The sequence below is a fragment of the Anaerovibrio lipolyticus genome (assembly GCF_021531495.1).
Lineage (GTDB): Bacteria > Bacillota > Negativicutes > Selenomonadales > Selenomonadaceae > Anaerovibrio.
Genome location: NZ_JADYTY010000006.1, coordinates 1 through 86,735, shown reverse-complemented (window position 1 = coordinate 86,735; position 86,735 = coordinate 1). Strand labels below are relative to the sequence as shown.

The 86,735-nt window shown below is 44.4% G+C and carries 80 protein-coding genes and 1 tRNA gene; 10 read left to right on the top strand and 71 right to left on the bottom strand.

The annotated features are described in order from the left end of the window. The first annotated feature begins 148 nt into the window (after positions 1 to 148). Entirely contained in the window at positions 149 to 832 is a 684-nt protein-coding gene (locus I6E26_RS04085) for a hypothetical protein (protein ID WP_235320561.1), read from the top strand. Between the two features lie 286 nt (positions 833 to 1,118). Here I6E26_RS04085 and I6E26_RS04080 read toward each other — a convergent pair whose 3' ends face one another. Then, positions 1,119 to 2,072: a hypothetical protein gene (locus I6E26_RS04080; RefSeq protein ID WP_235320560.1), complete on the bottom strand. Its 954-nt coding sequence runs from the start codon at positions 2,070 to 2,072 to the stop codon at positions 1,119 to 1,121. Between the two features lie 128 nt (positions 2,073 to 2,200). Here I6E26_RS04080 and I6E26_RS11365 point away from each other — a divergent pair, with 128 nt between their 5' ends. Beyond that, the gene (locus tag I6E26_RS11365; protein ID WP_419179903.1) at positions 2,201 to 3,760 is read left to right on the top strand and encodes a recombinase family protein; all 1,560 of its coding nucleotides are present in this window, start codon (positions 2,201 to 2,203) and stop codon (positions 3,758 to 3,760) included. On the opposite strand, the gene I6E26_RS04075 is transcribed toward I6E26_RS11365, so the two are convergent. The 13 genes from I6E26_RS04075 to I6E26_RS04015 form a co-directional block, all read right to left on the bottom strand. Continuing rightward, positions 3,712 to 3,786 (bottom strand) — tRNA-Arg (locus I6E26_RS04075). The two genes, I6E26_RS11365 and I6E26_RS04075, sit on opposite strands and share 49 nt — an antisense overlap. A gap of 103 nt (positions 3,787 to 3,889) precedes the next feature. Beyond that, the gene (locus I6E26_RS04070) at positions 3,890 to 4,729 is read right to left on the bottom strand and encodes a metal ABC transporter permease (protein ID WP_235320559.1); all 840 of its coding nucleotides are present in this window, start codon (positions 4,727 to 4,729) and stop codon (positions 3,890 to 3,892) included. A gap of 3 nt (positions 4,730 to 4,732) precedes the next feature. Beyond that, entirely contained in the window at positions 4,733 to 5,500 is a 768-nt protein-coding gene (locus tag I6E26_RS04065) for a metal ABC transporter ATP-binding protein (protein ID WP_235320558.1), read from the bottom strand. A gap of 12 nt (positions 5,501 to 5,512) precedes the next feature. Next, positions 5,513 to 6,253 carry an ABC transporter permease gene (locus I6E26_RS04060; RefSeq protein WP_235320557.1) on the bottom strand — a complete coding sequence of 247 codons (741 nt, stop codon included), beginning with the start codon at positions 6,251 to 6,253 and terminating at the stop codon, positions 5,513 to 5,515. Beyond that, positions 6,253 to 7,116: an ABC transporter ATP-binding protein gene (locus I6E26_RS04055; RefSeq protein ID WP_235320556.1), complete on the bottom strand. Its 864-nt coding sequence runs from the start codon at positions 7,114 to 7,116 to the stop codon at positions 6,253 to 6,255. Before I6E26_RS04055 ends, I6E26_RS04060 begins: the two co-directional genes overlap by 1 nt. A gap of 35 nt (positions 7,117 to 7,151) precedes the next feature. Next, positions 7,152 to 7,325, bottom strand: coding sequence for a hypothetical protein (locus I6E26_RS04050; RefSeq protein ID WP_235320555.1), 174 nt, complete (start codon positions 7,323 to 7,325; stop codon positions 7,152 to 7,154). Positions 7,326 to 7,416: 91 nt separating this feature from the next. Further along, the gene (locus tag I6E26_RS04045; RefSeq protein ID WP_235320554.1) at positions 7,417 to 8,688 is read right to left on the bottom strand and encodes a dicarboxylate/amino acid:cation symporter; all 1,272 of its coding nucleotides are present in this window, start codon (positions 8,686 to 8,688) and stop codon (positions 7,417 to 7,419) included. An 891-nt stretch (positions 8,689 to 9,579) separates the two neighbouring features. Beyond that, positions 9,580 to 11,466 (bottom strand): glutamine synthetase, encoded by a 1,887-nt coding sequence (locus I6E26_RS04040; RefSeq protein WP_235320553.1) that lies wholly within the window; start codon positions 11,464 to 11,466, stop codon positions 9,580 to 9,582. 229 nt (positions 11,467 to 11,695) lie between these two features. Next, the gene (locus I6E26_RS04035; RefSeq protein ID WP_235320552.1) at positions 11,696 to 12,727 is read right to left on the bottom strand and encodes an HlyD family secretion protein; all 1,032 of its coding nucleotides are present in this window, start codon (positions 12,725 to 12,727) and stop codon (positions 11,696 to 11,698) included. A gap of 164 nt (positions 12,728 to 12,891) precedes the next feature. After that, positions 12,892 to 13,662, bottom strand: coding sequence for a hypothetical protein (locus I6E26_RS04030; protein ID WP_235320551.1), 771 nt, complete (start codon positions 13,660 to 13,662; stop codon positions 12,892 to 12,894). 113 nt (positions 13,663 to 13,775) lie between these two features. Continuing rightward, positions 13,776 to 14,771 carry a uridine kinase family protein gene (locus tag I6E26_RS04025; RefSeq protein WP_235320550.1) on the bottom strand — a complete coding sequence of 332 codons (996 nt, stop codon included), beginning with the start codon at positions 14,769 to 14,771 and terminating at the stop codon, positions 13,776 to 13,778. Between the two features lie 111 nt (positions 14,772 to 14,882). Then, on the bottom strand, positions 14,883 to 15,878 hold the full coding sequence (locus tag I6E26_RS04020; protein WP_268824788.1) for an inorganic phosphate transporter: 996 nt from the start codon (positions 15,876 to 15,878) through the stop codon (positions 14,883 to 14,885). Beyond that, positions 15,871 to 16,506 carry a DUF47 domain-containing protein gene (locus I6E26_RS04015; RefSeq protein ID WP_235320549.1) on the bottom strand — a complete coding sequence of 212 codons (636 nt, stop codon included), beginning with the start codon at positions 16,504 to 16,506 and terminating at the stop codon, positions 15,871 to 15,873. The genes I6E26_RS04020 and I6E26_RS04015 overlap by 8 nt, the downstream gene beginning before the upstream one ends. Positions 16,507 to 16,791: 285 nt before the next feature. Here I6E26_RS04015 and I6E26_RS04010 point away from each other — a divergent pair, with 285 nt between their 5' ends. Both I6E26_RS04010 and I6E26_RS04005 read left to right on the top strand, forming a co-directional pair. Beyond that, entirely contained in the window at positions 16,792 to 17,052 is a 261-nt protein-coding gene (locus tag I6E26_RS04010) for a type II toxin-antitoxin system RelB/DinJ family antitoxin (RefSeq protein WP_235320548.1), read from the top strand. Next, a complete protein-coding gene (locus I6E26_RS04005) occupies positions 17,052 to 17,312 on the top strand; it encodes a Txe/YoeB family addiction module toxin (protein ID WP_235320547.1) in 261 nt (86 codons plus the stop codon). The genes I6E26_RS04010 and I6E26_RS04005 overlap by 1 nt, the downstream gene beginning before the upstream one ends. A 69-nt stretch (positions 17,313 to 17,381) precedes the next feature. Here I6E26_RS04005 and I6E26_RS04000 read toward each other — a convergent pair whose 3' ends face one another. The 28 genes from I6E26_RS04000 to argC all read right to left on the bottom strand — a co-directional run bounded on the left by I6E26_RS04000 (position 17,382) and on the right by argC (position 49,552). Further along, positions 17,382 to 18,623, bottom strand: a complete 1,242-nt coding sequence (locus I6E26_RS04000) for a pyridoxal phosphate-dependent aminotransferase (RefSeq protein WP_235320546.1) — start codon at positions 18,621 to 18,623, stop codon at positions 17,382 to 17,384. A gap of 125 nt (positions 18,624 to 18,748) precedes the next feature. Beyond that, the gene (locus I6E26_RS03995; protein WP_235320545.1) at positions 18,749 to 19,978 is read right to left on the bottom strand and encodes an aspartate kinase; all 1,230 of its coding nucleotides are present in this window, start codon (positions 19,976 to 19,978) and stop codon (positions 18,749 to 18,751) included. A 132-nt stretch (positions 19,979 to 20,110) separates the two neighbouring features. Next, positions 20,111 to 20,605: a crossover junction endodeoxyribonuclease RuvC gene (ruvC, locus tag I6E26_RS03990; RefSeq protein ID WP_235320544.1), complete on the bottom strand. Its 495-nt coding sequence runs from the start codon at positions 20,603 to 20,605 to the stop codon at positions 20,111 to 20,113. Between the two features lie 69 nt (positions 20,606 to 20,674). Further along, positions 20,675 to 21,409 (bottom strand): YebC/PmpR family DNA-binding transcriptional regulator, encoded by a 735-nt coding sequence (locus tag I6E26_RS03985; protein WP_235320543.1) that lies wholly within the window; start codon positions 21,407 to 21,409, stop codon positions 20,675 to 20,677. Between the two features lie 125 nt (positions 21,410 to 21,534). Then, on the bottom strand, positions 21,535 to 22,755 hold the full coding sequence (tyrS, locus tag I6E26_RS03980) for a tyrosine--tRNA ligase (RefSeq protein ID WP_235320542.1): 1,221 nt from the start codon (positions 22,753 to 22,755) through the stop codon (positions 21,535 to 21,537). Positions 22,756 to 22,817: 62 nt separating this feature from the next. Next, positions 22,818 to 24,914, bottom strand: a complete 2,097-nt coding sequence (locus I6E26_RS03975) for a transglycosylase domain-containing protein (RefSeq protein ID WP_235320541.1) — start codon at positions 24,912 to 24,914, stop codon at positions 22,818 to 22,820. A gap of 88 nt (positions 24,915 to 25,002) precedes the next feature. Continuing rightward, the gene (locus tag I6E26_RS03970; RefSeq protein ID WP_235320540.1) at positions 25,003 to 27,384 is read right to left on the bottom strand and encodes an endonuclease MutS2; all 2,382 of its coding nucleotides are present in this window, start codon (positions 27,382 to 27,384) and stop codon (positions 25,003 to 25,005) included. 21 nt (positions 27,385 to 27,405) lie between these two features. Further along, complete coding sequence (locus tag I6E26_RS03965; RefSeq protein ID WP_235320539.1) at positions 27,406 to 30,069, bottom strand: DUF3656 domain-containing U32 family peptidase; 2,664 nt, start codon at positions 30,067 to 30,069, stop codon at positions 27,406 to 27,408. A gap of 168 nt (positions 30,070 to 30,237) precedes the next feature. Then, a complete protein-coding gene (locus tag I6E26_RS03960; protein WP_235320538.1) occupies positions 30,238 to 31,803 on the bottom strand; it encodes an AAA family ATPase in 1,566 nt (521 codons plus the stop codon). Positions 31,804 to 31,935: 132 nt separating this feature from the next. After that, positions 31,936 to 32,925 carry a 3-oxoacyl-ACP synthase III family protein gene (locus tag I6E26_RS03955; protein WP_235320537.1) on the bottom strand — a complete coding sequence of 330 codons (990 nt, stop codon included), beginning with the start codon at positions 32,923 to 32,925 and terminating at the stop codon, positions 31,936 to 31,938. A 31-nt stretch (positions 32,926 to 32,956) separates the two neighbouring features. Next, complete coding sequence (locus tag I6E26_RS03950) at positions 32,957 to 33,703, bottom strand: SDR family NAD(P)-dependent oxidoreductase (protein WP_235320536.1); 747 nt, start codon at positions 33,701 to 33,703, stop codon at positions 32,957 to 32,959. Beyond that, positions 33,700 to 34,245: a 3-oxoacyl-ACP synthase III family protein gene (locus tag I6E26_RS03945; RefSeq protein ID WP_235320535.1), complete on the bottom strand. Its 546-nt coding sequence runs from the start codon at positions 34,243 to 34,245 to the stop codon at positions 33,700 to 33,702. Before I6E26_RS03945 ends, I6E26_RS03950 begins: the two co-directional genes overlap by 4 nt. Position 34,246: 1 nt before the next feature. Continuing rightward, the gene (locus I6E26_RS03940; RefSeq protein ID WP_235320534.1) at positions 34,247 to 34,693 is read right to left on the bottom strand and encodes a hypothetical protein; all 447 of its coding nucleotides are present in this window, start codon (positions 34,691 to 34,693) and stop codon (positions 34,247 to 34,249) included. Positions 34,694 to 34,702: 9 nt separating this feature from the next. After that, positions 34,703 to 34,918: a phosphopantetheine-binding protein gene (locus tag I6E26_RS03935; protein ID WP_235320533.1), complete on the bottom strand. Its 216-nt coding sequence runs from the start codon at positions 34,916 to 34,918 to the stop codon at positions 34,703 to 34,705. 21 nt (positions 34,919 to 34,939) lie between these two features. Beyond that, the gene (pseH, locus tag I6E26_RS03930; protein WP_235320532.1) at positions 34,940 to 35,467 is read right to left on the bottom strand and encodes a UDP-4-amino-4,6-dideoxy-N-acetyl-beta-L-altrosamine N-acetyltransferase; all 528 of its coding nucleotides are present in this window, start codon (positions 35,465 to 35,467) and stop codon (positions 34,940 to 34,942) included. Between the two features lie 157 nt (positions 35,468 to 35,624). Continuing rightward, positions 35,625 to 36,326, bottom strand: coding sequence for a precorrin-2 C(20)-methyltransferase (gene cobI / locus I6E26_RS03925; protein WP_235320531.1), 702 nt, complete (start codon positions 36,324 to 36,326; stop codon positions 35,625 to 35,627). Positions 36,327 to 36,541: 215 nt separating this feature from the next. Further along, the gene (gene rfbD / locus I6E26_RS03920) at positions 36,542 to 37,456 is read right to left on the bottom strand and encodes a dTDP-4-dehydrorhamnose reductase (RefSeq protein ID WP_235320530.1); all 915 of its coding nucleotides are present in this window, start codon (positions 37,454 to 37,456) and stop codon (positions 36,542 to 36,544) included. Beyond that, positions 37,453 to 38,049, bottom strand: a complete 597-nt coding sequence (rfbC, locus tag I6E26_RS03915) for a dTDP-4-dehydrorhamnose 3,5-epimerase (RefSeq protein WP_235320529.1) — start codon at positions 38,047 to 38,049, stop codon at positions 37,453 to 37,455. The genes rfbD and rfbC overlap by 4 nt, the downstream gene beginning before the upstream one ends. Position 38,050: 1 nt before the next feature. Then, the gene (gene rfbB / locus I6E26_RS03910) at positions 38,051 to 39,082 is read right to left on the bottom strand and encodes a dTDP-glucose 4,6-dehydratase (protein ID WP_235320528.1); all 1,032 of its coding nucleotides are present in this window, start codon (positions 39,080 to 39,082) and stop codon (positions 38,051 to 38,053) included. A gap of 41 nt (positions 39,083 to 39,123) precedes the next feature. Then, complete coding sequence (gene rfbA, locus I6E26_RS03905; RefSeq protein WP_235320527.1) at positions 39,124 to 40,020, bottom strand: glucose-1-phosphate thymidylyltransferase RfbA; 897 nt, start codon at positions 40,018 to 40,020, stop codon at positions 39,124 to 39,126. A gap of 76 nt (positions 40,021 to 40,096) precedes the next feature. Next, positions 40,097 to 40,975, bottom strand: a complete 879-nt coding sequence (locus I6E26_RS03900) for a DMT family transporter (RefSeq protein ID WP_235320526.1) — start codon at positions 40,973 to 40,975, stop codon at positions 40,097 to 40,099. Positions 40,976 to 41,123: 148 nt separating this feature from the next. Next, the gene (argH, locus tag I6E26_RS03895) at positions 41,124 to 42,554 is read right to left on the bottom strand and encodes an argininosuccinate lyase (RefSeq protein ID WP_235320525.1); all 1,431 of its coding nucleotides are present in this window, start codon (positions 42,552 to 42,554) and stop codon (positions 41,124 to 41,126) included. Between the two features lies 1 nt (position 42,555). Continuing rightward, positions 42,556 to 43,767: an argininosuccinate synthase gene (locus I6E26_RS03890; RefSeq protein ID WP_268824787.1), complete on the bottom strand. Its 1,212-nt coding sequence runs from the start codon at positions 43,765 to 43,767 to the stop codon at positions 42,556 to 42,558. Between the two features lie 69 nt (positions 43,768 to 43,836). Further along, a complete protein-coding gene (gene argF, locus I6E26_RS03885) occupies positions 43,837 to 44,766 on the bottom strand; it encodes an ornithine carbamoyltransferase (protein ID WP_235320524.1) in 930 nt (309 codons plus the stop codon). Positions 44,767 to 45,079: 313 nt separating this feature from the next. Continuing rightward, the gene (locus I6E26_RS03880) at positions 45,080 to 46,279 is read right to left on the bottom strand and encodes an acetylornithine transaminase (protein ID WP_235320523.1); all 1,200 of its coding nucleotides are present in this window, start codon (positions 46,277 to 46,279) and stop codon (positions 45,080 to 45,082) included. A gap of 12 nt (positions 46,280 to 46,291) precedes the next feature. Beyond that, the gene (gene argB, locus I6E26_RS03875) at positions 46,292 to 47,179 is read right to left on the bottom strand and encodes an acetylglutamate kinase (protein ID WP_235320565.1); all 888 of its coding nucleotides are present in this window, start codon (positions 47,177 to 47,179) and stop codon (positions 46,292 to 46,294) included. A gap of 42 nt (positions 47,180 to 47,221) precedes the next feature. Next, positions 47,222 to 48,433, bottom strand: coding sequence for a bifunctional glutamate N-acetyltransferase/amino-acid acetyltransferase ArgJ (gene argJ / locus I6E26_RS03870; RefSeq protein WP_235320522.1), 1,212 nt, complete (start codon positions 48,431 to 48,433; stop codon positions 47,222 to 47,224). Between the two features lie 81 nt (positions 48,434 to 48,514). Beyond that, positions 48,515 to 49,552 (bottom strand): N-acetyl-gamma-glutamyl-phosphate reductase, encoded by a 1,038-nt coding sequence (gene argC, locus I6E26_RS03865; protein ID WP_235320521.1) that lies wholly within the window; start codon positions 49,550 to 49,552, stop codon positions 48,515 to 48,517. 198 nt (positions 49,553 to 49,750) lie between these two features. Between argC and I6E26_RS03860 the strand changes: the two genes are divergently transcribed. Together I6E26_RS03860 and I6E26_RS03855 are read left to right on the top strand one after the other, a co-directional pair. Beyond that, positions 49,751 to 50,590 carry a transglycosylase domain-containing protein gene (locus tag I6E26_RS03860; RefSeq protein WP_235320520.1) on the top strand — a complete coding sequence of 280 codons (840 nt, stop codon included), beginning with the start codon at positions 49,751 to 49,753 and terminating at the stop codon, positions 50,588 to 50,590. Between the two features lie 181 nt (positions 50,591 to 50,771). Beyond that, positions 50,772 to 51,122 (top strand): PepSY domain-containing protein, encoded by a 351-nt coding sequence (locus tag I6E26_RS03855; RefSeq protein WP_235320519.1) that lies wholly within the window; start codon positions 50,772 to 50,774, stop codon positions 51,120 to 51,122. An 83-nt stretch (positions 51,123 to 51,205) separates the two neighbouring features. Here I6E26_RS03855 and I6E26_RS03850 read toward each other — a convergent pair whose 3' ends face one another. From I6E26_RS03850 to I6E26_RS03755, 20 genes are all read right to left on the bottom strand, one after another. Continuing rightward, positions 51,206 to 51,892, bottom strand: a complete 687-nt coding sequence (locus tag I6E26_RS03850; protein ID WP_235320518.1) for a hypothetical protein — start codon at positions 51,890 to 51,892, stop codon at positions 51,206 to 51,208. A gap of 141 nt (positions 51,893 to 52,033) precedes the next feature. Further along, entirely contained in the window at positions 52,034 to 52,906 is an 873-nt protein-coding gene (gene sdaAA, locus I6E26_RS03845) for an L-serine ammonia-lyase, iron-sulfur-dependent, subunit alpha (RefSeq protein ID WP_235320517.1), read from the bottom strand. Continuing rightward, a complete protein-coding gene (gene sdaAB / locus I6E26_RS03840; protein WP_235320516.1) occupies positions 52,903 to 53,583 on the bottom strand; it encodes an L-serine ammonia-lyase, iron-sulfur-dependent subunit beta in 681 nt (226 codons plus the stop codon). Before sdaAB ends, sdaAA begins: the two co-directional genes overlap by 4 nt. 74 nt (positions 53,584 to 53,657) lie before the next feature. Then, entirely contained in the window at positions 53,658 to 54,545 is an 888-nt protein-coding gene (dapA, locus tag I6E26_RS03835) for a 4-hydroxy-tetrahydrodipicolinate synthase (RefSeq protein WP_235320515.1), read from the bottom strand. A gap of 69 nt (positions 54,546 to 54,614) precedes the next feature. Next, positions 54,615 to 57,545, bottom strand: coding sequence for an insulinase family protein (locus I6E26_RS03830; RefSeq protein WP_235320514.1), 2,931 nt, complete (start codon positions 57,543 to 57,545; stop codon positions 54,615 to 54,617). Positions 57,546 to 57,593: 48 nt separating this feature from the next. Then, the gene (locus tag I6E26_RS03825) at positions 57,594 to 57,818 is read right to left on the bottom strand and encodes a hypothetical protein (protein ID WP_235320513.1); all 225 of its coding nucleotides are present in this window, start codon (positions 57,816 to 57,818) and stop codon (positions 57,594 to 57,596) included. A gap of 114 nt (positions 57,819 to 57,932) precedes the next feature. Further along, on the bottom strand, positions 57,933 to 58,688 hold the full coding sequence (gene sdhB / locus I6E26_RS03820; protein ID WP_235320512.1) for a succinate dehydrogenase iron-sulfur subunit: 756 nt from the start codon (positions 58,686 to 58,688) through the stop codon (positions 57,933 to 57,935). A 17-nt stretch (positions 58,689 to 58,705) separates the two neighbouring features. Next, positions 58,706 to 60,532 (bottom strand): succinate dehydrogenase flavoprotein subunit, encoded by a 1,827-nt coding sequence (sdhA, locus tag I6E26_RS03815; protein ID WP_235320563.1) that lies wholly within the window; start codon positions 60,530 to 60,532, stop codon positions 58,706 to 58,708. Positions 60,533 to 60,627: 95 nt separating this feature from the next. Next, a complete protein-coding gene (locus I6E26_RS03810; RefSeq protein WP_235320511.1) occupies positions 60,628 to 61,248 on the bottom strand; it encodes a succinate dehydrogenase in 621 nt (206 codons plus the stop codon). A 94-nt stretch (positions 61,249 to 61,342) separates the two neighbouring features. After that, positions 61,343 to 61,900: a Fe-S-containing hydro-lyase gene (locus tag I6E26_RS03805; protein ID WP_235320510.1), complete on the bottom strand. Its 558-nt coding sequence runs from the start codon at positions 61,898 to 61,900 to the stop codon at positions 61,343 to 61,345. A 17-nt stretch (positions 61,901 to 61,917) separates the two neighbouring features. Beyond that, positions 61,918 to 62,760, bottom strand: coding sequence for a fumarate hydratase (locus tag I6E26_RS03800; protein WP_235320509.1), 843 nt, complete (start codon positions 62,758 to 62,760; stop codon positions 61,918 to 61,920). 212 nt (positions 62,761 to 62,972) lie between these two features. Beyond that, positions 62,973 to 63,458 (bottom strand): metallophosphoesterase, encoded by a 486-nt coding sequence (locus tag I6E26_RS03795; protein ID WP_235320508.1) that lies wholly within the window; start codon positions 63,456 to 63,458, stop codon positions 62,973 to 62,975. Between the two features lie 20 nt (positions 63,459 to 63,478). Next, positions 63,479 to 64,078, bottom strand: coding sequence for an RdgB/HAM1 family non-canonical purine NTP pyrophosphatase (rdgB, locus tag I6E26_RS03790; protein WP_235320507.1), 600 nt, complete (start codon positions 64,076 to 64,078; stop codon positions 63,479 to 63,481). A gap of 28 nt (positions 64,079 to 64,106) precedes the next feature. Continuing rightward, positions 64,107 to 64,883 carry a ribonuclease PH gene (rph, locus tag I6E26_RS03785; RefSeq protein ID WP_235320506.1) on the bottom strand — a complete coding sequence of 259 codons (777 nt, stop codon included), beginning with the start codon at positions 64,881 to 64,883 and terminating at the stop codon, positions 64,107 to 64,109. A 163-nt stretch (positions 64,884 to 65,046) separates the two neighbouring features. Continuing rightward, the gene (locus tag I6E26_RS03780) at positions 65,047 to 65,283 is read right to left on the bottom strand and encodes a hypothetical protein (RefSeq protein ID WP_235320505.1); all 237 of its coding nucleotides are present in this window, start codon (positions 65,281 to 65,283) and stop codon (positions 65,047 to 65,049) included. 337 nt (positions 65,284 to 65,620) lie between these two features. Then, positions 65,621 to 67,024: an FAD-binding oxidoreductase gene (locus I6E26_RS03775; RefSeq protein WP_235320504.1), complete on the bottom strand. Its 1,404-nt coding sequence runs from the start codon at positions 67,022 to 67,024 to the stop codon at positions 65,621 to 65,623. Further along, on the bottom strand, positions 67,021 to 68,217 hold the full coding sequence (locus tag I6E26_RS03770; RefSeq protein ID WP_235320503.1) for an electron transfer flavoprotein subunit alpha/FixB family protein: 1,197 nt from the start codon (positions 68,215 to 68,217) through the stop codon (positions 67,021 to 67,023). The genes I6E26_RS03775 and I6E26_RS03770 overlap by 4 nt, the downstream gene beginning before the upstream one ends. 55 nt (positions 68,218 to 68,272) lie before the next feature. Then, positions 68,273 to 69,064 (bottom strand): electron transfer flavoprotein subunit beta/FixA family protein, encoded by a 792-nt coding sequence (locus tag I6E26_RS03765; protein WP_235320502.1) that lies wholly within the window; start codon positions 69,062 to 69,064, stop codon positions 68,273 to 68,275. Between the two features lie 152 nt (positions 69,065 to 69,216). Next, the gene (ldhH, locus tag I6E26_RS03760) at positions 69,217 to 71,385 is read right to left on the bottom strand and encodes an L-lactate dehydrogenase (quinone) large subunit LdhH (RefSeq protein ID WP_235320501.1); all 2,169 of its coding nucleotides are present in this window, start codon (positions 71,383 to 71,385) and stop codon (positions 69,217 to 69,219) included. Positions 71,386 to 71,387: 2 nt separating this feature from the next. Then, positions 71,388 to 72,002 (bottom strand): LutC/YkgG family protein, encoded by a 615-nt coding sequence (locus tag I6E26_RS03755; protein WP_235320500.1) that lies wholly within the window; start codon positions 72,000 to 72,002, stop codon positions 71,388 to 71,390. A gap of 501 nt (positions 72,003 to 72,503) precedes the next feature. On the opposite strand from I6E26_RS03755, the gene I6E26_RS03750 reads away from it, so the two are divergent. From I6E26_RS03750 to I6E26_RS03740, 3 genes are all read left to right on the top strand, one after another. Further along, complete coding sequence (locus I6E26_RS03750) at positions 72,504 to 73,229, top strand: FadR/GntR family transcriptional regulator (protein WP_235320499.1); 726 nt, start codon at positions 72,504 to 72,506, stop codon at positions 73,227 to 73,229. Positions 73,230 to 73,334: 105 nt separating this feature from the next. Continuing rightward, positions 73,335 to 74,966 (top strand): L-lactate permease, encoded by a 1,632-nt coding sequence (locus tag I6E26_RS03745; protein ID WP_235320498.1) that lies wholly within the window; start codon positions 73,335 to 73,337, stop codon positions 74,964 to 74,966. 37 nt (positions 74,967 to 75,003) lie between these two features. Continuing rightward, the gene (locus I6E26_RS03740) at positions 75,004 to 76,293 is read left to right on the top strand and encodes an SLC13 family permease (protein ID WP_235320562.1); all 1,290 of its coding nucleotides are present in this window, start codon (positions 75,004 to 75,006) and stop codon (positions 76,291 to 76,293) included. Positions 76,294 to 76,514: 221 nt separating this feature from the next. Here I6E26_RS03740 and I6E26_RS03735 read toward each other — a convergent pair whose 3' ends face one another. Both I6E26_RS03735 and I6E26_RS03730 read right to left on the bottom strand, forming a co-directional pair. Then, positions 76,515 to 76,688 (bottom strand): hypothetical protein, encoded by a 174-nt coding sequence (locus I6E26_RS03735; RefSeq protein WP_235320497.1) that lies wholly within the window; start codon positions 76,686 to 76,688, stop codon positions 76,515 to 76,517. A 33-nt stretch (positions 76,689 to 76,721) separates the two neighbouring features. Next, on the bottom strand, positions 76,722 to 76,895 hold the full coding sequence (locus I6E26_RS03730) for a hypothetical protein (RefSeq protein WP_235320496.1): 174 nt from the start codon (positions 76,893 to 76,895) through the stop codon (positions 76,722 to 76,724). A 115-nt stretch (positions 76,896 to 77,010) separates the two neighbouring features. Between I6E26_RS03730 and I6E26_RS03725 the strand changes: the two genes are divergently transcribed. Continuing rightward, positions 77,011 to 77,913, top strand: a complete 903-nt coding sequence (locus tag I6E26_RS03725; RefSeq protein ID WP_235320495.1) for an AraC family transcriptional regulator — start codon at positions 77,011 to 77,013, stop codon at positions 77,911 to 77,913. Positions 77,914 to 78,017: 104 nt separating this feature from the next. Here the strand turns inward: I6E26_RS03725 and I6E26_RS03720 are convergent, their stop codons facing one another. From I6E26_RS03720 to I6E26_RS03690, 7 genes are all read right to left on the bottom strand, one after another. Further along, on the bottom strand, positions 78,018 to 79,445 hold the full coding sequence (locus I6E26_RS03720) for an alanine/glycine:cation symporter family protein (protein WP_235320494.1): 1,428 nt from the start codon (positions 79,443 to 79,445) through the stop codon (positions 78,018 to 78,020). A 400-nt stretch (positions 79,446 to 79,845) separates the two neighbouring features. Continuing rightward, entirely contained in the window at positions 79,846 to 81,072 is a 1,227-nt protein-coding gene (gene sstT, locus I6E26_RS03715) for a serine/threonine transporter SstT (protein WP_235320493.1), read from the bottom strand. 269 nt (positions 81,073 to 81,341) lie between these two features. Next, on the bottom strand, positions 81,342 to 83,819 hold the full coding sequence (gene leuS, locus I6E26_RS03710; RefSeq protein ID WP_235320492.1) for a leucine--tRNA ligase: 2,478 nt from the start codon (positions 83,817 to 83,819) through the stop codon (positions 81,342 to 81,344). A gap of 174 nt (positions 83,820 to 83,993) precedes the next feature. After that, positions 83,994 to 84,785, bottom strand: a complete 792-nt coding sequence (gene thiD / locus I6E26_RS03705; protein ID WP_235320491.1) for a bifunctional hydroxymethylpyrimidine kinase/phosphomethylpyrimidine kinase — start codon at positions 84,783 to 84,785, stop codon at positions 83,994 to 83,996. 79 nt (positions 84,786 to 84,864) lie between these two features. Then, positions 84,865 to 85,851 carry a Gfo/Idh/MocA family protein gene (locus tag I6E26_RS03700; protein WP_235320490.1) on the bottom strand — a complete coding sequence of 329 codons (987 nt, stop codon included), beginning with the start codon at positions 85,849 to 85,851 and terminating at the stop codon, positions 84,865 to 84,867. Positions 85,852 to 85,867: 16 nt separating this feature from the next. Continuing rightward, positions 85,868 to 86,179 carry a hypothetical protein gene (locus tag I6E26_RS03695; protein WP_235320489.1) on the bottom strand — a complete coding sequence of 104 codons (312 nt, stop codon included), beginning with the start codon at positions 86,177 to 86,179 and terminating at the stop codon, positions 85,868 to 85,870. Between the two features lie 190 nt (positions 86,180 to 86,369). Beyond that, the gene (locus I6E26_RS03690) at positions 86,370 to 86,639 is read right to left on the bottom strand and encodes a hypothetical protein (RefSeq protein ID WP_235320488.1); all 270 of its coding nucleotides are present in this window, start codon (positions 86,637 to 86,639) and stop codon (positions 86,370 to 86,372) included. Between the last annotated feature and the right edge of the window lie 96 nt (positions 86,640 to 86,735).

The window sequence follows — 86,735 nt, the reverse complement described above, 5'->3', positions numbered from 1 at the left end:
GTATTGCAAAAAGCACTATGCCAGGAGCTAGGTGTTAGTGTTTCATAAGGATGTGATATTTATGCTGTCTATATCTTGAAATCTGATATAGCAAGGGCATAAAAATAAGCCACCCAGGAGGACGGCTATGAGAAAGGAGTCAATATAATTGACTACCATTGAGAACTATTTAACATTGATAAACAATATACAACATATATACAACCCGCCAGCACTAAAAGCCTTACAGCATGGCATGAAAATACCATCCTACGCTCCGTTGGCTATGCAGAGTGCGACGCTTACGGCACATCTTACACAGGTGTATGCTACTGCAGCAGAAGCATTCCACCCTGCTATTAGTGCCGTTGCAATGTATCAACAACCATATATGTCTATAGTTGAAACAATGGCTGAATATCAAAGAACGCTAGACTATATTAACAGAGTTCCTTCGCTGATTAAGATGCAAAATACTTTTCTCCATTTAGAGCGTTTTATGCCAGCCGTTATAATACCTCCAGCAGTATCAAATATGTCAATGATACTCCCCGCTTTGGAATATCTTCACACTGAGCATCCCGATTCTTATCAACAGGTTGATAGTATTTTGTCTGTTGAAATGGATGAAGAGAAGTCTATTGAGCAATACATTCAGGAACTGCTATCAAAGCTTAAAGACACAGTTACAATATCTAATTTGCACCAGTATCTGTTGAAATTAGCGCAATATTTAAATTTCATTTCACCATTCATCGATGAGCCTGTACGAACCGGTATTAACCAATTAAGTTCACTTATCATTATACTTGCGTATATAATCTCTCACCGCATCCCAAGAGATAAGGAATAGGAGCAAGATGTTTGCAGTTAGTAAAGGAGCCCCAGACATTTTTAGAATTCCAGCTGCGCCCATAACTACTGCAACAATATCGAATATCAGCCTATACATTATCATCAACTCACTTTCTGCGATACTTTTCTTATATTATACCATCGCTTCATAAGAAGTGCGATACAAAAAGGATGTGATATTTATGCTGTCTATAAAAATTGCTAATGTGCCTACCAGCGCACAAAGCTTTTCATAAAAATACCGCAACTATCCAGTATTGCAAGATAGTTGCGGTAGCTCGAGACTATTCCTCATATTCAAAATCAAGTTTTATCTGCCTCGGTGCCGGACGAACCTCCAGTATCTTATCCACTATGTACTCAGATGAAAGGATGCCATTCTTCAGCTTTTGTACATGTCGATAAACAATGCGGAGCATATCCCCGCTGCCAAATGTAAGCTCATGATTGCTTATCTGGCTGAGAAACGCTTCATCGGCAATAGTCACCCATATAGCAGGGTTTGTTCCATCAGTAACCTTCCACTTTCCCTGCTCAAAATTGATAGTGACTAATTTTACAAGCATTTCCTGTGATTGCGCTTCTGGGAGCTCCTCGGTTATATCTTTAGCAGGAGGTGCCTTAAACAGCTCTGCTTCTGATTTTTTTACCGTGGCAACAGGCTTCTTGTCGGTTTTGTCTGCCGGATTTCTTACCTCGAAGGAATCTATCCCAGCAGTTTCCAACGGCCTGATGATGCCTTCAATACTTTTTCGGCATCCAGCATCAAGAAATACTTTTAATGTGTTTATATTGACCTCTATTTTCGTCCCATCATCAAGGTGAATTTCAGAGGTATCAGAAGATTTTTTCGTGATTTTCGTCATTGCTCTTTTTCCGATGACGGAAATCAATTCAAAAACGCTTTTAACAGCTGCAAAAGTGCCGCCTGCATTGGCAACATAGCCAAGAACAGCCATCAGGTCATCCAGCCCTGTAGCTTTAGAACCTTCCATGAATAGCTTTGCCTGTTCCAGGATGCTCATGTTAAGAATAAATGTTATGTCAAAGGAGCCTTTGTTGAGACTGTCCTGATTGAGCATGACCTTTATATTTCGCTCACAGCCTATAGCTTTGCCAGCATTGGAAACAAATTCAGCAAAGGCAATAAGCGCTGGAGCAAGTTCCCTGACATCCATTTCGCCATCTGTCAATGCAGGACCTGCATAGGCAATTCTGGCTTTTTGCATGTTGCACATTATCATCACCTCCCCTTATAGGAATTATATACGGTGGAAATTGGCCAGTCAATCAGTTTTTGTGTCATTATTGACACGCATTGAGGAAATATTTTTATGTTGTATGAACCTGAAAGGAGTTTTTATCTATGATTGTTGCACTATATGCCCGCTATTCATCAGATAATAAGCGGGTTGAATCTATTGTAGCTCAACTGAGAGCTTGCAGAGAGTATTGTCAAAGATATGGCTATACTATTATCAAAGAGTATGCTGACGAGGCCATGACAGGCACCAATGACCACAGGCCACAGTTTCAGCAGATGCTTCGAGATGCAGAAGCAGGGATGTTTGAGATGGTAATTGCCCATAAAGTCGACCGCATCGGCCGTAACGAGTTTGATTACTACAGCAACCGCCACAAACTGGAATCCTACGGTGTACAGCTTGCCTTTGCCGCCCAGGGATTTGATGCCAGCACTCCAGAGGGTGCGCTGATGAACAACACTCTTATCGGCTTGGCAGCCTACTACTCCCGCAATCTATCCAAAGAAGCCAAGAAAGGCCTTAGAGAAAATGTACGGCAAGGAAAGTCCACAGGTGGGCGCCCCTTATTCGGCTACAGATACACAGCTGATAAGCATTATGAGATAGATGCGCACGAAGCTGAAGCTGTGCGGATCCTCTTTGATATGTACAACGCTGGCTATGGCTATCTACAGATTGCCAAGAAACTCAATGGTATGGGATTCCGTACCCGTCTCGGAAACCTATTCGGGAAAAATTCTCTCCACGACCTGCTGATAAACCGCCGTTACATTGGTACGGCTATTCTAGGTAAGAACACCATGACGGCATCAGGAAAGAGGAACAACCACCGCCCGGATCCTGATGATATGCTGATTATTGAGGATGTATGCCCTGCGATTATAGATAAGGAGATTTTTATGGAAGCACAGGAAAAAATGCAAATGAGAAAGCGCCGTAAAGGTGCCAATAGAGCTAAAAGAGAATATCTGCTGTCCGGCTTGATTATTTGCGAGCATTGCGGTCAAGCTATGACAGGCGATACATCAAAGAACAAATACGGCAAGGAATACCGTTACTACCGGTGTCCTAAAAAAACCCGTCTTGGCACCAATGTATGCCCCAATAAATCCATTTCCGCTGATAAGCTAGAAGATCTAGTTATCAGCCAGATTCAAGAACTTTTCCTCGATGAAGATACTTTGGATCAGCTGATGGACAAAGTAGAAATCAGCTACAAAAAAATGGTAGAAAATACTGATGCAGAGCTGGCTGAGCTGAAAAAGAAGCTGGCAGCCATTGATAGAAAGATAGATAAGTTTTATGACTTTGTATGTGACGGTGGCAATGTGGATGATAGGGCCAGAGAGCGCTATAGAGCCATGAAAGAAGAATACAGCAATTACTCTAAGCAGATAGAGAAAAAAGAGGCTGTACGGCCTGCTAGTATCTCCAGAGCAACCATCAGAAAATACATTGAACGCTACCGGAAAGAAATGGCCACAGGCAAAGCTCCTAATATTGCAGGCACTATTGCCGCATTTGTAGACAAAATAAAAGTATCCGATAGCAATATTACTATCGGATACCGTTTCACACCAGTCGATGACAGACTGGAAAAGTTGGAGTCAGCTGGTGCGCTCGGCGGGAGTCGAACCCACGCTTTCAGCTCCGGAGGCTAACGTCCTATCCACTGGACTACGAGCGCACATTTTGAATCATCGCCACACAAGGATACATCCCTTTCACCAGCGACTCAAATAGTATAACACAATTTCTCCTTTATGGCAAGAATTAGTTATACCAATAGCCTATTTGGCCATTTTCCCCTTTAACAGCAGGGTGGCAAAGAAGATACCTGCTGCAATCACCACAATGGTAGCACCGGCAGCCATATTGAAATAATAGGCCAGCACCAGACCGATTATACCTGCCACCATAGCAAAGGCTACAGAAAACAGATGATATTGCTTCACGCTCTGAGCTACATTTCTCGCTGCCGCTCCCGGCAGTACTAGCAGGGAATTAATAATCAACAGGCCCACCCATTGAATACTAATGGCTACTACCACAGCCACCATTGCCGCAAATACGCCCTCTACAAGCATAACAGAAATACCACGACTTCTGGCAAAGGAACTATTAACACTAAGTATCAACAAGCGGTTGAATATCCATCCCCAGGCCAAAAGAACAACCACCAGCACCAAACCCAAGGATTGAATTTCCTCCTGAGTAATACTCAGAATATCACCAATAAGATAGCTGGAATATTTGTTGAAGCCACCGCCATAGGACATCATCATCAAACCAGCTGCAATACCTACAGAAGAAAAAACGCCAATAATCGTATCTGTGGAAGCGGTGCTATTATTTTTTATCCAAGTAATCAGCAGGGCAAAAACTACAGAAAACAAAATCAAGGACATAGTAGGTGAAAAAATCCCCAGAATCGCGCCCAAGGCCAAGCCTGTAAAGGCACCATGCCCCAAGGAATCAGAGAAAAAAGCCATGCGATTGGACACCACCATTGTACTTAGCAGGCCAAATAATGGGGTTATCAAAAGCACCGCCAGCAAGGCATTTTTCATAAAACCATAGCTTAACCAATCAAAGGGCAGCATTGACAATAAATCGTATATGATATCCATTAATTATCTCCCCTCAGCCAGCATACCAAAAATCTTGCGGGTTCTGGCATCCTGAAATACCTCTCTTGATGTACCGCTGCATACCACACCCTTGTCCATCAAAACAACCTGATCTGCATGACGAGCCACCATATTCAAATCATGGGACACAAGAATAATAGCCATATCCTCATTATTTTGCAAATCCTCCAAAATTTCATAGAAAATTTCCAAACCATTTTGGTCCACACCTGATACAGGTTCATCCAACAGCAGTAAATCCGGCATAGGATTTAAGGCCAGGGCCACCAATACCCGCTGCAGTTCACCGCCGGACAAGGCCCCTAAACGGCGGTCTATTAACTCTGCCGCTCTAACACGACTCAGGCATCTGATGATTTCCTGCCTATTTTTTACCGGCAGCAGCCACACAGGCCTTTGACTAAGACAGGCCGCAAACAAATCCTGTACCGTAATAGGAGCGCTAACATCAAATTTCAAATACTGAGGCACATAGCCAATAACTGGATTTCCTGTATGCTTTCCCTTAGCATCTGTATATTTCAATTTGCCCGTGTGGGGAATTTCTCCCAATATAGCCTTCAGCAGGGTACTTTTGCCTGCTCCATTAGGCCCGATAATGGCAGTTAGCTGGCCACAGTGAACATGTATATTTACATCTTCAAAAATCACCAATCTGCCTGCCTTGACACCAAAATTCTCTATTTTAGTACAGCACAATCTAGCGCAATCCTTTTGGGAGCTGGCATGATGAAAAAGCTTTTTTAACATAAACAATCCTCTTTATTTGGTCAATCTAAGATAAGCCCAGCGAGCCATACCGAAAAACAGCAATGCATATAATATTAATACTATCACTGATGTCAAGGCCACTGGCTGAGACAGGGCAATCCCCCGTAACAAATAGCTGGTATGGGTTAATGGCAGCATCTGAATAGCATAGCGTACCAAATCCGGCAGAGTATGCACTGAGAAAAATGTGCCACACAGAAAGGACATAGGCAGCAAAATATAGGTATTCACTTGGCCCATTTCCTCATAGGTACTAATGGTCATGGCCGCAAAAAAGCCAATCTCCGAAAATATAATGCAATTCAGCACCAAAACCAACAAAAACAGTGCCGACAACTGCAATTGAGCTCCAAATAATCCTGCCAAAAACAAAATAATAGCTGAGGAAATCAAACCTCGCAACACTGCAGCCAGCACCTTGCCAATAACAAAAGCCTCTGGGATTACCGGCGCAATAATATATTCTTCCAAGCTTTTGTGATAAATCCTTTCTGAATGTACCGGTGTAACACTATTAAAGCTGATGTTCATGGAATTTAGCGCCAAAATACCTGGTACTAAAAAGTCCAAATAGGAACCACCTGTTACCTGTATACTACGGCCCAGCCCCCAGCCAAAGGCTACCATATATAACAAAGGAGCCACCATACGGCTAAAAATAAATTTTTTAAGTCTACGGCGCAGTACAACCCAATCCCGCCAAAAGACAGTCCATATATCCTGCCAAAGCATTATATACCCTCCCTTCGGCCAGTTAACTCTATAAATACATCTTCCAGATTGGAACGACGAATATGGGAGGAGTCCAATGTAGCGGCAAAGCCAGCTGCCTCCTCCTTGCTATCAAAGAATTTGAACTGACGACCTTCCTCTGTCTGCCATTCCACAGTATAGCGTCCCATTTGCTGACAGAAGGAGGCTGGTGTATCTATATCCACCAGCTTACCTTTGTTGATAATAGCTACTCTATTGCAAAGTTTTTCCGCTTCCTCAATATAATGGGTGGTCAACAGCACGGTTACGCCCTGAGCCGCCATTTCTCGTATCAAATCCCATATACGATGGCGAACCTGGGGATCCAAGGCCACTGTAGGCTCATCCATAAACAAAATCTGTGGTTTGTGAATCAAGGCTCTGGCTATCAAAAGCCGTCTTTTCATGCCCCCTGACAGCTGTCTTGGAGACATATTCACAGTATCTTCCAGCTCAATATAGTGAAGCAATTCCTGTATTCTCTTCTGCCGCTGCTGCTTATCCATATGATGCAGTCTGCCGTGAAGCTCCATATTCTGCCCCACTGTCAAATCCATATCAAAATTTATATGCTGCGGTACTACCCCAATCATAGCCTTAATGGCCTTCTCATTCTTTTCTATGGATATACCATTATATTGAATATCCCCAGAAGTTTTCCTTGTCTGCATGGTCAACATTCTAATGGTAGTTGTTTTGCCTGCACCATTAGGTCCCAGCAAGCCAAAAATTTCTCCCTGGGCAATTTCAAAGGACAAATCATCCACAGCCTTCTTGGCGGTCATTTTGCCATCCCGGCCCTTACGAATAAATTCCTTGGTCAATCCCTTAACTTTTATCAAAAATATCACCTGCCAATTTTTACTAATTTCTCATTTCATTTTACTTTTCGTACATAAGTATCAGTAGCTACATCCAGCATTTCCTTCCAACTGCTGAATCTTGTATTTTTTACCACATGGGCATCCATATTTTCCTCTGGCAAATCCTCAAAGCTAACCTGCACAGGCATACTGCCTGGCAGCTGATAATACCCCATTAACTTTACCATATTTTGCCTCCATGATTGATCTGTAACTAACATTATAACTCATTGTCAACAAGAAAAAAAGAAGCCCCTGCTGGAGCTTCTCAAAATCGATTTAGATTTTTCCCTGCAAATCATGATCCGTCATGGCGCATACACAGGAATCAGACCAAACATTTTCTGCTGTCTCAATCATATCAATAACTGTAAAGATAGGCAGAATAATACCCATTATTCCCAGAGGCACTCCCAAAGATGACATAAGAGACAGGGTAAGGAAATAGCAGCCCATTGGCACACCTGCATTACCTACTGCTGCCAGCACAGCTACAAAAAGCCAGGTAATCATAGTGCCCATAGTCAGCTCAATGCCTGCATTCTGCATAACGAATAAGGATGTGGTCAATATAAAAGCCGCACAGCCATTCATATTAATAGTGGTGCAAATAGGCAGAACAAAACGAGAAACCTTGGTATTCACCTTCAGATTATTTTCTGCAGAAGCCAGAGTAACTGGCAAGGTACCAGCAGAGCTTTTAGTAAAGAGAGCTACAGCCACCGCTGGGGACATTTGACGGAAAACATACAAAGGATTCAAACCTCTAACCAACAAAAATAATGGCAGTACAATGAAGAACTGAATCATATTGCCCCCCAGCACTACAGCCACATATTTGCCCAGAGAACCCACAATAACACCAGCCTCAATCTGAGCGGAAAGCTGAGCCGCAAAGGCCAAAATACCAATAGGCAAAACATAGAGAATACCTCTTATCATGGTGAAAAGCAGTTCCTGCAAGCCCTTGATGCCCTTCAATAGCACCTCTCTATTATCAGTCTTAGGCATAAAGGCCAAAGCCAAGCCTGCAAAGGCTGCAATCAACAATACAGAAAGCACGTTGCCAGCCAGAAATGGCTGCAGCACATTGTTAGGAATTACTGAGAGAAAATGCTCATAATATGTCAGCTTCTCCAGCTTTTGAGGTACATCCCCAGCAGCTGCGCCAACAATATCCGCTGGCAAATTACCAGGAGCAATAATATTGTAGAGAACCAACCCTACCAATGCTGCTGAAAAAGTAGTCAGCAGAGTATAAGTAACGGCATGGATAAATATTTTACCGGTTTCCTTCTTACCTCCCAGCTCTGCCAAGGTAGTAATAACAGCCAAGGCAATAGTTGGCACAGCGATAAACTGAAATAATCTGGTAAATACGGTAGCCACAAAATCAAAGAAACCATTGAGAGACGGTATCTGCATCCAGCCCAAAACAGCACCTATTAGCAAAGCACCAAACCAAAGTATCAGCTGCTTTCTCTGAGCCTGAGGACTGTTCTTGGCCATGGCCTCCTTGGCAGTCTCCTCAACAGACTTATTATTTTCCATAAATATAACCTTCCTTCAGCTAAAACATCTTTATAACATATATTAAAACTATGTATTGTACTTTACCACATTGCGTCGGATATGTCAAATTGTATACAAAATATTATCAAACACACTCTATAATTTAATCACTGAAATTCTGATTTGTCGAGCCAAATGCTAATCTTAGCAATGGCATACATATACGATTTCTGCAGGCATGGCATATACCCTTACAGGCACGCTCTCGCTATATTGATGTGCAAACCTATATCACTATTAATGGCGATATGGGAGTACCCTTTCAGGCACGCTCTCGCTACTTTTCTCGCCTAGCGGTACTAAAGCTCTCATGAGGCAATTCGTGGCTGACGCCCCGAAAGCTCATGAATCGCTAAGTACCGAGGCGCGAAGAGTACCTGTGCAGGGTACTCCCATACCGCTTATTAGCATATTCATTGCACCTTCCTGCTTTGGCACAATTTGGAACAACCTATTATTACGAAAATAGCAGAATTATTGGGATTGATAGTATCGATAAGCCTTGGTGATTCGGCAACAGCCGGAGGGGCATGACACTTTTGCGTCGGGAGACTCCTGCTTTTGCGTAGCAAAAGTGGCCCGGTGGCACTCTCTATCATTACGGCCTCTGTGAATTGGCTCAGCGACAAGCGGTACTGATGCGTAAGGATATCCCATCAGTTAGGGCCATTAAGTCGGACAGAGCAAAAGTCGTTATGACCGCAGGCTGTATTTCGAGAAATTTTGCCATATCAAATTATATTTACATCCTTAGGGAAATAGTCAACCCGCCAAATCAGAAATTGGCAAAAAAACGACCTCTCAAAGTTAGACTCTAACTCTGAAAGGCCGTTATTTTTATCCCTTCAACCTATGAAGCAACAGCTCAGGTCAAATCATATTTTTCTGATATGCATCATAGAGAGCCTTCAGCTCCTCCATCTTGTCATACATCTCAACCTGCAGGCCAGATGCAGTCTCATAATCACCCTCCAAGAGAGCAGTCTTTAACAGAGTGAAGAGGGACTTCTCATCAATGCTGTCCTTGGCCAGATAGCAACGGAGGCCATTAATCTTGTTCCAGTTGTAGGAATCCTGATCAGTAACATAGTCAGAAACGATTTCCTTGCAAGCACGAACAATATCGCGATTCTCTGGGATAATACGGCTAATCAACTCAGTCTGCCAACGAACCAGAGCACCAGCCTTGAAGGCTTCAATAATAGCATCTGTGAAGGCACCAGCAGCACATACAGCAGCCCGCTTCTCAGGATAGTTATCCAAACCAGACAGGTTCTCCCAAACAGTAGCAGGAGGTGCACCAAAGAGACGGTTACGCTCTTCCTCGGTATAATCCTCGAATACATCCTTCTCAGAGCGATAAGCACGATTCTTCTCCAGATAGCCAGCCTCATCACCAGCTTCCTTGGACAACTCAGCCAACAGCTCAGTAGTGGTCTTGTAAGCAGAATACTTAATACCATCCAATGCAGCAGAGTAAATAGCAGCCAGTACCAGATAAGTATTGGTATATGGGTTGCAAGCACGGAGCTCGAAACGAGTAGCGGCAGGATTGTTAATATCACGAATCAGGCCAGCCAAGATAGTACGGTTACGAGATGGAACAGCAGGAGTGTGGCCCAGAGAGGTAACAATACATACAGGAGCCTCGAAGCCTGGCTTCAAACGATTCAAAGAGTCATTGGTAGCAGATACAAATGGGTTAATAACCTCATAGTTCTTCAAAAGACCCATGATAGCACCATAACCAATAGCACTCATAAAGTCAGCCTTCATATCCTTTGGTGCAAACAGGTTATAGAACTTGCCATCCTTCATGATAGCACCCATACCAATATGAGTATGCTCACCATTACCAGCCAGACCAATCATTGGCTTAGCCTTAAAGGAAACCTCCAAGCCATTCATACGGAATACTTCACGAACTAGAGTGCGGACAATCAGCTCGTTATCAGCAGCCTGCAGGGCATCAGCATACTTCCAGTCAACCTCAATCTGCTCACATACGCTGACCATGCGACCGGACTCATCCAAATGAGCCTTGATACCGCCAACTTCCTTATGGCCCATCTCAACGCTAAGACCATACTTATCCAACAGCAGTACAGCCTGCTCCAAAGCATTGCGGACAATGCCGTGGGTACGCTGCCAATACTGCTCCTGCATTACCTGGGAAGCAGACATTTCCTCAATGTTGGCATCCTCCAGCGGAGTCTTTACCCAGAACTCCAGCTCAGTAGCGGAAGTGAAGCAAATATCCTTAACATCTGCACCGTTGATATGCTCCAAACCGGAAATAGTGCCAGCAGTATGGAAGATGTTCAGCAATTCCTTCTTTACATAATCCAAGGTATCCTTCAAAACAGCACGGGAATCTACGCGCTTGCCCTCATGAATCAGGAAAGCAGGAATACGCAGAGTACCGATTGGCTTATCAGTTTCCTCGTCATAATTCTCAAAATTATAATCAACAAACCAGTTTACGGATGGATCAATAGGCATATCAACCTTGGCATTGTTCAGAGTTGCAATACCAGCCAACACAACAGAAGAACCATCTGTCTGTACTGCTGAACCAGCATAGAAATCATCCATATCCTTCAAGAAAATTCTTACAGGAATCTTCTCATCAGTATCGTTACCTGCATGGTCAATACCAACCAGAGAAACAAATTTAATCTCTGGATGAGCCTCCAGCATGGCTACAATATCCTTCTTCTCAGAATTCGCAGGGATGACATACAGTAAATCTTCCATTTTAAAACCACCTTTTCATTATTATCCTTGACTAACTGTGGCAATAAAAATAACCGCACAGAAAAAAGGTCCCAGACCATATATCTCTGTGCGGCTTCATTGCCGTAGAATATTTAACTTGCTTACATGAATTATATTAGCATATAAAATCTGCTTTGACAAGGTATTTTACAAAGTTTTTTGTATACCAAATATTCAGCATCTAACCCCTCATAGTTTTAACACCCTATCATCCTTTTTGCAAAAATCTAACTTCTGCAGGCTGCCCTACAGAAAACAGCCCCTTATTCTCCTGAGATATGGAAATCTTCACAATTGGTTTATTTTCCTCTACCTGCTGTCCCTCAGTATTGGCCTGCTGTTCCTGCTCCTCAGCTTCTGGTTCAATAATATCAATAACCAGACCATGATATTTTTCCCTATCCACATAATAATCAACAGCCTGTCCCAAACGAATTTTGTCCAGCTGTTCCTGGGTTGGATAGACCTCTATCCACATTTCATCAGAACTACCAATACTGGCTACAGCCTGCCCTGCCTGAACCTCAGTACCCTGAGCAATATCTCCCAAATGAACCACACCATCCACAGGAGCCGTAATCTCTGTGGCAGCTCCAGCGCCCTTAGCCTTGTCCAAAGCAGCCTGAGCCTGCTTTACCTGCAGCTCTGCTCTTTTGATGGTTTCCGGATTGGCTGCCTGCACAGTCGTATCATAGGTTACGGCAGACTGACTCTGGGCACTGGCTGCCGAAGCCGCTATAGACTGGTATTCAGCTGCAGCCTGATCTCGCTTGACAGCACTAATAGCACCCATTTCATAAAGCTGATTCATGCGCTCCATACGGCTTCTAGCTCGTTCCACCTCTGCACTGGAAGCCCCACTGGATGGCTGGCTTACCATTCTAGGTGTCTGTACAGTAACACCTTTTTTCACCTGCTCCAGATTTCGCTGGGACAGTTCTACAGTCTGTTGCAGCTGTTTAATCTGCTCATCTGTTACATTTATCTTCACAGTGGCAATCACATCCCCAGCCTTAACCACATCTCCATCCTGTACCAAAATCTGATCCACAGTACCTGTTACCCTGGCCTTGGCATCTACCATATCACTTGCCACCTGAGCATCTCGTACAGTCATATCTCCCTTGCCATACATGGTATACCACACCAAACTTGACACAACAATTGCCAAGATAATCAATGAGGGAATACCCCAGATTATCAGGCCTTTTATTTTTCTGCTAATATCCTTTTCAGCCAAATTAATTCCTGCCTTTCCTTAGAACTACAGGGTTATAAACCATCCCTGTAAAGGGTAATTATAAGCCTCTAATGTGAAAAATTCAAGAAAAAAGTGACCGCCACAAGGACAGTCACTTATATCTTTATCCCACTCTCCCAGCTAAAATCTGGTTAATACAAGGATTAGTTGTTAGGGCAATCTCCTCTTCTTGGGCAATCATTAGGCGGATAGGTAAAACCTGGGTCCAGCTCTTCATCTGGATTGTTCCACCCTTGACCATGATGTGGTCTGTTATGCCCATGATGTCTGCCATAGCCCATTCCCCGGTCACCACCTGGTCTCTGAGGCACAATTGTAGAAAAATCTACCCCCAGCTCCTTGGCTACATCAGCCCATCTATTGTTAATCTTCTTCATATCCATAACAGCATGAATATCCTTGCCAGAAGCATCCGCCAGCTCAGCTGCTATACCAATATCCCTGCTGGTATATCCCTCCTGTAACAGCTGCATGGCAGAAGCCGCATTAATCTTGCTGTTGGCAGCTATACGTTCCGCCATCATGGAACGGCGCTCATTCAAAAGCTCCTCCTGAGTAACACCAAATTTCTCTGCTACCTGCTGCCAGCTATTAATATTGGTTTTGGCATTAACCACATCTGTAAAGGACTTGCCACTAAGCTTGGCAATATAAGCTGCATTACAAGCCTCATGGAAATAACCTCCATTATTGCAATAGCTGAGAATTTCATCTTTGCTTACATTACAATTGTCAGCCAGTTCCTGTGCCATAGTATTAATATCATACCGTGGAGGCTGCTCCTGAGTAACTACTGGTCGTGGCCTATTGCTACTAGAAGCTGCATTGGCAGTATCCAGCAGCATGGTAGAGCCTGTTACAATAATGGCACCCGCAGCCAAACCTACAAAGAGCTTTTTATAAAAATTTTTCATATCCAACATCTCCTTTACTATGTCCTATATCCTTGTGGATATTTTATTCACCATACATAGTATATGCTGGCAGTCTTAAAAATTCCTGAATGTTTCATTAAAATCAGATTAGATTATCCTACATCAAAACAGGAACCCCCAATAAATTCCCGCAAAATGGAGGTATTCGGAATATCCTTTTCATCAATAATGGCCTTGAAATACCGACAGAATGCCAACAGCTCCTCCGCTCTGCCATAAACATCGTCCTCTGGAGGAATCTCAGATAGCATGTACATAGCATATTTTTTTAACACAGCCAGCTCGTAAAGCAAGGCAGAATTAAAGGTAGCATCCACCTCATCCTGGAATGGATAGATATTTTTCTGCTCTCCCTCCAGAACTGTTGGCCATCTGCGAATGGTTTCAGCTGCTGATGTACCTCTGGTGCGATAGTCCCGCACAATACGACGGAACAATCTGGCCTGAGTAGTGGAAATACGAACCTCCTCATTCATGTACAAAGGTGTCAAGGAGCTAACGTAAACTTTAAACTTTTCCTCTCTAGGAATACTGCTGCTTACCCTGTCATTTAGGCCATGAATCCCCTCAATAATAATAGGCTGATTAGGCTTGAGCTGAATCACCGCCGATGGCTTGCTATCCCGAATACCCTTTTTGAAATTAAACTTCGGTATACGCACCAGCTCCCCTGACAACAGCTTTTGCAGATCATGATTGAACAGAGGCAAATCTATGGCTCCTAAACATTCAAAATCATATTCTCCATTTGGCTTCTTGGGGGTATCCTCCCGATTATGGAAATAATCATCCATAGAAATTGAAACAGGTTCCAAGCCCATAACTCTCAACTGCACCCGAAGCCGCTGAGCAAAACTGGTCTTGCCAGAGGAGCTAGGGCCGGCTATCAGCACCAACCGCCTAGTAGCAATCTTTCTGACAATCTCATCGGCAATATTGGCAATACGCTTTTCGTGAAGAGCCTCCGAAACTCTAATCAACTCCCCAATATTTCCGTTTTCCACAATTTCATTCAAATCCGTTACATATGAACAATGCAAAATTCTAGCCCATTCCTGACTTGCTTCTAATGTTTTCTGAAATGACATATTCTCACCCCTATTTTTATTTTATTTCCTAATCTCTATAATACGACACAAATCTGAAAAAACCTGCAAAAAAAAGGAGAGCTCCCACTCTCCTAGAAAATTTTATTTGATTTACCCAAAAAGGGCCATTACAGCCAAATAAGAAAGGGCACCCATAATCGCGGTACATGGTATGGTAAATACCCAAGCCATAACCATTTGCTGAGCAACGCCCCAACGCACAGCGTGAATACGCTTGGCTGCACCAACACCCATAATAGAGCCTGATACTACATGGGTAGTACTAACAGGCAGATGCAACATGGTAGCTGTAAAAATTGTGATGGAAGAATTCAAATCCGCTGCAAAGCCATTTACAGGCTCCAGCTTGAAAATCTTACCGCCCACAGTCTTGATAATACTCCAACCACCTAGAGAGGTTCCTAAAGCCATAGCCGTAGCTGCCAGAATCTTAACAATGTTTGGTACCTCAAACTCAGAGATTACACCGCCGGAAAACAGAGCCAAGGTAATAATACCCATAGATTTCTGGGCATCATTAGAGCCGTGAGAAAAGGCCATAGTAGCTGCCGTTACAATCTGCATTTTCTTAAAGCGATGATTCAGCTTGGATGGGCTGGAATTGGCAAATATTCTAAACAGTATGGTCATAATAATATAGCCCATTACCATACCAATCAAAGGAGATGTTACCAGAGCGATAACAATCTTGCCGATACCAGCAAAATTCAAACCTGCCATACCCATATCGGACATGAGCACACCACCAATCATACCGCCTACAAGGGCATGGGAAGAGGAGCTAGGCAAGCCAATTTTCCATGTAAACAGATTCCAAATAATGGCACCCATCAAAGAAGCAATAATAACCGGTTCCTCAATGGTTCCTACTACAATATCTCCACCAATGGTCTTGGCTACACCGGTACTAATCATAGCTCCCAGGAAGTTCAGCACTGCCGCCATAATAATGGCCTTACTAGGCGATATGGCTCTAGTAGATACCGAGGTAGCAATAGCATTGGCTGTATCGTGGAAGCCGTTGATAAAGTCGAATATCAAGGCCAGCAACACTACAATAATTATAAAAGGATGAATATCAAGCATACTTCATTACCACACCTTTTAGTAAATCTGCCATTTTTTCGCAGTGATCCAGAGTATCCTCTAATCCCTCCAAAAGGTCCTTCCATTTTATCAGCTCAATAGGGTCCTTGAAATTCTCAAAGAGATAAGCCAGCTCGCCGCGGAATACATGGTCTCCCTCGCTCTCCAGCTTGTCAATACGAGAAGTAATCTTCAGAAGCTCATCCTGATTTTTGGTAATGGCATGCAAAAGTGTAGTAGCACGTTTTATCTCGGCTGTGGATTCAATCAACAGCTTGGTAAGACGCAAAGCTCCTTCTCTAGCTGCCTCGTTGGTATGATAGATAACAATGCGCTGCAACATTCCCTGCAACTGGTCTACACCGTCATCCATGCCGTTGGCAATGGCATAGATATCCTCACGGTCAATAGGAGTAATAAAGGTCTGGTTCAGCTTGTCAATAATGGTATCGTTTACCTTATCGGCCTGATGCTCCAGATCGTTAATCTCCTTCACCTTGATGTCCGCCTTGCGGTGATCCATCATAACTTCATCCAGCAACAAAGCACCCTGATAAAAATAATCAGCACTGGTTTCAAACAGCTCAAAGAACTCATTGCTCTTTTTTTTCGGTTTTAAATCAAACATGTATATCCCCCTTTAAGGATAAATTATACTTATTCCGTTATTATTTTATCATTAATCCCTTTCCTGTGCAATAAAAAACAACTCATCACAAAATTCTTGCCTTTTTTCCTCAAAAAATCACATTTTTCAGCACTTTTTTCCTTGTTTTATCACAAAATTAATATTCTCTCATTTTAACATCACCAATTTCGACAGTTTCATTTCTATATGCACCAAATGTATATTGCATTTTGTATTGTCTTTGTATTTACAACATGCTATAATTTACTTAAAGGAGTTGATATTATGAAAGCAGATACTATTACAATGCGCGTAAACCCTGATCTCAAACGACAAGCAGAGGCATTATGTAATGATATGGGCTTTACCCTTTCTACCGCTTATACAATGCTGCTGAAGGCTATTGTCCGCACTAGAACTTTACCATTTCCCCTTGTAGCCTCAGATCCATTTTATTCTGATTCCAACATGGCACATTTACGCCGCGGAATAGAGGCTCTAAATTCCGGAAAAGGAACAGAACATGAGCTTATCGAGGTAGACTAATGCATAAAATATGGTTTGATGAAGCATGGATTGACTACATCTACTGGCAAACGCAGGATAAAAAAACCTTAAAGCGCATTAACAATCTTATCAAGGATACAGAACGTAATCCTTTTGAAGGTATTGGCAAGCCAGAACCATTAAAAGGTAATTTAAGTGGTTTTTGGAGTCGCCACATTGATGACACTAACAGATTTGTATACAGAATCAATAATGATAAATTAGAAATTCTTTCCTGTCGTGATCATTATGAAGATTAACTAAAAAACACTACTATTCACAAATTATTTTAATGAATAGTAGTGTTTTCTACATTTATGTGTTTTTTATCAGCCTTCTACAGCCTTTAATGCTTTCAGCACCTTGGCAGCCATGCCGTACATCTTTTTCTTTGGTACGGAGCATACTGCAATGCGGACGCCAGCCTTCAATGGTACTGCGAAAATCAGATCCTTGTGGAGTTCATCGCATACAGCCTTGGAGTCCTTGGCAGGAATAGACAGGAAGAAGCCAGCCTTGTATGGCAGTGCATTCAGACCACATTCCTTGGCCTCTTTCATAAAGATAGCGGCGCGGTCACGAATAATCTCATAGAGATCATCTCTTTCCTTTTCAAAGGCAGCCAGCAGCTCTGGATCCTGCTGAATGTTGCTAAGTACAGCCATAGCACCACGGTTGATATTGGACCAGGTTGCACGGCTGGAATACTTGGTTACATTAACGAACTCGTCAACCAGCTCCTTGTTGGCAGACAAACCGATAATAGCACCAGTACGCTGACCATACATGGTATAACCCTTGGACATAGAGAATGCAAACATGGTGAAGATATTCTCTGGCAGGTTGCTGAACTTCTTCATAAAGCGACGGCTCTCGTTCTTCTCACCTGCATAGTCAATATAGGCAATATCCACCATAATATTAACCTTCTTGCCCTGAGCTGCATATTTGTTGCACAGCTCCAGTACACCATCCCAATCTGCCTCAGACAGGCTGTAGCCAGTAGGATTGTGAGCAGGAGTGTTGATAATCAACAGCAGGGAATCCTGCTTGGCCAAAAGCTCCTCCATCTTCTCTGCCAAGGAAGCCAGATTATAGTTCTGGTTCTCGTCAAAGAGCTTATAGGTAGCCAGGCTGCGGCCCTGCTCCTGGCACAGTACATTGTAGGTACCCCAGAACCAGTCAGAGGTCAATACCTGATCACCAATCTCAGAATAGTTCACAATAGCGTGATGAATCGCACCAGTACCACCTGCAGTAGCTACGGCTGCCAGATGGCCCTCTGGCTTGTTGTCAGCAAAGGTCAGGTCAATAACGGTATTCAGATAAGCTGGCAAACCAGCAATTGGTGCATAAGCAATAGCATCAGCAATAGGCAGATTGTGAAAAACCTTCTCCATAGTAGGAATGCAGGCCAGCTTCTCATCCTCGCCCATAATAGCACCAATGGTAGCATTGGTAACAGCCTCAGCACCATGCTCCTTGATAGCCTCACCGCAAGCAGCGCTGGCACCAAAGATAACATCAACAAGCTTCTTACCTACACGGTTGGTTGCAACCTGAGAACTCATATATATTGCCTCCTATATATTAGATATATCAAAATTTCATAACAAATCAAAACCTACAAACAGCAGGCACCCAAAACACAAGGCCTTGGCAAACCTGCTGTTTATATAACTATTTCAATGCAGAATTACTTCTCTGGGAAGAACTCCTTATGAATTGCATTGGCAGCTTCCTTCAGCTGAGAACCCTTAATCAGGCAGGAAATACTAATTTCAGAGGTGCTGATAGCATCAATATTTACCTTGGCATCAGCCAGAGCGCCAAACATTCTGGTAGCAATACCAGGGTTGCCCAGCATACCTGCGCCAACGATGGAAACCTTGGCTACATCCTCTTCAATGAGAACAGCTACAGCGTGAAGCTTCTCAGCAACGCCATCCACAATCTTCTTAGCCTCAGCCAGATCATCCTGAGTAATGGTGAATACCATATCAGTTACATTCTTCTCAATATTTCTGATACTCTGAACAATCATATCTACAGCAATGTTCTTCTCGGACAAAGCGGAGAAAATAGCATGAGCTACACCTGGATCATTTGGAACACCCAGAACTGCTACCTTTGCTACATTGCTATCATGGGCTACGCCACGAATTAAGAAATCCTTCTCTTCCATTGTATATGCCTCCCTAATCATAGTGCCTGGTTTGTTGGTAAAGGTTGAACGAACGTGGATTGGAATGTTGAAATACATACCCATCTCTACAGAGCGAGGCTGCATAACGCCAGCTCCCAGACGAGCCATCTCCAGCATTTCATCGTAGGTAATCTCCTTCATCTTGCGAGCATCAGGTACCAGACGAGGATCAGCAGAATACACACCGTCAACATCTGTATAGATTTCGCAGGCATCAGCCTTCAATGCACCAGCCAATGCTACAGCAGAGGTATCTGAACCACCGCGGCCCAGAGTTACAGGATCGCCCTTTTCATCGGCGCCCTGGAAACCTGCAACAACAACGATCTTACCCTTCTCCAGCTCCTTGCGGACACGGGATGGCTTAATATCTACAATCTTGCCCTTGGTATGAACAGAATTGGTACGCATGCCTACCATAGGACCAGTCAGAGAAATAGCCTTCTGGCCCAGGCTCTTGAAAGCCATTGTCAGCAGGGAAATAGAAACCTGCTCACCAGTGGTCAGCAGCATATCCATCTCTCTGGAGTACTGATAAGGATTGCTATTTATGCCCTTGGCCAGCTCAATCAGGTCATCTGTGGTATCACCCATTGCAGATACAACCATAACAATCTGGTCACCAGGCTTTTTTTCTTCAATAATTCTCTTGGCTACATTCATAATCTTTTCAGTAGAGCCTACTGAACTACCGCCAAACTTTTTAACAATTAAAGCCATGTCTCTCCCCCTAAAATAGGTTTATTAGCCTGAATACGTTTCAAACGAGTTATATTATAATATAAAAAAAGTCATTCGTCTACCTCAAAAACACACTTTTTAACATTTTACCGTATGTATACATGAATACATTCATAAATTATTACGAAATGTAAAGCTGTTCATCATATGGGAAGTACAAATGGCCACTGCCAATGCATCTGCCACATCATCAGGCTTAGGCGGCTTGGGCAAATTCAGAATCTTGGTTACCATATAGATAACCTGCTCCTTGGTGGCCTTGCCATAGCCTGTTACAGACTGTTTAACCTGCAAAGGAGTTCTCTCTATAAGACGGAGATTGTTCTTGGCTGCCGCTAGCAGAATAACCCCCCTGGCCTGGCCTACAGGAATAGCCGTATCCACATTGCGGTTAAAAAATAACTGCTCCACTCCCATAGCATCTGGCTGATACTTCTTTATCAGCTCATCCAGACCGTCGTATATCTTCATCAGCCTATCCTGCATAGGCGCCTTGGGGCTGGTGGTAATAGCGCCATATTCATGAGCTATCAGCCTGCTGCCTCTAGCCTCCACAAAACCATAACCGCAAATTGCCGTGCCAGGATCTATGCCCAATGCCAGCATATCTAAATTCACCTCGCAAAAAAGGAGCCGTCACATTATAGCAATGTGGCAGCCCCCATAAATCAAATTTTACTCTTCCTCGTCCATTTCGTAGTTGCCGTATACTTCCTGAACATCATCGTTTTCTTCAAGAGCATCCAACATCTTCTGCATCTTTACAGCAGCATCACCCTCAACCTTAACGGTGTTATCAGGAACCATAGTAACCTCTGCGGAAACGGTCTCAATGCCCTTTTCGCCCAGAGCCTTTTCAATATCATCAAATGCCTCTGGTTCTGCAACAATTTCGAATACATCATCCTCATTCTTCAGATCCTCAGCGCCAGCTTCCAGTACCAGCTCCATCAAGGCATCCTCATCATCAAAGGTTTCCTTCTCTACAACGAAAACGGCTCTCTTCTTGAACATCCAGCCTACACAGCCAGTCTCACCCAGATTACCGCCATGCTTGGAAAAGATGTGACGAATATCTGCTGCAGTACGATTGCGGTTATCAGTAAGAATATCCAGCATAACAGCTGTGCCGCCAGGACCATAACCCTCATAGGTCAGCTCCTCATAATTGCTGCCATCAGATGCCCCCAGGCCCTTCTGGATAGCACGATTGATATTGTCCTTTGGAATATTGTTAGACTTGGCCTTGCTGAGAGCCAGCTTCAAACGCATATTACCGGTAGGATCTGCACCGCCCATACGAACAGCAATAGTAATCTCACGACCGATTTTGGTGGTAATCTTGCCACGAATTGCGTCATTTGCGCCTTTTTTTCTCTTAATATTTGCCCACTTAGAATGTCCTGACATGTATATTACTCCTTTGTTTATTGTATAGCCTGTCCATAGGACAGATAAAAAGCTGTTAATCAGCATATTGACAGCCTATGCCCCAAAGAGCATGAACTGAAAATATGCCTTACAGCCATATAGCATTATTTTACTAGACGGTAGAACTTCTTCTTGCCCTTTCTCACAATAGCCTCACCATCGGTGAAATCCCCATCTGTCAATACGTAATCTGGATCTGCCAACTTGGCATCATTGAGAGAAAGACCATTCTGCTTAATCAAGCGGCGGCCTTCGCCCTTGGACTCAAATACCTGAGCACCCACCAGAATATCCAAAAGCTTCTGGCCCTCATTCTCAGCAGTCAGCTGAATGGTAGGCATATTCTCATTGGAGCCGGAACCGCCAAATACAGCCTCTGCAGCAGCCTGAGCCTTGTCTGCCTCCTCCTGACCATGTACCAGCTTGGTTACCTCATAGGCCAGTACCTTCTTGGCCTCATTAATAGCGGCATCCTGCAGGCTGCCCAGGCGATGAACCTCCTCCATAGGCAGGAAGGTCAAAAGTGCCAAGCACTTCTCCACATCAGCATCGTCCACATTGCGCCAGTACTGATAGAAATCATAGACAGGAGTCTTTTCCTTATCCAGCCAGAGAGCACCACCAGCAGTTTTGCCCATCTTCTTGCCATCGCTTTTGGTCAGCAGAGTAAATGTGAGACCGTAGACCGCATCTCCTGTCTTGCGACGGGTAAGCTCTACACCGCCAATAATATTGGACCACTGGTCATCGCCACCCATTTCCAGCTTCAGATTGTAACGACGATGAAGCTCCAGGAAGTCATAGGACTGCATAATCATGTAGTTGAACTCCAGGAAGGTCAAGCCCTTTTCCATACGATTCTTGTAGCACTCAGCTGTCAGCATACGATTAACAGTAAAATGAGGTCCTACATCCCGCAGCAGCTCAATGTAGTTCAGCTTGCGGAGCCAATCTCCGTTGTTGACAATCAGAGCCTTGTCGTCGCTAAAATCAATAAATCTAGCCATCTGCTCCTTGAAGCGGTTGCAATTGTACTCAATATCCTCATCTGTAAGCATCTTGCGCATATCGGTACGACCAGATGGATCACCTACAGTACCAGTACCGCCGCCTACCAGACAAATAGGACGATGACCTGCTCTCTGCATATGGGCCATAACCATTAAGCCAAGAAAATGACCTACATGAAGGCTGTCTGCTGTTGGATCAAAGCCTATATAGAAGGTTACCTTCTCGTTAGCCAGCATTTTCCGCACTTCGTCCTCGTTGGTGCATTGGGCAATATAGCCTCTTTCCTTCAATACATCAAAAATACTTGTACTCACTTTATCTATCTCTCCTTGTATGGGCCAATAGTTTTTATTCCCTATCGGCCCCAACTTAGCAATTAATTAGCTTTTTTACCGCCAGCTCCTGGAACCGGTGCTGGTGCTACTGGTGCCGGAGCTGCATCTGGTGCCTGTGGCGCAGACTGGCCGCCAGCATTATTGCCATTGGTCTGCTGCTGATTCTTGGCATCCTTTTTAGTATCCTTACCGTCCTTGTCCTTGGCATCCTTATCCTTTTCCTTATCGGAAGCCACTGGCTTATCAGAGGATGGTGTCAGATATGCACCGCTAAAGTTCTTATTTGGCATGGACTGAACCGCCTTGGACATAAAGGCTTTCCAAATGGCTGCCGGGGTAGTACCGCCAGTCATATTTCCCATGCGGGAATTATCATCACAGCCTACCCAGACACCGGCTACCAAATCAGGTACATAGCCTACAAACCAGGCATCCTGATAATTATCTGTAGTACCGGTCTTGCCTGCTGCTGGTCTGCCAATATTGGCACCAGTACCAGTACCTCTGGCAATAACCCCCATCAACATGCTGGTCAGCTCATTGGCAGAGGTCTTTTTGATTGCCTGCTCAGATTTTGGATGAGCTTCCTCTAGAACCTCCCCCTTCTGATTCACTACCTTGACAATAGCCACCGGTGCCACATGAACACCGTCATTGGCAAAGGTGCCATAGGCGCTGGTCATTTCCAGAGGAGTTACACCCTTGGTCATACCACCAATAGTCACTGCGTAGTTCATATCATTGGCAGCGCCCTCCTTAACGAAGGTGGAAATACCCATCTTCTCAGCCAGATAAATAATTTTATCCATGCCTACCTCCTGAGCAATCCGTACCGTAGGTACATTCAAGGAGTGTTCTGCCACATAACGCATGGTAACAGTACCGCTAAAATTACGGCTATAGTTCTGAGGCTGCCAGCCCCCAATATTAATCGGCTTATCCTCAACAGTAGAGGATGGTGTCAAACCATTCTCCAAGGCTGCTGCAAAGACAAATGGCTTGAAAGCTGAGCCTGGCTGTCTTTCAGCCATAGTAGCACGATTAAACTGATCTGTGCCACGACCACCTACCATAGCCTTGATATAGCCTGTGGATGGTTCAATAGCTACCAGTGCGCCCTGTGGCTGCTTGTTGCCGCTGCCATCAGTGGAGTAATTAGGCAGATTCTGCATAGCAGCTTCTGCTGCCTGCTGCATATCCTTATCCAAGGTAGTATAAATCTTCAGACCTTCCTGATATACGGCATCGGCGCCATATTTTTCAATCATCTGCTGAGTTACATAGTCAATGAAATATGAAGCAAAATGATTGTCAGACTGTGGCTGAGATTTAACTAGATTCAGATTCTCGGCCTTGGTCTTGGCAGCTGTGGAACTGCTAATATAACCATATTTAGACATCTGGTCCAAAACTACGCCCTTGCGCTCCTGAGCCGCCTTCAAATTGTTCAAAGGTGAGAAATAATTTGGACTCTTGGGAATACCGGCCAGCATGGCACATTCATTCAAATCCAAATCCTCAACATTTTTGCCAAAATAGGTTTTGGCTGCAGCCTGAACACCATAGGCACCCTGACCAAAATAAATCTGATTCAGATACAGCTCCAGTATCTCATCCTTGGTATATTTCCGTTCCAGCTGCAAAGCCAGAAAAACCTCCTGAACCTTACGTTTCAGAGTTCTATCCTGAGTCAAGTAAGCATTCTTAGCCAGCTGTTGAGTAATGGTAGAGCCACCCTCAGATACACCCTTGTTGGTAATATTGGCTATAACAGCACGCATAATACCCTTGGGGTCTACACCAGCATGCTCATAGAACCGCACATCCTCCACGGCAATAAAAGCATCCTTCAAATGCTCTGGAATCTTATCGATTTTTACTGGCACTCGATTCTGTTCAGCATGAACATTAGCCAGCTCGTTGCCATTAATATCATAAATATGTGAGGAAGCCGCCGGCCTTACATCCTCCAAATCCTGCTTGGTATTCAGGGTTGCTGTCAGGAATCCGCAACCAACACCTGCTATCATCACCGCCAAAATTACAGCAAAGACAGTCAATATTCTAGTACCGCTATTTTTCTGGGGCGGTTTATGAGCCTGTCTTGTTCTTTTAGCCGCTCCTGTACGCTTTTCCATGGAATGCCTCCTTAGTAAGAGTGATAAACATTTAATCACACAAATACAGAATACATTTTACCACAAAAATACCTTCTTGGGTAGACAATTATTGCAGTTCCACCAAGGTTGCCCCGGTTCCTCCTTCGCTCATATCAGCGAAATGAAAATTGGCCACATTGCGATGGCGCTTCAAATAACTGTGTACACCCTTTCGCAGGGCCCCGGTACCCTTGCCATGAATAATCAACACCTGACTCAGGCCTGCCATAACAGAATCGTCAATAAATCTATCCAAGGCTACCTCGGCTTCATCCACCATCATACCGCGAATATCAATATCCCGATGGGCCTGCTGGGTTTTGCCCATGAAGCTGTTACCCCTGCTGCAAGATTTTTTACCATTGCCAGCAGATGTCTTTTTCTCCTTAGGAGCCTTATCCACAAATTTACATTCCTTGGCCTTGACATTTATCTTCATACTGCCCAGCTGAACCTCCAGTTCCTTGCCCTTCACAGAAAGCACTGTTCCCTTTTGATCCAGCTTGGTGACATAAACAATATCTCCAGCCTCCAGTTCCTTCAAATCCACAGACTTGCGATAGGCCTTGACGGAAACAATACCCTGACGGACCTTGCCTGCTGCCTCATCAATTCTGGCTCTGGCCTCCTGAATGGCAGCCTGCCGCTTCTGGATGCCCTGATCATTAAACTGCTCCTTCAGTTCTTTGATAACAGCCTCAGATTCCCGACGCATACGGCGTACCAACACAGCTCCCTCATCCTTGGCCTTGCGGATAATATCAGCCTTTTTCTGATTCAGCTCCACCCTCATAGCCTCGGCTCTGGCCTCCATCTGCTCCGCCCGGCGCAATCTGGTTTCAATATCCGCATTCATCTGCTCATAAAGCATTTTTTCCTTTTCCAGCTGATTAATAACCTGCTCAAACTGGGCATGGTCAGCCTGAATCAACTGCTTAGCCCGAATAATCAGGGATTCGCTTAGGCCCAGTCTACGGCTAATGGCAAAGGCGTTGCTGGCTCCTGGAATACCAATCAGCAGACGATAGGTAGGCCGCAGGGTAGCCACATCAAATTCCACACAGGCATTTTCAATCCCCTCCCGGCCAAAGGCAAAGGTCTTTAGCTCGGAATAATGGGTGGTAGCCACTACAGAAGCCTTAATGGTCAATAACCGTTCCAAAATAGACATGGCCAAGGCCGCGCCCTCCTCTGGATCTGTACCAGCCCCCAGCTCATCTAGGAGCAGCAAATCATCAGATTCCACCTGCTCCAAAATAGACACCAAATGAGTCATATGAGCGGAAAAGGTACTAAGGCTTTGCTCAATGCTCTGTTCATCGCCAATATCTGCGTAAATATTATTATAAACAGCCATCTTAGAACCAGACTCTGCTGGCAGGAACAATCCTGCCTGACACATCAGCACCAAAAGGCCAAGGGTTTTCATTGTAACGGTTTTACCGCCAGTATTAGGGCCTGTTACCAACAGCATGGTAAATTTTTCACCCAGAGTAATATCAATAGGTACTACCTTGTCTGCTGGCAAAAGTGGATGGCGAGCTGACAACAGCTTGGTTACTCTGTCCTCACTAATAATAGGCTCTGTGGCCTTCATTTCATAAGCCAAGGCTGCCTTGGCAAAGGCAAAATCAATCTGAGCCATGATTTCGCAATTGTCCATAAGTTGTACATCGTTTTTGCGAATCTGCTGAGAGGCCTCCCGCAGAATCCGCTCCACCTCATGGCGCTCCGCAGCCGTAAGCTGTTTAATATCATTGTTAAGATTTACCACAGCCATTGGCTCAATAAACAAGGTGGAGCCGGTGGCAGACTGGTCGTGGACAATACCTGGTATGCTCTGGCGATATTCCTGCTTTACTGGCAGTACATATCTATCCCCACGCATGGTAACGATATTTTCCTGAAAATATTTCTGATATTCATTGTTGTGCAAAAGCCCTGCCAGATGATCCTTGATTTTGACCTGGCTAACCTTGATTTCCCGACGAATCCGCCGCAGCTCTACGCTGGCATCATCTCGAAGATTGCCATGCTCGTCTACAATATGCTCCAGATTCCGCTCCAACTGGCCCAGAATCTCCAGATTGCGAGCCCAGCTTTTCAGAATAGGAGCTTCCATTTCCAGCTCCTTGAAAAACCGCTTAATTTCCCGCATGGCATACATGGTAGTCAGAATATCCAACAGCTCTGCCGGGTCCAGAACAGCCCCTAAACCAATTTTTTTGATACTCTCCCGAATATCCTTAATGCCACCCAAAGGAGGATGAGCTGTGGAAGATACATAGACCGCCTCAGCAGTCTGGCGCAATCTTTCCTTAACATCCTCACTATCGCTAACAGGCAGCAGTCCCAAAGCCAGCTCCTTGCCTAATTTTGTGCCTGCCTTTTCTGCCAGTCTGGATAATATTCTCTTATATTCTAAAACCTTGAAGGATTCCTGTTTCAATTTATTTCTCCTATATCTATATTACAAAACGCCCCTAAAGTAGTGACCTCTGGTAATGTTCCTGCCCTCCAGCTTCTCTACCTCTGGTCTTTCTGCCTCGCTGATTTCCTTACGGCGAGCCATGTAAATGCCATAGTTCTTTACTAGCTGGCCTAATTTATCCGGAGTCAAATATCTGCCATCAATACGCAAACCAGCTATACCCATAGACCGGAATTTCATAGCATGAGGCAGCATACTCAGCCTGTTGGCATTGAGAAGATGCATATGGCAATATTGATCCATCACCAATGGAAAGCGTATATTTTTTCTATCCTTGAGATAAAATTTCTTTTTCATAGCCACACATGGTGCTGAGCAATGTCCTGTATCCAAACCTCCTAGAAAACTGCCTGTACAGCAGTATTCAGATACCATCAGCTCCAAATGAGCATCTACCAGGCATTCCAAAGGCAGAGGGCTTTCCTGTCCTAGCTTCTCCAGCTGAGACATATTCAGCTCTGGTGACAGCACCACTCTATCTGCCCCCAGCTCCTGCAAATGCCGCAATGCCTCTACATTGTAGCTAATCAGGGAATAATCAGCCTCTATAGGCAGACTGGTTAGCTGACGCACTGCATGGAGCGTGCCAATATTATGCACGCTAATAGCATCTATTGGATAAGTATCCACAATTTTCAGCCAGCTGTGGAATCTTGCCAGCTCACTATCTCTAATGATTCTAGGTGTGTTCAGTACAATGGCCGCCCCATATTCATGAGCCAGCTCTGCTGCCTGACGACACATATCCAAAGTAATATTTTCATGGCTATAGCTTTCCCCGCCAAAGACAATTCTTCTGGCACCGTTTGCCAAAGCTGCCTTTACACGAGGAATATTATCTGCCACTACCGTAATATAGCCCCCCTTGGTGGCAGGCCTTACAATATCTCTGGCCTGGGTTTTGGCCTGTCGGCGAAGCAGTTCCTGCTGAATATTGGCAATGCCTTGACGAATATTTTTAGCTGCCTGACGAGAAAACTCTCCTGCCTGCTGTTGAAAATCTGCCAAGCGCTGATTTTCCAGCTCCTCTACAGCCTTGCGACGCGCCTCGTTAATCTCGCTAACAGGAATCATAACCTGACCTGCAATATCTACAGCCAGCTCCTGCAAATGGAAAATACTGCTTCCCAAACGGCCCAGCTGTTTTTCCACTACTTCCCTGCTTAAAGGCCGTTTCAAGGCTGGTTCCCCAATAAACTCAGTAGCTGCCACGGCTACATGGCCTGCCTCATCCTCCAGCTGAATAACCAATGGCTCCCCTACAGATGCTGTAACCTGAGCCTTAATATTATATCTACGGACAGGAGCGCCAGAGGCGTACATAGCCTTGGCTTCCTCCACTAATTTACTATCCAGAACCTTAAAGGCTCTATCTCCTGGGAACACTCTGCCTGCAACAGCAAAGGCCACTACAGTGCCAGAAGCCCCCTGCTGAACAGGCACCAGATTTTGCATATTCAGACCATCCGATAATTTATCCTTATGGGATGCAGCCTTACCTGCTTTCTGCTTCTTCCCCTTGGTGTTTTTGGCATTTTTGCTATTCTTAGCTTCCTTAACCAGATACAGCTTTTGAATGGTAGTAGTAACTCGTCCCCCCACCTTCACCCAGAAGTCTACCTGATCTCCGACCTGCAAATCTGTATTCAGCTTCATAGACACCATGCCATTGCCGGTATCATAGCTTAGAACTCGACCTAGCATCAGGCCTCTATTATTTGGCCGTTTGTCGCTCATCATATTTCGGCCCTGCTTTTCCTCCAAATAGGCTGTAGTAAAATCCCGATTAAAAATCTGAGCCAGAGCCTGACTGTCCTGGGGACGTACCTGAAAATCTCCCTGAAGCCAGCTATCCACAGCCCGCCGATAACAGCCTACTGCTGTAGCCACATATTCTGGCCGTTTCATACGCCCCTCGATTTTGAGGGAGCTTACTCCTGCCTTTAGAAGCTCTGGCAACAAATCAATGGTTTTTAAATCCCTGGGACTTAAAAGATACTGACCAGCGCTGCCAGCTAACAAATCATTATCATTTTCATCCACCAAAGTATATGGCAGGCGGCAAGGCTGGGCGCAACGACCACGATTGCCACTGCGTCCCCCAATCATACTGCTCATCAGGCACTGCCCAGAGTAACATACACAGAGAGCACCATGAACAAAAACTTCTATCTCTGCCTTGGCTTCACTACAGATATGACGAATAGCCTCCAAGGACAGCTCTCTAGACAGCACCACCCGGCTAAAGCCCAGAGCCTCCAATGCCCGTACTCCGTCCAGATTGTGTACTGTCATCTGGGTACTGGCATGCATAGGAAGCTCTGGCACAACTTCTCTAACTATGCGGGCTGCTCCCAAATCCTGCACCAGTACAGCATCTGCTCCTGCTTCATCGAGAAACCGCAAATACTGCTTCAATCCTGGCAATTCATTATCATCAACAATGGTATTTACAGTTACATGAATGTGAACATTTCGCATATGGGCAAAATGTATGGCTTCCTTTAGCCCTTCTTCATCAAAATTATCCGCATAGGCACGAGCGCCAAACATATTTCCCGCCAGATATACCGCATTGGCACCGCTCTCCACTGCTGCTGCCAACGCTTCCCGACTGCCAGCCGGTGCCAAAAGCTCAACCACAATAAAACCCTCCGTTATCCACACACCCTAGATCAAAAAAGCCTAGGGAAACTATTTCGTTCTAACCGAAATATTATATCAGAAATTCTATATAAAAAAAAGAGAGCCACAACTCTGTTTGACAGAATTATGACTCCGTAATTTGTAAAACTAACTTTCACTTCGTATTTAGTCAATTTTCTCAATCCGACATTGGTGCTTGCGGCTTTTCTTGTCATAACTGATGCCCACCAGCAGTATCTGACCATGATAGTCCTGCAATGCCTCAACATACTGTTTTGCCTTAATCTGCTTAATAGCAGTATTTGCTCCCTTGTCCCATTTCAGCTCAACAATCATAGCTGGTTTATCAGCATATTTTTTTCGAGGCAAAAAGACCATGTCAGCAAATCCTTTACCTGTGGGCATTTCTCTAACCATGGTATAATATTCTCTTGCCGCATAATATGCCAATGATACAACATAAGAAAGGGCATTTTCATCATTGTACTGCAAATGACTGGTTTCAAAATGGGCTGCTTCAACACCAGCTGCTACGGCCTCCTCATCCCTATCAAATGTTGCCTGAAGGAGCTGTCTGGATTTTTTTACAGAATTGACAATCTCATGCCATCGTGAAACGCTGGTTGCTGTAACAAACTCCTGCATTACTTCCTTGTTGGGGATAAATACCTCTTGTTTTTCTACATCATAGGCCAGGTAACCTAAGTGCACCAAAAGAGAGAAAATATCTTCATATGTATTGAAAGTCACCATATCATTAGTAAAACTGCGCACATCAATATGCAATCTGTTCCCTGCCATTAGGGTAATAACAGCATCCCTCAGGCCGTCGAAATTCATATCAATATAGATACGCAATGCATCAAAGGTTTCTGTCTGATTCCAATAGCTGTCAAAGAATCTAGACTGCATAGCGGAAACAATAGACCGAGGATTATAGATAGACCTGCACATAGGGAAAGTATATCCATCATACCATTTTTTTGTTTCCTCGAAATCCATCTGGTATTTTTGGCACAGTTCTTTTACTTCACTTTCCGTAAAGCCGGTAAATCCAGCGTATTCCACAGGATTCATCATGGAAATCTCTCGAAACATATTCAAGGCAGAGTGGGTGCCATATTTTTTGATAGGCAGTATGCCTGTCATATAGGTCAAGGCAATACAAGGATTGTCCTTGAGCCAATCCCTCAAAAAATCCAGATAGATTTTTTGTTCTTGCAGATGATTTTTTTCCTCCCGGAAAATGCAGTCCCATTCATCAATCAAAATGACAAATTTGCGTTTGGTAACACTGTAGACATCCTCTAGTAGATAAGCCAAACTATTCTTATCAAAAAAATCTATATCTGGATAGGCATAAACAAGCTCCCTGCCTACTCTAGTTTCTAATAGTCGAAGTAATTCCTCCATAGTTTTTGTTTTTGATAAAAAATTTTGCATATTGATGAATAACACATCATATGCTCCTCTATGTTTGGCATAATTGTCTGTTTTTGAAATTTTGGTTCTTGCAAATAGACTACTTTCCACTGTCCTATCATAATATGCCGACACCATGTTCATAGTCATAGACTTGCCAAATCTTCTTGGACGGCTAATACATATATATTTTTCATTTGTATTGATGATTTTGTTCAATTCCGCAATAATATCACTCTTGTCTACAAAAATCATACTGTTAAGTGACTGCTGAAACATATCACTGCCAGGATTGAGATATATTCCCATATTACCGCCCCTTTTCTACAATATCCCACACCTCTTTTCCTTATACTATCACACTTTTTCTATCAACGCAAAACAGCGGCCTTCCCCTCTGCAAATTCTATCTCTTTTCGAATATGTTTTTCAATACATAGTCTATTTACAATATTTTGTGTTTATTAAGCATCCACCCCAGGATAAACCTACTCCGAAGCCTATTGACATAACAAGAGGATTTTGTGGTTTTTCCTTAGTCAGCATATCTGCCAAGGCTATTGGGATGGAGCTTGATACTGTATTGCCATATTCCTCCACATCGTTCCAATAAGGATAACCCAGCAAATCACACTTCTGCTGTAGATATTCCAGCATAAATTTGTTTGCCTGATGAAAGACAAAATAACCTATATCATCCTTTGTCTTATTGGTTTTGTGTAATATTTTCTCTACAGTATCAGGAACTACTTCCAAGGCAAAATCACTAATTGCACTGCCCTTCATATGTATATTAGAAGCTGTTCGTACATTGCCATACTCATCAGCTTCTTCCTCTACATTTACTGTGCCATATGGATGAACCATGCCGCCAGCTGGAACAATCAGATTTTCAAAGCCACTGCCATCTGTACCAAATACAAAGCCATCCAAACCTGGTATATCAGTATCAACAGCCTCAACAAAGGTTGCCGTGGCCCCATCACCGAACAATGGCTTAACACTATGATCTTTTTCATTAATGTATTTACTATAGGTTTCTGTAGTAACCAGAAGGACATTATTTACCTGACCAGATTCTATCATTCCCTTGGCTAGGCTCAAACCATAAATATAGCCAGAACACCCCAGATTGTAATCCATGGCACCACAGGATTTTTTCAAACCCAGCTTGTGTTGCAAAATGCAGGCTGTGGTAGGCAAAAAATAATCAGGTGACTGAGTACAAAGCAAAAGCATTTCCACCTTGCTTTTGTCTATACCATTGGTAAAAATCTTTTCTACTGCCTTAATGGCCAAATCCGAAGCAATTTCATTTGTGCCACAGATGTGACGGCGAAAAATGCCTGTTTTTTTACGCAGACGATTAGGGGGATTTTCCTCCACCATCTCTGGCAAATAGTATGCAATCTTTTTTATATAAGCCTTCACAAAATCACTCCTAAAATCGTCTTACTTTTTTCTAAGCCAGATACCCACCATCAACAGCTATATTACTGCCTGTAATCCAGCTTCCTCTATCACTAAGTAAAAATAGCACCATACCTGTTACATCACAGGGAGAACCAGTACCTAATAATTCATTACCAACAATATCTGATTTGTTTGAAATATCGCCTATCATATCTGTCATACCTGTTTCTACCCAGCCTGGCATAATGGAATTTACGCGTTGCTTTCTCTTGGCAATCTCCTTGCTAATGGATTGCACCGCAATATTAATTCCCGCCTTGGCAGCACCATATACAAACATTCCTTTAGGAGATGACTGGGCGTACACAGAAGAAAACAACACAAAGGATGCACCATCATTAGAAATTCTCTTTTTTGTGGCATATTGCAAAAAATTTGCTCCTGCCCAAAAATTTATATCCATAATTTTGTGAGCCTTATCCTTATCATAGGACTTTAGAGGAGTAATATCTGTTATACCAGCCCCATGAACACCACCATGCAATTTACCATGTTCTCCCACAAAATCCTTGATAGCATTTTCCATTTTTTCGCTATCACATACATCCAGAGCTGCAACAGAAATATTGGCTGGATATTGCGCCTGCAGCTCCTGCAATCTTGCTTCATTCCTAGCTATTGCCAGCACATTTGCTCCAGCTGTGGCCAATTCCACAGCAACCTGCCTCCCCATACCTGAAGAAGCACCTGTTACCACAAAATTTTCACCTGTAAAATCGAACACCACTCGACTCATAGTTCACTAACTCCATAAAACTTTGTATTACCGAAATCATAAATAAATACTCCAGCTGACAAACCAACACCAAAGCCACAGCACAAAACCTTGGACAAATCCTCATTCTGAGAGGCTGTCAAAACCATAGGAATGGATGCTGAACTTTCATTGCCACAATCTCCTGCTGTAAACGGAATCTTCTCTACTGGTACAGAAAGCTTCTCTGCCAATGATTGCAAAATCATTTTATTGGCCTGATGGCAAGCAAATAGAGAAATATCCTCCATTTTGACATCAGCTGCAGCACATAGTCCCTGCATTAGTTCTGGTACTTCGTTTAGGGTAAAATTCATAATCCCTATACCATCAAGATACAAGCAACCATCATTTTTAGGTTCCGCCACAGAACGATGGCGGCTATTCTCTACAATAATGGCATCTGCCCGCTCTCCATAGCTGGCAAAAGAAAAATACACCTTCTGCTCCCCTGGTTCAATAATCGTAGCAGTACCTGCATCACCAAAAATGCTTCTAGTAGCTCTATCCACAGGCAAGGTCAACTTAGAGATTGTGTCCCCCCCCTAGTAGACAAACGGCTTTATTTAACTGCTTTGCTAGTAATCCTGCTGTGTATACACCAGTAACATAACCAGAACAACCCTCATTAATATCAAGACACAGTATGTCATTCTTCAACCCCAGACGTTCTTGCAAAATATGACTGGTAGCTGGAAGCACATAATCAGGAGTCTGACTAACAAAAACCAAAGCTCCTATATCTTCTCTTGCTTCATCCTGTAGAATTTTTTCGGCTGCCTTTAGACACAAATCCGCAGTGGTAGTATTTTCATCTGCAATTCTCAGAGCAGAAAAACCTGTCCCCTTTGCCATACGGCGAGCTGACTTATCATTAAACAAATCTGGAGCATATTCTGTCAACGAATAATGATTGTGAGGCACACAGCATGAAATAGCTTTGATGCTTATACCTTCAAGACAATTCACCATGTCCATACCTCATTTCAGCAGATTGTACAAATCCTGAATAGTTTCTGCCTCCCGCACATCCTTAACATTAACCTTCTTGCCACAGGAGGTATTCGCCATAGCTACATAGCTAACTACACTAAGAGAATCCCACTCCTCAAGATCGGCCAAAACGGCATCCATTGTTACATCATCCTCTGCATCCAAAATATCTGCCATTTTCTCCAAAAATAATTCCTCTGTCATATCCAATTTCCTCCTCATAAATTACAAAATAATTGCCTGCTTATGCTTATCCCAATCTGCTTTGCTCATGGACATTCGCAAGGCAATTTCTTCCTTGCCATTTTTGATATATACTTCTTCTTTCCCCGGAACCTCCTTATAGCCAAGAAATTTATCAATACGCATTGCCTGCTTATTGCTTTTAAATACACTTGTCTCCAGTGATTTCATATGCAATTCTGCAAAGGCATATTCTACCGCTATGTAAAAAAGGGTAATTCCTGCATCTATAGGTACATCCGTCTCTCCTAGATATGCCCCAGGTGAGCATACCATATTTACATCATCATATTCCGTATAGCCTATATAACCAATTGGTCTGCCCTGATAACAAAATACCAAATTTCTCTTAACCGGATTGTCCTTGCTTCTTTGAAACCAAGCCAAATGCTCCTCCCATGTAATTTTGTGATCAGTCAGCATTTTGCTATGCACTCTTTCCGAATTTCGCCAGTCCAATACCAGCCGCAAATCCTTTTCTTCCAATGGACGAACAGAATACTCTTCCATATTGGCAACCCCTTTATCCACAGTTTGTAAATCAAAACTACAAAAGTTCCCCCCTAGAGAACAATAATGGCATATTGTGCTCTAGGAAGAGACTTATTGACCTTATTTACCATATTTTAATGTTAGAGAAAAGCTATTGCTAGATATTTCCCTTCTATTACTTATCTTTTCTAGTCAAAATAGTAGAAAGATAATTCAGCTTTCTGCCTTTTTCCTGACTGATGTCACGAATAATCACTTCATCGTCCAGGCCGCAGCGGCTGGCCAAGACAGCCTGTTTTGCCAAGCCTTCTGCTGCCAGCATATCTATAACCTCATCAGAGTTCTTATAAACCTTCATCAGCACTGCATTATCACAGGTTTTAAGAGCTGCCTTGACTCTTTCCTCTGGCATATTGGCAGGAATAATGCTGAGAATGCAATCTCCCTCCACAATTGGGGTATTGGTAGCACTGCCAATAGCGCAAAATGCTGGAATGCCAGGAATGGTTTCAATCTCCACCTTTTCCTGCTGCAGCAGACGGAAAACATAGATGTAGGTGCTGTAAAACATTGGGTCCCCAATAGTCAAAAAGCCCACATTCTTTCCCTGCTCCAACAGAGCCAATATCTCTTTTTTGTTGTTCTGCCAAGCAGTATCATCAGCAGCAAAGCCAACAGTCATAGGAAAAACCTGATAAATAATCTCTGTCTCAGGACGAATATGCTCCTTAGCAATATTCAAAGCCACAGAGCCATCCTTCTTTTCCGTCTTAGGGGCAATAATCACATCCAGCTTCTTGATGGCGTTTATTGCTTTGACGGTCAAAAGCTCTGGATCCCCAGGGCCTACACCAATACCATATAATTTACCTGTCATAAAATAAAAACCGTCCTTTCATGGTAAAACCAACTTCGAATATTGCTCATACATTTCTATAACCCCTACATTATTCAAAGAAAATGCCTCTGCATTTTATTTCAATGGGGTTTCGACGAGGGTTGAGATATTAACTCCACCATGTCATTAGCACAGCTTCCCGCCACCTATAGAGTTAGGAGACATCGGACACCTCGTTATATATATTTTTTCTATTATCTATTTTTGTCCAGCAGATAGCGCTTCAAGGCATCCTGCCAATCAGGCAAAGGCCGAAAGCCCTGCTCTGCCAATTTGCTTGTGTCCAACCGACTATTAAACGGTCGTTGTGCCTTGCTGATGCCATATTCCTCGGTGGTAACTGGCAGCACCTCCACAGGCATATCCCCCTGACGGAATATTTCCTTGGCAAAATCATACCAGCTAATATTATTGCCCTCATTGGTGGCATTGTAAAATCCATATTTTTCAGATTCTATCATATCCACCAGCAGACGGGACAAATCCAAGGTATAGGTTGGTCTGCCAATCTGGTCATTAACCACCTTGAGCTGAGAATGATTACTGCCTACCCGCAGCATGGTATCTACAAAATTGCCTCCATTACGGCCGAATACCCAGGAAATCCTTACCACAAAGAATTTTTTGAGGCATTCCTTTACTACCAGCTCTCCCATTAGCTTGCCAAAGCCATAAACATTCATGGGATCATAATCCTGACAATCTGCCTGCCAAGGCTCTGTGCCCTGACCATTAAAGACATAATCTGTGGAAATATACATCATCTTGCAATCCAAATAATTGCAAGCATCTACTATATTGGATGTGCCCTCACCGTTAACCGCCAGGGCCTTTGGCTTGTTCTCCGGCTCCTCTGCACCATCCACATTGGTCCAGGCGGCACAATGAATAACCGCATCTGGTTTTACAGCCAGCAATACCTGTCGTACATTCTCCCGCTGACAAATATCCATTGAACAATAGGGTGCACTACAGACAGCCGTACCATCCTGTACCCCGGTGTATTTTTCCCCGCTGCCAGAGGCAATGGCTTCATGACCTCTAGCCACCAGCTCGTTAACTACATCATGGCCTAGCTGACCATTGGCTCCTGTTACAAAAACCTTCATCTTATTAGCTCCTTCAAGGTGCCCAATTTTTTATCCTTGTCAGAAAGGTTCAAGGCCACACCATCCACCAGATAGCCCTCAGCATCTGCTGTGCCCTTGTATGTACCTGTCAACATAGGCCAATCTATACCAATCTCCGGATCATTCCAAGCCAAACCACCTTCATCACCAGGATGATAAAAATCCGTTACCTTGTAGCAAAATTCTGCCTTCTCGCTAAGCACCAAAAAACCGTGGGCAAAGCCCTCAGAAATATAAAACTGCTTCATGTTTTCGGCAGAAAGCTCCACGCCGTACCACTGGCCATAGGTGTTAGAGCCGGGACGCAAATCCACAGCCACATCAAAGACCTTGCCCTGGATTACCCGCACCAGCTTTCCCTGGGGATGCTTCTTCTGAAAATGCAAACCTCGCAGTACCCCCTTGGTACTCATGCTTTGATTGTCCTGCACAAAAACCATGTCCAGACCTGCCTCATGCATATCCTGTTGATTATAGGTTTCCACAAAATAACCCCTGTTATCGCCAAAAACAGTAGGCTCTATAACATAAAGTCCTTCAATGGGAGCCTTTGTTACCTTTATCTTTCCCAATTTATTTTACCTCGCCTTTGCTGCCATACATCTTGGCATAGTATTCCTGATATTCGCCATTGATAATGTCCTGCCACCATTTTTTGTGCTCCAGATACCACTTAATCGTCTTTTTGATACCATCCTCAAATTTAGTTTCTGGCAGCCAGCCCAGCTCCCTATGAATCTTGGCTGGATCTATAGCATAACGACGATCATGGCCCTTTCTGTCCTCTACATGAACAATCAAGCTTTCCGGCTTGCCCAGTTCCTGACAAATAATCCGCACAATATCTATATTGCGCTTTTCATTGTGACCGCCTACATTGTAGACCTCTCCCACCTTGCCAGCGTGAATAATCAAATCAATAGCCCGGCAATGGTCCTCTACATAGAGCCAATCCCGCACATTTTCGCCGTTGCCGTACACTGGCAAAGGCTTATCTGCCAGGGCATTGGCAATCATAAGGGGAATCAGCTTCTCTGGGAAGTGATAAGGCCCATAATTATTGCTGCAGCGACTAATGGTCACAGGCAGACCGTAGGTACGATAGTAGGCCATAACCAGCAAATCAGCACTAGCCTTGGAGCTGGAATATGGACTGCTGGTATGGAGAGGTGTTTCCTCTGTAAAGAACAAATCCGGCCTATCCAAAGGCAAATCTCCATAAACCTCATCGGTAGAAACCTGATGATAACGCTGGATACCGTATTTGCGACAGGCATCCATCAATACTGCGGTGCCCATAATATTGGTTTCCAAAAAAATTCCCGGATTCTCAATGGATCTGTCCACATGGGATTCTGCCGCAAAATTTACTACTATATCAGGCTTTTCCTCCTGAAACAGCTTATCCACTGCCTGTCTGTCACAAATATCTGCCTTGACAAAGCGGAAATTATCCTGTTGCAGCACTGGCTCCAAAGTAGAAAGATTTCCTGCATAAGTCAGCTTGTCCAGACACACTATGCGATAATCTGGATGAGCCTGCAGCATATGAAATACAAAATTGCTGCCAATAAATCCAGCACCGCCAGTTACTATAATAGTCATAAAATATCTCCTAAAACCATAATTGCCTTAAATGGCCAGCCTTATGGCAAAATATCAATAAATTTGCCCTCCAGTACATCCAGCAAATACCGTCCATACTGATTTTTCTTCAACACCTCATAGGTGGACATCACCTGCTCTTTGGTAATCCAACCATTAAGATAGGCAATTTCCTCCAGACAGGCAATCTTACGATGCTGATGGGTTTCCACCGTCTTAACAAAATTGGTAGCCTCTGCCAGACTTTCGTGGGTTCCTGTATCCAGCCAAGTAAATCCCTGCCCAAGCAGTTCCACATTCAACCGCCCAGCTTCCAGATACAGCCTGTTCAAATCCGTTATCTCCAGCTCCCCACGAGCAGACGGCTTCAAGGTCTTGGCCAGCTCCACCACCTGATTATCGTAGAAATACAAGCCAGTAACACAGTAGTTGCTCTTTGGCTGAGCCGGCTTTTCCTCAATGCTAATGGCATTTCCCTGCTGGTCAAATTCCACAATACCAAAGCGCTCTGGATCGTCCACATAGTAGCCGAAAATAGTAGCTCCCTGACCTGCCTCTGCCAAATCCACTGCCCTTTTCAGCCGACCGTTAAGGCCATGACCAGCAAAAATATTATCTCCCAGCACCATAGCCACTGTATCATCCCCAATAAAATCAGCACCTATAATAAAGGCCTGAGCCAAACCATCTGGCGATGGCTGTACTGCATAGCTAAGATGCAAGCCGAATTGACTGCCATCCTTCAGCAAAGCCTCAAATCTAGGTGTATCTGCCGGGGTAGATATAATCAAGATATCCCTAATTCCTGCATTCATAAGCACAGACAAGGGATAATAAATCATCGGCTTGTCATACACAGGCAAAAGCTGTTTGGATGTTACTGTTGTCAACGGGTACAATCTAGTCCCAGAACCTCCTGCCAGCACTATTCCCTTCATAATGCACCTCCTCAATCATCTTCGTTAAATTCCTTTTCATTATAGCACAGAACAACCATTTATTGAAACAAATTAACTAAGACTTATTTCTGCTCATAGCCATGACTACACCTACCACAATCAGCAAAAAGCCTAGCCAGAACCACAGGGTTATAGGCTCTCCCAACAGCAGCCATCCCAGCAGAGTACCTACCACTGGCTGCCAGAACATAAACAGCCCTGCTGTAGATGCATCCATATAAAGCAAGCCCTCATTCCACAGTACAAAGCCTCCTGTGGTGGAAATTACACCCATATAGCCAATACTTAGCAATACTGTAGGACTTAGCAACAGATTCCAATCTCCCTGGGTGGCCAGCCACCAAATAGAATAGGGAGCCAAGCATATCAAGGCCACAATCAGCCCATAAAACGTCAAGACAATAGGCGAATAATGCTCCAATAGCTTTAAAAATACCGCCATTAAAGCCCAGGTAATGGCTGCTATCATCAGCAATATGCCACCCCAAAGATTTACCTGAAAATTATCTGGATCGTAAACAATCAGCATAACACCAATAGTAGCCAAAACCACAGACATAATCCGTCCCAGAGTCATTTTTTCCTTTAATATCCAACAGCCAAAAACCACCATAAAAGCCGGTGTAGCTGCTGTTATAGTGGAACCTGTCTGGGCAGAGGTTAACAAAGTACCTGATTCCTGAGTAACAATAGACAAGGTTTGACCTATTAACCCTACCAAAGCCACCAGTTTCCAATCCTTCCGCTGAATACGCCAATCTACATGACGATAGCTCCCCAAAGCATAAAGGGCAAAAAATGCCAATATATAACGACACCAAACTAAAGGCACCGCCTCAATGGAGCCTACTACCAATCTTACAGCCAGAAACAAACCGCCCCAGATGATTCCTGCCAGAGAAAGGCAGATTACCCCCTTCATGGTTTTACTCACATCATCAACTCACAATCTTCTACACTATTCCCACAATCGCAACCATAACTTACCGCAAGTATATTTTGCCACACATTTTCCCTTTTTTCAATTAACAAAAAAGTAGCAATTCAATACTCAGCATTGAACTGCTACTTCCTTTTAAATTTTAAAGCTGAACTTTAGCCTGCTTGGCATCCTTTTCAGTAATATATCCCTGCTCTGCCTCCAACAGCTTGTCAGCTAACTGCAGCTGCATTTCTACCTGCTGATAGGAAGTACCGCCATAGGAATTGCGGTTTTTGACACAGGTTTCTGGGCTGATAGCCTCGTAAATATCCTCTGCAAAAAGGTCAGACAGCTTCTGGAACTCCTCCATAGACATATCTGCCAGCCACTTACCCTGCTCAATGCAGTAGTGAACAGCCTTGCCAGATACAGCATGGGCCTGACGGAAAGGCATCCCCTTCTTCACCAGATAGTCTGCCAAATCTGTAGCATTGGAGAAATCCTCTGCCACAGCCCGACGCATAACATCCTTCCGCACCTTCATGCCCCGGAGAATCCGGGCATAAACTGCCAAACTGAACTTGATGGTATCAATGGCATCAAAGATACCCTCCTTGTCCTCCTGCAAATCCTTGTTGTAAGCCAGTGGCAAGCCCTTAACAGTGGTCAGCATAGCCATAAGATGGCCCATAACCCGACCTGTTTTGCCTCTTACCAGCTCAGATACATCAGGATTCTTCTTCTGAGGCATCATGGAAGAACCAGTGCAATGAGCATCATCCAGCTCAATAAAGAAGAACTCACGAGAACACCACAGAATGGTTTCCTCACTAAGACGGGACAGATGAACCATGAGAATGGAAGCCGCAGACAGGAACTCCATAATATAATCCCGATCAGATACTGCATCCAGACTGTTGCTATAAATAGCATCAAAATTCAACTGCTCAGCCACAAAAGGTCTGTCAATTGGGAAGGTAGTACCAGCCAGGGCACCTGCTCCCAAAGGCATAATATCACAGCGCTCATATACTCCCCGGAAACGGTCAAAATCCCGCTTCAACATGGAGAAATAAGCCATCATATGATGGGAGAAAAGAATAGGCTGTGCTCTCTGAAGATGAGTATAGCCAGGCATAATCACATCGCTGTACTTGCGGGCGGTTTCCACCAAAGCTGCCTGCATATCCAGAATCAGCTTCTCTACCTCCACAACCTGACGGCGGATGAACATATGGGTGTCCAAGGCCACCTGGTCGTTACGGCTGCGGGCGGTATGCAGTCTGCCGCCAGCCTCGCCAATAGCATCAGTCAGTCTTTTCTCGATATTCATGTGAATATCTTCCAGGGCAACCTCAAAGGAGAAATTGCCCTCTTCTATTTTCTTGTAGATATCCTTCAAGCCCTTGATAATATCATCACGGTCTGTCTCAGAGATAATGCCTACCTTGGCCAGCATGGTAGCATGGGCAATGGAGCCAGCAATATCCTCATTGTACATACGCTTGTCAAAATCAATAGAAGCCTGAAAATCATTTATCATCTCATCGGTGGACTTGGAAAAACGACCACCCCAGAGCTGCTCTGCCATATTATTTACCTGCCTTTTCCTGCATCAGAGCACGAACCTTCAGTGGCAAGCCAAAGAGGTTGATAAAGCCTTCTGCATCAGCCTGATTGTAAACATGATCCTCCTCGAAGGTTACAAATTCCTGATTGTACAGGGAATATGGAGACTTGGCACCAGCACTCATAATATTGCCCTTGTAGAGCTTCAGCTTTACAGTACCGGTTACAGTTTCCTGAGTGCTGTCAACGAAAGCAGTCAGAGCCTCACGGAGCTGGCAGAACCACATTCCATCATATACCAGCTCGCCAAAGCGGATAGCTACACCCTCTTTGTAGTGGAAGGTAGCACGATCCAGGCACAGATACTCCAGCTCACGATGAGCATAGTAGAGAATAGCTCCGCCAGGATTCTCATATACACCACGGGACTTCATGCCAACCAGACGGTTCTCGCAGATATCCACAATACCTACACCGTTGCGAGCACCAATCTCATTGAGAGCAGTCAAAAGCTCTACAGCACCCATCTTCTTGCCGTTAACAGCAACAGGGTTGCCCTTCTCGAAGTCGATAGTTACATATTCAGCCTCATCCTTGGCATTCTCAGGAGCCTGAGAAACCAGCATCATCTCGTTGTGAGGCTCATTCCAAGGATCCTCCAGATCGGAACCCTCATGGGACAGATGCCAGATATTCTTATCCATGGAATACTTCTTGTTATCAGTAGGAATCTCAATATTGTGAGCCTTGGCATACTCAATCTCCTGAGTACGGGACAGAAGATCCCACTCACGCCAAGGAGCAATAATAGCCATATTAGGAGCCAAAGCCTTAACAGTCAGCTCGAAACGAACCTGATCATTGCCCTTGCCGGTAGCACCGTGAGCAATGGCATCAGCGCCTTCCTTCTTGGCTACATCAACCAAATGCTTAGCAATCAGTGGACGTGCAAAGGAGGTACCCAGCAGATACTTGCCCTCATATACAGCACCAGCCTTCAAAGTAGGCCATACATAATCCTCCAGGAACTCCTGAGTCAGATCCAGAATATAGCACTTGGAAGCACCGGAACGCAGTGCCTTGTCGTGAATAGCCTGCATATCATCGCCCTGGCCAATATCAGCACAGCAAGCAATAACCTCACAGCCACCATAATTTTCCTTCAACCAAGGGATAATAACGGAGGTATCCAAACCACCGGAATAAGCCAATACGACTTTCTTAAACTCTGCCATAATTTACAACTCCTTAAATATCATTCAATATTATGCAAATGTGCCTGTGGCACCTGCTATCAAAATTTATCAGCCCATAGTCAAGGCCATAATAGCCTTCTGGGTGTGGAGACGGTTTTCTGCTTCATCAAAAATAACATCAGCATAGGCCTCCAGAACATCATCAGTAATTTCCTCGCCTCTATAAGCTGGGAGACAGTGCATAACAATAACCCGCTTGTCAGCCACCTTTAGAAGCTCCTCATTTACCTGATAATCCTTGAAAATCTTCTTGCGCTCATCATGCTCTGCCTCCTGGCCCATGCTGGCCCAGGTATCAGTAACCACAATATCAGCATCCTTGGCAGCCTCAAATGGATCATTTACCAGCTGGATTTTGGCCCCGGTTTCCTTGGCATCCTCACAGGCATTTTTATAAACCTGCATATCAGGCTCAAAGCCCTTTGGATTAGCGGAAACGAAATCAATACCAGCCTTGGCACAGCCATACATGTAGGAATTGGTCATATTATTGCCATCACCTACATAAGCCATCTTCAAGCCCTTCATGTTCTTGCCCTTGTGCTCCTGAATGGTCAGCAGATCTGTCAACACCTGGCATGGATGTAAAAGGTCAGTCAGGGCATTGATAACAGGAATATCAGACCACTGAGCCAGCTCCTCTACTCTCTCATGGCCATAGGTACGAATCATGATGCCATCCAGATAGCGGGACATTACTCTAGCTGTATCCTTAATAGGCTCGCCACGGCCCAGCTGCAAATCACGATTGGACAGGAACAAAGCCTGACCGCCCAGCTGATACATACCTGTTTCAAAGGAAAGACGGGTACGAGTAGAAGATTTCTCAAAAATCATACCCAAGGTTTTGCCCTTGAGGATATGATGCTCAATACCAGCCTTCTGCTTGGCCTTAAGCTCATGGCCCAATGCCAGGATTTCATTAACCTCATCCACAGACAAATCGTGGATGGAAAGCATATCCTTACCTTTTAACATCTAAAAACCTCCAATTTGTATACCTCTTGACTCTCCCCATGCCTAAAGGCAGGGGATTCTTGGTTCCCTGAGCACTGCATATAGACCGTAGCCTATATGTCTTACACGCTCTCCCCAAGCGTATATTTCCGTGTGTCCCACGGTATTGTGTATATGAATGCTTGTTATCTTTACAACCGCAAGGTCTTTAAATTACGGCAGGTTAATACACGTAACCTTTAAAAATTACCTACTGGCAGTCTACTGCTTGGTTTTCGCGTTTCGACTGCGTGAACGAATTTCGCAGGTCTTCTCCTTCATAAATTATACTACATTACACATAAGCAGGCAATACAGCCTCCAAAGCATCGCATACCTCATCAATATGCTCCTTGGTTACAATCAAAGGTGGTACAAACCGCAGTACATTACCAGCAGTGCAGTTAATAATAGCCCCCTTGCCCAGGCAGTCATTAACAATTTCCCGGCCAGGCTTGGTCAGCTCCATGCCCAGAATCAGGCCCATGCCCCGCACTTCCTTAATCAAAGCAGGATACTTGGCCTGCATAGCCTCCAAACGGGACTTCATATAATCTCCCATTTCCACTACATGCTGCAGGAAGTTTGTCTTACCTACAATGTCCAATACCACATTAGCTGCAGCACAGGCCAAAGGATTGCCACCAAAGGTAGAGCCGTGATCTCCTGCGTGGAAGGCTGCTGCTATCTTGTCAGTAGCAATAAAGGCGCCGATAGGTACACCGCCAGCCAAGCCCTTGGCCAGAGTTACCACATCAGGCTTAATGCCGAAGTTTTCATAAGCAAAGAACTTGCCGCTTCTGCCCATACCGCTCTGGATTTCATCAAAAATCAAAACTGCATTGTACTTATCACAAAGCTGGCGCACCTTCTGCATATATGCCACATCAGGAACATGGACACCGCCCTCCCCCTGAATAGGCTCCAGCATAACAGCAGCAGTCTTGTCACTCATAAGCTTTTCCAAAGCCTCAATATCATTATAAGGCACATAATCAAAGCCTGCTGGCAATGGTCCAAAGCCCTCATGATATTTTGGCTGGCCAGTAGCAGTCAGCGTAGCAATAGTACGGCCGTGGAAGCTGTGAATGGCAGAGATAATCTGAGATTTGTCAGCATCAATGCTGTGAGCATATTTACGGGCAATCTTAATAGCGCCTTCATTGGCCTCCGCACCGGAATTACCAAAGAATACCTTGCCCAAACCGCTAAGCTTTACCAGCTTTTCTGCCGCATCAGCCTGTACCTGGGTGTAGTACAGATTGGAGCAATGAATCATTTTGCCAGCCTGGTCTGCCACAGCCTTAACCAGTTCCTTGTGATTATGCCCCAGCACGTTTACCGCTATACCGCCCAGAAAATCAATATATTTATTGCCCTGAGTATCATATACATATACACCATCACCATGATCCAGAACTATTTTGTAGCGGGCAAACACCGGCAAATAATCCTGGGCATCCTTGGCATATATCTGTTCATCAGTTAACTGCATATCAATATCTCCTTATTTTACCACCTGGGTACCAATACCACTATTGGTCAACAGCTCCAGAATAATGGAATGAGGCTGACGGCCATCAATAATATGCACCTTGTTAGTACCGCATTCAATAGATTTCAAGCAGGCTTCAATCTTAGGAATCATACCACCGGAAATGATCCCATCCTTGATATACTCTCTAGCCTCTGCCACTGTCAGGGAGGAAATAAAGCTGTCCTTGTCGTTGAAATCCTTGTAGACACCTTCAATATCCGTCAACAGCAAAAGCTTTTCGGCGTGAAGTGCACCAGCTATTTCCGCTGCCACATAATCAGCATTGATATTGTAACTTTCCCCATCCTCACCAACGCCAATAGGAGCAACTACAGGTATGTAGCCATTGTCCAGCAAATCCTGCAAAATCTTGGTATCTACAGATTCTACCTGACCTACATAGCCAATATCCACCTTTTCCGTATTGCCTGCATCATCGTAAACAGTAGCCATTTTCTTGCTGGCCTTAATAAGACCAGCATCCTTGCCGCTAAGACCTACAGCTCTAACACCACGACAGTTCAGCATATTGACAATATCGGAATTAACCTTGCCATCCAATACCATCTCTGCAATCTCTACGGTTTCCTCATCGGTTACTCTAAGACCGCTGACAAAATCAGACTGCTTGCCAACCTTTTTCAAAAAGGAGGTAATATCTGGACCGCCGCCATGAACGATAACAGGACGAATACCTACGTATTTCAGCAGGCTTACATCCTCCATAACCTTCTGCTTCAAATCCTCGTTAATCATGGCATTACCACCGTATTTAACTACGATGGTTTTGCCATAAAATTCCTGAATATAAGGCAAGGCCTCAATCAGAGTGCCAGCCTTTTTTTCTGCATGCTTCATAATTGCCATATTTTCACCCCGGTTTCAACCAGTCAGTGGCTATCAGGTATGATATTCACCGTTAATCTTTACATACTCATAGGAGAAATCACAGCTCCAAACAGTAGCCTCAGCCTCTCCCAGGCCCATTTCTATATCAATAACAATATCATGCTCCGCCATAATATCACGAATAACATTCTCGTCGAAATCAGCCCCCAAGCCATTGGCATAAACAGGCACACCGCCGAATTTAATAACGGTCTTTTCTGGCACCATTGGAATGCCGGCATAGCCTACAGCGCAGATTACACGGCCCCAATTTGGATCCTCTCCAAAGAAAGCGGTCTTAACCAATGGAGACTTAGCCACACTCATAGCTACGGTCTTGGCATCAGCAAAGGTCTTGGTGCCATGCACATTAATGGTCAGGAACTTGGTAGCACCCTCGCCATCGGCTGCAATGCGCTTGGACAGCTCACGACACATATTGCCCAATACCTCACAGAACTTGTCATACTCAGGGGTATCAGCCTGAATCTCAGCCATACCGGACTCACCGTTAGCCAATACCAATACAGTATCATTGGTGCTCATATCTCCATCTACGGAAATCATATTGAAAGTAACCTCTACGATTTCGGACAAAGCCTTCTGCATCAGCTGGCTGGAAATATTGGCATCAGTGGTAATATAGCAAAGCATGGTAGCCATATTTGGCTGAATCATACCAGAGCCTTTAGCAATAGCACCAAAGCGAACAGCCTTGCCACCAATCTCTACCTCAGTAGAGCAAGACTTGGAATAAGTATCAGTAGTAATAATAGCATTGCCAGCATTCTTGCTGCCATCCTCAGAAAGCTCTGCTGCAGCGGCCTTGATACCAGCAGCCAGCTTGTCCATAGGCAGGTTAACACCAATAATACCAGTAGAGCCTACCAGTACATCATCAGCCTTACAGCCCAGCTCCTCAGCAGCCAGGGCAGCCATCTTGTGGGCATTAGCCAGTCCAACCTCTCCAGTGCAGGCATTGGCACAGCCAGCGTTTGCTACAATAGCATGGGCACTGCCGGTCTTTACCACCTCACGGGAAACAATAACAGGAGCTGCTGCTACCGCATTCTGGGTAAATACACCAGCTACGGAAGCCTCCTTCTCTGTATAAATCATTGCTAAATCAAGATTGCCGCTTTTCTTGATGCCAGCCTTGACACCAGCAGCCTTGAAGCCACGAGCAAAGGTAACGCCCGCTGCTGCATTTTCTTCACTAAACATAGAAATTCCTCCTAAAAATGTATATGAATGTATAAAAATACATCATTTAACCTTTGTTATGCATATTCTGCAGGATTTTCCTTAAGGATATACAGGCACCATATCCAAGCCCAAAGCTTCATCAAAACCATTGGCAATATTGAAGTTCTGCACAGCCTGACCTGCTGCACCCTTAACCAGATTGTCAATAGCAGACAGCACAATAACTCTGTTGGTGCGGGAATCCACATGCCAACCCAGGTCGCAGTAGTTGGAACCCCGAACATTCTTGGTAGCAGGATATCCTCCCAGGCCCAGTAGACGGATAAAGTGCTCCTTGCCATACAGCATCTCATAGGCAGCAGTTACCATATCATCAGTAACCCCTTCCTTCAGCTTTGCATAGCAGGTGCTGAGAATACCTCTGGACATAGGCACCAGATGAGGCGTAAAGTTCAGCACAGTGCTTTCGCCAGACAGCTCGGTAATGGCCTGCTCAATCTCTGGGGTGTGACGATGGGTGGCTACGCCATAGGCCTTGAAGCTATCGTATAGCTCAGGAAAATGATTGGCCTGCTTGGCGGAACGGCCTGCTCCAGATACGCCGGATTTGGCATCAATAATAATGGTATTAACATCAATCAGATGGTGCTTGGCCAAAGGTGCCAGGGCCAGAATACTAGCGGTGGTATAGCAGCCTGCATTACCAATAATCTTGGCATCCTTAATCTGCTCTCTGTTCAGCTCTGCCAAACCATATACTCTTGGTGCATCCTTGTGGGTATGAGGAACCTTGTACCAAGCTTCATAGATATCTGTGTCATTGAAGCGGTAGTCAGCCCCTAAATCAATAATACGGGTAGGCATATTCTCCAATGCCTTACCTACCTTCATAGCATGGCCATGAGGCAGTCCGATAAATACAAAATCACTATCCTGACCGATAGTTTCAATATCCTTCATGCTCATCAGCTTCTGATCATAAATTCCCTTTAGATGGGGATAAATATCGGAAATGGCCTCACCGGCATGACTTTCAGATGTAATATGCACTACCTCTGCTTCTGGATGATTATGCAGAATTCTTAAAAGTTCTGCACCTGCATAGCCTGTAGCACCAATAATACTAACCTTTTTCACAAGCACATCCTCCTTTTGCTTTTCATAATTATACAGCTTTTATGTATATTATGCAATATTAGAAAAATTAATATTGGCTTGTTGCAAAAATTATATCCACTGTAATGGCATTTTCTTTTCACAAAATAGGGGTTATAATATATTTACATACTTTTTTAATTTTACACCAGAAATTTTTATTAGACAAGGAAGAATAATATGTTAATGAGAAAAATAAAAAAAGTCCTAAAGTGGCTGGGGGCTATGCTCCTGGTATTTGTAATTTCCTTTCTAGGCACTGCTGCCGCCAATGGCAGCTTATCTGTCGACCAGATTTTGACGGGAACGAAGCAGATTGTTTCCCTAGGCGAAAATCAAGTATCTCAAGAAAACAGCCTGTCTCAAGGCATAGATGCTATGGAAAGCAACAGTACCCTAAACAGGCTGGAAAGAGTATTTTTCTTGAAGCAGGCGGTAAATGCCCGGATTAATTCTGCTAACTATGTTAAGCTGCAAGATATTCCTGAATCCTTGCAACAGGCAGTAGTAGCTGTGGAAGATAGAAAGTTCTACAATCACTGGGGCTTTGATATGGAGGGTATCTTCCGGGCCTCTCTGGTAAATCTGCAATACGGCCAGGTCAGAGAGGGTGCCAGCACCATTACCCAGCAGTTGGTAAAAAATCTTTTCCTTAGCCAGGAGCAAACTATGGGCCGCAAGGCAGAGGAATTTGTTCTGGCTATGGATATGGAGCTGAATTATTCCAAGGATGAAATATTGGAACTGTACCTCAACACCATTTACTTTGGTTCTGGCTATTATGGCATCAAAGAAGCCAGTGCGGGATATTTCGGCAAGGAGCCTGCTATGCTGGCTCTCCCAGAAGCAGCCATGCTGGCAGGCATCCCCAATGCTCCATCCCTCTATTCCCCTTATGTAGATTTCATGCTAGCCAAAAAAAGACAATTCATTGTCCTGGATGCCATGACCGCCGCCGGCTACCTGCGGGAATCCGTAGCCGACGACGCCAAAATCAAGCCCATCTACCTAGCCCATTAACAGAGATAGCTTTGAACAGAGTCTTGACTTATTCTACTTTTTTTCATTATAATATCTTTAAGAAATAAAATACTTAGGTCTTTTAGAAAAATAATGACCTTAACAAGTGTGCTGTAAAGCCCCTGACTTTAGACATGGGGCTATAAGGCACGTTCACTATTCATGCAAGGGGGAATATAAAATGAAAAATAGTCATACCTTAAAAATCGTGGCCTGCGCAATGGTATTATCCGCAGCCTTAACTGCTGGTGCCTTTAGTACTTTGGGCACTACCACCTTTGATACCAACATCTCTGCTGCCCAGAGTGCAGAAGTTAACAGTATTTCTGTAGAACAGGCCAAGGAGATTGCCCTGAACCATGCTGGCAAAACCGCTGACCAGGTACAGTTTATCAAAATCAAACAGGACTGGGAGCATGGCCGCGCTGTATATGAAATCGAGTTTATTGCCAATGGCAACGAATATGAATATGAAATTGATGCCAATACCGGTGCTATTGTAAAATGGGAAGTAGAATCTATCCATCACTAATTCAATAGCTTGCCCTGAAAAACAAAACTCTCTGAAACATTTTCGCTTCAGAGAGTTTTTTATTGGCAATTTTTATATCTAAATTATTTAACTTCCTTAGCTGCTTCCTTAGCTGCTTTCTTAGCCTCTTCCTTTTCCAGCTTCAGGATAGCCTTATCTTCCTTTTCCTTATCCTCAATAGCCTGCTTCTGAGCATCAATAAAATCGGAGAAGAAATCCTTAGCTATCTCAGTGTACAGCAAAGAATCTCTAACCGCAGACTTTGGAGCCAGCTTTCTATAAGCATAGACAATCTTATTGGTGCGAGCATCATAAACATCAAAGAATACATTCAGACGAGTACCATCATTCATAGAAGTACCATTGGAAATAGTAGTAATAACATAGGCATCAGCATAGAGGCCAATATTATTCTTGTATTCCTTAAAGGCCTTGCGGCTGTCCAAACGAAGAATGTCAATATGACGGGCAATCTTAATATTCTGACAAACCTCTCTATAAGAAATGTAATTCAAAACATTCTTCTTATCCACCAAAGTACCATTCATGAGAATCTCAGGAATATCATCTATTTCTGGCTCTCCCTCACTGGTAGGACCATTATAAATAGAATCTGCAATAGCCAAGGTCTGAATCTTTATCAAGCCTTCGCTATCATATACACGAGCATCACTTACACCAGTTCCCCCCAGCAGTCCCCCTGCAAAGGATACCTGAGTACCTAACAGGAATACACACAGCATCAATACAAGCTGCAAACCTCTCTTCATACAAAAACCTCCCTATTAATTTGCAAAATTAAGGCACACCGATTTTCTACCATGAGGCCAAGCTCAATCAACATACCACAGTATACTTTATTACAAATCGGCCAAAAAGTCCATTAAAATTACATGAGAGTTCCAGAAAGCTTATTGGCCAAAAATCTTCTTGGCCAAAGACAAGCCTGTTTTGGTGGTAGCCAAGCCCCCCTCCGCCGTTTCCTTAATAGCCCTTGGCATGGAACGACCTATACGATTCATAGCATCTATCACATCATCTGGAGGAATCACAGACTCCACCCCTGCCAAGGCCATATCTGCTGCCAGCATGGCATGAACAGCAATAAAGCCATTGCGCTTTACACAGGGCACCTCTACCAGACCAGCCACAGGATCACAAGCCAGCCCCAAGAGATTTTTAATCGCCAAGGCCATGCCATGACCAACCTGCTCAGGATTCCCCCCTGCCAGCTGTACCAAGGCCGCCGCAGCCATACCAGCTGCTGTGCCACATTCCGCCTGACAGCCGCCATAGGCTCCTGCAATGGAAGCATTGGCCTCTATTACCATGCCAATACCTGCGGCTGTAAATAATGCCTCTACAATCTCATCCTCTGTGTTGCCGTTTTTCTTGGCCCCGGCATAAACCGCAGCCGGCACAATACCACAGGAACCCGCCGTAGGGCAGGCTACAATTCTGCCCATAACAGCATTAACCTCGCTGACGCCAATGGCACTAGCAGCAGCCCGCAAAACAGCTTCCCCAGTATATCCCTGCTGGCTATAGCTGCATAGCTTTACCGCATCTCCCCCGGTTAATCCACTAAGTGATTTCTCCTGATTCTGACAGCCTCGCTGCAAGGAATCCACCATCACCTGCCAATTTTTTCTCATAGCCTCTATTTGAGACTCCTGAGAAGTCAAATTGTTTTCCGCTTCCCAAGCCATAACAATCTGACTAATAGGGCAATGCTCCTCCTTAGCCAGATGAACAAGCTCCTCTATAGAATTAAAATTTATCATATAGTACTGCCTCCTCCAATAGCTGGAATAGCAAAGGCTTTCAGAAGTCGAGGAATTTCACTGCAATCCTCCACCACCTCTGTTGACAATTCATCATCGGTTTCCAAAATCATCATGGCCTCCTGCCCCCGCATTTTGCGGGATACTCTCATGTAGGCAATATTAATCTTATAGCGAGCCAAAATAGAAGTTACCCTATTTACAACACCAGGACGATCCTTGTGGACAATTATCAAAGCCGGATATTTGCCTGTTAAATCCACATCAAAATCCCCAATTCTAGTAATCCTAATATTACCTCCCCCTACAGAGGCCCCCTCTACCTGTATCACCCGGCCACTTTCCCCGGTTAGCTTAATAATAGCCGTATTAGGATGAGCCTCTGGTATATCCACTGGCGCAAAGGAATATACCAGTCCCTGCTGTGCCGCTATATCCAAGGCCTCCCGCAACCGCATATCCTCTGGAGCAAAACCCAGGATTCCCCCTAACAGCGCTTTGTCCGTACCATGTCCTCTATAGGTCTGGGCAAAGGAGCCGTGGAGCAAAATTTCTGCCTTTACGGGATTTTCCCCCAGAATTTTTCCAGCCATCAGTCCCAATCTGGCTGCCCCAGCCGTATGAGAGCTGGAAGGGCCAATCATTACTGGGCCGATTATATCAAATACGCCTCTCATATATTCTCCCCTATTCTAAAAAAAGCTGATCCTGCAAATATTCACAGAATCAGCTTCTTTGCCTACCAAAAAAATTATTTAATCAAGCCATGAGCCTTCAAAGCCTTTTCCAACTGCTGCTCATGCTCTGGCTCCATCTCAGTAAGAGGCAGACGCAATGGACCAGCCGCATAGCCCAGCTTCCGCATAGCTACCTTGACTGGAATAGGATTTACCTCGCAGAACAAGGCATTAATCAAATCAATAGCCTTAATCTGCATATCCGCTGCTTCCTTTACCTTGCCATCAAAATAATTCTGACAGATATTATGAGCCATAGCTGGTGCTACGTTGGACAATACAGAGATTACACCATAGCCCCCCAAAGAAAGAATAGGCACAATCTGGTCATCATTGCCGGAATAAATAGCCAGCTCATCACCGCAAGCATGGCGAATCTTGGCTACAGCACTCAAATCGCCACTGGCCTCCTTAACAGCCACAATCCGTGGATGCTTGGCCAATTCAACAAAGGTAGGAACCTGAATATTTACACCTGTACGGGATGGTACATTGTACAGAATAATAGGAATATTTACCGCATCTGCAATGGTGGTAAAATGCTTTACCAAGCCCTTCTGAGTACACTTATTATAATAAGGGGTAACTACCAGCAGGGCATCTGCACCAACCTGCTCTGCATAAACAGACAGCTTCACAGCATAGTCAGTCTCATTGGAGCCAGTACCTGCAATAACAGGAATACGGCCAGCTACCTTTTCTACTGCATATTTGATAGCAGACTTATGCTCATCATCAGTCATGGTAGCAGACTCACCAGTAGTACCAGTGATAATAATAGCATCTGTGCCACCAGCAATCTGATCCTCAATAATCCGGCCCAATTCCTCAAAATTGATGCCATCCTCTGTATAAGGGGTGATAATGGCTACGCCAGCACCCTTGAAAATTTCCTGCTTCAAAAGAACTCCTCCTAATCGACATATATTACTTTCAATTATCACATTTACCTGAACCAAAGTCAAGAGGTATTAATCCATAACAGGAGTCAGCTTCTGGAACAACCCCTCATTGGCCTTAATAACCCCGGCATTGCCAAATACACAAAGGTTATTCTCCTCCATGCAGGCCTCAATGGCTGGTGCCAAATTGCGAATATCCTCCACGGTGGTATGTAAAAGCTGCTGACGGCGCTTCTGTCTTTCCTCATAGGTAATACCCCGGAAATACAATCTCTGAGCATTGTTACCCAAGAGTCTTGGCGTCATAGGAGTATCTACCCCGCTCATGGTGCCGATAATATATTTGGTCATTTCTCTATCAGAAGCTTCAAAGCCTCTCAGGAAATCCGCAGTTTCATCAAATACCTTAATGGTTTCTGCCAGATTTGGATCCCGATAGGATACAAACATCATATCACCATCCAGATTAAATCTCGTCATGGCACCATAGGCACCGCCCTGAACACGAATCTTCACCCAGAAATATTCATATCTCAGCAGCATATCCAATACCTGGTAAGCTCCTGTCATTTCGTAGCCCAGCTTGTAGAGATTGGCTCCCTTAGCTACATACTGCACCTGGCTGGAGGACATTAGAGCCTCCTGCTGGTTCTCCACTGGCAGAACATAATCCTGCATCTGTACAGACTTATTGGCACTGGCTTCTGCCAATGCCTCCAGCAACGGAGTAATCTCCTGAGCAAATTTGTTATAAAGCCCTTCCTCAATAGTAACGCCCATAACCAGATTCTGGCTGTTAAAGAGCAGCTCTCCAACCTGCTGCAGCTTGCTACAGAAATCCTCCACATTTTCCTCAAATTCATCCGTCAGTTTCTTTACCACTGGGTACAAGGACAGCTCACCGATTTCATTGTAGGCACCAGACTTGGAAATAAAGGAATTAAGCCGAGCCAAGGCTACCTGCACAGAGGATTGCAGCATATTCAGCTCCATTTCAGATCTATCCTGCTGCAAAAGCTCCAAAATACGCTTCTTATCGTCATATTTGGTGGTCAGAAGAATTTCTGCCAGAATATCTGCCAATTCTGGCACCTTCCGGGCAAAGGCCTTGGCTGTTACCTTGAAATAAGGTGCCATACTATCAGCCTTGCCAGACTGGGTGAAATTAACAATATCAAAGCTGATGCCGCCAGTATTAAGATTTACCCTATTGGTCATATCCTCATAGCTGGTGTTTTCTGTATCTACCAAACCAAGAATGTCGCAATAGATATAGGCATAAGGAATCAGCTCCTGTGGTATTACATCTGCCTTAAAATAAAGGTTCAAATAGACAATTCCATTGGTGTCTGCCGGAGTATAAAGCACCTTAATATCCTTTAGTTCCTTCTCTTCCAAAGGAATCTTCTTAGCATTAGGTTCAATATCCTCTATCTTCAGCAGTGGAATAGTGGCCAAAGCCTCTGGGGAATCCGGTGTCTGCTGCCGGAGCTTCAATTTAGCAGTATTCTCAATAATCTGCTGTAACTCCTCCGTGGACATCTTAGCCTTAATGTCTGCCAGCTTTTCAGCCATAGCCTGCTCCTGCTTTTTGGCCATTTCCTTATCAGGAGCCATAATAACCACAGCCCCAAAGGTATTATCCAGGAAGTATTTTTTCAGCAGTTCCTCGTAATAATTCCCTGCCAGCTTCTCCTGCAGATCTACAATATCCTGCTCGTATCTCAGCTTGGTCAAAGGATCCTGATCATAAAGCCAGTTTGTCATCAAGCTGATATTATAAATCAATCCCTTTGGATAGGAACCAAAATCTGCCTCCCGCAGCTGGAACTCAAAGAGATTCAGGGCAGCCTCCAGGCTATCTCTATCAATGCCCTTTTCTGCCAAATCCCTCAGGGTATTATGAATAACCTCCTTGAATAACTCCACCTTATCAGCCTCGGCACCATTAACAGTAATGGTCAAATATGGCTGATGGACATTGGTTTCCAAATGAGAGGAAACATCCATACCAATACCAGCATCTATCAATGCCTTCCGCAAAGGAGCTGCCGGAGTTTTCAACAAAGCCTGCTCTAAAAGCTGCAAGGCATTTACCAGCTCATGCTCCCCAGCCTTAGCCATAACCAGATTATAGCTCAGGAAGGTCTTGCCCTCGGTGCTTTCCTCCTCCACAATAGGATAGGTGGCCTGGATTTCCTTCAAATGGCCAAAGCTCTCCTGGAGAGGAATGTGGGAATCCACCTGTACCACATCAAAATGACTGAGATATTCATCGTTAATAAAAGCCAGCTTTTCCTCAATATCCATATCACCATAAAGGTAAATATAGCTATTGGAAGGAGCATAGTATTTCTTGTGGAAATCAATAAACTGCTCATAGGTAAGGTTAGGAATAGCTGCTGGATTGCCACCGGATTCACAGGCATAGGTATTATCTGGGAACAATGCCTTCATAACCTGAATTTCCAGCAAATCCTCTGGAGAGGACAAGGCACCCTTCATTTCATTATATACTACACCGCTATAACGCAATGGCTCCTCTGGCTTTTCAATCTCGTAGTGCCATCCCTCCTGCATAAGAATCTCCGGCTGATTGTAAATAGCAGGATAGAATACCGCATCCAGATACACATCCATCAGATTGTGAAAATCCTTATCATTGCAACTGGCCACTGGATACATGGTCTTATCCGGATAGGTCATAGCATTCAGGAAGGTATTCAAAGAGCCTTTCACCAGTTCCACAAAAGGCTCCTTGAGGGGAAACTTCCGAGAACCACACAGGGTGGAATGCTCAATAATATGAGGTACGCCAGTATCATCCTCTGGAGGAGTTCTAAAAGAAATAGAAAATACCTTATTATCATCCTTATTCTGAAGATACAGCAAGCGGGCGCCGCTTTTCTCATGGTGGAACTCATAAGCTGTGGAAGCTGTCTCCTTTACCTCCTCCCTTCTCACCAATCTAAAACCATGTACAATATCATTAATCTGCATAAAATTTTCCCTTCACTTAATAATACGCAATTCTTTGAGACCTTACCATCAGGAATTTGCTTCCTGATTAATCTGCTGGTCGGATTTCCCCAGCACCCAGCCCAAGGTTTTCAGCTCACCAAAAATCATGGCCCGCTGTTCACGGAAATCTGCCCCAGTACCACGCATCTCCTTATATCTCTGACGGCATTTCTCATACCGAGCGTGAATCTCCGGCATACTCCGCATCTTTTTACCCATTTCCGTAGTATATCCTGTAGAAATCGTAGACATATTCAAACCATCCTCTCGTGGAACAATCTAAGCCTTCACAAAACTCTTACCTTATATTCTACTACAAAAAAGAGCCCTCTGACAATGCCAGAGGACTCAAATTTAGGTCTAGAATTATTTGTTGAAAATATTCTTCAGGGCCTGCTTGTTAACATCACGGTTCAACTGAGCCAGATAAGTGGTCAGCTTGATGTTCTTAGGGCAAACCTCAACGCAGTTCTGGGAGTTACCGCAACCGGTAATACCGCCCTTGCCCATAAGAGCATTCAGGCGCTTCTCCTTGTCGAACTTTCCAAGTGGATGCAGGTTGAACAGGTATGCCTGAACGGATGGAGATGCACCAATAAAGTCGGACTGTGGGCCAACATTAGGGCAAGCCTCCAGGCAACATCCGCAGGTCATGCAGTGAGAAATCTCATATGCAGTGGTAGCGGTATAAGGATTCTGAATAGGAGCATCCTTAACCTCCCAAGTACCATCAACCTCAACCCATGCCTGTACACGCTTCAAGCTCTCGAACATTACGGAGCGGTCAATCAGCAGGTCACGGATTACAGGGAAGGTTCTAGCTGGAGCCAGATGGATTGGCTGCTCCAACTCATCAATCAGAGCACAGCAAGCCTGACGAGCCTTGCCGTTGATAACCATCATGCAAGCACCGCAAACCTTCTCCAAGCAGTTGCATTCCCAAGTTACAGGAGCAACCTTCTTGCCGTCCTTGGTTACAGGATTCTTCTGAATCTCCATAAGGGAGGCAACAACATTAAGAGCAGGACGATAAGGAATCTCAAATTCCTGAGTATAAGGTGCGCTGGTAGGGCTGTCCTGACGCTCAATGATAAAAGTAACTGTTTTCTTCTGTTCTGCCATTCTACTTTGTCCTCCTCTTATTCCTTCTTCGCAACAGCATAGTTACGAGGACGAGCCTTGATGAGAGAATGCTCGAACTCCTCATATTTTACGATTGGCTCTTCAGTTGCAGGATCATAGTTAATAACTGTGGTCTTCATGAATCTGGAGTCGTCACGCTTGAAGAATACCAGCTCGTCGTCCTTGTCATGAGCACGGCCATCTGCAGACCACTTAATATCCTTTTCAGCCAAGCCTACCAGCTTCTCCTTCTGCTCAGCAGTCATAGCATCATAATCGCTCTTCAGAACGATCTTAGCATGAGCACCACGGGACTCGTCACGGCAACGAGCAGCCTTGGTAATAGCCATTGCATAAAGAATCATATTGCGAAGCTGGCGAACAAACATAGCCTCCTGGTTAGCCCAGTTGCCATGGTCAGTCAGACCAATATTGTCCCAACGCTTCAGAATCTTCTTCAGCTCTACAAGACACTTATCCAAACCAGTGTTATCACGCTCGATGGATACATAGTCATACATGATATCGCCCATTTCCTGATGCAGCTTATGAGCATTCTCAGGACCATTCATCTGGCGAATCTTATCATACTCAGCCTGAACCTCCTGACGAGCTGCTTCCAGCTCAGCATCGGTCAGAGCCACGCCCTGCTTACCTTCCTTGCAGTACTTCATAGCCTCAGGGCCAGATACAGTACCGGAATATGCAGCAGACAGCAGAGAGTTAGCACCCAGACGGTTTGCACCGTGGTACTGATGGTCGCACTCACCGGAAGCCATCAGGCCAGGAATAGTGGTGAAATGCTTTCTATCTACATAGATACCGCCCATGGAATAATGAACGGAAGGGAAAATCTCCATAGGAACCTTACGAGGATCCTTACCTACGAACTCAGTGTAGATCTCGATGATACCGCCCAGCTTGCGCTCCAGATAATCTGCAGGAATATGGGACAGATCCAGATATACACGACGCTCGTTGTTGATACCCAGATGCATGTGATCGCAAACCTTGAAAATAGCACGGGATGCAACATCACGAGGAACCAGGTTACCATATGCAGGGTACATTTCCTCCAGGAAGTACCAAGGCTTGCCATCCTTGTAAACCCATACACGGCCACCCTCACCACGGCATGCCTCAGACATCAGACGGTTCTTGTCGGAGCCTGGGATAGCAGTAGGATGAATCTGAATGAACTCAGGGTTACCAATAGCAGCGCCCTGCTGATATACAGCAGATACTGCAGAACCATTACAAATAGTGGAAGCGGTGCAACGGCCAAATACCTGACCAGGGCCACCAGTTGCCAGAATAACAACATCAGCAGGGAAAGCCTTAATCTCCATGGAGTTCATGCTCTGAGCTACGATACCACGGCAGATGCCATCCTTGTTCTTAATGATTTTGATGAATTCCCAGAACTCATACTTGGTTACGCCGCCCTTAACTTCCCAGCGACGAACCTGCTCGTCCAGAGCATACAGCAGCTGCTGACCAGTAGTGGAACCAGCAAAGCAGGTACGCTTATTCTTCTGACCACCGAAGTTACGCAGGTCAAGAACACCCTCTGGAGTACGAGTGAAAGGTACACCCATACGATCGAACATCTTAATGAGCTTTGGAGCTGCCTCAACCATGCCCTTTACAGCCAGCTGGTCAGCCAGGAAGTCACCGCCATATACGGTATCATCAAAATGCTCATAAATGGAGTCATGCTCACCCTTGGTGTCCATGCAGGCATTGATACCGCCCTGAGCACAGAGGGAGTGAGAACGCTTTACTGGGCAGTAAGAGAACAGGTCTACTTCGCCGCCAGCTTCACAAATTTTAAGGGTAGCCATCAAACCAGAAAGACCGCCACCAACTACAATAATCTTATTTTTAGCCACGTAGTTTCTCTCCTTATACAATATTTTTAACTACGAAAATGTCCTGCTTATGCCAAGTAGGAGAACATGAAAGCCAAAGTCAGCAGGCACATCAAAGCGCAAAGACCCATAGCCATCTTGTCCACTACACGCTGAGCGCGAGGACCCTTTGCAATACCCCAAGTCATGCAGAAGGTAGTGATACCGTTGCAGAAATGGAATATTGCAGCAAACATACCCAGGGCATACAGTACAAATACAGCTGGGTTAGAGAGTACACTCTGAACCAGTGCATAGCTGATATGCTCGCCCATAATACCCTTCAGGTAGATACGGAGATAGCCAACATGCCAGATGAGGAAAGCTACCATATACCAAGCAGTATAGCGCTGGAGAGCAAACTTCCAGTTACGGGAGTAGCCATAGCTGCCAGTGTTGTTCTTTGCATCCAGGGCAATAACAATACCATAGATACCGTGGAACAGAATAGGCACAGCATAGAGGCAAATCTCAATAGCCAGGAAGATTGGTGCTGGGATCAGCTCCATCATTTCCAAGCCCTGGTTGAATACCTCTGGACCACCCATAGCTGAAGCATTTGTCAGCAAATGCTCAATCAGCACGCCGCCCAGTAACAGCAGACCGCAAAGGGAATGTAAACGGCGCAGATAAAAAGATACGTTAATCATTCTAGACCTCCTAAATATATTCTTTCCTATGGAAAGTAATTGTACGCCTTGGAGGAGTAATCAGTTAGGTTCTGACAGAGCCTCCGATGCGCAATTATAATCTACGATATGGAGCCTGACCCATTTCGTAGAAATTATTGCCTTCAGAATCGATTACAACGATTGCAGGGAAATCTACAACCTCAAGAGCTGCCAAAGCCTCTGGGCCCAGCTCAGGATAAGCAATAACAGTGTACTTCTTTACGGACTTAGCAATCAGAGCAGCAGCGCCGCCTACAGCAGCAAAATAAGTAACACCGTTCTTCTTCATGGACTCAATAACCTCTGGAGCACGGGAACCCTTACCGATCATACCCTTGATGCCCTGATCCAGCATGGTAGGAGTATAAGCATCCATACGGCCAGCAGTAGTAGGACCGCAGGAGCCGATTGGATCACCTGGCTTTGCAGGAGTAGGGCCAAGATAGTAAACAATCTGGTTGTGCCAATCAATTGGCAGCTTCTCGCCACGAGCCAGAGCCTCAGTCATAACCTTGTGAGCAGCATCACGGGCACTGTAGATAGTACCGGTAATCAATACGCTGTCGCCAGCACGCAGGGTGCGGGACTTTTCCTCTGTCAGAGGGGTAGTTAAACGAATAGTTTCAGCCATTATCAAGACCTCCTAAATCACAGTACACGGACAGCATGACGGCAAGCATGGCAGCAGATAGTTACTGCAACAGGCAGGCCGGCGATATGGGTAGGACCCCACTCGATATTAACAGCCAGAGCAGAAGTAGTGCCGCCCAGCTGAGGTCCGATACCAGTCTTGTTAATCATCTCAAGAAGCTCATTTTCCAGATTTGCATAATCAGGATGCTCATTACGAACGGTAATGTTACGCATCAGAGCACGCTTGGACAGATATGCAGCCTGATCCATAGTACCGCCGATACCTACACCAACAACCATTGGTGGGCATGGATTGCAGCTTGCATGCTGAATAATATCCAGAACAGCCTTCTTAACACCCTCTACGCCATCAGCAGGCACCAGCATCTTGATGCCGCCCTTGTTCTCGGAACCAAAGCCCTTGCAGGTCAGCTCGATTCTCAGCTGATCACCAGGAACAATCTTGGTATAGATAATAGCAGGAGTATTGTTCTGGGTATTTACGCGGTTGAACAAAGGCTCTGCTACAACAGACTTACGAAGATATCCCTCGGTATAACCCTTAGCAACACCTGCATTGATGGCCTCAGTAAGATCGCCACCCTCCAGATGCAGATCCTGACCTACCTCCAAGAAAATGATGGTCATACCGGTATCCTGACAGATTGGACGATCCTCTGCACGAGCAATCTCAGAGTTTTTGATAATCTGATCAAGAACGACCTGGCCTACAGGAGATTCTTCAGTCTCTCTGCCTTTTTTCAATGCCTCATACACATCTTTTGGCAAATAATAGGCAGCTTCCTTGCACATCTGCGCTACTTCAGCAGTAATCTGCTCTACATTAATTGTACGCAAATTAAACCCTCCCCAAAAATATATAATAAATTACATTCGCTATCTAATAATAGCATATTTTCAAGTAGCTTTCAAGCCAATAACCGCAAGGGTTTTAGCTATTTGCAATATGAATCAGATTCACCTTTTTTCTCAGTTGACTTCACTTAGAATTGTTAATTCGTCCAACGAATTTTTATTTGTGTTCACAAAGTCATGTACATACTTTCATTTTATTTTTGTAAATGGTAATGATATATTTCCGGCTCCTTGCCCTCCGCCAGCTCCAAAACCATGAAGGATTGGCCTTTGCCATCTCGGGGGTATGATAAACTACCTGGATTAATCAGCAAAATACCATTAATTTTTTTTATGAAAGCCACATGGGTATGGCCAAAAACTCCGATATTGGCTCCCTTTTCCCGCACCGCCAGCAAAAAATTAGCTGGATTGCTCTTTACCCCATAGAGATGGCCATGAGTTAAAAATATTTTGCTGCCAGCTGCTGTTACCAGTTCCTCATCCTCAGCTCCATGATGCCCCCAATCACAGTTTCCTGCTACATTAACCACTTCTGCATCATAGGCCATACGTAAATATTCTGCATCATTGATTAAATCTCCTGCATGAAGCCAAAAATCTATTTCTCCCGCCGCCTTTACCGCCTGGTCAATAGCATTGGTATTGCCGTGGGAATCACTAATTATGCCAATACGCATAGCAAACCTCCCTAAAAAGCTTAATTTGCCAAATATTTTTTCAGAAGCTCCGCCATTTTGGCAATAGCCTCTCCTCTATGACTGATGGCCTGCTTTTCCTCCAAGGTCATTTCCGCCATAGTCTTTGCTCCTACATAAAAATAAGGATCATAGCCAAAGCCATTCTGACCTCTAGCCTCCAAATGAATCTCTCCGGAACAGCTGCCCTCAGCAAATAACTTATGCCCATTTGTATCCACAAAGGTCAAAGCGCATTTATAAGCCGCTGGAGAGCCAGCCAATGCCAAGTCCTGCAGTTTGGACTGCAGCTTGGCATTATTTTCCTCATCTGTGGCATTTTCCCCAGCATAGCGGGCAGAATAAATACCAGGTGCTCCATCAAGAACCTCCACCTCTAGGCCAGAATCATCCGCCAAGCAGGCTAGACCTGTTTTCTCACAATAATATTTTGCCTTTATCAGAGAATTAGCCTGAAAACTATCCCCATCCTCCACAGGCTCTGGATATTTTTCTGGCAGCTCCTTCAGGGATATCAGCTCCACATCCAAATTTTTAAAGGCATTTATCATTTCCCGTACCTTGCCCTGATTGCCAGTGGCTATTACAATTCTTTTTGCCATATCTGACATCCTTTGCTTCTATAATAATTTACTCCCGGCCTACACGCCAAACAAGCACGCCGCCCAGCACATCCTTTTCATAGGAAATAAGCTCATCAGTGCCCTTGGCTGCCAGTTCCAATAGCTTGGTCAATTCCTGAGGGGTAAAAGGCCGTCCCTCTCCAGTACCCTGTATCTCTACATAATTGCCCTCTCCGGTTCTCACTACATTCATATCCACTACGCCAGTGGAATCCTCCTCGTAGCAAACATCCAGCAAAGCTGCTCCCTCTGGAGAAATACCTACACTTATGGCTGCCAAAAAATCCTTCACTGGGAAAGGCTTTTTGCCATCATAAATAGTTTCACAGGCCTCTACCAAAGCAATAAAAGCACCAGTTATAGAGGCAGTTCTAGTACCTCCATCAGCCTGAATAACATCGCAATCAATAATAATGGTACGCTCTCCCAGAGCCTTCAAATCCATTACAGAGCGCAAACTGCGGCCAATAAGCCGCTGAATTTCCTGGGTGCGGCCACTCTGCTTGCCTCTGGTGGATTCCCTGGGAGTTCTGGTGGAGGTAGCACTTGGCAAAAGAGAATATTCTGCCTTCAACCACCCTTCCCCAGTACCACGGAGAAACACCGGCACCCGTTCTTCCACAGTGGCAGCGCAGATAACCTTGGTATTTCCCATTTCTATTAAGACAGAAGCCGCAGGCCCCTGCTGAAAATGTCTATGTATCTTGTAGCGGCGCAGCTGCTCCGGCTCTCGGCCATCTGGTCTGCCTTCCCGCTTTTTCTTATGTCCTTTTTTATGCTCCATATATACCTCATTCCTTTTGTTCAAAACTCTAATAGTATAGCATATAGACAAAATTCTACCAACAAGAATTTATTGTTTTTGTATACATTATAACACCTATATTGTGCAAAGAAAATGCAAAAATAAAAGCCAGGCTGTCTCCAACCTGGCTTCTGCCTCATATTTATTGACTTACAATCACATTGTGACTTACGTTAAGGATATCACATTTATCCTTCAATTCTTTAGTTAATTCCTCCAAGGCTGACATATTCTTGCATCTTACGGTAATTGCACAATCACGGCCATCCTCAATCGCAGAGCAGGAAGTTACTCTCTCATCAGCTTCAACAAAATTCAAAAACGGAACATTTCCTGCCAGCTGGCTGGCGGATTCAATATTTACAAATGATTCAATCATTTCTATCCCTCCTTTGCGGAACATGGGCATATTATATACCATGATTGTTTCTTTGTAAATACTTTTTTGAATAGTTTCTGTAAATTTTTCATGAATTTTTTCTGAAAACTTTGGTATATTGTGTACAAACTATTCCAAAAGTTGCTCATTTCTTCTCTAAAAACCGTTTCGATAAGCTCTACCGTTCTATGAATAAGTTTTCATTTTGTTGCCAAAATCACCATATATATTCCACATTTTTCATCAATTGAAAAGCACCCTGGAAACGGGGTAGAATCCAGAGTGCAATTCATTGTTAGGGTTATAGAGAGTTTTTTATGGAAATGCTTTTGACGGGTTAGTCAAAGCAAACCTTATGCGGATTGAGAATATTATTTGGATCAAAGGCCTTCTTGATGCCCTGCATAACAGCTACAGCAGCTGGATCCAGAGATTCCTTCAAATATGACTTCTTGGCAAAGCCAATACCATGCTCGCCAGAAACCTGGCCTTCCATAGCACGAGCCTTGGCATACATCTTTTCCATGGTAGCCTCCAGGACTCTATGCCATTCATCTTCATCCAAATCATCCCGCAGGATATATACATGGAGATTGCCATCACCTGCATGGCCGAAGCTCTTAATGCGGATGTGCATCTCCTCCTGCAAAGCATGAACAAATTCTACAAATTCATTTACACGATTGCGAGGTACAACTACATCTACCTCATCCATCATGGTAGTGGAGCCGTTGATAGCCTGCAGGAAGGAGCCTCTGGTTTTCCAGATAGCATCTGCCCGCTCGTCAGTATCAGCAATCAGCACATCACAAGCACCCTGCTCCAGACAAATCTGGGCTACACCATCATAAGCCTTGGCAATATCCTCTGCTGTATCACCATCAAATTTCAACAGCAAATAAGCATCTGCCTGATTATCAGGGAAACTCTGGCCTAGGAACTGCTCAGCATCCATGATAACCTCCCGCTCCATGAACTCAATAGCGGTAGGAATAGCCTTGGACTTAACAATCAATGGTACAGTACCAATAGCCTGAGCCAGACTAGGGAATGGCACCAGCAGGCTGACAGCCTTCTGAGGCAGAGGCAGCAGCTTCAAAATAGCCTTGGTAATAAAGGCCAAGGTGCCCTCAGAACCAATAATCAAATCCTTCAAATCATAGCCGGAACTGTTCTTTACAACCTTGCCCCCCAGCTCCAAAATAGTGCCGTCAGCCAGAACAACCTCCAAACCACGAACGAAGTCACGAGTTACACCATATTTTACAGCTCTCATACCACCGGCATTGGTGCTGATATTACCGCCAATAGTGGCTGTTTTCTCACCTGGATCTGGTGGATAGAACAACCCCTTAGGCTCTACATACTGATAAATCTCCATCAGCAATACGCCCGGCTCCAGAGTCAGAGTCAAATTCTCCTCGTCCAGCTCCAAAAAGTGATTCATGAGAGTGGTATCCATCATAATACCATGCTCCACAGCTACAGAGGCACCAACCAAGCCAGTACCCGCACCACGAGGAGTTACAGCAATATGCTCCTGGTTAGCATATTTCAACACCTTGGAAATTTCCTCAGCTGAGGTAGCCCGTACTACCAAATCAGGATAGGATGGAATTGCACTTAGCTCATCATGGCTGTATTCCTCATTTACTTCATCAGCCCAGAGAATACGCTCTCTAGGAACAATCTTTGCGATTTCTTCCAAATCTGCTTCTGTCAGTTTCTTGTACTCGCTCATGCCAATGCCCCTCCCTGCTTTATCTTCTCAATCAGCTGTGGAATAATCTCATAAATATCTCCCACCAGAGCATAATTTGCTACCTTGAAGATAGGAGCCTCAGGATCCGAATTAATAGCCACAACCTGCTCCGAGTTATTCATGCCAGCCACAAACTGAATAGCACCGGATACACCACAGGTAATAATCAGCTTTGGACGAACAGTGCGGCCGGAAAGACCAATCTGATGAGCAGCTTCCATCCAGCCTGTCTCTACCAGCGGTCTGGTGCAGGCTACATCGCCCCCTAGAGCCTCTGCCAGCTGACGAACCATAGCAATATCCTCTGGCTTCTTAAGGCCACGGCCTGCTACCACCAGCACCTCAGCGCTCTCAATGGTCTTTTTCTTTTCCTTTTTGATAATGCCCAGCACTTCCATACGAGCCTTCAGCTTATCCGCAGGCACCTCCAAAGGAACAACCTCTCCCTTGGCTTCCTCAGAACGTTCTGGAGCATTCATAACCTTATATCTTACAGTAGCCAGCTGAGGACGGGTATTGGTGGTAAGAATTTCCGCCATAATATTACCGCCAAAAGCAGGACGAATCTGAACCAAATCTGTATTATCATGCATATCCAAAATGGTGCAGTCAGCAGTAAGGCCAGTCTTGAAGCGAGCTGCAATTCTTGGTGCCAGCTGGCGTCCCACAGAGGTAGCACCTACCAATATAGCAGATGGCTTTACCTTGTTAATATAAGCTTCAAAAGCTGCGGTATAGCTTTCAATCTTGAAATCCATCAGCTCAGGGGTATCTACTACATAAACCTTATCTACACCATAGTGCAGCAGCTCGTGAGCCTTGTCCCCAATGCCACTGCCCAGGAACAAAGCCTGTACAGGATGGCCAATCTTGTCAGCCAGCTCTCTAGCCTTGCCCAAAAGCTCCAAGGTTACAGGATGAATATCACCCTCTACATGGTCTACATAGACGGTAATACCTTTCCAAAGGCTCTTGTCTACCTGTGGACCTGCTTCTTCTTCAACGAATTCCATGGCCCCAGGCTGGCCCTTCTTTACACAGAGCTTGCACAGCTTACAGCCAGCATTTATTTCCAACTTGCCATTGTTGTCCTCCAAAGCCTTGAATGGGCAAAGGGCAACCATAGCAGCAATATCAGTTACTTTGTCCTGATGAACTATCAGTTTTCCCATTTCGCATTATCTCCTTTTCTGGTTATTCAATACACACAATTCCTATCACACCTGCTTAGGAAATAAATTTCAACTGCTTCAGCTTGTCAAAGAGCTTATCTGTCAGCTCCTGACCGCTGCCCTCCCAGGTTTCCTGTTCCTTATCAGAAACTGGTGGGAAAATCCTCTGAACCTGAGTTGCAGAACCAGAAAGTCCATAATGCTTCTTGTCCTGATCCTCCATATCCTTTAAGCCATATACAGCAATTTCCTTCTTCTCAGTGGCCTTTTTCAGCTTATAGGATGGAAGTCTAGGCTGGTTGATATCCTTCTTGACGGTAATAAGGCATGGGAACTGAACCTTCAGCTGCTCAAACTCATTGGCCATCTCCATATCAACAAAAATATTATTATCTTCAACTTTGTCTATTTTGGCTACATTACATACACAAGGAATATCCAATGCCTCAGAAACCTCTGGGCCAACCTGGGCAGTATCACCGTCTGTGGTCTGCAAACCGCAGATAATCACATCGAATTTGCCCATTTTCTTGATACCCTGTGCCAAGGTATAGCTGGTAGCCAGTACATCAGCACCTCCAAAAGCTCTATCAGACAGGAGCGCTCCCTCATCGGCTCCCATAGCAAAGGCTTCCTTAATAACAACAGCAGCTGGTGGTGGTCCCATGGTAATAACACTTACCCGGCCTCCATACTGCTCCTTTAGCTTCATACCACATTCCAGTGCGTATAAATCATAGGGATTCATCTTGCTGTCAGCACCATTACGCTTCAGTACACCAGTAACAGGATCTACTTCAACCTTATTGGAGCCTGGAACCTGCTTGATACAAACCAAAATTTCCATACTAACTTTCCCCCAATAGCATCGCTCTTTTAACACTTCTTCTATCCAACACCATCAGCTGCATTCCCCTTATGCAGTATAATCATGTTAAATGATAACATCATTTATAGCATATATTGCAGCTGATGGCCTATTTGAATGCAATTTTTTGATTACAATTTTTCTGCTAACAAATCAGCAATATGCTTGGTGTTAATACCAGTCTCTGCCTTATCCAAGCCGCCGCCAATCTGCATCATGCAGGCTGGGCAGGCCACAACAGCAGTGGTAGCACCAGTATCCTGAATATTCTTTACCTTCTCATTCAGCATAGGAATGGAAACCTCCTGATACTTCATACCAAAGGAACCAGCCATACCGCAGCACTTGTCGCAATTGTGCATTTCTACCAGCTCCACACCTGGAGTAGCATCAATCAAGGCTCTTGGCTCCTCATAAATTCCCAAGCCCCGTTTCATGTGGCAGGAATCATGGAAGGTAACCTTTTCACCACCCTTGGCATGTACCAGACGACCGGTTTTCTTGTACTCCTCAGCCACAAAGCTGGAGAACTCACGAACCTTGCTGCAGAATGCGGCAGCTCTTGCCTTCCACTCTGGATCATTCTCAAAGAGCTTCATATAAGTCTCATGGAGAGTCTCAGTACAGGTTGGGCAGGCAGAAATAATTACATCTGGCTGTACCTTTTCAAAGGCAGCAATATTCTTCTTAGCCGTTTCCTTGCCGGCTTCTCTATCACCAATACCCAGGATTGGCTTGCCACAGCAGGCCTGCTCCATTGGGTAAACAACCTCCATATCCAGACTCTGCAATACCTTTACTACGTTCTCAGAGGTATCAGCAAAAACAAAGTCCATATTACAGCCACTGAAATATGCCACTCTCTTCTTTGGCTTGGATGGGTTCTTCTTACTCAGGCGCTCCACTCTATCACGGAAGGATTCCTCAGCAATGGTTGGCAGGCTGCGGCCCTTGGTCAGCTCCTCCATAAAGAGAGGCAGATGGCGAATAAACTTGCCTTTCTTGAATGGTGCAGAACCGATGGAACCAGCCTTCAACAGCAGCTTGTGGAACATACCACGATCATTCAGCACCATATTAAACATGGTCTTATCCATGCCTGGAGCACCATATTTCTTAACATAACGTGCTCTCAGCTCATCAATCAAATCTGGAATAGGAATCTTGCCTGGGCAAATGCTGGCACACTTACGACAGCCAATACACAAATCACTAAATTCGTGGAATGTTTCTACACCGTGGAACAAGCCTGTAAGAATAGCACCAATACCACCGGAATAGATATGACCATAAACATGACCGCCAACCAGAGTCCAGATTGGGCAAACATTCAAGCAGGAAGCACAGCGTACACACTGGAAAGCCTGCTGCAATACAGGATCCTTAGCAGCCTCCAGACGACCATTATCCAAAAGGATTACATACTGCTTGCGGTCAGTTTCCACATGTCTGCCATTTTCATCCTTGTAAATTACCTTGGTAGGTCCGTCTACCATAGTCATATAGCTGGTCATGCGCTGGCAGGTACCATTTCTAGGCAGGAGCCGCAGGATGCTAGCTGCATCCTCAGTCTTAGGAATCAGCTTTTCATAACCAATCAATACAACATGGATTCTTGGCAAGGTAGTTACCAGACGAGCATTACCCTCATTGGTAACCAAACCGATAGCACCATTTTCCGCAATACCGAAATTAGCACCGGTTACACCCATATCAGCTTGGAGAAATTCCTGCCGAAGAGTCTTTCTGGCCAGCTGAATCATATTAGGAATATCCTCGCCAGGTACTTCATGGTCAACTTCTTTCTCAAACATCTTGGCACACTGATAGCGATTCAAATGAATAGCTGGCATAACCATATGGGATGGACGCTGACCAGCCAGAGCAATCATCCACTCACCCAGGTCTGTTTCCTTTACCCGGATACCATTATCAGTAAAGCATTCATTCATATGAATTTCTTCGGAAGCCATGGATTTAGATTTTACTACCCGTTTTACATTGTTTTCCTTGCAAATATCAATGAGGATTTTCTTTACCTCATCTCCGTCCTTAGCACGGAAAACTTTGGTACCACGCTTCTCCAAGCTTGCCTGAAATTCATCTGCTAATTCATCAATATGCTGTACAGCATCATGCTTCATCTGCCGGAGATTTTCACGAAGCTCCTCAATATCCTGATCCTTATAGGCATTCAGACGGGAGCCTGGATACTGCTCTGCAAATTTGGAGAGAGCACTCTGCATAATATCATCCTGAAGCTTTTCCTGTATTTCCTTTTTCAGATTCCGTTCTGCCATGATTATCTCCCTCCTTCAACATTTTCTACAGCAATAATCAACAGCTTGTTAGGACCATGTACACCCAGACTGAGAACACGCTCAATATCTGCGGTACGGCTTGGACCAGTAACAAAGCCAAGATATCCCTTGTCGAAAACCTTGCCGATAATCTGGCAAGCCACAGTTACATCCTTAACAATATAGTTGGCATTAACAAAAACAATGTTAACAAAAGGAAGCATACTGGTAACTCTGGCCTCGTAGGAATAGTTATCCACACAGAGGCTGCCTGTCTCTGCCACACAGAACTCCGCAGTAGAGATACCTACATCTGCTGAATCTCTGTGGTCATAAATATCAAACTTATCGGTATAAATCTGAGTACCATCGTTCCCGATTCTTTCATAAATATCATGAAGAGCAGGATTTTCCTCTCCTCCAACTGCGATAATTTCCTTTGGTGCATACTGAGCCAGCAGTTCCTTCAGCTTGGCTTCACCAGCAGCAAAGTCCTTTACCTTATAAACCTCTGCAGCGGCAGTCTGGGCATTGGTTGCAAATTCATCCCAATACTTGGCATCTACCAGACCTTCCCCAAAGGCCTGCTTTGCCCAATCTCGGCATACCTTTTCCATATAAAACTCTCCTTTTACTCACACATTCCAATTGCCTACATTAACAGCCTTGCTCAAGGGCCTACACACCAGTTGCAGGTCAACCCCTGCCAAACTGTTAGTGATTCATGGTTCAGTACAATAACTGCAAAGCTGTAAAAGCTGTACTTCTTCCATATTGCAATCTACGTTGACATTGTTTCATCAAATTTTCTACAAATTTGAGCCCTGCTAAAGACAATTTGTATAATTTGTGCAATGAATTTTTATACATTTATTAAATCATACACGACGAATTTTGTCAATAACAAAGATAAATAATTCAACAAAATTGTATTTTTTCCTATTATTTATCCTGTTTAATTTATAAATTTATTTTTTTCATTTTTTTCTTGCAGTATTTCAAATTGTTTTGTACAATAGAAGTGCCTGCTAAAGATTTTGACAAATTCTATATTGTTAGACAAATTTGTCAAAAACGGTATTATACATTTGTTCAGTGATTGAAAGAGGGTTGTTACTATGGCGTTGGTAAAAGGTAAGACATTAGTCGAGCAGACTACAGAAAAAATCATTGAATATATTACGACAAATAAAATGCAACCTGGACAGCAGCTGCCTACAGAGGCGGAATTTACCACAGTATTAAAGGTAAGCCGAGGCACACTGCGAGATGCCTTCAAGGTGCTTATTGCCCGTAATATATTAGAAGCTCGTCAGGGCTCTGGTACCTTTATCGCCCAGAATATGGGGATACCCGATGATCCTCTGGGACTGACTTTTATTTATGATGACAAGCTGCTGGCAGTTGATATGCTGGATGTACGCATGATGCTGGAGCCTTCCATTGCTGCTCTAGCCGCAATTCACGCTACGCCAGAGCAAAAGGAAAAGATGCAGGAACTCACCGATTCTCTCAGACAGTGTATCGAAAAAGGGGATTCCTACGCTGAGGAGGATGGTGACTTCCACACTTTGATTGCTGAGGCCAGTGGCAACCGCGTCATAAGCAATCTGACTCATATTCTATTTACTTCTATATACAAAAATATCGCCTTGACCATGAATGTGCAAAAGAAAAGCAATACGCTGCATTATCACGAAAAAATCCTTCAGGCCATTATTGATGGAGATTCCAATCTAGCCAAGATGTATATGTACATGCATCTCAGCCTCCTAAAGGATTTCATGGTGCAAAAATCAAGTACCGAAAATGATATTACCGTAGAGGACGAGGCCACAACCTAGGTCAATTGATTTGATATTTTTGTACAAATCTGACCAGCAATGAGTCAGATATCAATCCTGTGTATGTGTTTATAATGTGAATGAAATGTTAGGAGATGAATGTTTATGTTGGCTATAATAGCTGCCGTTCCAATTATTCTCACCATTATCCTCACCGTAGGCTTTAACGTTCCAGCCAAAAAGGTTCTGCCTATTTCCTGGGCTGTTTGTGCCATTATTGGACTCACTTATTGGGGTATGGACATCGGCCATATTGCCGCCTATACCATTACCGGATTCCTTGGTTCCATTGATACTCTGTTAATTATCTTCGGTGCTATTCTTCTGATGAATATGCTGAATGAGGCTGGTGCCATGCGCCGTATTGAAGCCATGTTCAACGGAATCACCGAAGATTCCCGTATTCAGATCGTCATCGTAGGCTTTGCTTTTTCAGCATTTATCGAGGGTGCTGCCGGCTTCGGTACTCCTCCAGCTATCTGTGCTCCTCTGCTGATTGGCTTGGGTGCACCTCCAATGGCAGCAGCTATTGCCTGTCTGCTTTTGGACTCCACTCCTGTATCCTTCGGTGCTGCCGGTACACCTACCAATGCTGCTGCTGAGGTTCTAAAGGATACTCTGCCAGCTCTCGGAGTTACTGACCTTGACCTGTGGAAGCAGGATCTGTCCTTTGTTTCTGCTCTGGGTTTGACTGTTGGTGCCTTCGTTATTATCTGGCTGGTTATCGGTATTGTTACCAAACAGTACGGCAAGAACAAGTCTTTCTCTGATGTATTCCCTGTTATTCCTTTCTGCTTGTTCACCGCTGCTGTATTCTCCGTATTCTACTTGGCCTTTGCCAAATTCGTTGGTGCTGAGCTGACCTCCTTGGCTGCAGCTGCCGTAACCATCTTCGTAACCATCGGCGCTGCTAAATCTGGCTTCCTGATGCCAAAAACCATATGGCGTTTCCCTGGCTCTGAGGTAAAGACCAAATCCTCTGGTGGCCAGTCCACCACTCCCTCCATGTCCCTGCTGAAAGCTTGGACTCCATACCTGCTGGTTACTCTGTGGCTGGTAGCAACTCGTATTCCTCAGCTAGGCATCAAGCCTTATATGAGCGTACCTAAGATTGAAATTACCAATATCATGGGTGTTGCTGGTGCTGATTTCACTCTGAAATGGTTGAACAACCCAGGTCTCTTCCCATTCATTCTGGTAGTAATCATCGGCTTTGCTATGTTCAGCCTAAACAGTGACCAGATTAAGACTGTAGTTTCCAAATCCTACAATCAGGTATTCGGCGCTACCATTGCCCTGCTCTTCGGCTTCGCTATGGTCTACCTGTTCCGTTATTCCAATGCCAATATCAACGGCTTTGATTCCATGCTGGTTTCCATGGCCAAGGGCATGGCTGATTTGGCCGGTGCTCATTACCTGTATGTAGCTCCATTGATTGGCTCCATTGGCGCTTTCATGTTTGGCTCCAACACCGTTTCCAACATTATGTTTACCCCATTGCAGTTTGAGACAGCTACCATTTTGAACCTGCCACATCTGGTTATTGTAGCTCTGCAGAACCAGGGCGGTGCCATCGGTAACATGGTCTGCATCAACAACATCGTAGCAACCTGTGCTACTACCGGCATGATGGGTGCAGAAGGCAAGTTGCTGCGAGCCGCAGTGCTGCCATGGCTGGTCTTCTATTTTATCTGCATTATTGTTATTGTAGTAGCCATGAGTATGGGCATTGTATAACCGGCCTGTTTTTTTCAATCCAACAAAAGGAGGCATTATATTGTTTGACGCTACCACTACTGCGGTAACTATCTTTTTAGTTGCCTATGCATTGATTATCTCGGAAAAAGTACATCGTACTATCGTAGGTATATTCGGAGCCATGCTTATGATTATGTTTGGCATTCTCTCTCAAGAGGTTGCCATTCATCACATCGACTTCAATACCCTTGGCCTGCTGATGGGTATGATGATTATCGTAAATATCACTGCAGAAACCGGTCTGTTCAATTTCTTGGCCATCTGGGCTGCCCAGAAGGTAAAAGCACAGCCTATGAAGCTGCTGTTGGCTCTGGCTACCCTGACCGCAGTCTGCTCTGCCCTGCTGGACAATGTAACCACAGTGCTTTTGACTGTACCTGTAACCTTTAGTATCACTTCCCAGTTGAAGGTAGATGTAAAGCCCTTCCTGATGGCACAGATTTTGGCCTCCAACATTGGTGGTACCGCCACTCTAGTAGGAGACCCTCCAAATATTATGATTGGCTCCGCTGTTGGTCTTAGCTTTATGGACTTCATCCTGAATCTTGCTGCTCCAGCTGCTATTATCTTCATCGTAACCACTTTTATTCTGGAATTTCTTTACGGCAAGGGACTTCACACCACCCCTGAGCTTCAGGCCAAGGTTATGAGCCTCAAGCCTGCCAAGCAGATTAGCGATCCTGCCCTGCTGAAGCGCTGCCTCTTCGTTCTGGCTCTCACCATGGCCTTGTTTGTGGCTCACGGTGCTCTTGGACTGGAATCTGCTACAGCAGCCATGTTTGGCGCAGGCCTTTTGTTACTGCTGACCTTCACTAGAGATGAGGAAAAGATTGCCAAAGTTCTGAGCAAAATCGAGTGGCTGGCCATCTTCTTTTTTGCGGGCCTGTTCATTCTGGTTGGTGCTCTGGTAGAAACTGGTGTTATCAAGATGCTGGCTGCTGAAGCTATGGCCATTACCCAAGGCTCTGTAGAGTCCACCGCCATTCTGATTCTCTGGATGAGCGCTATTGCCTCTGCCTTTGTAGACAATATCCCATTTGTAGCTACCATGATTCCTTTGATTAAGGATATGGGCGCTATGGGTATTACCAATCTGGACCCACTGTGGTGGTCTTTGGCTCTAGGCGCTTGTCTGGGTGGCAACGGCACCCTGATTGGTGCCAGCGCCAACGTAGTAGTGGCTTCTCTGGCAGCTCAGCATGGACAGCAGATTTCCTTCCTGGGCTTTATGAAGGTGGCCTTCCCTTGCATGATTCTCTCAATTATCATTTCCACCGGTTATGTATATCTGAGATATCTAATGTAATATGTAATTGACACCCAACATTCTGGCGGTTATAGCGGTTTGGCCGCTATAGCCGCCCTTTTTATTAGCACAATATCCCGCCTTATTCTATAGAGATTGGCTGCATCGGACACCTCATTATTTGCCACAAAAAAGCACAAAAAAAACGGCCGTCCATACGGACAGCCGCCTCTGTGGTATCTACAGAGAACATCTCCTGTGGAAAATGTTAGGAATCAAAATTACATAGCGATAATCAATGCGCCCATAGCCAGCATGCCAACCAGGCCTGCAACACGCATTTCCATAGCCTTAAAAGAATCAGTGCCGCTTGCATCAAGCTTTGGCAAAGAATCAATGAAGAATCCATCCTCTACCATACCATTAGTTGCAACAGGTCTATACATTGCTTTCATTATAGTGACCACCTTTCAGTCTCTAGCTATTTCTCACCCAGCATCCTGCAGTCCGAAAATCAATCCTAAACCTCTACAAAATGTCTTGAGTGTTATTTGCTTTTTATTTCTGTCTATGGTTATATTATAATAACCTTGAGATATATTTTCTAATAACCTTACGCCAGAAAACATTCTAAAAACGCCAATTTTTCTATTTTCTTCCATGAATTTTACGCATTGTATACAGCAAGCGACAACAAGATAATTCTAACAAAACAAGTCTCTAATCATAACAAAATTTCACCATATTATTTGGCTATTTTCCAAGGGAGGTAAAACCATGATTCGCCAAATGACCACCATGCGGATTGCCAGCGACAAAGAAAAAGAACAACGCCATGAAATTCCCCTTTTTCCCTGCAGTACTTATATTAGCGATTGGAAAAAGGGCGGCATTGATGGCTGCCATTGGCATTGGCACAAGGATGTAGAGCTGATATGCGTAGTCTCCGGTCAGGTCAAGGCATACTGCAACGGCCAAAGCTATCTATTAGAAGCAGGAGACGGTTTTTTTGTCAATACCAAGGCCCTTCACAGGTATCAGGCTCAAGGACATGAACTGTGTCATGTATGCTATATTATTTTCAATCCAGAGCTAATCAGTGGCGGTATTGGCACCATCTACCATCAAAAATACATTGCTCCCTTAATCAACGACCAGACCCTTCCCTGCCAATTTCTCGATGAAAAGCGGCAGGTAGATAAACAAATCCTGCAGAAAATAAAACTTGTCTTTCAAGCCGCTGAGACTGCCCAGCCAGGCTATGAATACGATATCCGCTATAATATTGGCAAAGCTCTGTTGCAGCTCCTATTGGAATATAAGCCCTTGGCCTACAAAACTGCCAAAAAGCCTCTCCGCATGGAAAGAATGCAGACTATGCTGGATTTTCTTCACTGGCATTTCAACGAGGAAGTCAATCTGCAGCAGATTGCAGATAGTGCCGGCATTAGCGGTCGAGAGGCTCAGCGTTGCTTTAAGACTATCCTTGATATGTCCCCTATGGAATACCTCCATAGCTACCGACTGCAAGTGGCAGAAGAAATGCTTATCAGCTCTACTGATTCCATTCTGGATGTAGGTATGAACTGTGGCTTTATGAATCCCAGCCATTTTATCAAATCCTTTAAAAAGTATTGTGGCTGTACTCCTAGAGTATTCCGCCAACGCAATACGGAGTAGTCCTGATATCCTCTTTTATTACAATATGGTAAAAAATAATGGGCACAGAAGGTCAGGTCCTATTTCAACCTGCCAACTGTACCCCTTTTTGAGCTTAATAATAATTAAATTGTAGGACTAAGATGGCTGAGATTTACCTCCTCACCCTTCTTTTCCTTCTCTACTACCAGCTCCTGATACTCAAAGCACTCATGAGCAATATCCTTGTTCAGTACCAGCAAGCACAGAAGATTTGGAATTGCCATCAGACCATTCATAGTATCAGAGAAGTTCCATACAAAATCCAGAGTCTGAGTTGCGCCTACAAAGGCAATCAGGCTGAACAGAACACGATAGCCCATCAGCACGGAACGCTTGCTAACTAGATATTCCAGAGCCTTTTCGCCGTAATATTCCCAACCAAGAATAGTGGAAAAGGCAAAGAGGGCCAAAGCAATGGATACGATATACTTGGCAGCCTCACCAAAAACAGTGGAAAAAGCCAAAATCGTCAAATTAGCACCGGAAACTGCCTTGCCAGTAGCAGGATCAATAGTACCCAGCATACCAGAAGAAGCAATTACCAAACCAGTCAAAGCACAGATAATCATAGTATCAAAGAAGGTACCAGTCATATTTACATAGCCCTGACGGGAAGCATGGTCAGTCTTGGCAGCAGCGGCTGCAATAGGAGCAGAGCCAAGGCCTGCCTCATTGGAGAATACACCACGAGCTACACCCCAACGCATAGCACTCAGCATGGAAGCAATAATGGAACCACCAACACCACCGGCTACTGCCTCTGGTGCAAAGGCCATGCGGAAAATCTCAGCAATACCAGCTGGCAGGGCAGCCGCATTGGCAACAATAACAATCACGGAAACTACGAAATAGAAAGCAGCCATAGCTGGTACGACTACGCTGGATACAGCACCAATACTGCGAATACCTCTAACCAGTACAGCCAAGCAGCATAGAGTAAGAATCACGCCGATAACAGTGGTATCCAGTCCCAAAGCTGCATTAAAGGAAGAGGAAATGGAATTGGCCTGAGTCATATTGCCAATACCGAAGGAAGCACATACGGCAAAGAAAGCAAACAGTGCAGCCAAGCCTCGGCCAATAACCTTGTTACCAAAGCCATATTTCATAGCGTACATTGGGCCGCCAGCCATCTCACCAACACTATTGGTCTTGCGATACTTAACAGCCAGTACAGACTCGCCATACTTGGTAGAAAGACCAAAGGCGGCGGAAATCCACATCCACACCAAGGCACCAGGACCACCTAATACCATAGCAGTGGAAACACCTACGATATTACCAGTACCAACAGTAGCGGATAAAGCAGTCATCAGAGACTGGAAAGGACTGATATCCCCCTGAGCATCTGACTTCTTGCTAAGAATCATCTTGATTGCATAAGGTAGATTCCTCCAAGGCAGGAACTTTAACCGAATGGTAAGAAAAATTCCTGTACCCACCAAAAAGGCAAGCATAATCGGTCCCCAGACAAAATCATTTACTTCTGCCATAAGTTTTGCAAAATCCATAAATCATACCTCCTACATTTCCTAATAATTTATACATTCCGTAAGAATAAATTGAAGAATATTATTTCAAAATCCGAATTCTGACTAAAAAAAACCTCCGCCGCCTTATGCGACGGAGACCACCATGTCCCAGAATATTTAGTTTCGGAATGTATTTCCTTTTGATGTATATTTTATATCATAAATGGCTTATGGCTGTCAACAAAAAAGCTTATGAATACAAAAAACATTTTGTTTGACTATTGTATACAATGTTTTATTTAGTTTCCTCACCGCCCTTTCCTTCTTTTCCCAAGGTAATCATTAATAATAAAAGCTATAATCCCGCATAAAAAACAACCCCTGAACAAAATCAGATGTTGTAATTTTTAAGCAAATCAACAGTTTATGCTAAGAATTTTTAGAAGCTAAAATCCTTGCCCTGCTTACGGCGGTCATAGAATTCAGCAATAGCCGTAAAGAGAGCATCACTAGAGGAATTCAGACCAGTTTCACAGGAATCCTGTATCACGCCGATAATAAAGCCTACACCAACAGCCTGCATGGCAATATCATTGCTAATGCCAAAAAGGGAGCAAGCCATAGGAATCAACAGCAGGGATCCGCCAGCCACACCAGAGGCACCGCAAGCACCTACGGCAGACAGTACAGACAGGAGAATTGCCGTAGGAATATCTACCGCAATGCCCAAAGTATAAGCTACAGACATGGCCATAACCGTAATGGTAATAGCAGCACCCTCCATGTTAATGGTGGCTCCCAAAGGAATGGACACAGAATAGAAATCCTCATCCAAGCCCATATCCTTACACAACTCCATATTAACTGGAATATTGGCTGCGGAGCTTCTAGTAAAGAAAGCAGTAACACCACTGATTTTCAGACATTTCCACACCAATGGATATGGATTGCGATGCAGGAAGAGGAAGGTAATCAATGGATTTACAATTAAGGCCATAGCAAACATACAGCCAACCAGAACTACCAAAAGATGACCGTAATCTACGAAAATCTCCAGACCGTTCTCAGATACAGCAGAGAAAACCAAGCCCATAATACCAAAAGGTGCCAACTGGATAATCCAGAAAACAGCCTTGGATACAACAGCAGCCAAATCTGCTACCATATCACAGGTTCCCTTGGAAGCCAGCTTCTTGAAGCCAAGGCCAAAGATAATGGCCCAGCAGAGAATACTGAGATAATTACCGTTCATCAAAGCATTTACAGGGTTGGCTACTACATTAGTAATAATGGTGGTAAGAATCTGTCCAATACCATCTGGAGCTGCATCTGTAGCCGCATCAGTCAGCTTCATAGTAACAGGAAACAGCTGGCAGGCCATTACTGCTGTAACAGAAGCAAAAAAAGTGCCAAAAATATAAATAAAAATTACATTTTTGAAGCGGCCGCCAATATTACCGGAAGCATTGGCCAAGGCACTAATAACCAGAACAAATACCAATATTGGGGCAATACCCTTCAATAAGCCTACAAATACCTTACCAAAGATAGGTAAAACCGTATTGCCAGGCACGGAAAGAGCAAAGGCAATACCTATAATCATACCGATAATAATTCGGAGAATCAGGCTGATGCCCTGCCATTTGGCTAAAGCATTACTCATCATAACAAATAACTCCTTTAATAGAAAATTTAATTAACAATGCACAATTATACCCTGTCTATGAACATAATTCAAGACTTTTCTACCATCAGTAGACAAAGAGTAATATTTCCTTGTACAGTGTACAATTCTCATTTTTGTCCATAAAGCTGTGGTATTATCATAATCCCCAATTATTTTGCGAAAAGAAAAACATGATGACAGATTATCACAGACATCTAAGCCTGTCTAATACTGTCATCATGTTAATTAGACTTAACTATATGGATTGATTATTTTACAACCACATTAACCAGCTTGTCTGGTACGCAAATCATCTTTACAATGGTTTTGCCCTCAGTCAGCTCCTGCACTCTGACATTAGCCTTGGCCGCAGTTTCCATTTCCTCACGGCTGATACCGGTGGCAATCATAATGCGATCCCGAACCTTGCCATTAATCTGCAATACAATCTCTACTTCAGCCTGAACAGTAGCTGCTTCCTCATACTGAGGCCACTGCTGCTGATGAATACTGCCCTGAGCTACAAGAATGCTCCACAGCTCCTCAGTAATATGAGGGGCAAATGGCGCCAGCATCTTCAGGAGATTCAAGCTAACCTCTCTTACCAAGCCGCCATTAATGGTCTTGCTATCCTGGAAGCCATAGAAAGCATTTACCAGCTCCATAATAGAGCTGATAGCGGTGTTGAACATGAAACGGTCACGAATATCCTCAGTTACCTTCTTGATAGTGGTGTGAAGAATCCGGCGCAGCTCCTTTTCCTCAGCAGTAAGAGCAGTAATATCATATTCATCACTGGAGGATTTAATCTTATCCTCGAAGATTTCCATAATACGCCATACACGTCTCAGGAAACGATAAGCACCAGCAACACCATCATCGCTCCAATCCAGATCACGGTCTACAGGAGCAGCAAAAAGAATGAAGAGACGAGCCGTATCAGCACCATACTGACCGATAATCTCCTCTGGGGAAACTACATTGCCCTTGGACTTGGACATCTTGCCCCCGTCCTTCAATACCATGCCCTGAGTCAAAAGATTGGTAAATGGCTCTGCAAAATCCACCATACCGGCATCCCGCAGCACCTTGGTAAAGAAGCGGGAATAGAGTAAATGAAGAATGGCATGCTCAATACCGCCAATATACTGGTCTACAGGCGCCCAGTAATTTACCTTGTCCTTGGCAAATGGCATCTTGTCATTGTGTGGATCTGTATAGCGGAGATAATACCAAGAGGAGCAAATAAAGGTATCCATAGTATCAGTCTCTCGACGGGCAGGCTTGCCACACTTTGGACAGGTGCAGTTTACAAAGGACTCACTCTGAGCCAATGGAGATACAGAACCCTGCTCGAACTTTACATCCTCTGGCAGCATTACAGGCAGCTGATCCTCTGGTACAAGCTGTTCACCACAGTCATCACAGTAAATAACCGGAATTGGGGCACCCCAATAACGCTGACGGGAAATCAACCAGTCACGGAGACGATAGTTGACACGGCGCTTACCAAAGCCCTCCGCCTCAGCCTTGTCCATAATGCCCTTCATAGCAGCCTTAATGTCCATGCCAGAGAACTCAGCAGAATTTACCAGCACACCAGCCTTGTCCACATAAGCCTCAGTCATTTCCTCCAGCTTCAGCTCCTTGTCCTTTGGCTGGAGAGTAATAATAACATTCAGCTTGTACTTCTCAGCAAACATCCAGTCACGCTGATCCTCAGAAGGAACACCAATAACCGCACCAGTACCGTACTCAGCCAGTACGTAATTAGTAACCCAGATTTCTACCTTGTTGCCGTTAAATGGGTTTACCGCATAAAGGCCAGTAAAGATACCTTCCTTTTCGGACTCAGAGGAGGTACGCTCCAGCTCAGACTGATTCTGAGCCTTCTGACAGAAATCCTTAATCTCCTGAGCCTTTGGATTGTTCTCACAAATCTTTTCAATCAAAGGATGCTCAGCTGCCAGGGCCAGGAAGGTAATACCATATACAGTATCAGTACGAGTGGTATAAGCAGCAATCTTCTCTCCCAGCTCTGGAACCTCCAGATTGAACTCCAAGCCCTCACTGCGGCCAATCCAGTTTTCCTGCATGGTCTTTACTCTATCAGGCCAGCCCTTCAAGAGATCCAAATCCTTCAACAGTACATCAGCATAATCAGTAATCTTCAGGAACCACTGGGACAAATCCTTCTTGATAACCTGAGAATCACAGCGCCAGCACTTGCCCTCAATAACCTGCTCATTGGCCAATACTGTGCCACAGGTTTCACACCAGTTTACATAGGCCTTTTTCTTGTAAGCCAGGCCACGCTTGTAGAACAACTGGAAGAGCCACTGAGTCCAACGATAATAATCAGGGCTGCAGGTAGCTACAGAGCGATCCCAGTCATAGGACAGGCCCATTTCACGCTGCTGACGCTTCATATTATCCATATTGGAATAGGTCCAGTCAGATGGCTTTACACCATGCTTAATAGCAGCATTCTCTGCTGGCATACCAAAGGCATCAAAGCCCATTGGATGAATGACATTAAAGCCCTCCATAGTCTTGTAGCGAGCCAAAACATCGCCAATGGAATAATTCCGCACATGGCCCATATGTAGATTGCCAGATGGATATGGGAACATTTCCAAAGTATAATACTTTGGCTTCTTTGGATCCATCTCGGTCTTATAAACATTCTCAGCCAGCCATTTGGACTGCCATTTCTTTTCTATACTCTGGGGTGAATACTTCTCCACAACACAGCCTCCTAAAATATCAATTGCCCTGGCTGAGTATTCCAACCAGGGCGCAAATTCGTATAATCAACCAAATGTTATTATATTATATTTCCAAGCCAATAGTCAACACAAAGTACATTAATAGAGCCACATCATTGGCAAATCTGGAAATTCAATTTAAGAACCGCTGCATCACTTGCCACAGGATATCATATAACCATGATCCATAGGGCCGCTGCCCTTGCCCAAATCCAGCATAGCCCCCAAGGCACCAGATATATACTCCTTAGCCAGCTTCACTGCTTCTGCCATAGTATGGCCCTTGGCCAGGTTAGAAGCTATTGCTGAGGACAGGGTACAGCCTGTGCCGTGGGTATTGGGATTGGCAATTCTCTTACCAGCAAACCATGTAGCCTGATTACTACTATACAAAAGATCATTGGCATCGTTAATGCTATGTCCCCCCTTGCAAAGCACAGCACAAGCATACTGACGGCTGATTTCCTCTGCCGCCTTTTCCATATCCTCTGCTGTCTCAATACTGCTTCCCAGCAGTACCTCTGCCTCTGGAATATTTGGCGTCAGCACATCGGCCAAAGGAAACAGCTCCTGCTTCAACACCGCCACAGCATCCTCTGCAATCAATCTTGCTCCGCTGGTGGCCACCATAACCGGATCAATAACAATATTTTTTGGCTGATACTGACGAAGCTTTACTGCTATCATTCTGATTAGCTCCTTATCAGAAACCATGCCTATTTTCACTGCATCGGGGAAAATATCTGTAAAAATACTATCCAGCTGCTGACCTAGAAACTCCGGGGTAACATTCATAATAGCCGATACGCCAGTAGTATTCTGAGCCGTCAGGGCAGTAATGGCACTCATGCCATATACCCCATTGGCCAGCATGGTCTTTAAATCTGCCTGAATCCCGGCCCCACCGCTGCAATCACTGCCTGCTATAGTCAAAACTGCTTTCATAATACAAACCATTCCTTTACACAAAAAATCTCTCCCTCTTATTATACAACAAAAGGGAGAGATGCACAGCTATTCTAACTTACCATTGTTCCCCAGGATATTTCATATTCCAGGCCTTCCGTAATCTGGTCATAATCTCCATTACATCAGCAGAATAGGACAGCTTCAAACCAGACACATCCCCGGTCACTACTGCCTGCTCCATATCCTGCAGCTCGTAGCCCAGCGCCTCAGCAGTACTGCCTGCCTCAATCTCAGTTCTGACACCGGTTTCTGCATCTACAATCACCGCCTTATCAGCACGAGGATATTCCATAATCTCAATATAGGCCTTTTCACAGCTAATCATAGCCCGCTTTGGCTGTTTGGAATGCATGGACAGAGCCACTGTAGCCATCTGTCCCAAACCGTTTTTCAGCAGAATAGTAGCCATTTCGTCAGATCCAGTTGGGGAAGCCTGCCACTGGCTCACAATATCCTCTGGCTTTTCATCCATAAAGCTGCGGACAATGGACAAAGCATAGACACCAATATCCAGCATAGCTCCTCCTGCCAGATGCATATTGAAAAATCTATTCTCCATATTGTATTCCTTGAAGCTACCAAAATTCATGGTAATCATCTGCACCTTGCCTAACTGGCCGCTTTGCACAATCTCCCACAGCTTCTTGTAAATAGGCATATGCCAAATGGTCATGGCCTCACCAATAATCAGCCCCTTGGACTCCGCCAGAGCCTGCATTTCATTCAGCTCACGGCTGTTCAGAGTAATAGATTTTTCCACGAAGATATGCTTGCCATGCTCCAAAGCCTTCTTCATAAATTCATAATGGGTATTGTGCGGGGTAGTTATGTAGATAATGTCCACAGCTTCATCCAGAAACATATCATCAATGGTGTCATAGACCTTCTCTACGCCGTATTTCTCTGCAAAGGCTACTGCCTTATCATGGGTACGATTACCTACTGCATAAAGCCGCCGCCCCATTTTCTCCAGAGCCGCCGCCATCTGATTGGCAATTACACCAGTTCCTAATACCGCCCAGTTCAAATGCTTTTCTGACATAAACTACCTCCAAAATTTAATATACCCACAAATCTTCTATAACTAGAGGAAAACCTATTTTCTTTCCACAAAATTCCAAAACATAATAGCTTTCACTTTCTGGCATAACTACAGTCAAATGCTCATCGTCCATAGCGGTATTATGATACCGCCAAAATTCATTCTGAATGCGGATGAAATCCCATTTTATGGTCTTTAGCACCTTGCCATTCCGTACCTGCTTGCTAATGCCCTGAACATGGCCTTCATCACTTCGCTGAATAGCACCGCTGATGCTTTCATCATCCACATAAACCTCATAGCCTGCACCAAATTCCGAATCCGGCACTGTATAAACCCAAACATCCTTGGCCTATGCCTGAGAAAATCCCCAGAAGCCACCAGAAGCCACCACAAGCCATTACCATAAAGACCACCAGAAAAATCCTCATAACTCTGCTTTTCATACCCCCACCCCCAGCACAAACAACAATGTCTATTTATATTATACACAAAAAAATATCTACAACAAAGAACTTTTACGATTGAGTACCCACTATTTGCATTTTATCATCTATTAATTTCAATACTAATTCAATATATTTTTCACAAATCATTTTCTTCAAATCACTTAACTTAATACTCCCATCAAATATTTTATAACAAATACACTTAAACTCTGACCTTTCATACAAACGAAATACTAAATCATCCCTGTCATAAATCTCATCAACACTTTTGTCAATTTCGCTCCTCTGTATTCCTTTTATTGCTCTAAATCTTAATTTATCTTTATCATCTATTTTCATTCTGTAATATTACTTTACCATTTGGGTGTGTCAAGAACTTTGTGTAAAAAAGTTTAGTAGATTACATCATAGTGCTTCATGAGTTTCGCCATACGT

What these genes read in the sequence shown, in the direction of transcription:
- I6E26_RS04080 (WP_235320560.1), bottom strand. Translation starts at nt 2,072, where the DNA reads ATGTGCAACATGCAAAAAGCCAGAATTGCCTATGCAGGTCCTGCATTG.
- I6E26_RS11365 (WP_419179903.1), top strand. Translation starts at nt 2,201, where the DNA reads ATGATTGTTGCACTATATGCCCGCTATTCATCAGATAATAAGCGGGTT.
- I6E26_RS04070 (WP_235320559.1), bottom strand. Translation starts at nt 4,729, where the DNA reads ATGGATATCATATACGATTTATTGTCAATGCTGCCCTTTGATTGGTTA.
- I6E26_RS04065 (WP_235320558.1), bottom strand. Translation starts at nt 5,500, where the DNA reads ATGTTAAAAAAGCTTTTTCATCATGCCAGCTCCCAAAAGGATTGCGCT.
- I6E26_RS04060 (WP_235320557.1), bottom strand. Translation starts at nt 6,253, where the DNA reads ATGCTTTGGCAGGATATATGGACTGTCTTTTGGCGGGATTGGGTTGTA.
- I6E26_RS04050 (WP_235320555.1), bottom strand. Translation starts at nt 7,325, where the DNA reads ATGGTAAAGTTAATGGGGTATTATCAGCTGCCAGGCAGTATGCCTGTG.
- I6E26_RS04045 (WP_235320554.1), bottom strand. Translation starts at nt 8,688, where the DNA reads ATGGAAAATAATAAGTCTGTTGAGGAGACTGCCAAGGAGGCCATGGCC.
- I6E26_RS04040 (WP_235320553.1), bottom strand. Translation starts at nt 11,466, where the DNA reads ATGGAAGATTTACTGTATGTCATCCCTGCGAATTCTGAGAAGAAGGAT.
- I6E26_RS04030 (WP_235320551.1), bottom strand. Translation starts at nt 13,662, where the DNA reads ATGAAAAATTTTTATAAAAAGCTCTTTGTAGGTTTGGCTGCGGGTGCC.
- I6E26_RS04025 (WP_235320550.1), bottom strand. Translation starts at nt 14,771, where the DNA reads ATGTCATTTCAGAAAACATTAGAAGCAAGTCAGGAATGGGCTAGAATT.
- I6E26_RS04020 (WP_268824788.1), bottom strand. Translation starts at nt 15,878, where the DNA reads ATGCTTGATATTCATCCTTTTATAATTATTGTAGTGTTGCTGGCCTTG.
- I6E26_RS04015 (WP_235320549.1), bottom strand. Translation starts at nt 16,506, where the DNA reads ATGTTTGATTTAAAACCGAAAAAAAAGAGCAATGAGTTCTTTGAGCTG.
- I6E26_RS04010 (WP_235320548.1), top strand. Translation starts at nt 16,792, where the DNA reads ATGAAAGCAGATACTATTACAATGCGCGTAAACCCTGATCTCAAACGA.
- I6E26_RS04005 (WP_235320547.1), top strand. Translation starts at nt 17,052, where the DNA reads ATGCATAAAATATGGTTTGATGAAGCATGGATTGACTACATCTACTGG.
- I6E26_RS04000 (WP_235320546.1), bottom strand. Translation starts at nt 18,623, where the DNA reads ATGAGTTCTCAGGTTGCAACCAACCGTGTAGGTAAGAAGCTTGTTGAT.
- I6E26_RS03995 (WP_235320545.1), bottom strand. Translation starts at nt 19,978, where the DNA reads ATGGCTTTAATTGTTAAAAAGTTTGGCGGTAGTTCAGTAGGCTCTACT.
- ruvC (WP_235320544.1), bottom strand. Translation starts at nt 20,605, where the DNA reads ATGCTGGCATTGGGCATAGATCCTGGCACGGCAATTTGCGGTTATGGT.
- I6E26_RS03985 (WP_235320543.1), bottom strand. Translation starts at nt 21,409, where the DNA reads ATGTCAGGACATTCTAAGTGGGCAAATATTAAGAGAAAAAAAGGCGCA.
- I6E26_RS03975 (WP_235320541.1), bottom strand. Translation starts at nt 24,914, where the DNA reads ATGGAAAAGCGTACAGGAGCGGCTAAAAGAACAAGACAGGCTCATAAA.
- I6E26_RS03960 (WP_235320538.1), bottom strand. Translation starts at nt 31,803, where the DNA reads ATGGGAATATATCTCAATCCTGGCAGTGATATGTTTCAGCAGTCACTT.
- I6E26_RS03950 (WP_235320536.1), bottom strand. Translation starts at nt 33,703, where the DNA reads ATGAGTCGAGTGGTGTTCGATTTTACAGGTGAAAATTTTGTGGTAACA.
- I6E26_RS03940 (WP_235320534.1), bottom strand. Translation starts at nt 34,693, where the DNA reads ATGGTGAATTGTCTTGAAGGTATAAGCATCAAAGCTATTTCATGCTGT.
- I6E26_RS03935 (WP_235320533.1), bottom strand. Translation starts at nt 34,918, where the DNA reads ATGACAGAGGAATTATTTTTGGAGAAAATGGCAGATATTTTGGATGCA.
- pseH (WP_235320532.1), bottom strand. Translation starts at nt 35,467, where the DNA reads ATGGAAGAGTATTCTGTTCGTCCATTGGAAGAAAAGGATTTGCGGCTG.
- cobI (WP_235320531.1), bottom strand. Translation starts at nt 36,326, where the DNA reads ATGACAGGTAAATTATATGGTATTGGTGTAGGCCCTGGGGATCCAGAG.
- rfbD (WP_235320530.1), bottom strand. Translation starts at nt 37,456, where the DNA reads ATGAAGGTTTTTGTAACAGGAGCCAATGGTCAGCTAGGCCATGATGTA.
- rfbB (WP_235320528.1), bottom strand. Translation starts at nt 39,082, where the DNA reads ATGACTATTATAGTAACTGGCGGTGCTGGATTTATTGGCAGCAATTTT.
- rfbA (WP_235320527.1), bottom strand. Translation starts at nt 40,020, where the DNA reads ATGAAGGGAATAGTGCTGGCAGGAGGTTCTGGGACTAGATTGTACCCG.
- argH (WP_235320525.1), bottom strand. Translation starts at nt 42,554, where the DNA reads ATGGCAGAGCAGCTCTGGGGTGGTCGTTTTTCCAAGTCCACCGATGAG.
- I6E26_RS03890 (WP_268824787.1), bottom strand. Translation starts at nt 43,767, where the DNA reads ATGGCAGAGTTTAAGAAAGTCGTATTGGCTTATTCCGGTGGTTTGGAT.
- argF (WP_235320524.1), bottom strand. Translation starts at nt 44,766, where the DNA reads ATGTTAAAAGGTAAGGATATGCTTTCCATCCACGATTTGTCTGTGGAT.
- I6E26_RS03880 (WP_235320523.1), bottom strand. Translation starts at nt 46,279, where the DNA reads ATGCAGTTAACTGATGAACAGATATATGCCAAGGATGCCCAGGATTAT.
- argB (WP_235320565.1), bottom strand. Translation starts at nt 47,179, where the DNA reads ATGAAGCATGCAGAAAAAAAGGCTGGCACTCTGATTGAGGCCTTGCCT.
- argJ (WP_235320522.1), bottom strand. Translation starts at nt 48,433, where the DNA reads ATGTTTAGTGAAGAAAATGCAGCAGCGGGCGTTACCTTTGCTCGTGGC.
- I6E26_RS03860 (WP_235320520.1), top strand. Translation starts at nt 49,751, where the DNA reads ATGTTAATGAGAAAAATAAAAAAAGTCCTAAAGTGGCTGGGGGCTATG.
- I6E26_RS03855 (WP_235320519.1), top strand. Translation starts at nt 50,772, where the DNA reads ATGAAAAATAGTCATACCTTAAAAATCGTGGCCTGCGCAATGGTATTA.
- I6E26_RS03850 (WP_235320518.1), bottom strand. Translation starts at nt 51,892, where the DNA reads ATGAAGAGAGGTTTGCAGCTTGTATTGATGCTGTGTGTATTCCTGTTA.
- sdaAA (WP_235320517.1), bottom strand. Translation starts at nt 52,906, where the DNA reads ATGATAAATTTTAATTCTATAGAGGAGCTTGTTCATCTGGCTAAGGAG.
- sdaAB (WP_235320516.1), bottom strand. Translation starts at nt 53,583, where the DNA reads ATGAGAGGCGTATTTGATATAATCGGCCCAGTAATGATTGGCCCTTCC.
- I6E26_RS03830 (WP_235320514.1), bottom strand. Translation starts at nt 57,545, where the DNA reads ATGCAGATTAATGATATTGTACATGGTTTTAGATTGGTGAGAAGGGAG.
- I6E26_RS03825 (WP_235320513.1), bottom strand. Translation starts at nt 57,818, where the DNA reads ATGTCTACGATTTCTACAGGATATACTACGGAAATGGGTAAAAAGATG.
- sdhB (WP_235320512.1), bottom strand. Translation starts at nt 58,688, where the DNA reads ATGGCAGAACAGAAGAAAACAGTTACTTTTATCATTGAGCGTCAGGAC.
- sdhA (WP_235320563.1), bottom strand. Translation starts at nt 60,532, where the DNA reads ATGGCTACCCTTAAAATTTGTGAAGCTGGCGGCGAAGTAGACCTGTTC.
- I6E26_RS03810 (WP_235320511.1), bottom strand. Translation starts at nt 61,248, where the DNA reads ATGATTAACGTATCTTTTTATCTGCGCCGTTTACATTCCCTTTGCGGT.
- I6E26_RS03805 (WP_235320510.1), bottom strand. Translation starts at nt 61,900, where the DNA reads ATGGCTGAAACTATTCGTTTAACTACCCCTCTGACAGAGGAAAAGTCC.
- I6E26_RS03795 (WP_235320508.1), bottom strand. Translation starts at nt 63,458, where the DNA reads ATGCGTATTGGCATAATTAGTGATTCCCACGGCAATACCAATGCTATT.
- rdgB (WP_235320507.1), bottom strand. Translation starts at nt 64,078, where the DNA reads ATGGCAAAAAGAATTGTAATAGCCACTGGCAATCAGGGCAAGGTACGG.
- rph (WP_235320506.1), bottom strand. Translation starts at nt 64,883, where the DNA reads ATGGAGCATAAAAAAGGACATAAGAAAAAGCGGGAAGGCAGACCAGAT.
- I6E26_RS03780 (WP_235320505.1), bottom strand. Translation starts at nt 65,283, where the DNA reads ATGATTGAATCATTTGTAAATATTGAATCCGCCAGCCAGCTGGCAGGA.
- I6E26_RS03775 (WP_235320504.1), bottom strand. Translation starts at nt 67,024, where the DNA reads ATGAGCGAGTACAAGAAACTGACAGAAGCAGATTTGGAAGAAATCGCA.
- I6E26_RS03770 (WP_235320503.1), bottom strand. Translation starts at nt 68,217, where the DNA reads ATGGGAAAACTGATAGTTCATCAGGACAAAGTAACTGATATTGCTGCT.
- I6E26_RS03765 (WP_235320502.1), bottom strand. Translation starts at nt 69,064, where the DNA reads ATGGAAATTTTGGTTTGTATCAAGCAGGTTCCAGGCTCCAATAAGGTT.
- ldhH (WP_235320501.1), bottom strand. Translation starts at nt 71,385, where the DNA reads ATGGCAGAACGGAATCTGAAAAAGGAAATACAGGAAAAGCTTCAGGAT.
- I6E26_RS03755 (WP_235320500.1), bottom strand. Translation starts at nt 72,002, where the DNA reads ATGGAAAAGGTATGCCGAGATTGGGCAAAGCAGGCCTTTGGGGAAGGT.
- I6E26_RS03750 (WP_235320499.1), top strand. Translation starts at nt 72,504, where the DNA reads ATGGCGTTGGTAAAAGGTAAGACATTAGTCGAGCAGACTACAGAAAAA.
- I6E26_RS03745 (WP_235320498.1), top strand. Translation starts at nt 73,335, where the DNA reads ATGTTGGCTATAATAGCTGCCGTTCCAATTATTCTCACCATTATCCTC.
- I6E26_RS03735 (WP_235320497.1), bottom strand. Translation starts at nt 76,688, where the DNA reads ATGAAAGCAATGTATAGACCTGTTGCAACTAATGGTATGGTAGAGGAT.
- I6E26_RS03730 (WP_235320496.1), bottom strand. Translation starts at nt 76,895, where the DNA reads ATGGAAGAAAATAGAAAAATTGGCGTTTTTAGAATGTTTTCTGGCGTA.
- I6E26_RS03725 (WP_235320495.1), top strand. Translation starts at nt 77,011, where the DNA reads ATGATTCGCCAAATGACCACCATGCGGATTGCCAGCGACAAAGAAAAA.
- I6E26_RS03720 (WP_235320494.1), bottom strand. Translation starts at nt 79,445, where the DNA reads ATGGATTTTGCAAAACTTATGGCAGAAGTAAATGATTTTGTCTGGGGA.
- sstT (WP_235320493.1), bottom strand. Translation starts at nt 81,072, where the DNA reads ATGATGAGTAATGCTTTAGCCAAATGGCAGGGCATCAGCCTGATTCTC.
- thiD (WP_235320491.1), bottom strand. Translation starts at nt 84,785, where the DNA reads ATGAAAGCAGTTTTGACTATAGCAGGCAGTGATTGCAGCGGTGGGGCC.
- I6E26_RS03700 (WP_235320490.1), bottom strand. Translation starts at nt 85,851, where the DNA reads ATGTCAGAAAAGCATTTGAACTGGGCGGTATTAGGAACTGGTGTAATT.
- I6E26_RS03690 (WP_235320488.1), bottom strand. Translation starts at nt 86,639, where the DNA reads ATGAAAATAGATGATAAAGATAAATTAAGATTTAGAGCAATAAAAGGA.